This window comes from Aeromonas sp. 601027 (assembly GCF_049174455.1).
GTDB classification, from domain to species: Bacteria; Pseudomonadota; Gammaproteobacteria; order Enterobacterales; family Aeromonadaceae; genus Aeromonas; species Aeromonas veronii_A.
The window spans coordinates 1-115343 of the sequence record NZ_JAAKTN010000013.1 but is presented as its reverse complement, the minus strand read 5'-3'; the positions used below and the strand labels follow the sequence as shown (position 1 = coordinate 115343).

The 115343-nt window shown below is 58.3% G+C and carries 97 protein-coding genes, 3 tRNA genes and 4 pseudogenes (1 of these 104 running past the window's edge); 59 read left to right on the top strand and 45 right to left on the bottom strand.

Annotated elements, in window-relative coordinates; translation table 11 throughout:
- The 5 genes from rsxD to G5193_RS16485 form a co-directional block, all read right to left on the bottom strand.
- Nucleotides 1-874, bottom strand: the 5' portion of a protein-coding gene (gene rsxD / locus G5193_RS16505; RefSeq protein WP_204479647.1) for an electron transport complex subunit RsxD. The gene continues 179 nt to the left of window position 1, outside the view; the window shows 874 of its 1053 coding nt (coding positions 1-874); its start codon is at nucleotides 872-874; its stop codon lies beyond the left edge, outside the window.
- Nucleotides 875-885: 11 nt separating this feature from the next.
- Nucleotides 886-3618 carry an electron transport complex subunit RsxC gene (gene rsxC / locus G5193_RS16500; protein WP_421206475.1) on the bottom strand — a complete coding sequence of 911 codons (2733 nt, stop codon included), beginning with the start codon at nucleotides 3616-3618 and terminating at the stop codon, nucleotides 886-888.
- Between the two features lie 14 nt (nucleotides 3619-3632).
- Entirely contained in the window at nucleotides 3633-4211 is a 579-nt protein-coding gene (gene rsxB / locus G5193_RS16495; protein WP_005350799.1) for an electron transport complex subunit RsxB, read from the bottom strand.
- 2 nt (nucleotides 4212-4213) lie between these two features.
- Nucleotides 4214-4795: an electron transport complex subunit RsxA gene (gene rsxA / locus G5193_RS16490; RefSeq protein WP_266135085.1), complete on the bottom strand. Its 582-nt coding sequence runs from the start codon at nucleotides 4793-4795 to the stop codon at nucleotides 4214-4216.
- A 181-nt stretch (nucleotides 4796-4976) separates the two neighbouring features.
- The gene (locus G5193_RS16485) at nucleotides 4977-8120 is read right to left on the bottom strand and encodes a DUF3427 domain-containing protein (protein WP_421206474.1); all 3144 of its coding nucleotides are present in this window, start codon (nucleotides 8118-8120) and stop codon (nucleotides 4977-4979) included.
- Nucleotides 8121-8274: 154 nt separating this feature from the next.
- On the opposite strand from G5193_RS16485, the gene G5193_RS16480 reads away from it, so the two are divergent.
- Nucleotides 8275-8742 (top strand): hypothetical protein, encoded by a 468-nt coding sequence (locus G5193_RS16480; RefSeq protein ID WP_107682341.1) that lies wholly within the window; start codon nucleotides 8275-8277, stop codon nucleotides 8740-8742.
- Between the two features lie 163 nt (nucleotides 8743-8905).
- Nucleotides 8906-9274 carry a VOC family protein gene (locus tag G5193_RS16475; RefSeq protein WP_076493698.1) on the top strand — a complete coding sequence of 123 codons (369 nt, stop codon included), beginning with the start codon at nucleotides 8906-8908 and terminating at the stop codon, nucleotides 9272-9274.
- Between the two features lie 122 nt (nucleotides 9275-9396).
- Here the strand turns inward: G5193_RS16475 and G5193_RS16470 are convergent, their stop codons facing one another.
- Nucleotides 9397-10977: an alpha/beta hydrolase gene (locus G5193_RS16470; RefSeq protein ID WP_421206472.1), complete on the bottom strand. Its 1581-nt coding sequence runs from the start codon at nucleotides 10975-10977 to the stop codon at nucleotides 9397-9399.
- 344 nt (nucleotides 10978-11321) lie between these two features.
- Between G5193_RS16470 and G5193_RS16465 the strand changes: the two genes are divergently transcribed.
- Nucleotides 11322-11444, top strand: a complete 123-nt coding sequence (locus G5193_RS16465; RefSeq protein WP_005337590.1) for a hypothetical protein — start codon at nucleotides 11322-11324, stop codon at nucleotides 11442-11444.
- Complete coding sequence (gene rluF / locus G5193_RS16460; protein WP_421206469.1) at nucleotides 11434-12450, top strand: 23S rRNA pseudouridine(2604) synthase RluF; 1017 nt, start codon at nucleotides 11434-11436, stop codon at nucleotides 12448-12450. Before G5193_RS16465 ends, rluF begins: the two co-directional genes overlap by 11 nt.
- Before the next feature lie 67 nt (nucleotides 12451-12517).
- On the opposite strand, the gene G5193_RS16455 is transcribed toward rluF, so the two are convergent.
- Complete coding sequence (locus G5193_RS16455) at nucleotides 12518-13792, bottom strand: MFS transporter (RefSeq protein WP_421206468.1); 1275 nt, start codon at nucleotides 13790-13792, stop codon at nucleotides 12518-12520.
- On the bottom strand, nucleotides 13785-14315 hold the full coding sequence (locus tag G5193_RS16450; protein ID WP_279491854.1) for a nucleoside deaminase: 531 nt from the start codon (nucleotides 14313-14315) through the stop codon (nucleotides 13785-13787). Before G5193_RS16450 ends, G5193_RS16455 begins: the two co-directional genes overlap by 8 nt.
- A 109-nt stretch (nucleotides 14316-14424) precedes the next feature.
- Here G5193_RS16450 and G5193_RS16445 point away from each other — a divergent pair, with 109 nt between their 5' ends.
- A complete protein-coding gene (locus G5193_RS16445; RefSeq protein ID WP_421206465.1) occupies nucleotides 14425-15267 on the top strand; it encodes a LysR family transcriptional regulator in 843 nt (280 codons plus the stop codon).
- A 77-nt stretch (nucleotides 15268-15344) separates the two neighbouring features.
- Here G5193_RS16445 and rsmS read toward each other — a convergent pair whose 3' ends face one another.
- The 3 genes from rsmS to G5193_RS16430 all read right to left on the bottom strand — a co-directional run bounded on the left by rsmS (nucleotide 15345) and on the right by G5193_RS16430 (nucleotide 16389).
- Nucleotides 15345-15500 (bottom strand): pleiotropic regulatory protein RsmS, encoded by a 156-nt coding sequence (rsmS, locus tag G5193_RS16440; protein ID WP_074042636.1) that lies wholly within the window; start codon nucleotides 15498-15500, stop codon nucleotides 15345-15347.
- Between the two features lie 95 nt (nucleotides 15501-15595).
- Nucleotides 15596-16066, bottom strand: a complete 471-nt coding sequence (locus G5193_RS16435) for an acyl-CoA thioesterase (RefSeq protein ID WP_421206463.1) — start codon at nucleotides 16064-16066, stop codon at nucleotides 15596-15598.
- Nucleotides 16067-16086: 20 nt separating this feature from the next.
- Nucleotides 16087-16389, bottom strand: coding sequence for a hypothetical protein (locus G5193_RS16430; RefSeq protein ID WP_088869296.1), 303 nt, complete (start codon nucleotides 16387-16389; stop codon nucleotides 16087-16089).
- A gap of 141 nt (nucleotides 16390-16530) precedes the next feature.
- Between G5193_RS16430 and G5193_RS16425 the strand changes: the two genes are divergently transcribed.
- Nucleotides 16531-17169, top strand: a complete 639-nt coding sequence (locus tag G5193_RS16425; protein ID WP_042656069.1) for a tellurite resistance TerB family protein — start codon at nucleotides 16531-16533, stop codon at nucleotides 17167-17169.
- 154 nt (nucleotides 17170-17323) lie between these two features.
- A complete protein-coding gene (locus G5193_RS16420) occupies nucleotides 17324-17782 on the top strand; it encodes a GNAT family N-acetyltransferase (protein WP_421206461.1) in 459 nt (152 codons plus the stop codon).
- 93 nt (nucleotides 17783-17875) lie between these two features.
- Here the strand turns inward: G5193_RS16420 and G5193_RS16415 are convergent, their stop codons facing one another.
- On the bottom strand, nucleotides 17876-19291 hold the full coding sequence (locus G5193_RS16415) for a PLP-dependent aminotransferase family protein (protein WP_421206460.1): 1416 nt from the start codon (nucleotides 19289-19291) through the stop codon (nucleotides 17876-17878).
- Between the two features lie 122 nt (nucleotides 19292-19413).
- Here G5193_RS16415 and G5193_RS16410 point away from each other — a divergent pair, with 122 nt between their 5' ends.
- The 8 genes from G5193_RS16410 (at nucleotide 19414) to G5193_RS16375 (ending at nucleotide 25910) form a co-directional block, all read left to right on the top strand.
- Entirely contained in the window at nucleotides 19414-20985 is a 1572-nt protein-coding gene (locus G5193_RS16410) for a cytochrome ubiquinol oxidase subunit I (RefSeq protein WP_033135850.1), read from the top strand.
- Nucleotides 20985-22124, top strand: a complete 1140-nt coding sequence (cydB, locus tag G5193_RS16405) for a cytochrome d ubiquinol oxidase subunit II (RefSeq protein WP_106843987.1) — start codon at nucleotides 20985-20987, stop codon at nucleotides 22122-22124. Before G5193_RS16410 ends, cydB begins: the two co-directional genes overlap by 1 nt.
- Before the next feature lie 16 nt (nucleotides 22125-22140).
- Complete coding sequence (cydX, locus tag G5193_RS16400; RefSeq protein ID WP_005337572.1) at nucleotides 22141-22251, top strand: cytochrome bd-I oxidase subunit CydX; 111 nt, start codon at nucleotides 22141-22143, stop codon at nucleotides 22249-22251.
- A 140-nt stretch (nucleotides 22252-22391) separates the two neighbouring features.
- Nucleotides 22392-23351 carry an MBL fold metallo-hydrolase gene (locus G5193_RS16395; RefSeq protein ID WP_042081514.1) on the top strand — a complete coding sequence of 320 codons (960 nt, stop codon included), beginning with the start codon at nucleotides 22392-22394 and terminating at the stop codon, nucleotides 23349-23351.
- Entirely contained in the window at nucleotides 23344-23673 is a 330-nt protein-coding gene (locus G5193_RS16390; RefSeq protein WP_421206457.1) for a hypothetical protein, read from the top strand. Before G5193_RS16395 ends, G5193_RS16390 begins: the two co-directional genes overlap by 8 nt.
- Complete coding sequence (locus G5193_RS16385; protein ID WP_201995465.1) at nucleotides 23661-24518, top strand: DUF692 domain-containing protein; 858 nt, start codon at nucleotides 23661-23663, stop codon at nucleotides 24516-24518. The genes G5193_RS16390 and G5193_RS16385 overlap by 13 nt, the downstream gene beginning before the upstream one ends.
- Nucleotides 24511-25305, top strand: a complete 795-nt coding sequence (locus tag G5193_RS16380) for a putative DNA-binding domain-containing protein (protein ID WP_266135076.1) — start codon at nucleotides 24511-24513, stop codon at nucleotides 25303-25305. Before G5193_RS16385 ends, G5193_RS16380 begins: the two co-directional genes overlap by 8 nt.
- Complete coding sequence (locus G5193_RS16375; RefSeq protein WP_064338242.1) at nucleotides 25302-25910, top strand: DoxX family protein; 609 nt, start codon at nucleotides 25302-25304, stop codon at nucleotides 25908-25910. The genes G5193_RS16380 and G5193_RS16375 overlap by 4 nt, the downstream gene beginning before the upstream one ends.
- A gap of 113 nt (nucleotides 25911-26023) precedes the next feature.
- On the opposite strand, the gene G5193_RS16370 is transcribed toward G5193_RS16375, so the two are convergent.
- The 7 genes and pseudogenes from G5193_RS16370 to G5193_RS16340 all read right to left on the bottom strand — a co-directional run bounded on the left by G5193_RS16370 (nucleotide 26024) and on the right by G5193_RS16340 (nucleotide 31507).
- Nucleotides 26024-26695 (bottom strand): NAD(P)H-dependent oxidoreductase, encoded by a 672-nt coding sequence (locus G5193_RS16370; protein ID WP_421206455.1) that lies wholly within the window; start codon nucleotides 26693-26695, stop codon nucleotides 26024-26026.
- A gap of 167 nt (nucleotides 26696-26862) precedes the next feature.
- Nucleotides 26863-28041: an MFS transporter gene (locus G5193_RS16365; protein WP_201995468.1), complete on the bottom strand. Its 1179-nt coding sequence runs from the start codon at nucleotides 28039-28041 to the stop codon at nucleotides 26863-26865.
- Between the two features lie 487 nt (nucleotides 28042-28528).
- Nucleotides 28529-29332 carry a 2,5-didehydrogluconate reductase DkgB gene (dkgB, locus tag G5193_RS16360; RefSeq protein ID WP_421206452.1) on the bottom strand — a complete coding sequence of 268 codons (804 nt, stop codon included), beginning with the start codon at nucleotides 29330-29332 and terminating at the stop codon, nucleotides 28529-28531.
- A 65-nt stretch (nucleotides 29333-29397) separates the two neighbouring features.
- Complete coding sequence (locus tag G5193_RS16355; protein WP_064336428.1) at nucleotides 29398-29694, bottom strand: putative quinol monooxygenase; 297 nt, start codon at nucleotides 29692-29694, stop codon at nucleotides 29398-29400.
- Nucleotides 29695-29904: 210 nt separating this feature from the next.
- Nucleotides 29905-30494 (bottom strand): annotated as a pseudogene (locus tag G5193_RS16350) (HEPN domain-containing protein).
- A gap of 265 nt (nucleotides 30495-30759) precedes the next feature.
- On the bottom strand, nucleotides 30760-31122 hold the full coding sequence (locus G5193_RS16345) for a VOC family protein (protein WP_227342406.1): 363 nt from the start codon (nucleotides 31120-31122) through the stop codon (nucleotides 30760-30762).
- Nucleotides 31109-31507 carry a DUF6404 family protein gene (locus G5193_RS16340; protein WP_227342407.1) on the bottom strand — a complete coding sequence of 133 codons (399 nt, stop codon included), beginning with the start codon at nucleotides 31505-31507 and terminating at the stop codon, nucleotides 31109-31111. The genes G5193_RS16345 and G5193_RS16340 overlap by 14 nt, the downstream gene beginning before the upstream one ends.
- Before the next feature lie 194 nt (nucleotides 31508-31701).
- Between G5193_RS16340 and G5193_RS16335 the strand changes: the two genes are divergently transcribed.
- A complete protein-coding gene (locus G5193_RS16335; RefSeq protein WP_042081961.1) occupies nucleotides 31702-32604 on the top strand; it encodes a LysR substrate-binding domain-containing protein in 903 nt (300 codons plus the stop codon).
- Nucleotides 32605-32775: 171 nt separating this feature from the next.
- Here G5193_RS16335 and G5193_RS16330 read toward each other — a convergent pair whose 3' ends face one another.
- From G5193_RS16330 to G5193_RS16315, 4 genes are all read right to left on the bottom strand, one after another.
- Complete coding sequence (locus tag G5193_RS16330; RefSeq protein WP_421206449.1) at nucleotides 32776-33009, bottom strand: hypothetical protein; 234 nt, start codon at nucleotides 33007-33009, stop codon at nucleotides 32776-32778.
- 193 nt (nucleotides 33010-33202) lie between these two features.
- Nucleotides 33203-35179: a methyl-accepting chemotaxis protein gene (locus tag G5193_RS16325; RefSeq protein WP_421206447.1), complete on the bottom strand. Its 1977-nt coding sequence runs from the start codon at nucleotides 35177-35179 to the stop codon at nucleotides 33203-33205.
- 217 nt (nucleotides 35180-35396) lie between these two features.
- Complete coding sequence (gene glpK / locus G5193_RS16320; protein ID WP_204477386.1) at nucleotides 35397-36899, bottom strand: glycerol kinase GlpK; 1503 nt, start codon at nucleotides 36897-36899, stop codon at nucleotides 35397-35399.
- A 54-nt stretch (nucleotides 36900-36953) separates the two neighbouring features.
- Nucleotides 36954-37802 (bottom strand): MIP/aquaporin family protein, encoded by an 849-nt coding sequence (locus tag G5193_RS16315; RefSeq protein ID WP_005350866.1) that lies wholly within the window; start codon nucleotides 37800-37802, stop codon nucleotides 36954-36956.
- Nucleotides 37803-38291: 489 nt separating this feature from the next.
- Between G5193_RS16315 and glpT the strand changes: the two genes are divergently transcribed.
- The 9 genes from glpT to G5193_RS16270 all read left to right on the top strand — a co-directional run bounded on the left by glpT (nucleotide 38292) and on the right by G5193_RS16270 (nucleotide 48193).
- Nucleotides 38292-39650, top strand: coding sequence for a glycerol-3-phosphate transporter (glpT, locus tag G5193_RS16310; protein WP_005337540.1), 1359 nt, complete (start codon nucleotides 38292-38294; stop codon nucleotides 39648-39650).
- Nucleotides 39651-39752: 102 nt separating this feature from the next.
- Nucleotides 39753-40511 (top strand): DeoR/GlpR family transcriptional regulator, encoded by a 759-nt coding sequence (locus G5193_RS16305; RefSeq protein WP_005347045.1) that lies wholly within the window; start codon nucleotides 39753-39755, stop codon nucleotides 40509-40511.
- A gap of 317 nt (nucleotides 40512-40828) precedes the next feature.
- Nucleotides 40829-42316, top strand: coding sequence for a glycerol-3-phosphate dehydrogenase (gene glpD, locus G5193_RS16300; protein WP_005350869.1), 1488 nt, complete (start codon nucleotides 40829-40831; stop codon nucleotides 42314-42316).
- Nucleotides 42317-42412: 96 nt separating this feature from the next.
- On the top strand, nucleotides 42413-43501 hold the full coding sequence (glpQ, locus tag G5193_RS16295; RefSeq protein WP_005337531.1) for a glycerophosphodiester phosphodiesterase: 1089 nt from the start codon (nucleotides 42413-42415) through the stop codon (nucleotides 43499-43501).
- Between the two features lie 218 nt (nucleotides 43502-43719).
- Nucleotides 43720-44202: a serine protease inhibitor ecotin gene (eco, locus tag G5193_RS16290; protein ID WP_005337529.1), complete on the top strand. Its 483-nt coding sequence runs from the start codon at nucleotides 43720-43722 to the stop codon at nucleotides 44200-44202.
- Nucleotides 44203-44500: 298 nt separating this feature from the next.
- Nucleotides 44501-44872: a DUF413 domain-containing protein gene (maoP, locus tag G5193_RS16285; protein ID WP_421206445.1), complete on the top strand. Its 372-nt coding sequence runs from the start codon at nucleotides 44501-44503 to the stop codon at nucleotides 44870-44872.
- Nucleotides 44872-45744: an HTH-type transcriptional regulator HdfR gene (gene hdfR, locus G5193_RS16280; protein ID WP_421206443.1), complete on the top strand. Its 873-nt coding sequence runs from the start codon at nucleotides 44872-44874 to the stop codon at nucleotides 45742-45744. The genes maoP and hdfR overlap by 1 nt, the downstream gene beginning before the upstream one ends.
- 171 nt (nucleotides 45745-45915) lie before the next feature.
- The gene (locus G5193_RS16275; protein WP_421206441.1) at nucleotides 45916-46857 is read left to right on the top strand and encodes a hypothetical protein; all 942 of its coding nucleotides are present in this window, start codon (nucleotides 45916-45918) and stop codon (nucleotides 46855-46857) included.
- A gap of 145 nt (nucleotides 46858-47002) precedes the next feature.
- Nucleotides 47003-48193, top strand: a complete 1191-nt coding sequence (locus G5193_RS16270; protein WP_421206439.1) for an amino acid aminotransferase — start codon at nucleotides 47003-47005, stop codon at nucleotides 48191-48193.
- Between the two features lie 106 nt (nucleotides 48194-48299).
- Here G5193_RS16270 and G5193_RS16265 read toward each other — a convergent pair whose 3' ends face one another.
- Both G5193_RS16265 and G5193_RS16260 read right to left on the bottom strand, forming a co-directional pair.
- A complete protein-coding gene (locus G5193_RS16265) occupies nucleotides 48300-48803 on the bottom strand; it encodes a DUF2062 domain-containing protein (RefSeq protein ID WP_421206504.1) in 504 nt (167 codons plus the stop codon).
- The gene (locus G5193_RS16260; RefSeq protein ID WP_005350890.1) at nucleotides 48797-49315 is read right to left on the bottom strand and encodes a DUF2062 domain-containing protein; all 519 of its coding nucleotides are present in this window, start codon (nucleotides 49313-49315) and stop codon (nucleotides 48797-48799) included. Before G5193_RS16260 ends, G5193_RS16265 begins: the two co-directional genes overlap by 7 nt.
- A 27-nt stretch (nucleotides 49316-49342) precedes the next feature.
- Here G5193_RS16260 and G5193_RS16255 point away from each other — a divergent pair, with 27 nt between their 5' ends.
- The 14 genes and pseudogenes from G5193_RS16255 (at nucleotide 49343) to G5193_RS16190 (ending at nucleotide 63019) form a co-directional block, all read left to right on the top strand.
- The gene (locus G5193_RS16255) at nucleotides 49343-51544 is read left to right on the top strand and encodes a DNA internalization-related competence protein ComEC/Rec2 (protein ID WP_421206437.1); all 2202 of its coding nucleotides are present in this window, start codon (nucleotides 49343-49345) and stop codon (nucleotides 51542-51544) included.
- A 104-nt stretch (nucleotides 51545-51648) separates the two neighbouring features.
- Nucleotides 51649-53412 carry a lipid A ABC transporter ATP-binding protein/permease MsbA gene (msbA, locus tag G5193_RS16250; protein ID WP_216978473.1) on the top strand — a complete coding sequence of 588 codons (1764 nt, stop codon included), beginning with the start codon at nucleotides 51649-51651 and terminating at the stop codon, nucleotides 53410-53412.
- A complete protein-coding gene (gene lpxK, locus G5193_RS16245) occupies nucleotides 53412-54407 on the top strand; it encodes a tetraacyldisaccharide 4'-kinase (protein ID WP_421206435.1) in 996 nt (331 codons plus the stop codon). Before msbA ends, lpxK begins: the two co-directional genes overlap by 1 nt.
- Before the next feature lie 121 nt (nucleotides 54408-54528).
- Nucleotides 54529-54717 carry a Trm112 family protein gene (locus G5193_RS16240; protein WP_005347033.1) on the top strand — a complete coding sequence of 63 codons (189 nt, stop codon included), beginning with the start codon at nucleotides 54529-54531 and terminating at the stop codon, nucleotides 54715-54717.
- Entirely contained in the window at nucleotides 54714-55463 is a 750-nt protein-coding gene (gene kdsB, locus G5193_RS16235) for a 3-deoxy-manno-octulosonate cytidylyltransferase (protein WP_058058109.1), read from the top strand. The genes G5193_RS16240 and kdsB overlap by 4 nt, the downstream gene beginning before the upstream one ends.
- Nucleotides 55464-55675: 212 nt before the next feature.
- Complete coding sequence (gene uvrY, locus G5193_RS16230) at nucleotides 55676-56320, top strand: UvrY/SirA/GacA family response regulator transcription factor (protein ID WP_005337448.1); 645 nt, start codon at nucleotides 55676-55678, stop codon at nucleotides 56318-56320.
- A gap of 127 nt (nucleotides 56321-56447) precedes the next feature.
- A complete protein-coding gene (uvrC, locus tag G5193_RS16225) occupies nucleotides 56448-58301 on the top strand; it encodes an excinuclease ABC subunit UvrC (RefSeq protein WP_421206434.1) in 1854 nt (617 codons plus the stop codon).
- Nucleotides 58302-58500: 199 nt separating this feature from the next.
- On the top strand, nucleotides 58501-59055 hold the full coding sequence (gene pgsA, locus G5193_RS16220) for a CDP-diacylglycerol--glycerol-3-phosphate 3-phosphatidyltransferase (RefSeq protein WP_031227442.1): 555 nt from the start codon (nucleotides 58501-58503) through the stop codon (nucleotides 59053-59055).
- Between the two features lie 181 nt (nucleotides 59056-59236).
- A tRNA-Gly gene (locus G5193_RS16215) sits at nucleotides 59237-59312 on the top strand.
- A gap of 35 nt (nucleotides 59313-59347) precedes the next feature.
- A tRNA-Cys gene (locus tag G5193_RS16210) sits at nucleotides 59348-59421 on the top strand.
- 41 nt (nucleotides 59422-59462) lie between these two features.
- A tRNA-Leu gene (locus G5193_RS16205) sits at nucleotides 59463-59549 on the top strand.
- Between the two features lie 390 nt (nucleotides 59550-59939).
- Nucleotides 59940-60675, top strand: a pseudogene (locus G5193_RS16200) (IS3 family transposase); the annotation flags it as partial.
- Between the two features lie 93 nt (nucleotides 60676-60768).
- Nucleotides 60769-61620 (top strand): annotated as a pseudogene (locus G5193_RS16195) (IS5 family transposase); the annotation flags it as partial.
- Nucleotides 61621-61840: 220 nt separating this feature from the next.
- Nucleotides 61841-63019: an acyltransferase family protein gene (locus G5193_RS16190; RefSeq protein WP_216953306.1), complete on the top strand. Its 1179-nt coding sequence runs from the start codon at nucleotides 61841-61843 to the stop codon at nucleotides 63017-63019.
- Nucleotides 63020-63082: 63 nt separating this feature from the next.
- On the opposite strand, the pseudogene G5193_RS16185 reads toward G5193_RS16190, so the two are convergent.
- Together G5193_RS16185 and G5193_RS16180 are read right to left on the bottom strand one after the other, a co-directional pair.
- Nucleotides 63083-63717 (bottom strand): annotated as a pseudogene (locus G5193_RS16185) (integrase core domain-containing protein); the annotation flags it as partial.
- Between the two features lie 175 nt (nucleotides 63718-63892).
- Nucleotides 63893-65248 (bottom strand): 8-oxoguanine deaminase, encoded by a 1356-nt coding sequence (locus G5193_RS16180; RefSeq protein WP_421206432.1) that lies wholly within the window; start codon nucleotides 65246-65248, stop codon nucleotides 63893-63895.
- Nucleotides 65249-66435: 1187 nt separating this feature from the next.
- On the opposite strand from G5193_RS16180, the gene G5193_RS16175 reads away from it, so the two are divergent.
- From G5193_RS16175 to G5193_RS16165, 3 genes are all read left to right on the top strand, one after another.
- Nucleotides 66436-68118 carry an RNA-directed DNA polymerase gene (locus G5193_RS16175; RefSeq protein ID WP_421206430.1) on the top strand — a complete coding sequence of 561 codons (1683 nt, stop codon included), beginning with the start codon at nucleotides 66436-66438 and terminating at the stop codon, nucleotides 68116-68118.
- Entirely contained in the window at nucleotides 68115-68855 is a 741-nt protein-coding gene (locus tag G5193_RS16170; RefSeq protein ID WP_421206428.1) for a hypothetical protein, read from the top strand. The genes G5193_RS16175 and G5193_RS16170 overlap by 4 nt, the downstream gene beginning before the upstream one ends.
- Nucleotides 68856-69077: 222 nt before the next feature.
- Nucleotides 69078-69434 (top strand): lysozyme inhibitor LprI family protein, encoded by a 357-nt coding sequence (locus G5193_RS16165; RefSeq protein ID WP_421206426.1) that lies wholly within the window; start codon nucleotides 69078-69080, stop codon nucleotides 69432-69434.
- A 232-nt stretch (nucleotides 69435-69666) separates the two neighbouring features.
- On the opposite strand, the gene G5193_RS16160 is transcribed toward G5193_RS16165, so the two are convergent.
- Nucleotides 69667-70308 (bottom strand): hypothetical protein, encoded by a 642-nt coding sequence (locus tag G5193_RS16160; protein WP_421206425.1) that lies wholly within the window; start codon nucleotides 70306-70308, stop codon nucleotides 69667-69669.
- Nucleotides 70309-70426: 118 nt separating this feature from the next.
- Nucleotides 70427-71803 carry a cysteine--tRNA ligase gene (gene cysS / locus G5193_RS16155; RefSeq protein WP_421206423.1) on the bottom strand — a complete coding sequence of 459 codons (1377 nt, stop codon included), beginning with the start codon at nucleotides 71801-71803 and terminating at the stop codon, nucleotides 70427-70429.
- A 212-nt stretch (nucleotides 71804-72015) separates the two neighbouring features.
- Here cysS and G5193_RS16150 point away from each other — a divergent pair, with 212 nt between their 5' ends.
- From G5193_RS16150 to G5193_RS16135, 4 genes are all read left to right on the top strand, one after another.
- Nucleotides 72016-72513 (top strand): peptidylprolyl isomerase, encoded by a 498-nt coding sequence (locus G5193_RS16150; RefSeq protein WP_005337417.1) that lies wholly within the window; start codon nucleotides 72016-72018, stop codon nucleotides 72511-72513.
- Nucleotides 72503-73300, top strand: a complete 798-nt coding sequence (locus G5193_RS16145) for a DUF4269 domain-containing protein (protein ID WP_421206421.1) — start codon at nucleotides 72503-72505, stop codon at nucleotides 73298-73300. Before G5193_RS16150 ends, G5193_RS16145 begins: the two co-directional genes overlap by 11 nt.
- Complete coding sequence (gene lpxH / locus G5193_RS16140; RefSeq protein WP_421206419.1) at nucleotides 73297-74052, top strand: UDP-2,3-diacylglucosamine diphosphatase; 756 nt, start codon at nucleotides 73297-73299, stop codon at nucleotides 74050-74052. The genes G5193_RS16145 and lpxH overlap by 4 nt, the downstream gene beginning before the upstream one ends.
- Before the next feature lie 279 nt (nucleotides 74053-74331).
- On the top strand, nucleotides 74332-77766 hold the full coding sequence (locus tag G5193_RS16135) for an ImpA family metalloprotease (RefSeq protein ID WP_421206417.1): 3435 nt from the start codon (nucleotides 74332-74334) through the stop codon (nucleotides 77764-77766).
- Between the two features lie 177 nt (nucleotides 77767-77943).
- Here G5193_RS16135 and nrfD read toward each other — a convergent pair whose 3' ends face one another.
- The 4 genes from nrfD to pdsA all read right to left on the bottom strand — a co-directional run bounded on the left by nrfD (nucleotide 77944) and on the right by pdsA (nucleotide 81017).
- Complete coding sequence (gene nrfD / locus G5193_RS16130) at nucleotides 77944-78897, bottom strand: cytochrome c nitrite reductase subunit NrfD (protein ID WP_421206415.1); 954 nt, start codon at nucleotides 78895-78897, stop codon at nucleotides 77944-77946.
- A 69-nt stretch (nucleotides 78898-78966) separates the two neighbouring features.
- Nucleotides 78967-79635 carry an Nrf-like electron transfer protein NetC gene (netC, locus tag G5193_RS16125; protein WP_421206413.1) on the bottom strand — a complete coding sequence of 223 codons (669 nt, stop codon included), beginning with the start codon at nucleotides 79633-79635 and terminating at the stop codon, nucleotides 78967-78969.
- Nucleotides 79632-80252: a cytochrome c nitrite reductase pentaheme subunit gene (nrfB, locus tag G5193_RS16120; RefSeq protein ID WP_005346804.1), complete on the bottom strand. Its 621-nt coding sequence runs from the start codon at nucleotides 80250-80252 to the stop codon at nucleotides 79632-79634. The genes netC and nrfB overlap by 4 nt, the downstream gene beginning before the upstream one ends.
- Before the next feature lie 153 nt (nucleotides 80253-80405).
- Nucleotides 80406-81017, bottom strand: coding sequence for a periplasmic diheme shuttle PdsA (pdsA, locus tag G5193_RS16115; protein ID WP_421206411.1), 612 nt, complete (start codon nucleotides 81015-81017; stop codon nucleotides 80406-80408).
- Between the two features lie 246 nt (nucleotides 81018-81263).
- On the opposite strand from pdsA, the gene G5193_RS16110 reads away from it, so the two are divergent.
- Genes G5193_RS16110 through G5193_RS16100 form a run of 3 tightly spaced genes read left to right on the top strand, consistent with a single transcriptional unit; the run spans nucleotide 81264 to nucleotide 86375 of the window.
- On the top strand, nucleotides 81264-83348 hold the full coding sequence (locus G5193_RS16110; RefSeq protein WP_421206409.1) for an OmcA/MtrC family decaheme c-type cytochrome: 2085 nt from the start codon (nucleotides 81264-81266) through the stop codon (nucleotides 83346-83348).
- Nucleotides 83349-83403: 55 nt separating this feature from the next.
- Nucleotides 83404-84378 carry a DmsE family decaheme c-type cytochrome gene (locus tag G5193_RS16105; protein WP_421206407.1) on the top strand — a complete coding sequence of 325 codons (975 nt, stop codon included), beginning with the start codon at nucleotides 83404-83406 and terminating at the stop codon, nucleotides 84376-84378.
- A gap of 11 nt (nucleotides 84379-84389) precedes the next feature.
- Nucleotides 84390-86375 carry an MtrB/PioB family decaheme-associated outer membrane protein gene (locus tag G5193_RS16100; protein WP_421206405.1) on the top strand — a complete coding sequence of 662 codons (1986 nt, stop codon included), beginning with the start codon at nucleotides 84390-84392 and terminating at the stop codon, nucleotides 86373-86375.
- Nucleotides 86376-86766: 391 nt separating this feature from the next.
- Here the strand turns inward: G5193_RS16100 and G5193_RS16095 are convergent, their stop codons facing one another.
- The 8 genes from G5193_RS16095 to G5193_RS16060 all read right to left on the bottom strand — a co-directional run bounded on the left by G5193_RS16095 (nucleotide 86767) and on the right by G5193_RS16060 (nucleotide 93115).
- Complete coding sequence (locus G5193_RS16095) at nucleotides 86767-87522, bottom strand: substrate-binding periplasmic protein (RefSeq protein WP_421206403.1); 756 nt, start codon at nucleotides 87520-87522, stop codon at nucleotides 86767-86769.
- A 139-nt stretch (nucleotides 87523-87661) separates the two neighbouring features.
- Nucleotides 87662-88408, bottom strand: coding sequence for a substrate-binding periplasmic protein (locus G5193_RS16090; RefSeq protein ID WP_421206401.1), 747 nt, complete (start codon nucleotides 88406-88408; stop codon nucleotides 87662-87664).
- A 130-nt stretch (nucleotides 88409-88538) separates the two neighbouring features.
- Nucleotides 88539-89285 carry a substrate-binding periplasmic protein gene (locus G5193_RS16085; protein WP_421206399.1) on the bottom strand — a complete coding sequence of 249 codons (747 nt, stop codon included), beginning with the start codon at nucleotides 89283-89285 and terminating at the stop codon, nucleotides 88539-88541.
- 71 nt (nucleotides 89286-89356) lie between these two features.
- Nucleotides 89357-89875, bottom strand: coding sequence for a GDYXXLXY domain-containing protein (locus G5193_RS16080; RefSeq protein ID WP_421206397.1), 519 nt, complete (start codon nucleotides 89873-89875; stop codon nucleotides 89357-89359).
- Complete coding sequence (locus G5193_RS16075; RefSeq protein WP_421206395.1) at nucleotides 89872-90876, bottom strand: DUF4401 domain-containing protein; 1005 nt, start codon at nucleotides 90874-90876, stop codon at nucleotides 89872-89874. Before G5193_RS16075 ends, G5193_RS16080 begins: the two co-directional genes overlap by 4 nt.
- Nucleotides 90869-91807 (bottom strand): DUF2157 domain-containing protein, encoded by a 939-nt coding sequence (locus tag G5193_RS16070; RefSeq protein WP_266135579.1) that lies wholly within the window; start codon nucleotides 91805-91807, stop codon nucleotides 90869-90871. Before G5193_RS16070 ends, G5193_RS16075 begins: the two co-directional genes overlap by 8 nt.
- A 161-nt stretch (nucleotides 91808-91968) precedes the next feature.
- Nucleotides 91969-92526, bottom strand: coding sequence for a TMEM165/GDT1 family protein (locus tag G5193_RS16065; RefSeq protein ID WP_005346773.1), 558 nt, complete (start codon nucleotides 92524-92526; stop codon nucleotides 91969-91971).
- A gap of 259 nt (nucleotides 92527-92785) precedes the next feature.
- A complete protein-coding gene (locus G5193_RS16060; protein WP_005337385.1) occupies nucleotides 92786-93115 on the bottom strand; it encodes a translation initiation factor in 330 nt (109 codons plus the stop codon).
- Between the two features lie 119 nt (nucleotides 93116-93234).
- Between G5193_RS16060 and G5193_RS16055 the strand changes: the two genes are divergently transcribed.
- From G5193_RS16055 to G5193_RS16045, 3 genes are all read left to right on the top strand, one after another.
- The gene (locus G5193_RS16055) at nucleotides 93235-93462 is read left to right on the top strand and encodes a FeoA family protein (RefSeq protein ID WP_005337384.1); all 228 of its coding nucleotides are present in this window, start codon (nucleotides 93235-93237) and stop codon (nucleotides 93460-93462) included.
- A 128-nt stretch (nucleotides 93463-93590) separates the two neighbouring features.
- Nucleotides 93591-95864, top strand: coding sequence for a Fe(2+) transporter permease subunit FeoB (feoB, locus tag G5193_RS16050; protein ID WP_266135580.1), 2274 nt, complete (start codon nucleotides 93591-93593; stop codon nucleotides 95862-95864).
- Complete coding sequence (locus tag G5193_RS16045; protein WP_227342438.1) at nucleotides 95861-96100, top strand: FeoC-like transcriptional regulator; 240 nt, start codon at nucleotides 95861-95863, stop codon at nucleotides 96098-96100. The genes feoB and G5193_RS16045 overlap by 4 nt, the downstream gene beginning before the upstream one ends.
- Nucleotides 96101-96199: 99 nt before the next feature.
- Here G5193_RS16045 and G5193_RS16040 read toward each other — a convergent pair whose 3' ends face one another.
- From G5193_RS16040 to gltB, 4 genes are all read right to left on the bottom strand, one after another.
- Nucleotides 96200-96850 carry a DUF2913 family protein gene (locus G5193_RS16040; protein WP_202005516.1) on the bottom strand — a complete coding sequence of 217 codons (651 nt, stop codon included), beginning with the start codon at nucleotides 96848-96850 and terminating at the stop codon, nucleotides 96200-96202.
- A 98-nt stretch (nucleotides 96851-96948) separates the two neighbouring features.
- Nucleotides 96949-98244: a DEAD/DEAH box helicase gene (locus tag G5193_RS16035; RefSeq protein ID WP_005337380.1), complete on the bottom strand. Its 1296-nt coding sequence runs from the start codon at nucleotides 98242-98244 to the stop codon at nucleotides 96949-96951.
- A gap of 342 nt (nucleotides 98245-98586) precedes the next feature.
- Nucleotides 98587-100002: an FAD-dependent oxidoreductase gene (locus tag G5193_RS16030; protein WP_005337375.1), complete on the bottom strand. Its 1416-nt coding sequence runs from the start codon at nucleotides 100000-100002 to the stop codon at nucleotides 98587-98589.
- Nucleotides 100003-100014: 12 nt separating this feature from the next.
- Nucleotides 100015-104472 carry a glutamate synthase large subunit gene (gene gltB / locus G5193_RS16025; protein ID WP_139476596.1) on the bottom strand — a complete coding sequence of 1486 codons (4458 nt, stop codon included), beginning with the start codon at nucleotides 104470-104472 and terminating at the stop codon, nucleotides 100015-100017.
- A gap of 611 nt (nucleotides 104473-105083) precedes the next feature.
- On the opposite strand from gltB, the gene G5193_RS16020 reads away from it, so the two are divergent.
- The 7 genes from G5193_RS16020 to G5193_RS15990 all read left to right on the top strand — a co-directional run.
- Nucleotides 105084-106013, top strand: coding sequence for a TIGR01212 family radical SAM protein (locus G5193_RS16020; protein WP_421206392.1), 930 nt, complete (start codon nucleotides 105084-105086; stop codon nucleotides 106011-106013).
- A gap of 351 nt (nucleotides 106014-106364) precedes the next feature.
- Entirely contained in the window at nucleotides 106365-108509 is a 2145-nt protein-coding gene (locus G5193_RS16015) for a type I secretion system permease/ATPase (protein ID WP_421206390.1), read from the top strand.
- Nucleotides 108502-109935: an HlyD family type I secretion periplasmic adaptor subunit gene (locus G5193_RS16010; protein ID WP_216953334.1), complete on the top strand. Its 1434-nt coding sequence runs from the start codon at nucleotides 108502-108504 to the stop codon at nucleotides 109933-109935. The genes G5193_RS16015 and G5193_RS16010 overlap by 8 nt, the downstream gene beginning before the upstream one ends.
- Nucleotides 109936-109972: 37 nt before the next feature.
- Entirely contained in the window at nucleotides 109973-111298 is a 1326-nt protein-coding gene (locus G5193_RS16005) for a TolC family outer membrane protein (RefSeq protein WP_216953335.1), read from the top strand.
- A 138-nt stretch (nucleotides 111299-111436) separates the two neighbouring features.
- Nucleotides 111437-112189, top strand: coding sequence for a transglutaminase-like cysteine peptidase (locus G5193_RS16000; RefSeq protein WP_254204305.1), 753 nt, complete (start codon nucleotides 111437-111439; stop codon nucleotides 112187-112189).
- Nucleotides 112190-112192: 3 nt separating this feature from the next.
- Nucleotides 112193-114118: an EAL domain-containing protein gene (locus G5193_RS15995; protein ID WP_216953336.1), complete on the top strand. Its 1926-nt coding sequence runs from the start codon at nucleotides 112193-112195 to the stop codon at nucleotides 114116-114118.
- A gap of 269 nt (nucleotides 114119-114387) precedes the next feature.
- Nucleotides 114388-115343, top strand: a 956-nt coding sequence (locus G5193_RS15990) for a retention module-containing protein (RefSeq protein ID WP_421206388.1), incomplete at its 3' end; no start/stop codon positions are given.

Here is a 115343-nt window from a genome sequence, read left to right as displayed (position 1 = left end):
AGGCACTGACCGGATCGGTGGCGATAAAGAAGGCCCCCAGCATAGTCGCGCCGCTAAAGAGGTGGAACATCGGCGTGGCGGTGGCATCCGGGCTCATCAGGTAGCCGAGGGTCGCTGCCGCCAGCAGGGCACCGAGAATGGCGGTGGGAATGCGCCAGTTGATCACCTTCTGTTGCAGCAGGAAGAGGCCGCCCAGCAGATAGCCGAGGTTGACCCAGCTCCAGCCGATGCCGCCCCAACCCTCGAACAGCGGGCCGCTCAGGATCTCGCCGGTGGTGAGCCCCTGAGTCAGGCCTGTTTTCAGGGTATCGAGGGGGGTCGCCATGGTGAGACCATCCACCCCCTGCTTGAGCTGGGTCATGCTGTAGCCGTCGAGACTAAAGCCGGTGAAGATCACCGACGCCGCATCACCAAAGCCGAGGCTGTAGGCGCGCACGCTCTCCGGTGGCAGCCAGCTGGTCATCTGCACCGGGAAGGAGACCAGCAGCAGCACATAGGCGACCATGGCCGGGTTGAACAGGTTCTGACCCAGTCCGCCGTAAAGGTGCTTGGCGACAATGATGGCAAAGGCCGTGCCCACCACCAGCATCCACCACGGCAGCAGCGGCGGCAGGGAGAGACCGATCAGCACGGCGGTGAGCGCCGCACTGCCATCCATCAGGGCAGGCTTGATGGCGCGGCCACGGAGCTTGAGCACCAGCGCCTCGCACAGCAGCGCGGTCACCAACGCCAGCAGGATCTGGATAAAGGAGCCCCAGCCGAAGAACCAAGTCTGGGCCAGCAAGCCCGGCACGCAGGCCAGGATCACCAGCAGCATCAGGGTTCGGGTCTGTTTGCGGTTATGGGCAAACGGCGCAGTCGCAATATTGAACATGAGTCTGTCGATTACCTTGTGGTTGTTCGGTCGGCTGACGGGGCATCTTCAGCGGCGGTCTCTGCGGCTCTGGCTGCCTCGGCCGCCAGCTTCTTCGCCTTGGCGCGGGCCACTGCGGCTGCAATGGCCGCTTTTTTCGGATCAACCGGGGCGTCAGCCACAGGGGCGCTCGCTTCAGGAGCCTCTGTGACGGCAATTGGTTGCTCACTGCTGGCAGCATCGCTTTGCATCGGCTCAGCCGGTGCGCGCTCACCCTCAGTTCCGGCACTCTCTACCTGAGTACCGGCACTTTCTACCCCAGCACCGGCATTTTCTACCTCAGCACTGGTACTTGCGCTCTGCTGGGCCAGCTTTTTGGCCTTGGCCCGGGCGATGGCTGCGGCGATAGCGGCCTTCTTGGGATCGACCGCTTCACTTGCAGCCGTATCGCTTTGGCTGGTGGTTACTTCGCTCTTGGCTACCGTCATGTCGCGGGTCTGTGCGCTGGCAGCTGGCTCACTCTTCGCATCCTCAGCACCGGCACTTTCACCCTGCTGGGCCAGCTTTTTGGCCTTGGCGCGGGCAATGGCAGCGGCGATAGCGGCTTTCTTGGGAGCAACCGCTTCGCTGGCCGCAGATGGCGCATCACTTTGGGTTGCAGCGGATTCGCTGGCGCCAGCATTTGCAGTCAGATCGCCCTCAGCGCTGTCACCCTGCTGGGCGGCCTTCTTGGCCTTGGCCCGGGCGATGGCGGCAGCAATTGCCGCTTTTTTGGGATCGACAGGGGCATCATTTTGCGTGTTGACCTCGGCTGCCGTGCCCTTGGCAGCGCTTACCGGTTCACCATTCGCCTCGGCCTTTTTGGCCTTGGCGCGGGCAATGGCGGCAGCAATCGCCGCCTTTTTCGGATCAACCTCTGCTTTTTGCTGATCAGCATCTACCGCTGGGGCAGCAACGGCTTCGGCAGTCACAGGCTCGGCGCTCTCGCCAGCCTGAGCGGCTTTCTTGGCCTTGGCGCGGGCCAGTGCGGCGGCGATGGCCGCTTTCTTGGGATCGCTGGCGAGGTCAACCGCCTCGGCGGGTTGCGCCGCAGCGGCAGTGTCGCTGTTTGCGTTCTCTGCCAGCTTGGCGGCGCGGCGCGCCTCCGCTTCCCGTTTGCGGGCTTCGCGGGCGGCAATCACCGCGCTGTTGTCAGGCAAGCCCTCGGCGGTGGTGGCAATGGCTGTGATGGGCGCATCCTGCTTGGCCTTGATGCGGGCCAGTGCCGCTGCCACCGGATCTTCCCCGCCTGCGGCCGTCATGGTCTGACGGCGCTGGGCGGCGGCTTCGGCGTGGCGCGCTTCGCGGGCTGCTTTCTCCCGCTCGAAACGGGCCTGCTTGGCCTCGAAACGCTGCTTGGCGCGTTCGGCTTTTTCGGCCTCGGCACGGGCTTCGCGAATGTCGTCTTTGGCGATCTTGTAGTACTGCACCAGCGGGATCTCGCTCGGGCAGACCCAGGCGCAGGCGCCGCACTCGATGCAGTCCATCAGGTTGAGCTTCTCGGCCTTGTCATACTCCTTGGCCCGGCTGTACCAGTAGAGCTCTTGCGGCAGCAGGGTGGCTGGGCAGGCATCGGCACAGGCGCTGCAACGGATGCAGGGCTGCTCCGGGCCGGGGGCGGGCAGTTCGGCCTGCGTCGGCGCCAGCAGGCAGTTGGTGGCCTTGACCACAGGCACCATGGCGTGGGGCAGGGTAAAGCCCATCATGGGGCCACCCATGATCACCCGTTGCTCCGCTTCCGGTTGCAGTTCAAAACGCTGCAACAGCCAGCGTACCGGCGTACCCAGGCGCACCCAGGCGTTGCCGGGCTTCTTGAAGCTGTCGCCGGTGAGAGTGACGATCCGCTCGATCAGCGGCTCGCCGTCGATGATGGCGCGCTTGATGGCAAACACGGTGGCGACGTTGAGCACCATGATGCCGATATCGACCGCGCGGCCCCCCTTGGGCACCTGACGGCCGGTCAGCAGCTCGATGGTCTGCTTGGCACCGCCCGAGGGGTACTTGGTCGGCACCGTCTTGACCAGCACATCTTCATCGGTGGCGTGGCGGGTCAGCTGCTCGATCGCCTCGGGCTTGTTGTCTTCCACCCCGATCAGGGTGAGTTTCGGTTTGAGCAGGTGCTTGAGCACCCGGATGCCATCCATGATCTCGTCGGAGTACTGCTGCATCAACCGATCGTCGGTGGTGATATAGGGTTCGCACTCCAGCCCGTTGACGATCAGGATCTCGGTGAGCTGGCCGCGGCCATCGAGCTTGCTGTGGGTCGGGAACACGGCGCCGCCAAGGCCCGCTACTCCCGCCTGCTGGATGCGTTCGAGCAGCTCGCCCCGCTCCAGATTCCAGTAATCGGGTTTGCCATTGCGCTCGCCCCACTCATCTTCCCCATCCGGGGTGAGAATGACGCAGAGATCGCCGAGCCCGGAGGGGTGGGCAACCGTGTGGTTGCCAATCTCGGTGATGGTGCCGGAGGTGGAGGCATGGACAGGGACGACCCGCCCCTTGGCATAACGGGTCAGCGGCTGCCCTTTTTTGACCTTGTCGCCCACCTGCACCAGCAGATCGCCGGCGGGGCCTGCGTGCTGGCGCAGCGGAATGATGAGACGTGGCGGCAGACCGGCGTCTACCAACGGGCTCTGGCTTGATTGCAGCTTGTTGTCGGCGGGGTGAATGCCACCGTGAAAGTCCCAGAGCGTGCCGGCTTTGATACGTTCGAGTAAGGAATGCATGGTTGCTCCGCTGTTTATTCCACTATCTTGACCGGAATCTTGCCCGGAACATGCACGTTATTGAGATCCCACTTCCAGTTATCGACCGTGGTGGGCACCGGGATCATCTCGATGCAGTCGGTCGGGCAGGGATCGACACAGAGATCGCAACCGGTGCACTCGTTGGCAATCACGGTATGCATCGCCTTGGTGGCGCCGACAATGGCATCCACCGGGCAGGCCTGAATGCACTTGGTGCAGCCGATGCACTGATCTTCGTGGATAAAGGCGACCTTTTTGACTGGCACTGCGGCCTCGTCACTGCCCCCCAGCGGCTGGGGCTCGACCCCCATCAGATCGGCAATCTTGCGCATGGTGGCCTCGCCACCGGGCACGCACTTGTTGATCTGATCGCCGTTGGCGAGCGCCTCGGCGTAGGGTTTGCAGCCGGGATAGCCGCACTGGCCACACTGGGTCTGGGGCAGCAGGGCATCGAGCTGATCGACGATGGGGTCTGCTTCCACATGAAACTTGACGGCGGCAAAGCCCAGGATAATCCCGAACGCCAGCGCCAGCAGGGTGAGCACCAGAATGGCAAAGAGAATATGGATCATGGTTATATCTTGATTAGGCCGGTAAAGCCCATAAAGGCCAGCGACATCAGACCGGCGGTGATCATGGCAATCGACACCCCGCGAAACGGTGCGGGCACATCGGCGGCGACCAGACGCTCGCGCATGGCGGCAAACAGGATCAACACCAGCGAGAAGCCGGTGGCGGCGCCAAAGCCGTAGATCACGCTCTGGATAAAGTCGTGTCGCTCATTGATGCTGAGCAGCGCCACCCCGAGCACCGCGCAGTTGGTGGTGATGAGCGGCAGGAAGATCCCCAGCAGGCGATAGAGGGTCGGGCTGCTTTTGCGCACCACCATCTCGGTAAACTGCACCACCACGGCGATCACCAGAATAAAGGCGAGGGTGCGCAGATAGGCGATATCCAGCGGCAGCAGGATATAGTGCTCCACCAGATAGGAGCTGGCACTGGCGAGGGTCATCACGAAGGTGGTCGCCAGCCCCATGCCGATGGCGGTTTCCTGCTTGCCGGAGACCCCCATAAAGGGGCAGAGGCCGAGGAATTTCACCAGCACGAAGTTGTTAACCAGCACGGTGCCGATCAATAAAAGCAGGTACTCAGTCATCAATTACCGTCACTGAAAGTCGGGTTATCGGGGTTTGAAGGCGGGCGGTATTATCTGACGTTAGGGCCAGTTAAACAACCGCAAGGCCGCATGGTTATTATGCAACTGGATAATTTAGCCGGGGTTTTGGGCAAGAATCCGGTGGGTTTTGCGTCATCTTCCCACCGGGTGAGAAGCCTTACTAACCAACAGCCAGTTTGGCGGCCTCTTTCCACATAAATGGCGGCATCGGAGTAGTGAGACGCCATTTAATGTTCATCGGTTGGCTGCCAGTGTGGGATACGTACTCCACCTCACCAAAGTTCACAAAGCCAAGGGTGCGGCCAAATTCATCTTTGCTCTGCTCACGAACGAACAGAAACAAGCGCTTACCTTCTGCTCTGTGGTTTATGTAACTCAGCCCCTTACCCCGTTCTGGGCGAGCGCTGTTTTGGCTCTGCCAATGAAACAGCGACTCGTTGATGGCGTAGTCGTGATAACGGGTAGTGGGGGAGAAGTGCTGTTCCGTTTTGTTCAAGGTCACGAACAGCAACTCGATATTTTGCTCTGCGATGACATAGACCCCTTCGCGAGCCGTGGGTTGCTGCGCGAAGGTGGTCGCACCAAAGCCAACCAGCACCTGCTCTCTGGCATAGCGAGCATGCAGTTGCAGCGGATTACCGGGAAGGTTTGGCATGGCGCTTTGTTCGTGTTGCACCCGGTTGAGCAGCATGGGCAACAGATCTGCCAGCTCGGCCCTTAACTCTGGTTGATTGAGTTGTTTCAGGCTGTGCGCCAAGGAGCTAAAGCCTGCATTGGGGCCGCTCTGTTGCCAGAAGTCGTAATGGCACATCAAGGCCATACGTTCATCGTGTTCGGCCGTTAAGGTAAAGGCGTCTGCCACCAAGGTTTGTAAGAATTTCAAGTAATGGAGCGCATCGCAGCCCAATAGCCGGGTTTTGATGGCCCGGGTGTAGAGGGTCGACAGCTTCTCATCGCTCATTTCAGAAATGGTATGGTTGCTAGCCTGTTTGACCAAGGCGCTCCAGTTACCGCGCTTGTAGATCTCCTCAAGGCTGATGTGAGGGTAGAACTTCAAAAAGTTCGCCAGCGTCAGTGGTAAATCACAGTCCTGTGAGAAACGGCGGATCAGGCCCATGAGGCGTGAGGTATTGAGGGTCGCCTTCTTGATATTGCTCAGAATTAACTCTTGGGTCTGTTTTGAGAGTTCGATGCGGCAGCCCAAGGGGGCGTGAGGGAAGCCCTGTTTGATCTCGTGGCTGATCGCCTTATTAGTTTTACCCACCAGTGCCCGGAATTTCTGGGCAAAGTCATACTCAGCACGGGCATTGCCAACAAAGTCCAACACGGTGCAGCACTCTTTATCGCTCGCCAGCCGCAGGCCGCGCCCTAATTGCTGCAAGAAGATAGTGAGGCTTTCCGTTGGTCGTAAAAATAGCAAGGTATCGACTTCCGGGATATCAACCCCTTCGTTGAAGATATCCACCACGCAGAGAATATTGATAACGCCGGTACGCAAATCTTGTTGTTTGCTATACCGTTCTTCTCGGTTATCGCTGGTGAGAATATCAGCCTTGATGCCCTTCAATAAAAAGGCCTTGCGCATAAAATCGGCATGTTCACGGCTCACACAAAATGCCAGCGCTTTTATCTTGGTAATATCGGTGACGATCTCATTGAGGCTCTGGACTATTTTCTGTACCCGCTGCTGGTTATGGGTATAGATATTGGTGAGTTCAGTGATGTCATAACGGCCATTTTTCCAAGCCACTTGGCGCAAGTCAGTATCATCATCGATACCAAAATATTGGAACGGACAGAGATGGCGACGATTGATGGCCTCGGGCAAGCGGATCTCTGCTGCGATGACACCACAAAAGTCGGCAAGAATATCACCGCCATCATGGCGCTCTGGCGTTGCGGTTAATCCCAACAGAATGTGAGGTTCAAAGGCGGCGAGCAGACCGCGATAACTGGCCGCCGCAATATGGTGAACCTCATCAATGACGATGTAATCGAAATAATCTGGGCTAAGAGGTAAATTAGCCAGCTGGTTATTCAAGGATTGCACCGAGGCAAATAGTTGACGGTAGTGGGTTGGCACGGCGCCGCCGACTAAGAGTTCGCCAAAATTGGATTGCTTGAGCACACCGCGGTACGAGGCTAATGCTTGGCGCAAGATCTCCTCTTTGTGGGCGACAAACAGGAACTTGGCATCGGGTTTGGTTTTCAGAAAACGCGCAAAATCAAAAGCGGAGATCAGGGTTTTCCCTGTACCGGTGGCCGCAACCACCAAGTTACGGAAGCGCTGGTGTAAAGCGCGCTCCATCGCCAATTGTTCAAGGATCTCCAGTTGATGGGGAAACGGCGTGATATCAAAGAAATAGGCAGGGCTATTTTTGTCCCCATCCCCACGGGCCTCTTGCAGTGCATGCTGCAATTTTGTACGGCTTTCGAGCTTGCCATCAAACAGCTCAAAATCATCGGATTCCCAATAGGTTTCAAAGGTACTCAGGGATTTCTCGATAATATGAGGGATCTCTTGCGAGGTGATTTTTAGGTTCCACTCCAAGCCGCTGGTGAGGGCAGAGTGAGAGAGATTGGAGGAACCTATATAGCCGGTATGAAAGCCGGTATTTCGGCAAAAGAGATAGCTCTTGGCATGCAACCGCTCGCGCTGGGTGTTATAGCTGAGTTTGACTTCGGTATTTGGGAGGCTGGCTAAAAATTCAACTGCCTTGGCATCGGTCGCCCCCATATAAGAGGTAGTAATTACTTTTAATTGGCGGCCGCTGTGAGTGAACTCTTCCAGCTCATGACGGAAAATCCGGATACCTGCCCATTTGATAAATGAGACCAGCCAGCAGATGCTATCTGCCGATAAAATTTCCCGTTTAATCTCCGACTCCATCGACAAACCCGCATTGCTGCCACAAAACAGTTCGCTCTGAGTGAGACCTGTCAGAGGGAAAATATCCTCGGCATATTGCTTTAAATTGGCGGAGATGGGGTTATCCAACTGGTAGAGTGCTGTCAGAATTTTTCCCTGACTATCGATGAGGTTCTCGCCAATAAAGTCTGGGTCTTGGGTGCGATCCTTTAGCCAAAGCAATAACTGGTTAGCCAGCTCAATCTGCCGTTGCAGCTGATCCTCTCCAGTTACCGAGCCCACCGCATATTCCAAAACCCGGCTCAGAAATCTGGATAACCAAACTGCCGCTTCGGCAGGCTCAAGTTGGCGTTCCCCCACGTAAAAGCGCTCGCGGTCGAGTCGAGATGTCAGCAGTTGAGTAATGAGCTGTTCATAAATACCGCATTGTTGCATCGCACTTTAGCCTTGAACGTTGTACATGAGGGTGGCGAGAAGAGTATCATTTTTTCCAACCAAATCAGTAAGCTGTTGTCGCCTGTTACTCGTTTGAAAATCGCCCCGGTTTTCGGTAATAAAGCCCGGCAGTGACAACCACAGGGAGGTGGTGATGGATCCGGTTTCCTATCTTTTTTCGGCTTATCTCAATCTGGTACAGCAGCAGGTTGCGGATATCTATGGCACTGAGGCCAAGACGCTGGTGGTGCAGTATGAGGGGGAGTCGGTCCCGTTCTCTTTTCAGCTGTGGCAGATCCAGCAGCCGAGCGTTTGTCGTCCCTACCAGCAGGATGTTCGGCGTTTTAGCCAGTGCACGGTCAAGGCGTCCGCCCTGTTTCACAAGCTGTGCGATGACTTGACCCGGCAGGATGACAGCAGTTGGCAACTGCCCAAATTTCGCACCATGTACTGCTCGGCGGCCATCAGTTATCGGCCGATGATTGCAGAGATTGGGGATGCCAAGCAGAGTCCTGCCAAGCTGGCGGAGCGCGCCTGCAATCAGGCGATTCTGGCGGCAATGGACAGTGACGATGAAGCCCTGCTGGCCCAGCGGGAGAAAGCGTGCGCAGCGGTGCAGTAAAGCGAATTTATCTGACCAGATCATTTGCGCTCGCTTTGCGCGTCACGACACACATGGGCTTCCCCTTGCCGGGTATGATGGGGTTGCCCGCCGTGGCGGCAACAGCCGGATGTTTGCGGGTATATGCCGGTCACATCAGCCAGATCACCACCAGGAGGTAACCATGATCAGCCATATCGACCATCTGGTATTGACGGTCAGTGATATCGAACGGGCCGTGGAATTTTACAGCTCGGTGCTCAATATGGAGGCCATTACCTTCGGTGCGGGGCGCCGGGCGGTAGGGTTTGGCAACCAGAAGATCAATCTGCAACTGCTGGGGCAGGAGCCGCGCAATCGGGCGCAGGTGGGGTCGGGAGATGTCTGCCTTATCACCCGCTGGCCGCTGGAGCAGGTGATGGCCCAGCTTGCCTGCCACGGGGTGGAGATTGTCGAGGGGCCGGTGACCAAAAGCGGTGCCTGCGGGCCGATAGAATCTGTCTACTTCCTCGACCCTGACCAGAACCTGATAGAAGTCAGCATCTATCCCTGAGCCCACCAAGTCATCACTCCCATCGCCATCATCAATAGAAAGGGGCCGTCAATTGACGGCCCCTTTCTTGTATCGCCATCGACCCAGCGCCAGTGGCTCTTTGCCGATACTCCAGAAATGCCCTAGAAAGGCGCGCTGCTCTCGTCGCTCTCCTGTAAAAACTGCTCCACTTCTGCCTGATAGGCCGCATCAGGTTGACCGCTGCTGGCAGGGGTTACGGCGGCAGACGGGGCGACGGGAGGGGCGATGAGAGTCTCCATCACCCGCTGCTGCAGATAGGGGTAGAAGGGGTTGGAGGAGGTGCGGGTGAGGGCGCCGGGGTTGACGATCAGCACGCCGCGCTCGCCACGCAGGGCCAGACCACCGAGGTTGATGCCGTATTGCTCCCGCTGCTGCGGGCGCGCTGCCATGCCATAGAGGGGGTCGTCCATCGGGAAGGGGAGCGCCACATGGGAGAGGGAGTAGATCTCCTTGGGATAGTCGATGCCCAGCGGGCGGACCTGCTCAGGCTGGTCTGCGCTGGCCAGCGTTCTGGCCTGCGTCGCGGGGGAGGTTGGCTCGACATTACCCACCACGGTGAGGCGATAGTGCCCGGGGGCGTTTGGCAGCAAGCGGTGCAGCGCCAGCTCTGAGGCCGAGCTCATCAGCGGGCCAAACAGGGTGCTGCGGTTGATATCAAACAGCACCAGTTCGCTGCCGTTGGCCGGCAGGTAGTGATAGAGATCGGCAATGATGGAGCGGGTGCTGACGGTGTAGTCCATCACCGACTGGAAGGTGAGGGCGGGGGGAAATGCCTCCAGCTCGCCACTGGCGGCCAGCTGGCGCACCTGCTGCTGGATTGCGTGGGTCAGGCGGTAGGACTGGCGCGCGCCGTTGACCGGGAACGAGTTGTACTTGAACGGGTTGAACTCCGGCATGGTGTCGAGCCAGGCGGCGTTGGCAAAGGCGGGCAGCAGGGCAGGCACGGCCTTGATCCCGGCGAAGCGGGCAAAGCGGGTCACCCCGATCATCGGGGAGATCAGCACCAGCCGATCCGGTTTTGCCAGCGTGCCGCTCGGGTCGGCCAACGCATCGAGCGCATATTTCACCGCCAGCGCGCCGCCGTTGGAAAAGCCCACCAGATGCAGCGGCCGCTTGCCCGGTGCCAGCAATCTGGCCTCCCGCACCGCCAGTCGGGTGGCGGCCAGCCAGGTTTCCCAATCCACATCTACGAGGCCAGCGGGCACTGTGCCGTGGCCGGGGATCCTCAGCCCCAGCGCGATAAAGCCCTGCTGCTGATAGCGTCTAGCCAGATGGCGCAGGCTGTAGGGGGAGTCGGTCAGGCCGTGCAGCAGCACCGCTACCCCTTTGGCTTCCCCCTCGGGGCGCAGCAGGTAGGAGCGGTTCCAGTTCTGCTGAAAGCGGGCGGGATTGATGGGGGCGTCCTGATAGTAGCGATTGCTGGCCAGTTGCTGCTCCGGCGGCGTCTTGGCGACTACCTCGGTGGCCACCAGCTCGAACAGCTCTGCTTCGCGGGCCAGATAGGCTTGCCAGTCGCTGCTGTCGAGCTCATCGGCACTGAGTTCGGGGGGCACCACTGTGTGCCACAGCTGCAGCGGCGCTGCCTGCCAGGCGAAGTAGGCGATCACCGCCCATGCGGTCAGCAACAGCAGCAACAGGGTCAGCAGAGCACGGCGAACAAGGCGGCGAGTGTGAGCCAGCATGGTGCAATCCTTGGCGATAGAGGTGAAGCCGCATTTGGGCGGGCGAGTTCGGCGCAGCACATTGGGCGCGGCCAACCGGCTTAAAGCCTAATGGAAACAAGGTGATATGTATAGTTGATGGCGTTCGGCCGCGCTGGCTGTGGGAGCCGGATCCCGCCGTTGGCATCAGGCTGGTTGTTCAAAGGCGGCATCGCGGGCCATCCGGCGGCGTGAACTTGTCCGCAGATGCCCGCTTGGGCGCGCGACCTTGCAACTATCTGCCCCTGAAAGAGGGCAATTATGCTACTGTAGCGGCGTTTTTTGATGGATAAGCTGGCATTGGCCTTTTTTGAAGATGGAATGGTATGCAGAACTTTGACGTAGTGAATTGGCTGATGCAGCAGACAGCCTCCCCGGCGCAGCCGGAACAGGCGATGGCACAACCGGGCGCGGCCCAGAACCTGTGGCAGGTGACCCATGCTGGCTAACGAATCCATGCGCCTGAACAAATACATCAGCGAGAGCGGTATCTGCTCGCGCCGCGAGGCCGACCGCTTTATCGAGCAGGGCCACGTCTTTATCAACGGCAAGCGGGCCGGGATCGGTGATCAGGTGCAGGTTGGCGATCTGGTCAAGGTGAACGGTCAGGTGATCGAGCCGCGCGAGGCGGACAGTCTGGTGCTGATCGCCCTCAACAAGCCGGTGGGTATCGTCAGTACCACAGAGGCGGGCGAGAAGGACAACATCGTCGATTTCGTCAACCACAGCACCCGGGTCTTCCCCATCGGGCGGCTCGACAAGGATTCGCAGGGGCTGATTTTTCTCACCAACCACGGCGATCTGGTCAACAAGATCCTGCGGGCGGGCAACGATCACGAGAAAGAGTATCTGGTGACCGTCGACAAGCCGGTGACCGACGAGTTTGTGCGCGGAATGGCGGCCGGGGTGCCGATCCTCGGTACTGTGACCAAGAAGTGCAAGGTGAAGAAAGAGGCGCCGTTCGTCTTTCGCATCACCCTGGTGCAGGGGCTTAACCGCCAGATCCGCCGCATGTGCGAGTACTTCGGTTTCGAAGTGACCAAGCTGGAGCGCATTCGCATCATGAACGTCAGCCTCAAGGGGCTGCCGGTGGGCGAGTGGCGCGATCTCACCGACGACGAGCTGATCGATCTGTTCAAGCTGATTGAGGACTCCTCCTCCGAGGTGAAACCGGCCAAAGGCGACAAACCCAAGGCGGCCAAGGCTCCTGCGGCGCAAAGCGCCAAACCGGGGCAGGGCAAGAAGCCGCGCCGCGATGATGATCACGAGATTGGCGGTCGCCCCAATGTGCCGGGCCCGGAAGCCTTCGAGAAGAAGCTGCCGGTGGGCAAGGGTGGTGCGGGCAAAGGTGCAGCCAACAAGGGCGGTGCTGGCAAAGGGGCTCCCAAGGGAGGCAAACCGGCCGCAGGCAAGCCGCGCACCGCTAACAGCGGACGGCAGAAGAAGGGGCGCTAAGTTGCCCTCCTGAGCGGCGTCAGCCTACCTTGTCATCCCCAACACGGTTATCCCCAACACACCGGCCTCAGGCCGGTGTGTTGCTTTGGGTCGCAGAGTCGGTTGGGCGGGGAGCCGAAAGGGACGGCTCGCTGGCGGTCGGTAACCCCATAACGCGGGGGTAGTGGCGCGGGTCGAGGCGCAGCACCAGCAGGCTCATCAGCAGTAAGCCCCCCAGTTGCCACTGCCAGGCAGCTGCGAAGTCGCTCACATAGTGATAGAGCCGTGCCGCCACCCAGGGGCCGGTGGCCGCCAGCATAAAGCCGAAGCCCTGCATCAGGGCGCTCAGTGTGCCCGCGCGGCGCGGGTCGGGCAGGTGATCGAGCGCAATCACCATGATGAGCGAAAAACTGCCGCCAAGACCGGCGCCGCACAGCATGCACCAGAGAATGGGGGAACTGGCTGGCGCCAGCCATAGGCCGCCGAATCCCGCCAGCTGCATGGCGATGGCAAGGCCCATCCACGGCCGTCGATCCAGACTGCGCGCCGCCAGCAGCGGCAGGCCGAGGCCGCTGGCGGTCTGCGCCAGCGCCAGCCAGGCGACCAGCTCGCCCGCCTGCGCGGGGCTCCATCCTTGCGCCATATAGGCGGGGGCCAGCCAAGCCACTACGATGCCGTAACCGCTGTTGATGATGCCAAAGCAGACGATCAGCAACCAACTGCGGGGCAAGGTGATCAGCCGCTGTTCGCCGTGGGGAATGGCGATTGCCGCGGCCCGAGGCAGACGCACTTTCCACCCTAGCCAGACGAGGGCCAGCAGCACCGGTAGGCTCCAGAGCGCCAGCGCCCGCGACCAGTCGAGGCTCACTGCCAGCCGTGGCGTGAGGCTGGCCCCCAGCGCCCCGCCCCCCATCATGCAGGCGGAGAAGATCCCCATCACCAGCGGTACCTTGTGGGTGAACGCCTGCTTGATCAGCGCTGGCAGCACCCCTTGCACCAGTGCCGACCCAAGGCCGCAGAGCGCGGCACAGGCGATCAGCAAATTGCCGCTCTGGGCATCGAAGCGCATAGCGCTGCCAATGCCGAGCAGCAGCAGGGCCGCCCCCAATAGTTGGCACGCACTGGCGCGCCGACGCAGGCTGGGGGTGAGCAGCACGCCAATCCCGATGAGCCAGAGCGGCAACAGGGTGAACCAGGCTAGGGTGTCCATCCCCAGCGACAGGGCGCGGCCAATCTCGCCGCTCAGCGGGCCGATGGCGGTAAGAAAGGGGCGCAGGTTCAGGCCAATCAGGATCACCAGCACCAGCAGGGCAAACTGCTGGCGGCGCGCCTCTGCCTGGCGTTCGAAAGTCCCTTTACTCATGATCAGGCGCTGCTTGTGTGGCTTGTTGTAACTGGGAGCCGTAGAGATCTGCCGCCGTCATGGTGACGGCCAGTTTGACCAGTGGCAGAGGTGGCGGTGCCAGCGGCAGCCCCAGCTTTTGATAAGCGGCGGTGCTGTCAAAGTCGAACGGCGCCGCATCGGCGTTATCAAAGGCGTAATAGACGGCGGCGATGCCGTTCATCACCAGCGCGCCGAGGCACATGGGGCAGGGGTGACCGCTGGCATAGACGATGCTGCCCGCGAGCGGCGCGCTCTGGCTTGCCTTGCGCAGCGCCTCCAGCTCGGCGTGACGGGTGGGATCGCCATCCAGATGAATGCCGTTGACCGCGCTCGCCACCAGCTGGTCATCGCGCACCAGCAGGGCGGCGAAGGGGCGACCGCCCTGCCGGTGATTTGCTCTGGCCAGTTGCACCGCCTGCTCCAGCCATTGTCGGTGAGTCTGGAGTGAGGTTGATGGGGTGAGCGAGCGAAGAGGGGTAGACGCTACAAGAGGCTGTGACATGATGAAAAACCCTGATTTGACAGAACAAATGCCAGCCTAGCGGCGAAAAAAGTCATTTGGAAATTAAATGATAGAATGAGTTTCAGTGGTTTTGTAAATGGAGCGCCCCATGCTGGATCCCCTGTTACTGCGCAGTTTTGTCGCCATTATCGACACCGGCAGCTTTACCCGCGCCGGTGAACGGGTCCATCTGACCCAATCCACCATCAGCCAGCAGATCCGCCGCCTTGAGCAGCAGCTTGGCTGCCCACTGCTGGATCGCGCTGGCCGTCAGGTGGTGGCGACGGCGGAGGGGGAAAAATTGCTGGGGCTGGCCCGCCGCATTCTGGCGCTGCTGGCACAGGCCGAGGAGCAGGTGAGCGAGGGGAGCGTGTCCCTCAGCCTCGGGGTGCCGGAGGATTTCGCCGCAGGGGCCATTACCCCGGTGCTGGCCGCCTTTGCCCGCGACTACCCCGAGGTGCGGTTGGAGGTGGAGAGCGGTCTGAGCCACCACATCTGGCAGCGCTTCGCTGCGGGGGAGCTGGATCTGGCGCTGGCCAAGCAGGTGCGCGGACAGGGCTCGCCGCTCGCCAGCTGGAGTGAGCCGCTGGTGTGGGTAGATAGCCGCGACTGGCCAGCGAAGGGGCGTGATCCGCTGCCGCTGGTCGCCTTCCCGAGCGAAGGGCTCTATCGCCAGCAGATGACCGAGGCGCTCGATGGTCTGGGTCGGCGCTGGCGCGTCGCCTATGTCAGCGCCAGTCTCGCCAGTTTGCAGGGGGCGGTGAGCGCGGGGATCGGGGTGAGCTTGCTACCCAAAAGGTTGATGCCCGCCGATCAGCTGGCCCTGACCCAGTGGCCCAAGGTGGCGCCGGTGGAGCTGGCCCTCCATGCCGGGGTAAGCGGGAGTGAGCCGCTCACCCGCTTGAGTTCGGCCCTGATCGCCCTCTGTGACGAGGTGATGGGGCCGCAGTGAGTGGCTATGTGGGGGAAAAACTTCTGTGGGGAAAAACTGGCGTCGGAAAGATAAGGCAGAAAAAGTGCGGGGAGGGATCAGTGATCCTTCCCCTCCGCCAGCTTGCGCTCGTAATCCTGTTTCACAATGGCCAGTGCCGCCAGCACCAGCTCGGGAGCCAGCTGGTTGGTCTCCAGCAGTTCAATCAGATCCACCGCGAGTTTTACCTCGGGCGGGGCAGTTTCCAGTGACATGGGCAGGGTTCCGGTTGCGGGAAGAGGGGGGATTATACAGGGGCGCCGCCGCAGGCCGAAAGTGCCCGCTGTATCGGGAAGGGGAATCACCAGGGTCAGAGGTGCTGGCGCATCTCCTTGTCGATCTCCTCGCGCAGGGCGATGAGCTTTTTGGCGTACTGCTGCAACTGCAGATCGCTCTCGCTCACCGGTTGCCACTGAGGTACCGGGGTCGGCTTGCCCTGCTCATCCATCGCCACAAAGATGATGATGCAGTGGGTGGTCTTGTGGCGCTCGGTCTTGGTGGGGTGGCGGCTGTAGACATCTACCGCCAGATGCATGCTGGTGGTACCGGTGTGGATCACCTGGGCGTGCACCTCTACCAGCTGGCCAATCTGGATGGGGCGCAAAAAGCGGATCCCCCCCACATAGACGGTCACCGCATAGCCGCCACACCAGCCAGCGGCGCAGGCATAGCCCGCCTGATCGATCCACTTCATCACCATGCCGCCATGCACCTTGCCGCCGAAGTTGACGTCAGAGGGTTCGGCCAGAAATTGCAGGGTCAGTTCGCGGGGGGGGATCATGCTCTCTCCTTGGTTCGGGGTCATTGACGGTAGCTCTTGCGGTAGGCGTCAGCCTGTTGGCAGGGGGGCAGGTTGTTGAGGTCGGGCCGCTTGTTGCCCTCGCGCTGGCCGAAGCTGGCGAACTCCTGCTGGCACTTGTCGGCCTTGCCGCCCTCCTTGATGCAGGCGTCGATCCGCTGTTGCTTGCCCTGCTCGACCAGTTGCTGCTGAGCTTGCTGGCAGGCGGCATCCAGCTTGGCCTGCTGGGCTGAGCGATCCAGCTCGCTGGCGGCACTGGCAGTGCCGCACAACAGCAGAACCACGAAAGGGGTTATGATGCGCATCCTGATGCTCCTTGTTGACCTGTTTCAGGTATACCGCGAATGGCGGCAGGATGCACAGGGGACGGCGCAATAATGGGGCCCATTCACTCTTGGTTCATGACGCCAGCGCCAGCATGGGGCGAACAATAGCGAGGTGTCACGATGAAACAGATGCTGGAACAGTTGCTGGGGGCTGGCAAAGGCTGGCTCAACGAAGGCGGAGACAAGCGCAAGGGGCAGATGCAGGGGGCGCTGGCCGGTGGCGCGCTCGGTCTGCTGCTGGGCAATAAAAAAGTGCGCAAATATGGCGGCAAGGCCGCTGCCGTGGGCGGCGCGGCGGCCCTTGGCGGGCTGGCCTACAAGCTCTATCAGGATTGGCAGGCCCAGCAGGCGGCACCGGCCCAGCCCACCCATCCCATCAGTGGGCTGGAAGGCAATGCGCTGGATGCCCGCGCGGCGCTTTTGGTGCGCGCCATGGTGGCAGCAGCCCGGGCCGATGGCCATATCGATGGTGCCGAGCGCCAGAAAATTCAGGAGTATCTGACCGAACAAGGTCAGAGCGATGTCGCCCGCTGGATTGACGCCGAGCTGGCCCGCCCCCTCGATCCCCACGCGCTGGCGCGGGAAGTGACCGACATGGAGCTGGCCACCGAGGTCTATCTCGCCTCCCTGCTCGCCATCGAGGTGGATCACTTTATGGAGCGAGGCTATCTCGACGAACTGGCGCGCGCCCTCAAGCTCGATGACAACCTCAAAGGCAGCATCGAGCGGCAGGTGGCCCAACTTAACGCCCCCGCCTGATACCCCTCATCGCCATGGATTGCCGATAACGCCCCGCTCAAGGGGCGTTGTTGTTTCTGCTGCCCGCCAAAAGATACGGATGAGCCTATTTGGATTGCGGGACACAGCCCCTAAGATGGCGCAGGACCATCACCATTTTTGCAAGGAGCAACCGTTGGAGATACGCAAGGCAAGCGAACTGGATATCGACGCCATTGTCGAGCTGAACCGGCAGATAGGAGAGATCCACCATCAACACTATCCCGAGGTGTTCTGCCCCCCTTCGACAGAGGCGCGGGCATTTTTGCTGAGCGCCATTGCCGCAGAAGGGCGTCTGTTCTGCGTTGCCGAGCAGGATGGCTGGGTGGTGGGCTTTTTGACGGCGCGGATAGACATCAATGAGAGCGTGCCTTTTCTCACCCGTGCGCCGATTTGCCGTATCGGCTCCGTGGTGGTGGATGAGCAGCACCGCTCCCGCGGGATTGGCAAGGCGCTGATCGCCCATTGCGATGAGTGGGCCAAGGCCCGTGATGCTCAGCAAATCCGGCTGGAGGTGATGGCCTTCAACGAGCGTGCCCAAGCGCTCTACGAGGCGCTGGGCTTCAAGGTGCAGTCGCAGATCATGGCCAGATAACCAGTTTCTGATGGCGAGCCAAGGCGCGTCACTCCCCAACTACACAAGCCCGTTACGGGCCTTTGTTCGTTTCGTCAGCGGCTCTTTACCTCGTTACTTTTCACCGAGCTGCGCGGCAATCAGCTCCGCCAGTCGGGTGAGGGCCTGCTCCAGCTGTTCGCTCCAGGGATGGGAGCTGTTGAGGCGCAGGCAGTGGTTGTGTTGTCCCTGACTGGAGAAGAGCGCGCCGGGGGCCACTGAAAAACCGCTGCCCAGAGCCTTGGCGTGCAGGGCGCGGCTGTCGAAATGGGCAGGCAGCGCCAGCCAGAGGAAGTAGCCGCCATCGGGGGAGGAGATCCGCACCTCGTCCGGAAGCAAGCGCTGCAGGGCCGCCCGCATCTGCTGCTGGCGCTGGGCCAGGGTGTGGCGCAGGCGGCGAAAGTGGGCATCGACCCCGCCCTGGCGCAGCATCTCGGCCAGAGCAAGCTGGCTCGGTACATTGGTGGAGAGGGTGGACATCAGTTGCAGCCGTTGCACCCGCTCGGCATGGGGCCCCGCCACCACCCAGCCGACCCGAAAGCCCGGCGCCAGACACTTGGAAAAGGAGCTGCAGAGCAGGCTGTCGCCACGCTGATCCCAGTGGCGGATCGGCTTGGGGCGCTCGCGGCCGAAGTAGACCTCCGCATAGACGTCATCCTCCACCAGCGGCACCCCATGGCTGTTGAGCAGTGCCATCAGCCCCTGTTTGTGTGCATCGGGCATGGTGTGGCCGAGCGGGTGCTGCACATTGCCCATCAGCCAGCACGCCTTGACCGGCATTTGGCTGAGGGCGTCTTCCAATAGCGCCAGATCGATACCCACCCCCGGGATGACCGGGATCTCCACCGCCTTGAGTTTCAGCCGCTCGATGGCCTGCAGGGCGCCATAGAAGGTGGGGGACTCCACCACCACCCAGTCACCGGGCTCGGTCAGCACCTGCAGGCTGAGGGAGAGCGCCTCCATGGCGCCGGTGGTGATGATGATCTCCTGCGGATTGACCGCCACCCCGTCACTGGCGTAGCGCTGGGCGATGGCGCGGCGCAGCGCTTCGTTGCCGGGGGGCAGGTCGGCCACCGTGCTGAAGGGATCGAGCTTGCGCATGCAGCTGGCCAGGGCCCGCCCGAGCTGGGGATGGGGGAACAGGGTCGGGTCTGCTACCGACATGCCAAGGGGCACCAGATCCCGCGATTTGCTCGCCTGCAACACCTCGAACACCAGATCGTTGATATCCACCGAGCCGCTGTAGTGGGTCTGGCTCGGGGTGTGCTGCACGACCTGTGGTGAGGCGGCTTTGACGTAGTAGCCGGACTGGGGGCGGGCGAGGATCCGCCCCTGACTCTCCAGCAGCTGATAGGCCTGCAGCACAGTCATCGGGCTCAGGTTGTGGGTCTTGCAGCTCTGGCGGATGGAGGGGATCCGCTCCCCCGGTTGCCAGATGCCGTCATCGATCTCGCGGTTCAGGCGTTCGGCCAGTTGTTGGTAAAGAGGCATGATCTGGATCAACTGTTATAGGTGCTATTCACTATAACTGCATCTGTTATAGGTGTCATGCTCCGTGATGTACTTGTCACGCACGAAACGTGCAAGGCAAATACAACAAAAGAGAGTGACGCATGATCAATCCGGATGACGTGGTCAGCCTGTCTCGCCTGCAATTTGGCGCCACGGCCCTGTTCCACTTCCTGTTTGTGCCCCTCACGCTGGGGCTGTCCTGGATCCTGGTGATCGCCGAGTCGGCTTATGTGATGACCGGCAAGGTGATCTATCAGGACATCACCCGCTTCTGGGGCAAACTGTTTGGCATCAACTTCGTCATGGGGGTCACCACGGGGATCACCATGGAGTTTCAGTTCGGCACCAACTGGGCTTACTACTCCCACTATGTGGGGGACATCTTCGGTACCCCGCTGGCCATCGAGGGGCTGATGGCCTTCTTCCTCGAATCGACCCTGGTGGGGCTCTTCTTCTTCGGTTGGGACAAGCTCTCCCGCGGCAAGCACCTGCTGGTGACCATGCTGGTGGCGCTCGGCTCCAACCTCTCGGCGCTCTGGATCCTGATCGGCAACGGCTGGATGCAAAACCCGGTGGGGGCCGAGTTCAACCTGCTGACCCAGCGCATGGAGCTGGTGGATATCGCCGCCGTGCTGTTCAACCCGGTGGCGCAGGTGAAGTTCGTTCACACCGTCGCGGCGGGCTATGTGGCGGCCTCCATGTTCGTGATGGGGGTGAGCAGCTGGTATCTGCTGCGCAAGACGGAAGTGCAGTTTGCCCTGCGCTCCTTCGCCATCGCCTCCGGTTTCGGGCTGGCGGCCATCCTCTCGGTCATTGTGCTCGGGGATGAGTCGGGCTATCGCACCGGCGAGGTGCAGAAGGTTAAGCTCGCCGCCATCGAGGCGGAGTGGGAGACCGAGCCAGCCCCTGCGTCATTCACCCTGTTCGGCTTCCCGGATCAGCAGGGTGAGACCACTCACGCCGCCATCAAGATCCCGTATCTGATGGGGATCATCGCTACCCGCTCCATCGACGAGGCGGTGACCGGCCTCAAGGATATCAAGGTGCAGAACGAGGCGCGCATTCGCAGCGGCATGGTGGCGGCCGAGGCCCTCGACCAGATCCGGCAGGGCGATGACAGCCCGGCCAACCGCGCCCGCTTCGAGCAGCACGGCAAGGATCTCGGCTACGGCATGCTGCTCACCCCCTATGCCAGCAATATCGCCAAGGCCGGTGAGGCGGAGATTGCCAAAGCGGTCGATGACTCCATCCCGCCTGTGGCACCGCTCTTCTGGGGCTTTCGGGTGATGGTGGGGCTTGGCGTCACCATGTTGGGGCTGATGGTGGTGAGCTTTGTCCAGCTCTGCCGCAACCGGCTGCAAGACTCGCCACGGCTGCTCAAGACCCTGCTCTGGAGCATTCCGCTGCCCTGGATTGCCATCGAGGCGGGCTGGCTGGTGGCCGAACTCGGCCGTCAACCCTGGACCATCAGTGACGTGCTGCCGGTCTCGGCCTCGGTCTCTTTGCTTCAGCCGGGCCAACTCTGGTTCAGCCTCATCGCCATCTGTTCCATCTACACCCTGTTGCTGGTGGTGGAGCTGTTCCTGTTGCGCCATGTGATCCGCAAGGGGCCCGCCATTCTCCATACCGGCCGCTACAGCGGTGAACAACCCGAACTTGCGAGGATCGCCTGATGGATTACGCAACCCTGAAACTCATCTGGTGGGCGCTGGTGCTCTTCATGATGGTCGGTTTTATCGTGATGGATGGCTTCGATCTCGGCATCGCCATGCTGCTGCCGGTGGTGTCGAAAGATGACGACGACCGCCGTCTGGTGATCAACAGCGTGGGACCGGTGTGGGAGGGCAATCAGGTGTGGCTGATTGCCGGTGCCGGCGCCCTGTTCGCCGCCTGGCCGCTGGTTTATGCCGCCGCTTTCTCGGGGCTCTACATCCCCATGGTGGTGCTGCTGCTCGGGCTCTTTCTGCGTCCGGTCGGTTTTGACTATCGCAGCAAGCTGGCCGATCCGGTGTGGCGCCGCTGGTGGGATCGGGCACTGGTGGCGGGTGGCCTGATACCGGCGCTCATCCTCGGTGCGGCTATCGGTCTGGTGATGGAGGGGCTGCCGTTTCGCTTCGACACGGCGCTGCGTCTGCACTATGGCGCCTTCGACTTCCACTGGGGCTGGTTGCTCTCGGTGCTGGCCACTGCCATCAGCCTGTTGCTGCTGCACGGCGCCGGTTTTCTGCAAGCCAAGGTGACTGGCACCCCTGCGCTGCGCGCACGGGGGATCGCCATCCTGCTGGCCCCGCTGGTGAGCCTCTGCTACCTGCTGGCCGGCTGGCATCTGGTGGACCTGCAAGGGTTTCAGCTGACCGGTGTGGGCACACAACCCTTTGACCCGAATGCTGCCATCAGCCCGCTGATGAAGGGGGTGATCCCCCACGCCGGAGGCTGGCTGCGCAACTACTTTGACTATCCGCTGCTGTGGCTGGTGCCGATCATCGGGACGCTGGCGCCGCTGGTGAGCGGGATTGCCTCCTGGCTGGAGCGGGGCCGAATTGCGCTGCTGGCCAGCGCCATCGCCTGCGCCGCCATGCTCTGCTCGGTGGCCATCGCCCTGTTCCCCTTCGTGCTGCCCTCATCCCTCGATGCGGTCAGCAGCCTGACCCTGTGGGACAGCACCTCCAGCTACAAGACCCTGGCCATCATGTTCGGCCTCGTGCTGGTGCTGATGCCGGTCAACCTGGGCTACACCGGCTGGGTCTATCGGGTGGTACGCGGCAAGCTCGACCGAGCCCGCATCAAGCGCGATAGCCATCAACTCTACTGACCTCAAGGGATCTGCTATGTGGTACTTCACCTGGATTTTGGGCCTCGGATTCGCCCTGCTGCTGGGCCTGTGCAACCTGCTCTGGCTGGAAGCGCGCTGGCAGGCGGACGAACGGGACGGTAACTGACGGCGGGTGGCTCGCGCCCCGCCATGGCCGGTGGCTGGCGTTCACTCGTCGCCATCGGCCCCTCTATCCCCCCTCTTTAAACGACACAAACGACACAAACGACACACTTTCAACCGACAACCAACCGACAGGTAATTGTGATGAAACAGAGATTGAAAGCGGTGGCGCTGGCCATCGGGTGCGCGCTCACCGTCGCCCCGGCCTGTGCCGAACCGGTACAACTGACGCCACTGGATAAAACCTTCACCCTGCAGGTGCTCGGCAGTGGCGGCCCCATCTCCGACGACCTGCGTGCCTCCTCCAGCGAGGTGATCTGGTGGAAGGGGAAATCCCGCATCCTGATCGATGCCGGTGGCGGCGTCTACCTGCGCTTCGGCCAGGCGGGGGCCAAGCTCGAAGAGGTCGATTTTATCGGCATCACCCACTTTCACACCGATCATGTGACCGACCTGCCCGCCCTGCTCAAGGGGGCCTACTTCTTCGAGCGCAGCGATCCGCTGGATCTGGCGGGGCCAGAGGCCGGCTCGGCCTTCCCCAGCATGAGCGGCTACTTTGATGCCCTCTTCAACAAGGACAAGGGCGCTTATGCCTACCTGAGCGGCTTCAAGGATGGCACCGATGGCCTCTTCCCCATCACCTTGCACGATGTGCCCTACCAGAGCCCGCAGCCCCACACCGTCTATCAGCAGGATGGGCTGACCATCACCGCCCTCGGCATCCCTCACGGTGACGTGCCCTGTCTGGCCTATCGCATCGAGAGCGCCGAGGGAACCATCGTTATCTCTGCAGATCAGAACGGCAGCAACCCGGCCTTTGTGCCGTTTGCCAAGGGGGCCGACATTCTGGTGATGCCGCTCGCCATCCACGAAGGGGCCGACCCTGTCTCCGCCTCGCTTCACGCCAAGCCGTCGGTGGTGGCCAAGATTGCCGCCGAGGTGAACCCCAAGCTGCTGGTGCTCAACCACTGGATGGGGGTCGGCCTCAATCACAAGAAAGAGGCGATGGCCATCGTCAAACAGCAGTTCCACGGCCAGATCGTGGCCGCCCGCGATCTCTCCAGCTACCCCGTTTCATCCGTCAAGGAGTCCGCCCATGAGTAACTCAAGCAGCAACAAAACCACCGGCAAACTGACCCTCTCCATCGCCATGACCAGCCTGATTGCCCTCACTCCGGGGCTGGCGCTGGCGGTCACCCCGAGCGATGCGCCGGTCAAGGCCGCCCCCAGCGAACAGCACGGCGGCAAGTGTGCGGCGGGCAAGTGCGGCACCGAGAAGCGCTTCGAGAAGCAGGCCCTCGACAGTGATCCGCAGGGGCGGCTGGTGCGCGCTCGCGATGGCAAGTGTGGCGTGGTGGGAGAGGGGATTGATGGCAATACATCCAGCCAGGGCAGCAAGATGACGGAGGGGGTATGCGGCCAATAAGCTCCCGCAGTCGGGGGATCGGGCTGCGTCAGGAGCATCTGGATGCGCTCTGCTCCGGCCCCGTCCGCCCCGGCATCGACTTTCTCGAGCTGGCGCCGGAGAACTGGATGGCCATCGGCGGCGCCAGGCGCGAGCAGTTGCACCGGATCGCCGAGCGGTACCCGCTGGTGGCCCACGGCCTCAGCCTCTCCCTCGGCGATTGCCAGCCCCTCAATCGCACCCTGCTCAGCCAGATCCGCACCTTTCTGGACGAGTTCGGCATCGAGATCTACAGCGAGCACCTGAGCTTTTCCCGCGACCAGCAGGGTTATCTCTACGAACTGCTACCGGTGCCGCGCCAGTGGGAGAACATCCCCTATCTGGCCGAGCGGATCGCGCAGGTGCAGGAGGCGCTGGCCCGCCCGCTGGTGCTGGAAAATATCTCCTACTACCACGGCTATGACCACGAGATGCCGGAGGAGGATTTTCTCGCCGAGCTGGTGGCGCGCAGCGGCTGCGAGCTGTTGCTCGATATCAACAACGTCTTTGTGAACAGCCGCAACCACGGTTACTGCCCCAAGCGGATGATTGCCGGGCTGCCGAGCAGTGCGATCAGCTATTTTCATATCGCCGGTCATCTGGAAGAGGCGGATGGCACCTTGCTGGATACCCATGGCAAACCGGTGTGCGAGGCGGTGGTAGCGCTGGCCCGTTATACGGTGCAGACCCACGGCCTGCGCCCCCTGCTGCTGGAGCGGGATCACCATCTGCCACCGCTGGCAGAGCTGGAGGCCGAGCTGGCGCGGGTGCACGGCGCCTGTTGCGAGGCGATCGACAGTCAGGTGCGGGAGGTGCGTTATGGGTAGACGGTTATCTCTGATCACTGCGCCCAAAACGGCGCCGCAGCGGATGCAGCTGCAGACCGCCTGGCTGGCGAGCCGGGTGCGGCTGCCGCAGGATGGCATCGCCAGCCACTATGCCCGCAGCGTGCGTGCCAATGTGGAGTCGGTGCTGGAGAGTGCCTTTGTGCTCACCCACGCTCATTGGGCGCCGGTGGACAGGTGGCTGCTGGTGGAGGGCTTTGTTATCCAGCACGGCGCCGAGACCCCCGAGTTTCACCATATCGCCACCGAGTTTGTCCGCTATGTGCAGCATCGCCACAGTGAGGGCTCTCTCAACTGGCCCAAGCAGCGGCTGGCGCTGCTGGAGTACGAGTGGGCCTGCCTCTGTGTCGAGATTGATGAAGGGGTGGTGCCGCAAGTTATATCGGGGGTTGAGGTGACGGCGGAGAGTCCGCTTGTGCTCAATCCCACCCTGCAACTGCTTGAGCTCCCCTTTGCCATTCGTCGCAGCGGCGTGGTGCCGACCCGGCAGGGCAACCACTTCTATGGCCTGTTTCGCAGCCCGGAGCATCAGGTGGTGACCCAGCGGTTGCGCGAATGGGACGTGGCGCTGATCCAGTTGCTGCAACAGCAACCGGGGATCACCCAAGCCGCGTTCCTGCAACAGGTACAACAGGTTCGCAGCGACTTTGATCTGAGCGAGTGGGCACGCCATTTTCACCGGCTGGGTCTGCTGACCTTGCCCGTCGGTGAGCGCCAGACTGGCACTCCCTTGCCCTCATTTAGCAAACACCAAGGAGAATTCCCATGAACAACACCCTGATCCAGTGGTACGAGCGGGCGGTAGCCCAGTGCAAGCGGCTCGATTTTCTGGCCCTGCTGGCCATTCGCCTCTATCTCATTCCGGTCATCTATGTGGGGGCCCACTCCAAGGTGATGGGGTTTGCCGGCACGGTCGCCTGGTTTGGTGCCCCGGTCTCGGAAGGAGGGCTCAACCTGCCGTTCCCGACCCTGCTCGCCTTTCTGGCGGCGGGCACCGAGGTGCTGGGTTGCATCTGCATCGCCCTTGGCCTCTTTACCCGCATCATGGCCATTCCCACCATCTTTCTGATGAGCGTGGCGAGTGCCATGGTGCACTGGAAGCACGGCTGGGATGCCATCGCCACCGGCAGCATGGAGGCCACCTTGCGCCTCAACGGCTTTATCGAGTGGCTGGCGGCGAACTTCCCCGGTCGTTACAACTACATCACGGAGCTCGGGGATCCCGTGATGCTCAACAACGGGATGGAGTTTGCCGCCACCTACTTCGTGATGCTGCTGGTGCTGCTGGTTTACGGCGGGGGCCGCTACGTCAGCCTCGACTACTGGCTCAAACGTGCCGTGACCGGCAAAGCAGGCGTGCAACAGGCGGCATAAGGCTTGCCCACGGATAACAAAAACCATAACGACAGAGCGTGAAAAACAGCGAGCGGCCGAGGGCCGCTCGCTGTTTTTGTGCTGTGTGGGGAGAGTGTCAGCTGCGTCAGCCGCTACTGGTAGCGGCCGACTGCGATGGGGGACTCCTGCTCAATCTGGCCAAGGCGCTCGGCCCACTGAGCGAGCCAGGCTTCCCGCTCTTCTTGCGAGACCCGCACCGGTGCATAACAGATATGGGGGCGCAGCACATCGAAGCCGACAAATTGCAGGATCCCGCGCTGGATGGGGCGCAGCACCCCGTCGATATCGCCGTTGAAGCCGTCGGGCAGATAGGTCTCGGTAGGGCCGCCGGTGGTGAGGCTCAGCAACGCCCGCTTGCCGCGAAACTTGCCGCTCTCGTAGATATGACCCTGACCGTAGACCCGCCCCATGGCAAAGACTCTATCCACCCACCCCTTGAGGATGGCGGGCAGACCAAACCACCAGAGCGGGAACTGGAAGATCAGCAGATCGGCCGCCTCCAGCTTTTGCATCTCCTGCTCCAGCAGCGGGGCGAAGCTGCCCTGCTCGGTGGCAGCCAGCTCTTCAAGCTGCAGCTTGAGAAAATCGGGATCGCTGGCGGCGGTGAAGTTGCGCCGATCCGAGACGGGATCAAAGCCCATGGCATAGAGATCGCTGGTCATCACCGTGTGGCCCGCCTGCTCCAGCGCCCTGATGGCGTGGCAGAAGAGGGCACCGTTGAAACTTTTGGGTTCGGGATGGGCATAGACGATAAGCACCTTCATAACAGACTCCGTGGCAAATGATGCGAGGGTGACAGGCTTGGTTACTGAAAAAGTGACTGAAACAGTTGCTGAAATAGTTGCCGGGTTGACGCTGTGTCACAGCATAGAAGCCTGCCGCACCGATTGCAGCAGGCGCCACGCCCTTGCGTGACGCCTGCTGGCGCAGCTTATGCCTGACAGGCGGCGAGCCGGACGGCTTCGCGGCGCTCGCTGACATGGGTCAGTCCGTAGGCCAGCAGTACGATAAGGGCGCCGATCCAGGGGGTGTGCATCAGGCCGAGGTGCTCCACCACCAGGCCACCGACGACGGAGCCCAGCGCGATGCCAACGTTGAAGGCGGCGATATTGAGGCCGGAGGCCACATCCACCGCCTTGGGGGTGTGCAGCTCGGCCTGTTTGACCACCAGCACCTGCAGACCCGGCACGTTGCCGAAGGCAAAGGCGCCCCACACCAGCACGGTCAGCACGGCCAGCACCGGATGGGGGGCGGTGAAGGTGAGGGCCAGCAGCACCAGCGCCAGACCGGCAAACAGCAGCTTGAGCGCCGGCAGGGGACCCATCTTGTCGGCCAGCTTGCCACCCCAGATATTGCCGATGGCGACCGATACCCCGTACACCAGCAGGATCAGGCTCACCGCACCGGCGCTAAAGCCGCTCACCTGCTGCAGGATGGGGGCGAGGAAGGTGAAAGCGGTGAAGGCGCCGCCATAACCGAGGGCGGTCTTGGCGTAGACCAGCAGCAGCGGCTTCTTGGTCAGTACCGAGAGTTGCTCGCGGATGGTCGAGGCTGCTCCCTTGGGCAGGTTGCCCGGGATCAGCAGCAGGCTACCCACCATGGCGATGAGGCCCAGCAGGCTTACCACCAGAAAGGTTTCACGCCAGCCAAAGACCTGACCAATCCAGGTGCCGAGCGGTACGCCTGTCACCAGCGCCACGGTAAGGCCGCTGAACATGATGGCGATGGCGCTCGCTGCCTTCTCTTTGGCCACAAGACCCGTGGCGATGGTGCTGCCTACCGAAAAGAAGACCCCGTGCGCCAATCCGGTCAGGATGCGGGCCACAATCAGGCTCTCGTAACCGGGGGCCTGCCAGGCCAGCAGGTTGCCGGCGGTAAAGAGCGCCATCAGCCCTACCAGCAGCCACTTGCGCGGCACCTTGCCGGTCAGCGCTGTGAGCACGGGGGCGCCGATGGCTACGCCAAGGGCATAGAGGCTGACCAGAAGGCCCGCCGAGGGAAGCGAGACATTGAGCTGCTCGGCAATGGTGGGGATAAGCCCCACGATCACAAATTCGGTGGTGCCTATCGCAAAGGCACTCAGGGTAAGGGCAAATAACGCCAGTGGCATAACAACTCCTTGGTTAGGGACTCCCGACGGGAGAATGGCGCCAGTATGCCGATGGGTTTTGTTGGCAAAAATGACGGTGACATCAAATTACTTTTGCCAAATCAGCAGCAATGGCGATGAGTAGGAGGGGAATGGGAGAGACAAGAGTGGCCGCAAAGAGGGGGGAAGAGAGATGAGATCGAAGTGACTGGAAAGCAGAGACAAAGCGTGTTGAGCGAGTAGGGTATAAAGAGGAAACGGGGGCGGGGGTAATGGAAGGAGACAGGGTTGGCTGAACCTGCTGTGCGTGGGGGAATGAGCAACGAGTGAGATGAAAGGGCAAAAAAAGCGGGAGGCATGATACCTCCCGATTTTGCTGAAAAATGTCGTTGAGCGTTATTTGCACCCTTCTCCCGTCGGGAGAGGGGATAGTTCGCAGTTGCAATAGGCTCGTGAGAGTTGCCGGTATCCGCCGTCGAAGCAAGAGAGCCCATGTCTCCCTTCCCGTTTAATCCCAATCTGGTGCAAAGTCCGGGTTGGCGCAGCGCTCACCCCGATCCAGCGTGGCGATGGCGGCCATCTCCTCGCTGCTCAAGGCGATATCGAGAGCGGCCAGATTGGCAGCCTGATTCTCCCGCTTGGTGGAGCTCGGGATCACTGTCATGTCCTGCGCCAGCAGCCAGGCCAGCGACACCTGTGCAGCCGATACCCCGTGGCGTTTGCCAATCTCCATCAGCAGCGGCTCGCTCAGCACCTTGCCATAGGCGAGCGGCATATAGGCGGTGACGGCGATACCGTGGGCCTTGCAGAACTCGACCACCTTGCGGTTTTGCAGCAGGGGATGAACCTCGATCTGCTGGTGGGCGATGGCCCCAGGCCCCAAAATCTCGATAGCCTGTTTGAGCTGGGCCACGGTGAAGTTGGAGACCCCGATCTCCCGGGTCAGGCCCCGGGCCTTGGCCTCGGTCAACTGCTCCAGATAGACTGCCATCGGCACTTCATCTTTGGGGGAGGGCCAGTGGATCAGCGCCAGATCCAGATAGTCAGTGCCCAGTTTTTCCAGGCTTACCTCCAGGCTCGGGAGCACCTTGCCCGGGCCAAACTCGCTGGTCCACACCTTGGTGGTCAGGTAGATCTCGTGGCGGGCAACAGTGCTGCGGGTCAGCACGGCGCCGACTTCGGCTTCGTTGTCATAGATCTGGGCGGTATCGATATGGCGATAGCCCAGCTCCAGACCGTTGGTCAGGGTGGCAAGCAGCGGCTCGCCCTTCAGGCGGAAGGTGCCCAGACCCATGGGTGGCATATTGATCATCTTATTCCTCAATGGGGTGGTGGTTGGCCCTTGATGGGCTGAACAGAAACAGGCTCTAGGGCCAGTCAGGCGCCCAGTGGCTGATAGCGGCGAATGGTGCTGCTGGCAAACCAGGGCTCGGCCTTGGCGACAAATTCGGTAAAGTGGGGTTGGCCCTGATGGGCGGTGAGGGCCGCTTCGCTCTCCCACACTTCGTAGAGCATCCAGCTGTGGGGATTGTCCAAGTCTTGGTGCAACTGATAGCGCTGGCAGCCCGCCTCTTGCAGCGTGGCCGCAATCAGCGGCTCAAGGGCGGCGCGAAACTGGGCGGCGAATTCGGGTTTGGCTTCAAGCTGGGCAATCACAATCACGGGTGATGACATCTGAACCTCCTTGGCAAAAACGAAGGGTCAGTATGCCTGCCGTGACTTGCTGGAAACAGGGCGCTGGTTGCAAAACAGTATTGAGGGGAGAGCAGCAATGGGATCCGATAAATGACACCGACAAAGTCGGTGTCAAGTGATAGTTAGAGCTGTATAGACTTGCGTAGTTATTATGGAATAGCCAAGATACAGCACTTTTTTTTCAGTTGTTTAGCTTGATATCTGATGCTGTCTCTCAAAAACAGAAGCATGGTGCTGATCTATCTTTTCATTGACATAGTTGTCGGTGGCCTTCACCAAGTCTTTTATAAATCTGATTACTTTTTCAAGTTCGTCACGTTTAATCAAATGAGCTGATGGAATTCCTGAGTTTATAGGTTTTGATCGATGGGCTGCATCCCCACGCTTCTTAATCCATTGATTCAATGTTGATCTGGCTTTATCTGGCTCGTAATTTGACCACCGCCACCCTTCAGTGACATCAAACCCTAAATAGTCTTGAAAAATTCGTTTTGTTTTATCGGAGCTAGGGTTGTGGAATGTTTTCAAATCTGTATGAAGTTTTTTAATATAAAATCACCAAGATAGCTACCTTGAACAATCGCAAGCTTTTTATGCATTTCTTCGACAACACGATCTTCTACATAGGTTTCCCATGCAGTGAGTGCCATTACAAGTCCTGCTCGTTTTAGTACTTCGCTGTTTGGTGGAGGTGGGTTTGCATTTACAGTATCAAAATGGGCTAATAACTCTTCAGCATCCTTTATTGCGTATTCAAATCCTTGAATTGCTTTTGACATAATCCCTTCCAGATAAAACGGTATTTAAATATTGTATGGTTGGTATTCAATGTATGGATATGAAAAACATATATACAAGAGCAGCATCATGCTAATAACAAACATTAGCATTGAATGTCGATGATACTTCATTGTTTCCAAAGAATTGCATCGGCAAGATCACAAAACAAGTTATTAATTAGTATTTTTAGATATTTGTAAGAGATCACGGCTGATTATGGATATTGTTGGGGCGCATCGTGTGGATGCTTCTCCCACTAACCCATCACGCACAAGCCGGTTCAGCCCAGACGGCAAACTCATTGCCGCTGGGCTCAACGAAGTGGAAACGACGGCCACCGGGAAAATCGAAAAGAGGGCGGTTGATGATGCCTCCGTGTTGGCTCACCTTGGCTTGGGTCGCTTCAATATCTGCGCTGTAGAAGACCAGCAGGGCGCCGCCCTGATCTGTCAGGTTGCACTGATCCGCCCGATAGAAGCCGCCATCCAGCCCCTCATCGGCAAAGGCGCAGTAGTCGGGGCCGTAATCGACAAATTGCCAGCCAAATACGGCCTGAAAGAATGCCTTGGTAGCGGCAAGATCTCGCGCAGCAAACTCCACATAGTTCAGTTTTTCATGGGCTTTCATTCAGTTCGTCTCCCTCATCATCAGCATCGCTGGGCTCAGCAAGTTGTTCCCACGGGGTCAGTGTAAGCTGCTTGTGCCGTAGCCAGAGGATACTCGCCATAATGAGGCCGATTAATCCCGCAAAAATGGCGGTTTGACGTAGAGCAAATAGCAGATCCATCCCCATGGGTTGCCAGCTGAAAAACCACAACAGTATGCTCCAGATCAGGCCAAGGCCGATGCCAAATACCAGAAAGTTGGTAAGCCAGCCCTCGTAATGTGGCGGTTTGACAGACCAACCCAGTCGGCGCAACAACCAGAACAAGGGGGGATTGTAGTTGGACTGCCATACCCCTTTGTTAGCCAGTTCCTGATGGGCGGCGGTCAGCCGCTCTTCAAATGTCATGGTATTCATCCTTGTGAAATAAGTGGTGCCATACGGTGCTTTTCAGGCTGCATTGTACTGACAAATCGCGGGCATGATGTGGGCTCGCGGTCACGTTCTTTTTCTGTAGAAAAAAGAACTGGCCTCACCGCACGCTTGCCAATCCACAGCGGCTGCGCCTATAAAGGCCCATTACTCTTGTCCGGATAACAGCAATGAAGACCCATTCTGATGAACTGACCCTGTTTGTGGCGGTGGTGGAGGCGGGCAGTTTTCGCCAGGCGGCGGAGAACCTCGGCATGGACAACTCGGTGGTGAGCCGTGGCATCAAGCGGCTGGAGGAGAAGCTCTCAACCGTTTTGCTCAATCGCACCACCCGCCGGGTCAGTCTGACCGAGGAGGGGAGCTGGTTCTATCAGCGGGCGGTGAAGATCCTGACCGAGATGAGCGAGGCGGAGGGGCATCTGCTGATGCGCCGGGAGCAGCCGGAGGGGATCTTGCGGGTCGATGCGGCCACTCCCTTTATCCTGCACCGGCTGGTGCCGATCATCGGCGAGTTTCGTCGTCGTTATCCTGCCATCGAGTTGCAGCTGCACAGCTCGGAGGGCTTTATCAATCTGATGGAGCGGCGGGTGGACATGGCCATCCGCATCGGCGAGCTGACCGACTCCTCCCTGCGTGCGCTGCCGCTGGGCCGTTCGCGGTTGCGGCTGCTGGCCTCTCCCGCCTATTTGAGCGAGCGCGGCACCCCGCGCCAACCGGCGGATCTGCTGAGCGGTCACGAGTTGCTTGGCTTTTTGCATCCCGATCACCTCAACCACTGGCCGCTGCTCAGTGCCGAGCAGGGTGATCGCTTTGCCATCACCCCCAGTCTGCGTGCCAGCAGCGGCGAAACTTTGCGTCAGCTAGCGCTGGCGGGGCAGGGGATTGTTTGTCTGTCGGATTTCATGACTGGGCCGGATCGGGAGAGCGGCGCGCTGGTGGAGGTGCTGGCCCGCAGCAACAGTGGCGCCTCGCGACCCATCAACGCGGTCTTCTACTCTGATGCCCAGCGGGATATCCGATTGCGGGTCTGGCTCGATTTTCTTAAAGAGCAGCTTGGCAGCCATACCCTGTAGTTCAGGTTGGTTTGTGCGGTTTGTTTGAACGGTTCGTCGCTGCGGTTTGCTTGGCGAAGAACAAGCCGCACCCTCGTTGCGGCCCATCAGCATTAGCCTGGCGGCAGATAAACAGACGGCCGACTTGAGGGTCGGCCGCCGGTTCGGGAAGGTGTGTGAGGTGAAGCGCAGTTAGCGGGGTGGTTTGCCCCATACCCAGCTGAGCAAGGCGCCGCCGATCACCGGCGGAATGGCCAGCAGCAGGGTCCACTGCCAGGAGAGGCCGCCGACGGTGGCGGCCAGTACGATGCAGGTGAGCACCACCAGTTGGGCCACCATCATCAGGAAGGTGCCTTCGCGGGGGGTCAGGGTCTCTTTTTGAGTGGCGACGTGGGCTACGGGCGCTTGATTGGTGGTGGGTTTCATGGCGATATCCCTCTGTTGAGTCTGATATCACTAAGCAATGGCCGTTCCACATTTTTTCATGTTAATTATCAATGACTTGCAAGGCTTGTCGTCATTCCCGTTTCGAGAGCGCAGGCAAAATGATTTGCAAAATGAAAACGCCACCCTGCGGTGGCGTCTTGGTTATTGAGAGGGAGAGGGGGAAGCGCCGGGTCTAGCCAATCCGGTATTGGCGGATCTGCTCGTCGATGGCTTTGGCCAGTTCGAACAGTTCGCGGCTGGCGGCATTGCTCTCCTCTGCGTGTTCACGCTGATGCTCGGCCACCATGGCCAGCTCGTCAAGCGCAGCTCTGGCTTGCCCCATCTGTTGATCCTGAGCTTGTGCCAGCGCGCTGATTTCGTTGAGTTCCCTTGCTGTCTGGTTAATTTGGCTGGTGGCATCGACCAGCACCTCTCTGGCTTGATGCATCCGGCTATAGCCCTCTTCGCTCAGGGTGTGGGAGCCTGCCATCGAGCTGCTGGCCTGCCGGGTACCCTCCTGCAGACGCAAGATAAGATCCTGCACATCCTTGGTGGCGGTCTGGGTGCGCACCGCCAGTTGGCGCACCTCGTCGGCCACCACCGCAAAGCCCCGCCCCATATCCCCTGCCCGGGCAGCCTCGATAGCGGCATTGAGGGCCAGCAGGTTGGTCTGGTTCGAGACATCGCGGATGAGGTTCATGATCTGGGTGATGTTGTTGCTGTCCTTGACCACCTCTTCAAGCAGCGCGGACGAGGTGCCGATGCTGCTGCGCAAAGTATCGAGACGATCGGCACTCTGGATCACATCCTGTTCGACACTGAGCATGTGGTCAGCGATGCGTTGGGTTACGTCGCTGACCCCCTCGGAACGGCTGGCGATCTGCTCGGCATTGCTGCCGATGGCAGCGACTACATTGGTCAGTTCTTGGATGCTCCTTGCCTGCTGGCACGCTTCTCCCGCCAGTGCCTGCGCCTGATGAAGGGTTTGCGAGGATTGGGCGGAGAGGGCACTCCCCGATTGTTGGAAGCGGGAGAAGCTCTGGTTAAGACTCTGGATCAGCCGGTTGAAGCTCTGGGCCATCTGGCCCAGCTCCGACTCGTCGGAGAAGTCGAGGCGGGTCGCCAGATCCCGATCGGCGGTGATGTGGTGCATGCCATCGGCAGCCTGACGAATCGGGCGACTGATGGAGTGAGCCAACCAGGCGGAGGCCAGCATCGCCAGAGTGCCGATGGCGAGCGACACCATGATGATGAGCTGGCGTGACTCATGTAATCCCTCTTCCAACTCGGCGCTGCTGATCTCGCCAATCAGCAGCCGGTTGAGGGTGGGGATGTAGCGTACAGCAAGAAGGTAGGTTTCTCCCTCCAGCGTCAGTGCCTCAACTGCCACCTGTTCCCCAGCCTTGGGGATAAGCCGTTTGACGGTATCGAGAAAGGATTGTTGATGGTGAGCGGCATCTTTTTGCTCCAGTGCGGGGTGGATCTCGATATTGCCTTCCATGTCCGCCAGATAGACCTGACCGCTCTTGCCGATCCGATAGCTGCTGATGAGCTTGCTCAGGGTGCTCATGTCGATGGAGGTACCGGCCACCGCCAGGGTATTGCCCTCGTGGGTGACGGCGGTGTTGATATAGAGGGAGGCTCGCTGGTTGAAATCGGAGATGTCGAGATTCAGTTCGTAAGGTTGATTGCGCTGGAGAAAACCGTAAAACCACTCATCTTTCGGGTCTGACTCGCTCAGCGCTTTCTGGGCGGTGGGGCCGTCACTGAAGTTGAGCAAGGTGTTGGTCTGGCGAGGGGCAATAAAGACGTTACCGCCGAGACGTCGTTGCAGAGCCTGAAAGTAGCGCTCCATCTCGGGCCACTCAGCTTCTGGCATGCCAGCGGTCAGCCAGTCGATGACGAAGCTGTTGCTGGCGAGCGCTTGCGCCTCGGTCAGGTGCTGGGTCAGCTGGGCGGTCAGCTGGTTGGCAATGCGGTCCACACTGCTTGGCAGCTCATAGCGTTCGACCCGCTGCTGTGCCTGCGTGTGGGATATCTGCTCGAGGATCAGGGTGATGCAACTGATGGCGATAACCATCAGTATCGCTACGCCGGAGAGGATCCGGGTGCGGATCCCGAGCCCTGACCAGAGTGAGTGCAGTGTAAAACGGTGTATCGCCCTCTCCATATTTCTCTCCTCCATAAAGAAAGGCCGCATATGCGACCCAGATGATGATTATAGATAGAGAACTCAATTGTGTTGTGACGGTTGGTGACAACAAGATTCACCAGATAAAAACAGGGGGAGCAACGGGAGGGGAGGGCCGGCAAGGGGTAGACAAAAAGAGGCCGACGTGATGGTCGGCCTCCTTGGTGTTTATCTCAACGGAATGTCGGGAGCCCGATCAATCCTCTTCAGCCCAACGGCGTGAACGCTCAACCGCTTTTTTCCAGCCGTTGTAGCGCTTGGCGCGATCGTCTCTGTCCATCTGCGGGATGAACTCGCGGTCCACGCTGAACTTGTCTTCCAGCTCGTCGGAGCTCTTCCAGAAGCCGACTGCCAGACCAGCCAGGAAGGCGGCGCCCATGGCGGTAGTCTCGATGCGGGTCGGACGTACCACCGGGGTGTGCATCATGTCAGCCTGGAACTGCATCAGGAAGTCGTTGGCCACGGCGCCGCCGTCTACCTTGAGGGCAGCCAGCTTGATGCCGGAGTCTTGCTGCATGGCATCCAGCACATCGCGGCTCTGATAGGCGATGGATTCCAGCGCGGCACGGATGATGTGGTTGCGGTTGGCGCCACGGGTCAGGCCGACCATGGTGCCGCGAGCATAGGGATCCCAGTAGGGCGCGCCTAGGCCGACGAAGGCCGGTACCAGATAGACGCCGTTGGTGTCACCCACCTTGGAGGCGAAGTAGTCGGTATCGCGGGCATCGTGAATGATCTTCAGCTCGTCACGCAGCCACTGGATGGTGGCGCCGCCCATAAACACCGCACCTTCCAGCGCGTAGTTCACTTCCCCTTTCGGGCCGATGGCAACGGTAGTCAGCAGGCCGTTGCTGGAGCGAACCGGCTCGGTGCCGGTGTTCATCAGCATGAAGCAGCCGGTGCCGTAGGTGTTCTTGGCCATCCCTTTTTCAAAGCAGAGCTGGCCGAACAGGGCAGACTGCTGGTCACCGGCGATACCGGCGATGGGGATGCGGGAGCCGCCACCACGGGTGGTGTAGCCGTACACTTCGGAAGAGGGTTTCACTTCCGGCAGCATGGACATGGGGATGCCCAGCTCGTCCAGCATTTTCTCGTCCCATTTCAGCTCGCGGATGTTGTAGAGCATGGTACGGGAGGCGTTGGTCGGGTCGGTGACGTGCACTTCGCCATTGGTCATCTTCCAGACCAGCCAGGTGTCGATGGTGCCGAACAGCAGCTCGCCGTTCATCGCCTTCTCGCGGGCACCTTCCACGTTGTCGAGGATCCACTTCACCTTGGTACCGGAGAAGTAGGCATCCAGCACCAGGCCGGTGTTCTCGCGAACATACTCTTCCAGACCGCGAGCTTTGAGCTCTTCGCAGATGGCGGCGGTGCGGCGGCACTGCCAGACGATGGCGTTGTAGATGGGCTTGCCGGTGGCCTTTTCCCATACCACTGTGGTTTCACGCTGGTTGGTGATACCGATGGCGGCGATCTCTTCGCTGCGCAGGCCAGTCTTGGCCAGCACTTCGGTAAAGACGGAGGATTGGGTCGCCCAGATCTCCATCGGGTCGTGCTCTACCCAGCCCGCTTTCGGGTAGTGCTGGGTGAATTCGCGCTGGGAGGTACCGACAATATTGGCATCCTGATCAAACACGATGGCGCGGGAAGAGGTGGTTCCCTGGTCCAGAGCGACGACATATTTCTTTTCAGCAGACATGATGTTCTCCACGTTTCTATTTTCCACGTTTTTATACGTTGGAGGGGGCCGCTCTTATGCGGCAGCCTCTTCTTTGGCGGTTTGGGTAGCTTGCTCGGTGGTGACGACACGGTTGCCCGGGACGCAGGGAGCCAGCACTTTGACATACAGAGCGGTACCAATCTGGGCGCCAACGATGGGGCCAAGGATCGGAACCCAGAAGTAGGGGTTGTCACGACCACCGGTCAGGGCAACATCACCCCAGCCAGCAAAGAACGCGAACAGTTTCGGACCAAAGTCACGGGCCGGGTTCATGGCAAAACCGGTTAACGGGCCAAGGGAGGCACCGATCACCGCGATCAGGATACCGATCAGCAGGGCGGCAGCGAAACCCTTGGGGGCGCCGTTGTTGTTGTCACCCAGCGCCATGATGCCCAGCATCAGGACAGCGGTGATCACCAGCTCGACGGCAAAAGCTTGCATGTTGGTCAGCAGGGCATTGGGGTAGGTGGAGAAGATCCCGGCGGTGCCGAGGCTCTCGACACTGCCGCGCACCACGTTATGGGTCACTTCCCACTGGGTGAAAAGGTTACCATAAAGGAAGTAGACAAGGGCGGCGAAGCAGAAGGCACCGGCCATCTGGGCGATGATGTAGGGCACCACCTTGCGCTTGTCGAACCCGCAGAAGGTCATCAGCGCCAGGGTTACAGCCGGGTTCAAGTGGGCACCTGAAATGCCGCCGGTCACATAGATGGCGATGGCCACACCCAGACCCCAGGTAATGGAGATTTCCCACTGCCCGAAGTTGGCGCCTGCCAGCACCAGTGCCGCCACACATCCGACGCCGAAAAATATCAGCAGGCCGGTTCCGATAAACTCGGCGATGCACTCGCCAAGCAGGGTATTGGGTCTTTGTATGCTCATACTTTTGTTCCTTATATCCACCCGTAGAGGTTTGATGTTCCGTTCTATCTTTTTGTGTCTATCCGTTGCTGCCGAAAACGTTTCCTTGTTGTTTTTGCGTCTTGCGCAAACTTTATGCTCGTTTGCGCTCGTTATCGGTCGTGACAGAAAATAACCCTTCCCGCTAATTTCACCATCCCCCCTCCATAGGAAATGTGGACAAGATCCCACTCATTGCTAAGAAAATGTGACGTAAAGCATCTTGATAACAGCCACTTACCACTTAGGGGGTAGCTTGCAACCCTTGCCACACAAGGGCTGGCGCTTGCTGAGCAATTTCTCATTTGGAGCTTTTATTTGTAATAAAACTGCAATATTTGAGCATGCATCACAGATTAAATGAGCGCATATGAGCACAATTGGCTCGCTTGCGAATCGGTGGACTCACATGATTCGTTGGAATGGTCAGGGCATCCTCAACCGCCCATAACAACAATAAGGAAGCAGAACATGCTTAGTCTCTTCAGGCCTGCGGCGCACATCGACAGGCTCCCGGCTGACAAGGTCGACCCCTTCTACAAACGCATGCGTTGGCAGGTGTTTTTCGGGATCTTCTTCGGTTACGCCGGCTACTATCTGGTACGGAAAAACTTCAGTCTGGCGATGCCCTATCTGATCGAGCAGGGCTTTTCCCGTGGTGATCTCGGTTTCGCGCTCTCCGGGGTCTCCATTGCCTATGGTCTCTCCAAATTTCTGATGGGGAACGTCTCTGACCGTTCCAACGCCCGTTACTTCCTCTCCGCCGGTCTGCTGCTCTCGGCTGCCATCATGTTCATGATGGGTACCATGCACTGGGCCACCTCCAGCATTGCCATCATGTTTGTGCTGTTGTTCCTGAACGGTTGGGCACAGGGCATGGGCTGGCCGCCCTGCGGTCGCACCATGGTGCATTGGTGGTCACAGAAAGAGCGCGGCGAAGTGGTTGCGGTCTGGAACGTGGCGCACAACGTGGGTGGCGGCATGATTGGCCCGCTGTTTATCCTCGGGATGGGTTGGTTCAACGACTGGCGCAGTGCCTTCTATGTGCCTGCGGCAGCGGCGGCCGCCATCGCAGTGATCGCCTTCTTCGTGATGCGTGATACCCCGCAATCGGTCGGTCTGCCTCCTATCGAGGAGTACAAGAACGACTATCCGAAGGATTACAACGAGAGCCACGAGCAGGAGTTCTCCGCCAAGGAGATCTTCGTCAAGTACGTGCTGCACAACAAACTGCTGTGGTATATCGCGATCGCCAACGCCTTCGTTTACCTCATTCGTTACGGTGTGCTGGACTGGGCGCCAACCTACCTGAAAGAGGCCAAGCACTTCACCGTCGACAACTCCTCCTGGGCTTACTTCCTCTACGAGTGGGCCGGTATTCCGGGCACCCTGCTGTGTGGCTGGATCTCTGACAAGATGTTCCAGGGCCGCCGAGCCCCGGCCGGTATCCTGTTCATGGTGCTGGTGACCCTGGCTGTGCTGGTTTACTGGTTCAACCCGGCCGGCAACCCGACCATCGACATGATGGCGCTGGTGGCTATCGGCTTCCTGATCTACGGCCCTGTCATGCTGATCGGCCTCTATGCTCTTGAGCTGGCACCGAAGAAAGCAGCCGGTACTGCGGCAGGTTTCACCGGTCTGTTCGGTTATCTGGGCGGCGCCGTGGCAGCCAACGCCATGCTGGGTTATACCGTTGACCATTTCGGTTGGGATGGCGGCTTCATGGTGCTGACTGTCTCCTGCGTGCTCTCCATCATCCTGCTGGCGATGACCCTCAAGCATGAGAACATTGCCGTTGCGGCCAAGAAAGCGGCTGCCCATAAGGCATAAAACGTGATCCTCAGCTTATTGATCCCAAAGGGGATCAGGTAAACTGCCAAAAGGCCCCGCATCTGCCGGGGCCTTTTTTTGTCTCATCATCGGAGTGCAAGCGTGAAGCAAACCCAACGACATCTGGAGATCCTGGACGTCCTGACGCGGCAGGGATTTGTCTCGACCGACGATCTGGTGACCCACTTTGACGTCAGCCCCCAGACCATTCGCCGGGATCTGAACGATCTCGCCGAACAGAACAAGATCCGGCGCCATCATGGCGGTGCCTCCCTGCATTCGAGTACCGTCAATACCGCCTACAGCGCCCGTAAAGTGATGCAACTCAAGGAGAAAGAGCGCATCGCCCGCGAGGTCGCGGCCAATATTCCCGACGGCTCATCGCTCTTTATCGACATAGGCACCACCACCGAAGCCATTGCCCGCGCTCTGCTCGATCACCGCGAGCTGCGCATCGTCACCAACAACCTCAACGTGGCCAGCATTCTGACGGCCAAGGATGACTTCACCGTCATCATCGCCGGTGGCGAGATCCGCAACCGCGATGGCGGCATCGTGGGGGAGGCGACCCGCGACTTTATCGGTCAGTTTCGCATGGACTATGGTGTCATCGGGATTTCGGGGATCGACAACGACGGCTCCCTGCTCGATTTCGACTATCACGAGGTGAAGATTGCCCAGGCCATCATCGCTCACTCCCGTCAGGTGTTCCTGGCCGCCGACCACACCAAGTTCGGTCGCAATGCCATGGTCAATCTGGGCAATCTCAGCCAGATCCACGCCCTCTTTACCGATCAGGAGCCACCGGAAAAGCTGACGCGATTGATGGCGCAACACCAGATCGCCTGCCACATCTGCTGACGGCGAAACACGCCAAGGCTGTGCCGGTCGCCCGTCAGGGCGGCCTCCTTTCTTTTTTTGTCTCCCATTCCTGCACTCATCTCACCCCTTTATGGGTATTGCCAAAACCACTATTCAATCTGGTTTTTTTGGCTAGTAACCCGCTGATTTCGGCCCGACGCCATTTGCTCAGCTGACCTGTCCTCTTTGCCACCTCTGGCGGGCTGTGGCGATCACACTTTCACCATAAAATGTTCGTTTGTTGTATTTTCATGTTCTAAAATGAGCGAAATCAAACATTGCTGTTATAGCAATCATAAAAATGAAAGTAGGTGAACATGAGCGAACATTATGATCTGGTCGTCGTCGGTGGCGGCATCAACGGGGTCGGCATCGCAGCCGATGCGGCAGGACGGGGTCTGAAGGTTGCCCTGTTTGAGGCGCAAGATCTCGCCTCTGCCACCTCGTCCAACTCCAGCAAGCTGATCCACGGCGGTTTGCGCTATCTCGAACATTACGAATTCCGGCTGGTGAAAGAGGCGTTGGCGGAGCGTGAGGTGCTGCTCGGTATGGCGCCTCACATTGCTCGTCCCATGCGTTTTCGCCTGCCGCACCGCCCGCACCTGCGTCCGGCCTGGATGATCCGCGCCGGTCTGTTCCTCTATGACAATCTGGCCAAGCGCGACAAGCTCAAGGGGAGCTGCGGTGTGCGCTTTCTGCCGCAAGATGGCTTGACCGCGGGGATCAACAAGGGGTTTGAATACTCGGACGCCTGGGTCGATGACGCCCGGCTGGTGGTACTCAATGCCATGATGGCCCGTGACAAGGGGGCCGACGTGCAGACCCGCACCCGTTGCATCAAGGCGGTGCGCGGTTCCAAACACTGGACGCTCACTTTGGAGCGGGAAGGGGGCGAGCAGTTCACCGTCACCTGCCGTGGTCTGGTCAATGCGGCGGGCCCCTGGGTCAAGACCTTCTACGACGAGAGCCTGCACGAGAAATCCCCCCGCGGCATTCGCCTTATTAAAGGCAGTCACATGATAGTGCCGCGCATCCACGAGCGCGAAGAGGCCTATATCCTGCAAAACGAAGACAACCGCATCGTCTTCGTCATCCCTTATCAGCAGGACTACTCACTCATCGGCACCACCGATGTGGAGCACCACGGCAGCCCGCGGGAAGCGAAGATCAGCGAGGCCGAAATTACCTACCTGTGCAAGGTGGTCAACGCCCACTTCACTCGCCAGATTGCGCCGAAAGATGTGATCTGGACTTACGCCGGGGTGCGCCCGCTCTGTGATGACGAGTCAGACTCGCCGCAGGCGGTGACCCGCGACTACACCCTCGAGCTCTCTGGCGAATCGGATGGTGCGCCGCTCTTGTCGGTGTTTGGCGGCAAACTCACCACCTATCGCAAGCTGGCGCAGGCCGCCTGCAACAAGCTCAAGCCCTGGTTCAGCCAGATGGGGGATGACTGGACGGCGACCAGCCGTCTGCCCGGCGGCGAGTTTGACTGCTCGGTACGCGAGCTGGCCCGCGCCTTTGCGCTGGAGTTTGACTGGCTCGATGATCGCAGCGCCCTGCGCATTGCCGAGGCCTATGGTGCCCATGCCCGTCTCTGGCTGAAAGAGGATCGCGGCATTCACTTCGGTGGCGGCCTGTACGAGTCGGAAGTGCGTTATCTCATCGAGCGGGAGTGGGCCTGTTCACTGGACGATATCCTCTGGCGCCGCAGCAAGCTGGGGCTGCGCCTGAACGAGTCAGAGCAGCAAATGCTGCAGATCTGGCTCGACCAATACCATCAGGCTCTGCGCAAGGCGAGCTGATGAGTGACTGTGGGCAGTGCGCTGCTGCCCACCGTAAATATGAAACAAACCTCTGATAGAACAATTACCTACACACAATAATAAAGAGCATCACATATGAAAAAACTCGCCGTTTCCCTCATCGCCTTGAGCCTTGGGGCCTCCCTCTCATTACCCGTGTTGGCTGCCGATGAAGGCAAGGTGGTTATCGCCCACCGTGGCGCTTCCGGCTACCTGCCCGAGCATACCCTGGAGTCCAAGGCGCTGGCATATGGCATGGGGGCCGATTATCTGGAGCAGGATCTGGTGATGACCAAGGATGACCAGCTGGTGGTGATGCACGATCACTTCCTCGATGGCATCACCGATGTGGCGGCGCGCTTCCCCGGTCGTGCCCGTCCGGACGGTCGTTACTATGTGGTGGATTTCACTCTGGATGAGGTGCGTTCCCTGCGTATGACCGAGCCATTCCAGCTGGTGGATGGCAAGCAGGTGCCGGTCTATCCGGCCCGCTTCCCGCTCTGGAAGTCAGACTTCAAGATCCACACCTTCCAGGAGGAGATCGAGATGATCCAGGGGCTCAACAAGAGCACCGGCAAGAACATCGGCATCTACCCGGAGATCAAGGCGCCCTGGTTGTTCCGCCACGAAGGCAAGGATATCTCCAAAGCAGTGCTGAAGGTGCTCAAGGAGTACGGCTATACCGGGAAGGATGACAAGGTCTATCTGCAGTGCTTCGATGCCGATGAACTCAAGCGCATCAACAGCGAGCTGATGCCCGCCATGGGTATGGATCTGAAACTGGTGCAGCTGATGGCCGAGACCGACTGGAACGAGACCATGGTCTACGACGCCAAGGGTAAGGCGACCCCCTACAACTATGACTGGATGTTCAAGCCGGGAGCGATGAAAACCATCGCCAGCTATGCCGAAGGGATTGGCCCGTGGAAACCGATGATCGTCACCGAGCCGGGCACTTTGGGCAAACCGGTCTTCACCGGTATGGTAAAAGAAGCCCATGCGGCGGGCCTGAAAGTTCACCCCTATACCTTCCGTCAGGATGAGGGGCAGATCCCGGCCTATGCCAAGGACTTTACCGATCTGCTCAACATCTTCCTCTATCAAGCCGATGTGGACGGGGTGTTCAGCGACTTCCCTGACAAGGCGGTGGCCGTCATCAAGGCCCATCAAGAGGCGGCCAAATAGCACTCTGGCGCCATTTGGATGCAAAGCGAGGCCAATTGGCCTCGCTTTTTGTTTCAGGTTCCTGTAACGGGAGTGTGCGCCCTGTCAGAAAATAGCCAGATCACGTCATGGTGTGCCGGATCTGCATCATTTTACGCAGTTTTTACGTAGCAGATCGCTGGCATGAAATCGGCAGAGCGGTTAGTCTAGCGGCGTTGAACCAACCCCATGAGGTACAGATGAAAACCGTATTGCGTTTTAGCCTGCTGGGCGCCTTGTTGCTGGGTGGCCATGCCTTCGCCGCCGAGCCGAAAAAATTTGATATCAGCATGTTCCCAGCCGCTGACGTGAATCAGGAACGTGTGGTGATCCGCCTGCCTGAAGTCGAGAAAGAAGCCGACATGATGGTCGAGCTGCAGGTCGGCAAAAAGATGATGGTTGATTGCAACGTACCGCGTTTTGCAGGCAACCTGGAACAGCACAGCGTCAAAGGTTGGGGCTACAACTACCTGAAGCTGGGCAAAGTCTCCGACCCCATCAGCACCCTGATGATGTGCCCGGATAACCAGCAGAAAGAGACCTTCGTCCAGATCTACGGTCAGGGCTTCTTCGTGAACTACAACTCAAAACTGCCGTTCGTGATTTACGTGCCGCAGGAGTATGAAGTGCGCTACCGTCTGTGGCGTGCCGACAACCTGGCCCAACCGGCCATGATTGAGTAAGCATGTTTGAACCAAAGGTTCAGCTGGTTCATCTGATGTGATAAATAAAGCGCCGTATGGCGCTTTATTTTTGCCTGCACAGTCCAAAAAGTGACGTGCAAATTGGCTGCACGTTTACATAAGTTTATTATTTATCAACGTTTTTTGTGTGTTATGCCACAAAATCGGCGTCAGCGATGGGGCAAAGTGACTTCGATAAAAGATATTTATTAACATAGTGAGAAAATTGATTTTGCACTCGGCGATGGCCTGATGATACTTGCCCGCAAAGGTCAAACTAACCAGAAAAAAGAGCACTATGAGCTTCGAATCAGACAAGCGTTTCAACGACTTCAAACATTTTCCCCGTGGCCTGCGTCGCAGTGGTGAATTCACTGTGGCCGAAGCGGACAGTCTGGAAAAGTATGGTACCGCCATGCTGGCACTCTACCAGGGCAACCTTGCACCCCGTGACGATGTCGAGTCCGCCTTCGTCGAGCAGGTCAAATCCGGCACAGCCGGTGCCAACCCCCATGCCAAGGTGTGGTTCAAGTACCTCAAGGTGATCGGTCCCAAGCGTGTTCATCGCCTCTGCACCGTTGTTGGTGGTGCCAGCGAAGAGAGCAGCGGTGGCGGCAGCTTTGATGTCGGTGGTGGCAGCGGCGGTGGCAGTGACGAGTCCATCGATTAATGGATACCGAGCTGCTTCGGACCTTTATCGAGGTGAGCAAGACCCGGCATTTTGGCCGGGCTGCTGAAAATCTCTACCTGACCCAGTCGGCGGTGAGTTTCCGGATCCGCCAGCTAGAGCAGCAACTGGGTGTCAGTCTGTTTGCCCGTCATCGCAACAACATCCGCCTGACCGCCTCCGGTGAGCGTCTGCTGCCCTACGCAGACGCCATCTTGCACACCCTTGGCCGTGCCAAGCAGGATGTGGCGCTCTCGCCGGGATTCAGCCAGCAGTTGGCCATCGGCGCGCCCGCGGTGTTTTGGGAGCTCGATTTCAACGAGTGGCTCAACCACATCTATGCGCTGGCGCCCGGTTTGGCGGTACGGCTGGAAACGGCTTCCCGCGAGCACCTCTGCCGTCAGTTGCTTGAGCGCTCCCTCGATCTGGCCCTGCTCTCCGAGCCCACCAAGATCGACGAGATCGCCCTGCATCCCATCGGTGAGCTGGTATTCGAGCTGGTGAGCCGGGATCCGGCCGCCAATGCCGACAACCTGATGCAGATGCCGCATATCCATCTCGACTGGGGCACCAGCTTCGAGCCGCAACCCAGCCGTTTGCAGAGCCTGCAAAAGACCCCGGTGCTGCACTCCAGCTCCGCCAGCATGGCGTTGCAGTTCGTGCTGGCCAACGGTGGGGCTGCCTACCTGCCACGGCGAATGGTCAGCCCCTTCCTCGAGAAGGGGGCGCTCCATCTGGTGGAGGGGGGCCAGCCGCTGAGCCGTCCGCTCTATCTCGCCTATCTGGAGAAATCCGATCGCCGGGAGCTGATCGATCAGCTGCTGACCCTGCCACTGGGTTGGCACGATGCCGAACTGCGCCTCAACGTCGATTAAGCGTCGAGTGTTATCCAAGGAAGAGCCCACCCCACGGTGGGCTCTTCTGTTTGGGGAAAATTGCAGGGAGCGAGGTCACGTAATTGGCGCGGGAGGCTTGGCGTCATCGGCCTGTAACGGTACCTTTTCAGGCTGTTTATCCGATTGAGCACTGACAGGGATGGATTGTAATTGATCGACTTTAGTCACCCCGAATGGCGGGCGCTGGCGCAGCAGTTGCTGAGCCACTCACCTGTGGTGATCCGTGGCCGCCAGTGGCAACCGCTGGTGGGCCTGCTCAAGGATAACCAGCTGCTGCTCGCCCATGGCAGCCACAGCTATGAGCTCACCCCGGCCGGGCGGCGCTATCTCACCCGCGAGCTGATGCTGGCCGAGATCGCCACCGCGCCCCCCGAGCCCGAGGAGTGGTTGCATGCTCAGGGCTGGCAATTGGGGGAGCTGGTCAACGAACGGGTGCTGGCGGCGCTCTATCGCAAGAGCGAAGTGAACTTCACCCCCAACGAGCAGATTGATTTCGAGGACAAGGGGATCCGGCTCTGCGCCGATCAGCTGTTGCGCTTGCGCGCCGCCCAGCCGTTCAGCCTCTTTTTCAGCGGCGGCACCCTGATCGACGCAGCCCCCTGGTTGCAGGCGCTGGGGGAGGTGGCGCTGCCCGAGCGCACCCTGGCGGGTCTTGGCAAGATCCTGTGGGGGGAGGGGAGTATCGAGCGGGTGATCACCACCGACAGCGTTGGCGCCTTTGCCGAGTTGCCCCTTGATCCCGGCACCTTGCTGGTGTGGGCCCCTCCATCGGCTCCCCTTGCCTTGCAGCAGGTGGTGGCCGCCTTGCCCCCCAATGTGCTGTGGAGTCATCTCACCGCTCTCGACCCCGCCGGGGTGGATCGGCTGCAGGCGCTGGCCCAGCGGCTGGGGCGTCCGGCCAGCTGGTGGTTGCCCCGTGATCTGGCCCCCATCCTTAGCGCGTATGCCCAACCTTTGACTGAAGCCCGGCCCTGGGAACCGAGCCGGATCCCCAAGCCATTGTTAGCAGTTTGTAGCGGTTTGGTTGAGTCCAATGGTGGCTTGTCGGCCGAGGTGTGTGCGCTGGCGCCAGCGTGGCATGCCGTTGGTTGAAATTGGCCTGAAAGCGAGCCAAAAAGCGGTTTTCCCCCATTGAACGCGGTGATATAAAGAGTTGACGAAGCGCTCGCCAGATGAGCGCTTTTGTTTATCAAGCCGCTTTGCCACCCAACGAACTCAACGGAATACAGGGAATACCATGTTTGAAAAGGTTGTTGCCGCCCCAGCGGATCCGATCCTGGGCCTGACCGAAGCCTTCCGCGCTGACTCTCGCAGCCACAAGATCAATCTGGGCGTAGGGATCTACAAGGACGAGTCCGGTGCCACCCCCATTCTTCACTGCGTCAAGAAAGCCGAGCAGAAGCTGCTGACCGACGAGAAGACCAAGAACTACCTCGGTATTGAAGGCAATATCGAATATGGCCGCATCGTGCAGCAACTGCTGTTCGGGCAGCACTCCGCGCTGGCCGCCAGCGGCCGCGCCAAGACGGCGCAAGCGCCGGGCGGTACCGGTGCCCTGCGCATCGCGGCAGAATTTGTAGTGCGCAACGGTCTGGCCAAGACCATCTGGATCTCCGATCCCACCTGGGCCAACCACGTCAGCGTATTCCAGGCCGCGGGCCTGACCGTCAAGTGGTACAAATACTACGACGCCGCCACCAAGGGGCTCGACTTCGCCGCCATGCAGGCCTCGCTCGCCGAAGTGCAACCGGGTGAGCTGGTGCTGCTGCACGGCTGCTGCCACAACCCGACCGGTATCGACCCCACAGCTGATCAGTGGCGCGCGCTGGCCAAGCAGAGTGCTGCCGCCGGCTGGTTGCCGCTGTTTGACTTCGCCTATCAGGGTTTTGCCCGTGGTATTGAAGAGGATGCCGAAGGCCTGCGCATCTTCGCCGAGTGCCATGACGAGCTGCTGGTGGCGAGCTCTTTCTCCAAGAACTTCGGCCTCTATAACGAGCGGGTCGGCGCCTTCACGCTGGTCAGCGCGACCAAGGAGATCGCCGACGTGGCCTTCACTCAGGTCAAGACCGTCATTCGTGCCAACTACTCCAACCCGCCGTCACACGGCGCCGCTGTGGTCACCGCCGTGGTGAGCGATCCGGCTCTCTATGCCGAGTGGGTCGAAGAAGTGGCGGCCATGCGGGTGCGTATTCGCGAGATGCGCGAGCTGCTGGTCGAGAAGCTGGCTGCCCTCGGCGTGAGCCAGGATTTCAGCTTTATCCGCGAGCAGAACGGCATGTTCTCCTTCTCCGGTCTCACCAAGGATCAGGTGGAGCGCCTCAAGAGCGAATTTGCCATCTACATCGTCGGCTCAGGCCGGATCAGCGTAGCCGGTATTACCCGCGCCAATATAGATCCCCTGTGCGAGGCGATCGCCAAGGTGCTGTAATCGCATTGCCTTGTGCTCTGGCACTATGCCATGAAAAAGCCCGTCACCTTGGTGACGGGCTTTTTTGATCGCCAACGGCTGATCGCCAAATAAGGGTAAGGGCGGCTCAGTGGTGGCGGGCACCTTGCCACAGTTTGCGCAGTTGCAGCAGCAGCGCGGTCAGGCCGCCGCCGCTCAGGGCGGTGAGTACCGCCAGCAGCAGGCTGCCGAGCAGGAAAGGAGGCACCAGGGTGGCTGCCTCCTGCTCCAGCCAGTGCAGGGTCCAAGTGAGGTGGAAAGGCTCCGGCGTCTTGTGCAGCACCAGACAGCCGGTGCGATAGGCATACAGGTACATGAAGGGGAGGGTGAGCGGGTTGTTGAACCAGACCGCCAGCAGCGCCAGCGGCAGGTTGAGGCTGAACGCCAGCGCCAGCCCGACTGCGATGAGCGAATGCATCGGGATGGGGAACCAGCAGGCGAAGATCCCGGCTGCTACCGCGCCGCTCAGCGCGCGGGTTCCCCCTTGCCAGAGGGCTGGGGCAAGCAGTCGCTCACCAAACAGGGCAAACCACTTCTGCTGGCGCAGGGTATCGGGATCGAGCTTGAAGCGGGCAAACCAGCGACTCAGCATGGGCGGGCCATCTTGCGTTTTTGCCACTGGCGCACCGTGCTGATCCGCCAGAAGGTGCGGATCAGGGTGTAGCCGATAAGGGAACTGAGCAGGGCCAGGATCAGCGAGCCCAGCAACAGCGGTGGTGCCACTGTGCCCAGTACCGAGACCAGCCACTCCCAGGTGAACTCAATCTCTATCTGCTGCGCCGAATGTCCCAGCAACTGGCAACCCACCAGATAGGCGCCATAGAGCAGGGGCGGCATGGTAAAGGGGTTGGAGAGCCAGACCAGCGCCACCGAGAGCGGCAGATTGACCCGGCACAGGATGGCGCCACCGGCGGCCAGCAGCATCTGGCAGGGGAGCGGCACCCAGGCCATGAAGAGGCCCACCGCAAAGGCCCCGGCGGCCGAGCGGCGGTTGAGGTGCCAGAGGTTGGCATCGAGCAGCAGTTTGCCAAACAGCCGCAGGTGCTTGTGTTCTTTAAGGGTTTGCTGATCGGGCATCCAGCGTTTAATGAGTCGTTTGGGCATATTGAAACCTTGCTAAATACTTGCTCCATGGATCTGCGTCTGTTGTCGTTTGCCCTGGGGGCAAGCTCCTCACTGCTCTGGCCATGGTTACCTTCACTCGCATGGGGGGGCCTGTTGCTGTCCCTGCTGATCCCCCTTGCATATTGCCGAGCCTGGCGGTGGCTGTTTCTCATGCTCGGCATCCTCTGGATGCAGGCCAATCTTGCCTATCGGCTGGCCTGGCTGGAGCGGTTGGGCGATCAGACGAGCCACATGATAACCGCAGAGCTGCAAAGTGCAGAGCCCGAGGGGGATAAATTTGTCCGGCTGCTGCTGCGGGTGAGCACCCTCGACGAGCAACCGGTGACACCTGAGCCCCTGAGCCGGGTCAATGCCTATCAGGCATTACCCGCCATGACAGTGGGCAGCCGGATCACCCTGGTGACCTCGTTGAAACCGGCTCACGGTCTGGCCAACGAGGCGGGGCTGGATGGGCGGCGTCTGCTGCTGGGCAAGGGGATCACCGCTACCGGCAATTTGCGCCGGGTGATCGACATTCAACAGGCACCTGCGGGGTGGCGTGAACGCTGGTTGGGGGCCGCGACCGAGAGTTGGCGCCCGCTTGACCATGCCACCTTGCTGGTGGCGCTCACTTTTGGCGAGCAGAGCGGCATCACGGATGCCCAGTGGGAGCTGTTTCGCGGCAGTGGTCTGACCCATATCATCGCTATTTCAGGGCAACACATCGCGCTGGTGGCGGTGCTTGGGTGGTGGTTGGGCAGGCTGTTTGGTCTGCGCGGCGCCATCATCACCTCCCTGCTGTTTGCCGCCGTCTACAGCGCGTTGGCCGGATTTGCGGTGGCGACCGAACGGGCTCTGATCATGGTGCTGGTTTGGAGTGTATTGCGCTGGAGCCGGCGAGAGTGGCCGGCCTGGCGCATCTGGCTGTGGGCCTTTGTGGTATTGACCCTCTGGGATCCCTTAGCCCTCTATTCGGCCGGCTTCTGGCTCTCGTTTCTGGCGGTGGCCATCTTGCTGCTGGTGGGATATGTCCACGACAAGCCGGGGCTCTGGCAGATCCAGCTCTGGCTGCTGCTCGGTCTGCTGCCGCTGCAACTGGCGTTGTTCGAGGGGATAGCGCCCCTTGCCATGGTGATCAACCTGCTGGCGGTGCCGCTCTTTTGTATCGCTATCATCCCGCTGGCGCTGATCGGTGTGCTGCTGGCGCCGCTATCCACCTCGCTCGCCTACGGCCTGTTCTGGCTGGCGGATCTGGGGCTCGGGTGGGTGCTGACGATCCTGAGCTGGCTTTCCGATCAACTGCAACTGTGGTGGCCACTGCCCGGCTGGTGGCTGCCGCTCTGCACCCTGCTGTTGCTGCTCTGGTTCGCCGCACAGTGGCGCCCGGCACGCTGGCTCTGGCTACCGGGTCTGTGTGCGCTGTTGCTGGCGCTCTGGCCAACGCCTGCCCGCTGGCAACTGCGGGTGCTGGATGTGGGGCAGGGGCTGGCGGTGCTGATCAGCAAGGGGGAGCGTGCCATTCTCTATGACACAGGTGATCGCTATCCCGGAGGCTATAACATGGCGGACGCGGTGATCCTGCCCCAGCTGAGCCATCTGGGGATCCGGGTCATCGATCGCCTCATCATCAGCCACAAGGATCGGGATCATGCCGGCAATCGCAAGCGACTGCTCAGCGCCATGCCGGTGCGCTACGAGCTCTCCTCTTACCCCTTCAGTGAGGGAACAACGCTCTGCCAGCGTGGGCAACAGTGGCGCTGGCAGGGGCTCTCGTTTGCAGTGCTCTGGCCCGAGCGCCCCGGTGGCGGGCGCAATAACGATGGTTGCGTGGTGCGTATCAGCGATGGGCAGCGCAGCATATTGCTGAGTGCCGATATCGAACGGCAGGCAGAGCTGAGACTGGTGGCGCTGGAGGGGGAGGGGTTGGCCAGCACCTTGCTGGTGAGCCCCCATCATGGCAGTCGCACCTCCTCCACGCCCCCGTTTGTCGCGGCGGTGGCGGCAAAGGAGGTGATCCACAGCGCCGGTTTTATGAATCAGTGGGGCTTTCCCCGTCCCGATGTAGTGGCCCGCTATCGGGATGCCCGCCAGTGGATCACCGGTCAGCAAGGGGCGATGCTGGTCGAACCCACCGCAGCGGGCTTGAGCGTCACCGCCGAGCGAGATCTGGGGCCCTGGTACCGGCGCAGTGGTGAGTGGTGGCGACCGCGAGTGTGGTTTGAGCAATAATCCGCCATTTCTGCCGTGGAGGAATGCGATATAGGTGGCGGCGCTTGGTGTAAGCCTGCGCTTTGGCTAGAATAGCCCGTCATTTCCATTACTAACGGCTATTCATGCAACAAGAAACCTCACAAGAGAGCTGGCCAGTATTCAAACGCCTGCTCGGTTATGTCCGTGATCGCAAGCTGGGCCTGGTCGGTGGCATCATAGGGATGCTGGGCTACGCCGCCGTGGATACCACCTTTGTCTACTCCATCAAGCCGCTGATCGATCAGGGCATTAATGGCAACGACAGCACCGTTTTGAAATGGATGCCTTTCTTCGTCCTCGGCATCGTGGCCCTGCGCGGTGTCGCCAACTTTCTCTCCAACTACTGCATGGCCTGGGTCGGCAACCACGTCGTGATGCGTCTGCAACAGCAGGTGTTCAATCACATGGTGGCGATGCCGATGAGCTTCTTTGACCGTCAGAACACCGGTCATCTGCTCTCCAAGGTGACCTATGACGCCAGTCAGGTATCCTCGGCGGCGAGCACCACGCTGGTGACCCTGGTGCGGGAAGGGGCGACCGTGGTCGGCCTGCTCGGCCTGATGTTCTGGCACTCCTGGCAGCTGTCAGTGATCTTTTTGGTGGTTGGCCCGCTGGTGGGCATCATCATCGGCCTTATCAGCCGCCGTTTCCGCCAGATCAGCCGTCACATCCAGCAGGCGGTAGGGGATATCACCACCTCCACCGAGCAGATGCTCAAAGGGCACAAAGAGGTGCTGATGTTTGGTGGCCAGAAGGTGGAAGAGAAACGCTTCTTCCAGGTCAGCAACAACATGCGCCAGCAAACCATGAAGATGGTCGCTGCCGATGCCATCGGCAGCCCGGTGGTGCAGATGGTTGCCTCCATCGCGCTGGCTGCCTTCCTCTATGTAGCTACCATCGACAGTGTGCGCAGCGAGCTGACTGCCGGTACGTTTACCGTCATGATCACCTCCATGATGATGCTGCTCAAGCCGCTGAAAAGCCTGACCGACGTCAACAACCAGTTCCAGCGGGCCATCACTGCCTGCCACAGCCTGTTTGGCCTGCTCGACAGCGAGCCGGAGCAGGATACCGGCACCCGCACTCTGGAGCGCGCCCGTGGCGAGATCGAGTTTCGCAACGTCACCTTCACCTACCCGACCAAGGACACCCCGGCGCTGCACAACGTCAGCTTCAAGGTGGAGGCGGGTAAGTCGGTGGCGCTGGTGGGCCGTTCCGGCTCTGGCAAGAGTACCATTGCCAGCCTGCTGACCCGCTTCTACGACATCGATCAGGGCGAGATCCTGCTGGACGGCATCAACATCCGCGAATACAAGTTGAGCGAGCTGCGCAAGCAGTACGCGTTGGTCTCCCAGCATGTCCACCTGTTCAACGACTCGGTGGCCAACAACATCGCCTACGCGGCAGAAGACAAATACAGCCGCGACCAGATCGTGCAGGCCGCCCGTATCGCTCATGCCGACGAGTTCGTCAGCAAGATGAGCAACGGGTATGACACTGTGGTTGGCGAGAACGGTGCATCCCTCTCCGGTGGTCAGCGCCAGCGTGTGGCCATCGCCCGCGCCCTGCTGCGCGATGCGCCGGTTCTGCTGCTGGATGAGGCCACCTCGGCCCTCGATACCGAGTCCGAGCGCCACATTCAGGCGGCTATCGACGAGCTTTGCAAGGCGCGTACCTCGCTGGTGATCGCCCACCGTCTCTCCACCATCGAGAAGGCGGACGAGATCCTGGTGATCGACGAAGGCCATATCGTCGAGCGCGGGAACCACGCAGCACTGATGGAGCAGCGCGGCACCTATGCCCAACTGCGCGCCATTCAGTTTGGCAACGCGGGAAGCAAGGCCTGATGCTGGAACGGCTCTGGTATCGCAAAAGTGGCTGGCGCTGGTTGCTGGCCCCCTTTGCCCTGCTGTTCGCCGTTATCAGCGGCAGCCGCCGCTACGCCTATCGTCATGGCTGGCGCAGGGGGTATCGCGCCTCCTTGCCGGTCATTGTGGTGGGCAATATTTCGGTGGGCGGCAACGGCAAGACGCCAGTGGTGGTCTGGCTGGTGGAGCAGTTGCAAGCCCGCGGCTATCGCCCCGGGGTGGTGAGCCGTGGTTATGGTGGCAAGGCGCCCCATTACCCCTATCGGTTGGATGAAACCAGCACCACGGCGCAAGCAGGTGATGAGCCTGTGCTGATTGCCCGGCGCTGCGGCTGTCCGGTGGTGGTTGCCCCGAAACGGGCCGACGCGGTACGACTGCTGGAGCAGAGCGGTGAGGTGGATATCATCATCACCGACGATGGTCTGCAGCACTATGCGTTGGCCCGCGACATCGAGCTGGTGGTGGTGGACGGAGCGCGCCGTTTCGGCAATGCCTGCCTGCTGCCCATGGGGCCGCTGCGCGAGCCGGTCACTCGTCTCAAACGGGTGGACGCCATCATCTGCAACGGCGGCGAGCCGGGCAAGGGGGAGTACCCCATGCAACTGGTCGCCGACACCCCGCGCCGGGTGCGCGACGATGCACCGCTTGCTGCCCCCTTGTCGGGGCCGGTCGATGCGTTGGCGGGGATCGGTCATCCGCCCCGCTTCTTTGCCACCCTCGAAGGGCTCGGCTATCAGCTGGATCAGCAGGCCGCCTACGGCGATCATCACCCCTTCGATCGGGATGAGCTGGTGGGCCGCTTTGCCAGCAAGCCGCTGCTGATGACCGAGAAGGATGCGGTCAAGTGTCGTCCGTTTGCCCCCGATAACTGGTGGTATCTGCCGGTCAGGGCCGAGTTGCCCGCCTCCCTGCTCGATGCCCTGCTGCACAAGCTGGGGACGAAGGGGAAGGGCGCGGCCAGGGCGCAAGATTAATCGCTCTCGCCTCGGCGGGGGAGCAGGGGCTTGATATGCCCCGTATGGAATATCTGGTTGCTCGACATCCATCGCTGGCGTGATGAAGCCGCCAGCGCGACATCGTTGAAGGAGTATCGTTTTGGCTTTGGACATCAAGTTGCTCGACATCATCGCCTGCCCGGTCTGCAAGGGTAAGCTGCACTACAACAAAGCAGTCCATGAGCTGGTCTGCCGCTTTGACAAGCTGGCCTATCCGCTGGAAGAGGGGATCCCGGTACTACTGGAGAACCGTGCCCGTCCGCTCAATAGCGATGAGTTGCCGTCATGAGTTTCGTCGTCGTCATTCCGGCCCGCTATGCGTCAACCCGCCTGCCGGGCAAGCCGCTGGCGGATATTCATGGCAAACCCATGGTGCAACACGTGGTGGAAAAAGCCCTGCAATCGGGGGCCGATCGGGTGATCGTTGCCACCGATGACGAGCGGGTACAGCAGGCGCTGCAGAGCACCGGCGTCGAGGTGTGCATGACCTCACCGGATCACCAGTCCGGCACCGAGCGTCTGGCCGAGGTGTGCCGTCACTACGGCTTTGCCGCCGATACCATCATCGTCAACGTGCAGGGGGATGAGCCGCTCATTCCGCCCGCCATCATTCGTCAGGTGGCGGACAATCTGGCCGCCGCCACGGCGCCTATGGCGACCCTGTCTGTGCCGATCAAGGATGCCGAAGAGGCGTTCAACCCGAACGCAGTGAAAGTGGTGACTGACAAGGATGGCTACGCCCTCTACTTCAGTCGCGCCAGCATTCCCTGGGATCGGGATCGCTTTGCCAAGAGCCATGAGCAGATTGGTGACCACTACCAGCGTCATATCGGCATCTATGCCTATCGCGCCGGCTTTATCCAGCGTTACGTAGACTGGGCACCGAGCGTGCTGGAGCAGGTCGAGGCGCTGGAGCAGTTGCGGGTGCTCTGGTACGGGGAGAAGATCCACGTCGCCCAGGCCCTTGAAGCGCCACCGGTCGGGGTGGATACCCAGGCCGATCTTGAGAAGGTGCGCGCCTTTTTGGCCAAGTGATGGCCACAGCACTAACGTCATGAAAAACGGTGTCGCAAGGCACCGTTTTTTGTTTTGAAAATTTATATAATTATTTGATTTTAAACGCTAAACATGGGTTTTCTCAAACTTTTGGCGTGCATGGTTTGCCAAAGCGACGAGTTTGGTTATGATGCAAGACGCCCTGTTAACCCTAACCGGGCGGCTAAAACGAGATAAAACGGGGTGTTTGGGTGATAAATGTATTCCTGGTCGATGATCATGAGCTGGTGCGTACAGGGATAAGACGCATTCTTGAAGATGTGCGCGGGATCAAGGTGGTGGGTGAGGCACAGAGCGGCGAGACCGCAGTTACGTTCTGTCGCCAACACCATCCGGACGTGATCCTGATGGACATGAACATGCCGGGTATTGGTGGTCTGGAAGCGACCCGCAAAATTCTGCGGATCCGCCCCGATGTGCGCATCATAGTGCTGACCATTCATTCAGAAAATCCGTTCCCCACCAAGGTGATGCAGGCAGGCGCCGCCGGTTACCTGACCAAGGGGGCTGCTCCCGACGAGATGATCCAGGCGATCCGGTTGGTGCACTCCGGTCAGCGCTACATCTCCCCGGAGATTGCCCAGCAGATGGCCCTCAGCCAATTTGCCTCCGCTGACGAGAATCCCTTCAAGTCCCTCTCCGAGCGCGAGCTGCAGATCATGATGATGATCACCAAGGGGCAGAAGGTGACCGATATCTCCGAGCAGCTCAACCTGAGCCCGAAAACGGTCAACAGCTACCGTTATCGCCTGTTCAGCAAGCTGGGTATCAACGGTGACGTGGAACTGACCCATCTGGCCATTCGCTATGGCATGCTGGATGCCGATACCCTCTAATCGGGTGGCGTGTGGTCACAAAGGCGGCGAGTGCCGCCTTTTTGCTTTTTTGCCCCTTTGCTTTTCGGTCTGCGAGGGCAGTATGCTCTGCCCGTCAATTTTTGCCTTTGTGTGAGCCGAGTAGCTGATGACCTTCTCTCCCGAACCTCTCTTCGACAGCAAGGCGTTTCTGAGCGCCGTCACCCATCAGAGTGGCGTCTACCGCATGTATGACAGCGGTGGCACCGTGATCTATGTGGGCAAGGCCAAGGATCTGAAAAAGCGGCTCGCCTCCTACTTTCGCACCAACGTCGACAGCATCAAGACCAGCACCCTGGTGCGCCAGATCGCCGATATTCAGGTCACCGTCACCCACACCGAGACCGAGGCGCTGATCCTCGAGCACAACCTTATCAAGCAGTACCAGCCCCGTTACAACGTGCTGCTGCGGGACGACAAATCCTACCCCTGGATCATCATCACCGCGCACCAGCATCCGCGCATCGGCGTCCATCGCGGCGCCCGCAAGGTGAAGGGGGAGTACTTCGGCCCATACCCCTCTGGCGGTGCGGTGCGCGAGAGTTTGCATCTGATGCAGAAGATTTTTCCGGTGCGCCAGTGCGAGGATGCGGTCTATGCCAACCGCACCCGTCCCTGTCTGCTCTATCAGCTCAAGCGTTGCGCTGGCCCTTGCGTACCCGGGTTGGTGAGCGAGGCCGAATATGCCCAGCAGGTGGAGCTTGCCAAACTGTTTCTGGCGGGCAAGAACCAGCAGGTGATTGGCGAGCTGGTGGGCAAGATGGAGTCTGCCAGCGGCGATCTGCGCTTTGAAGAGGCGGCCCGCTACCGGGATCAGATCCTGGCGCTGCGCCGGGTCACCGAACAGCAGTCGGTGAGCGGCAACGTACTGGACGAGCTGGATGTGGTGGGGGTCGCCTTCCAGCAAGGTGCTGCTTGCATCCACGTGCTCTTTATCCGTCAGGGCAAGGTGCTCGGCTCACGCAGCTACTTCCCGAAAGTGCCGGCTGACACCCCGCTCGACGAGGTGGTGCAATCCTTCCTGCTGCAGTTCTATCTGTCGGGGCAGGGGGGGCGGCAGATCCCGAGCGAGGTGCTGCTCGATGTGGCCCTTGAGGACGAGAGCGTCATCGCCGAGACTCTGAGCCAGACCGCAGGCTACAAGGTGCGGGTGGTGAGCCGTACCCGCGCCGAACGGGCCCGCTTTATCAAGCTCGCCTCCATCAACGCCGAGACGGCGCTGCGCTCGCGGCTGGCTCACAAGAGCACCATCACCGCCCGCTACGACCAGCTGGAAGAGCTGCTGGAGCTGGAGCGTCCCATCGCCCGCATGGAGTGTTTCGATATCTCCCACACCATGGGGGAGCGCACCGTGGCCTCTTGCGTGGTGTTCAACCGGGAGGGGCCGCTCTCATCGGAATATCGTCGTTTCAACATCGACGGCATCACCGGTGGTGATGACTACGCGGCCATGGAGCAGGCGCTGGAGCGCCGCTTTGGCAAGCAGCAGGAGCCGGACAAGGTGCCTGATGTGCTGTTTATTGACGGTGGCCTCGGTCAGTTGCGTCGCGCCGAAGAGATCCTGGCCCGTCAGCTGGAGTTTCTCGGCGGTAAATATCCGCTGCTGGTGGGGATTGCCAAGGGGGTCACCCGCAAGGCGGGGTTGGAAACTCTCATCATGGGGGAGAGCCACGAAGAGCTGCATTTGCCGGCAGATATGCCCGCTTTGCACCTTATTCAGCATATTCGCGATGAATCCCACCGTTTTGCCATTACCGGCCACCGTGCCAGACGGGCCAAGGCCCGCACCAGCAGCACGCTGGAGGATATTCCGGGGGTGGGGCCAAAGCGGCGGCAGGCGCTGCTCAAATATCTGGGCGGCCTGCAGGAGGTTAAAAAGGCGAGCGTGGATGAACTGGCCAAGGTACCCGGCATCAGTCAGGAGCTGGCCCAGACCATCCACGATGGCTTGCACAGCGCCTGAGCAGGGTTAGCAGCATGGCAAAATCGCTAACTCCTTGATGCACAAGAGCCGTGACGCGGGGGGGCCGTAAATGCCATAATGGCCCTCGGATTTTGAGAAGATTGATGGATTAAAAAGACCAAGACGGGCGCCAGTGCGGTTGCATCGCAAATCGGCTTTGGCGCACTATGTAGCGACGTACAAGAAGTGGCTGAAAATAATGACAAATATACCTAACCTGTTGACGTTTTTCCGGATTTTGCTCATTCCCGTCTTCGTCATCCTGTTCTATCTGCCTTATCAATGGTCCTATCTGGCTGCCGCCATCATCTTTATTCTGGCCGCTGCCACCGACTGGTTTGATGGCTATCTGGCTCGCAAGCTCAATCAGTCCACCGCCTTTGGCGCCTTCCTTGACCCGGTTGCCGACAAGATCATGGTCGCCGCCGCACTGGTGGTTATCGTCGAACACTACAACACCATCTGGGTGACCATCCCCGCCATGACCATGATTGGCCGCGAGATCATCATCTCCGCCCTGCGTGAGTGGATGGCCGAGCTCGGCAAACGCTCCTCGGTGGCGGTCAGCTGGATTGGCAAGTGGAAGACCATGATCCAGATGGTGTCGCTCACCGGTCTGATTTGGCAATATAACGTCTGGATGGTATGGCTCGCCTATGTGATGCTCTATGTCGCTACAGTGCTCACCTTCTGGTCGATGTTCCAGTACATGAAGGCAGCCTGGGGCGATCTGACCCACCACGCCAACCTGTGAGTCACCTGCGCCGCAAGGTGAGGTTTCCGCTGATTTGAGGCAGGAAACGGCCAAAGGCGCTAAAACTGTTCAAAAAGGGCAAAAAACGCCCGAACGATCAGGTAATTAAATATTTCTGGTTGACTGGGCGAGGAACATCGCTAGAATGCGTCATCGTAGTCAGGCAGTCAGCCAGACCAATGCGGGAATAGCTCAGTTGGTAGAGCACGACCTTGCCAAGGTCGGGGTCGCGAGTTCGAGTCTCGTTTCCCGCTCCAAATTCAGACAATAGAGAACCAACTCTCTTTTGCATGGCGCGTTAGCAAAGCGGTTATGCAGCGGATTGCAAATCCGTTTAGTCCGGTTCGACTCCGGAACGTGCCTCCATATTGACAAGCCCGCCACGCGAGCTTGATACCGATTGCGGTGCCCGAGTGGTGAAATCGGTAGACACAAGGGATTTAAAATCCCTCGACGTTCGCGTCGTGCCGGTTCGATTCCGGCCTCGGGCACCATTAAAATCAAAGAGTTACGAAAGGCCGCTAGCAATAGCGGCCTTTTTGTTTTGCCTAAATGGCGACAAAGTGGCGACAGCGATTGTGCTGAGTCCACAGCTTCATAACAACAAAGCCTGCTGAAGGCAGGCTTTTATCGGGTCTGTATATAGCCGAGGAATTTACCGCGTGGGTTAGGGTATGGCCGCTTACTTCCACCACTCCTTGCTTGGTAAGTTATTCCATTCTCCAACCGGGTATTCATGGCCATGAAAGCGCAGTGTTGTGCTCAATGTTCTCTGACTGGTGGTCTGAGAGGCTCCGTCCTGCTCTACGGTCCCTGTTTTCGCTTTGGTTACTACTCTCAGATCATTTAGCCCGTTAGATATCCCTGACAGGACTTGGAGGAAAGCCCTCATCACTTTGGTCTGCTGCGCTTGCGATGCTCCCTCGTTCTGTTTTTATGATTATCTGGTTCGTAGGAGAGTAATTAACCGTGAGTGCATGCAACAGTGCCGTTAGTTGCGCCGTTTGTTCAAAGAGAGCCGGGATTCCGCAGGCAGTCGCGCCTTGATGTCGATGATGCGAACGCTGGGGTATCAGATTGGCCGATTCAAAGTCCGTAACCTGATGAAGGAATCCGGGTTGGCATCCAAACAGCCGGGCGCACACCGTTATAAGGTGCCCGGTCTGCACGACCGGATATTCCCGATCTGCTGGCCCGCAAATTTGATGTCCAGCAACTCAATCAGGTGTGGCTATATCACCTAGGTTTGGGCAGGGGCTAGTTGGCATTATCTGGCTGTGATGCTCGACCTGCATACCCAGCGAGTTGTGGGCTGGACGATCTCTGGTAAGCCTGATGTAGATCTGGCCATCAAAGCTCTGGAGATGCCCTATCAGCAGCGGGCTTGTCAATCAGGGTGTGCTGTTTCACTCCGACCAGGGCAGCCAATAGGGCAGTCGGGCATTTCGGCAACGACAGTGGCGCTATCGCATGGCCTGGAGCATGAGTCATGGTGGTAACTGCTGGGATAACGTCCCGATGGAGTTGCTGTTCAGAAGCTTGAAGTCACAGTGGCTCCCAGCAACGGGATACCTGAACCTGCGGGAAGCGAAGCTGGATATCAGCTATTACCTGATGGATTGCTAGGCGTTGTTGCCCAAATCGATGCAGCTTGAATGGAACTAGCTGAGGACTCGGTGATCTGCTCATCACCATCCTCTTCAAGTTTGCATCATGGGCATTTCGCTGCACCCCATCACCAACTGGCCTAAATACAACAAGTCTTTGATTCACCGTTGTTCACCCACCTTCTGGGTTGATGCCGAGGCCATGAGCAACTGGTTTCACCACGACTATCACGGACGGCAAGGCCGCAGCCAGTTCTACACCAACCAGACCATCTGTACCTTCCTGATGCTCAAGGGAATTTTCAACTTCACCCCGCGGGCCACTCGGGGACTACTCGACTCCCTGCTCGAGTTGAGGAATCTGGCGTTGTGCGCACCGGACTATAGCTGTGTCTGCAAGCGAGCCCGTATGGTGAAAGTGGCTTATCGCTCCCCCCAAGGGGACGCGTTACCGACTTGGTTATCGACTCAACCGGGCTGAAGGTGTTTGGTGAAGGTGAGTGAAAGGTCAGCAAACACTGCGCCGAAAAACGGCGAGTGTGGCGCAAGTTGCATCTGGCGGTAGATCCGGTGAGCCACGATATCGTGGCGGCGGAAGTCTCGCTGGGACATGTTTATGCGGATGGCGCCGACGACAGTAAAGCCAGCCATCAGCTTATCTAGCGCACAGGGGGCGACAGCCTGTATCCTGACTAGCGAAAGCACGGCGTTATGGAAAAGGGACACCCGAGAAATGATGCTGTGTTGTGATGCGCAAGGAAGGGCTAGCGGACTGGAAGAAGATATCGGGGTATCACCGTCGCTCGCTGGCCGAGACGGTGATGTATCGGTTCAAGCAGTTGTTGGCGGGGAAAATCAGTCTGCGTAACTAAACGGCCAAGTGGGAGAAGTCATGGCGTATGTAAGCGCCATAAACAAACTCAATACCCTGGGTCTACCTGTCAGAAAACCCCGAGTGTTGCGGTCACCAGGGGCTGGGGAAGTCATGACTTGCTGGGGGATTTGGGCAACAACGCCGATTACTACAACTGGCGGCATCCACATCAACACAATTACGGGGTCACGCCAGCAAAAGCCGAGGATCCGCCTAATCAAGAGTCCGGATTTAGTTGACCACTACAGACTGTGCTTGAGTTCATGTTACAATTTGTCAATCTTTCACTATCTACGTCAACCATATGCAAAACCAGAAAAGCAATAGGATTGATTTCGCAAACACTCTAAGAGGCTTTGCTGCATTAGCTGTAGTTATTTCACATTACTATGGCGTTTTTTGGTCAAGCCGTGCAGCTGTAGAGGTGTTAACAAATGCGCCAATGCTTCCCTTTGAAACGCATGCAATTCCTATTTATGTTTCATTATTAAACGCCTTTTCATTATTTAATTGGGGGGCATATGGTGTAGCATTATTTTTTATCATTAGTGGCTTCGTAATTCCATTTTCTTTGCAAAAAACAAGTTGGTTTGGTTTTACTATCAATCGAATGCTGCGAATTGTGCCAACATATATTGTAGGTTTTAGTATTACGTTGGTTGCCATTTTAATTAGCTCGCATTATTTTTCAAGGGAGTGGCCATTCACTACTCAAGAGGTATTGATTCATTACATACCTGGTATTAGAGATGTCTTATGGTCAAGAGGTATTGATGGAATAGTGTGGACGCTAGAGATAGAAATGAAGTTTTATTTTGTCTGTGCGTTATTGATTGTGCTATTTCGAAAGCAATCAACCATGGTTTTTTTAGCCCCGATATTTATCTTCATAGCATCGATTGTTATTAATAAGTATATTCCCGGTTGGGGTAATACGGATGCAAGGTTGTGGCAATTGGCAATGACCTTTATGACAGTGTCGCAATATATTATATATATGTTCATTGGGGTGGTGTTTCACTATGTCCAACGTGGTCGTATTGAAAGAGACAAAGCATATCTTTTAATTGGAGTGATTTTTTGCCTTTTCTGTTTGCAATGGTATATTGGCCCCGCAGCTGCCGGAATAACGGTAGCATGGAGCTATGCATTTGCATTGCTGACCTTCATTTTTGCATTTACGTATCAGGATTTTTTCAGGTCAAACAAGTTCTTCGATTTCCTGGCAGATATAAGCTACCCACTTTATGTGATACATGGTGTCGCTGGCTATGTAGCGCTTAGAATCTTACTCGATCTTGGCATGAAAGCTTGGGTTTCACTGTTGATTGTGACTGGTGGGTGCATATTTTTATCTTGGGTTTTACATAAGCTAGTGGAAAAGCCATCCCAACGAGTTGGTAAAAAATTGGCTGGCTACTTTATTATCAAAAAAAATGACTGTAGAGTTAATAATGAAGTGGCCGTTAGTCATTTAAATTAAGTCTATTAAGCTGCTGTACAGATCTAGTTATCACCTGACACCGGCCTCAAGCCGGTGTCTTGTTTACGCTACTTTAGAGCGCACTTCCTTCGGTATCAATTTCAGACCCTTCTTGAACATGCTGTAGGGCGTCAGTCCCTCCATCATCCTGCCCTGATGCGGCCGCTGGGTGTTGTAGTGCGCCAGGTAGCTACCCAGGTCTGTCTGCATCTGCTCTACCGACTCATACCAGGTCGTCCTCCCCTTGATACGGAAGTGTTCATCCAGCAGTGTGCGATGCAGCCGTTCGATAAAGCCGTTGCTCTGCGGCCTGCGTACCTTGGTTGTCCGGTGCTCAATCCCCTCCAGTTGCAGGAACAGCTCGTAGGGATGATGGTCTGGGCGCCCACAGAACTCGCGCCCGTTATCCGACAGGATGGTATAGACCCGTGCCTCGTGGGCCTCGAAAAACGACTGTACCGTTTCATTGAGCACATAGACCGAGGTCACCGGCAGCTTGCTGGTGTAGAGCCGTCCCCAGGCGTGGCGGCTGTAGCAGTCCAGCACGGTTTGCAGATACACCTGCCAACCCCTTGGATCGCGCCGACGAAGAAGGTGCCGACAGCCACCAGTTCTCCGGTGTAGTGGACCTCAATCTGACGTTCTCGAAACTCTGGGCTGAGACGCTCGAACAGGCGAAGTTACTCGTCATTGAGCTCTTTGGCGAGCTCTGGCAGGCTGAGTTTTTCTCGTTGCAGGTCTACGGTGACTCCAGATAACACAGTAGGGGGCTCTGTTTTGTTATCCGGTTTGAAGCCATATGACCACTCCCTTTTGTGGACAACTGTCAGGTAATACCAACTCCATACAGCCAGGGAGTGGCACCAGAGTCGGCTAGCCATGCACCAGCGCGGCGGCGGCCACCTTGTGACGGGCAATAAGCTGCTCGATATCCAGCCCCTCGATGGCACCATCCACCACCCGCCACTTGCCGCCCACCATCACCCGATCGGCGCGCTCGGCGCCGCACAAGATCAGGGCCGCGACGGGGTCGTGACTGCCGCTAAAGCGCAGATCATCGAGCTTGAACAGCGCCAGATCCGCCTGCTTGCCGGGCAGCAGCTCACCGAGATCGCCGCGCCCGAGCAGCCTTGCCGAGCCTACGGTCGCCCACTCCAGCACCTTGCGCGGAGTGATGCGCTCGGCGCCGTAGCGCAGCCGCTGCAGATAGAGCGCCTGACGGGCCTCCTGCATCAGGTTCGAGGCATCGTTGGAGGCCGAGCCATCCACCCCTAGCCCCACCGGCGCACCGGCCGCCTCCAGATCCAGGGTCGGGCAGATGCCGGAGGCGAGCCGCATATTGGAGACCGGACAGTGGCACACCCCGGTGCCCGCCGCCCCCAGCCGCGCAATCTCGTCCGGATTGAAGTGGATGCCGTGGGCCAGCCAGGTGCGATCGCCAAGCCAGCCCACCTTTTCGAGATAATCGACGGTGCGCAGGCCAAAGCGTGCAAGGCAGAACGCCTCCTCATCCAGCGTCTCCGCCAGATGGGTGTGCAGCCGCACATCGAGCTCGGCCGCGAGTCTGGCGCTCTCCACCATGATCTCCTCGGTCACCGAGAAGGGGGAGCAAGGGGCCAGCGCAATCTGGATCTGCGCCCCGGCGCCGCGCTCGTGATACTGGCGCACCACCCGCAGACTGTCATCGAGGATCTGCTGCTGCCCCTGCACCGTGTGGCGCGGCGGCAAGCCCCCCTCATCTTCGCCAAGGCTCATGGAGCCACGGGTCAGCATGGCGCGCATCCCCAGCTCACGCACCGCCGCCACCTGAATATCGATGGACTCCTCCATCCCGCGCGGGAAGAGGTAGTGGTGATCGGCCGCCGTGGTGCAACCCGAGAGCAGCAGCTCCGCCATCGCCACCTTGCTCGCCAGCGCCAGAGCGTCGGGCGTCAATCTGGCCCAGACCGGATAGAGAGTCTTGAGCCAAGGGAAGAGCGGCTGATTGACCACCGGCCCCCAGGCGCGGGTCAGGGTCTGGTAGAAGTGGTGGTGGGTATTGATAAGGCCAGGCAGCACCACATGGTCGCGAGCATCGAACAGCTGTTCGCACGGTCGGGCAGGCTGTTGGCCTGCCGCCAGCACCTCGCTTATCAGACCGTTTTCAATCACCAGCCCGCCGCGGCCATCGACCGTTTCGGGGGTAAAGGTGGCAAGGGGGTTTTTAATCCAGATACGGGTAGCGGACATGGCCGACTCCTCCATCAGTGACACATAGGGGTGAGCCAGCTCAGTTATACCCTGTCTGCTGATCCAGAGGCGGCGGTCAGCGACCGCGGCCAACCCAGTCTAGGCATACGGCGCAAAAAGTCTGTGATCGCCGTTTTGAATCAAGGTGATAGCAACGGATTGCCCAAGGCGACCAACCGCACAAGGCTTACCCTGCAATTAATCAATCAGTAATTAACAAAAGCTTGTGCCAGCGCAAAAAAACCTCTGGTTTCTGATAGTTGCGTGATGGCCACCATAGTTAAGCGCTCAATGAATCCGTAAGATATTTGGCGGCGCCTGTTGGCCCCTTTTCCCAAACCAAGGTCAACGGCGCAATGTGGCAGCGACAGTCAGGGGCGGTAGCGTCTTTCACGGAGACCAGCCGGTCTCCCGCCCCTGCGCTAGGGTAACCGTCCCCTCTCCCCCTGCGGGAGAGGGCCAGGGTGAGGGGTCACTAGCCTGATGGGCATGGCTTCGCCAGCAGGGTCGGTAGGGTCGATTAGCGAAGCGTAATCGTCCGCGGTAACTCTCTCCTTGCGGGAGAGGGCCAGGGTGAGGGGTCACTAACCCCGTTGGCATGACTTCGCCAGCAGGGTCGGTAGGGTCGATTAGCGCAGCGCAGCGTACCGCACCCCTTGCAGGTGAAGCCCATGGCGCAATCCGCCAAGCCTGTTGCCGCAAGCAAACACGCGTCGAATTGAGGTGCAATTCACTTCGTTCATTGCACCCTACGGTATGGGAAAAACAGGCTCACCCCGGCGAACAACAGGGGGCAACAGCCAACCCGCAACGCCGAGGCCGATTAACAGGCGTAGGGTGCAACAAGCGCAGCGCATTGCACCGCGGTAACACTCCCCAGCCTATTCGGGGCAAAGATCGGGCGGGTTGTTATCTCACAGCCAACCCCTTGCCCACCCCATGGCGAGATCAGATTGTCGCACCTATGCAACAAGCGCCATCGGCATGGTTGCATAGGTGAAAAAATAATGATGAATACAATGACAAGCAGCAGATATCCCTATCGGGAAACGGTTTTATATTGAAGGCCCGATAGTGAGTACTTCACCGTAATAACACCTTATTTCTCGAACGTCCGATTACGCTTCGCTAATCTAACCGACGCCCCTAACGTTTTTTGAAACAAAATTATCACCGAGTATTAAACTATGACAAAGAAAGCAACTCAAACTACAGAAAAAAAAGATACTCCTCCAACCATTGATAATTACAAATATAAAGGTGATCTTGAGTCATCATTTGCTCTTGCGATAAAAAATTTCGTGAAATATGGCGACACAGATATTTTCCCATTTCCATATGAAACAAGAATGTTTTCTGATGCTTTCGTAGATGTATTGAATTCTGTTACTGAAACACATTCGTCATTCGTTGAACGATTAACTGAATGCCCTCCCATAAATATAAGCACATGCTCAACTGTAGGTTACAATGGATATAGATGGGCAACACAAATCGATCCATACTGGAATATTTACTTCCTAGGTTTAGTCTTATCTATAGGGAAAAGAATTGAATCATCACGCGTCAGCAGTGATATTGTATATTCATATAGATTCAAGCCGAACTTTGAAACAGGTTCACTATTTGACCATGATATAAACTGGCGAAAATTTCAAAGTGACAGTTTATCTCTTGCACAACAAGACGAGTGCATTAATTACATTGTCACTTGTGATATCGCTGATTTTTACACTCGAATATATCACCACCGCTTAGAGAACGCATTAGATAGACTAGACCCAAACAAGCAGACATCATCAAAAATTAAAAAATTAATCCAGAACTTTTCTGGTACAAATTCTTATGGTTTGCCTGTTGGTGGTCCTGCATCAAGAATTTTAGCTGAATTATCCTTAGACTCTCTTGATCATATCCTCCAGATACATAACATAAAGTTTAAGAGATATGTTGATGATTTTGTGATATTTTGTGGGACCAAAGAACAGGCACATTCAGTCTTAACTTTTATTAGCAGAAAACTCATGGAGAATGAAGGTCTGACGTTGCAAAAACACAAAACAAATATCCTTACAAAAGATGAGTTTGTATCACTAACACAATCAAAATTACATGGTCTAGATGAAGATGAGGGCTCACCTATAAAAGCAAAATTTATGAGTCTACCAATTAGGTTTGACCCATATTCTCCAAATGCTATTGAACAATATGAAGAAATAAAAGAGTCTTTGCAGGATTTTGACTTACTTGGCATGCTTAGTGATGAGCTGCAAAAATCAAAAATAAACCAACCCTTTAGCAGGCAACTGATCAAAGCTTTCTCTGCCACTGATGACATCGTACTAGCCAGCGCTTTTAAAATAATATTCAATAGTATTTCTGATTTATACCCAATATTTAACTCAATCATCCAAGTTGCAATTAGCAATTGGCATAGATTCGATTCTGACACCCAAAGCTTCATTCGAAATAGAACTATAGACCTCATAAAAAGTGACTCATTCATTCTTAAAGTAGAATTAAATCTGGCATATGTAGTAAAACTATTATCGAAAGAAAATAATGTTGAAAGTCTTACAATTCTCACCGAGATTTATCAAAAAAACACTTCAAGCATTCTAATCTCTTTAATCATCACCCAAGCCATGGCAAAGTGGAACACACATTATTGGATTTCAGATCTAAGAAGATTATTCCCTACGATGAATCCATGGCAAAGAAGACTATTTATCGTTTCATCATATTTACTCGGAGATGAAGGTGATCACTGGCAAGGGCATAATAAAGATAAGTTTACTTTCATTGACAAACTTTATAAACAATGGGGCGCTAAACGTAAGATGCTACAGAATCTTGAGGATGCCCTATGATTTCTGAAACTACATTTGCCAAAAAATTCACATCATTTTGGAATGAGATTCTTCCAAATGCAAAAAACTATGTCCGATTAGTTAATGGCGGAAGAATAGTCGTGCTATATGAGCCGTTCGAACAAGCAGAAAGAAAAAGTAACATCGCATTAATTAACACCATCTACTTTAATATGTTTAGATTATGCTGTGAGAATGAACTCCAGTATAATGATTTAAACAAGTCTCTTTTCTACAAAAGTGAATTCTTCAATGAAATATTAACCGACTCTTTAAACTACATATCTAAATTCAGCTATGGCAACAAGTGTGAACTGCCATTGACAAATGGCGAGCTAACTCAGATTCGTCAGTTATTTAAGCTTATATGTCACCATATCCCATTCCAAGGTAATAAAGTTTTAATCGATCCATTATTTGATGGATGTGGTTTTATGAACAGAGCAGCAGGTGATATCCTGTTCAATAACACTCTGATTGAACTAAAATCGGGAGAAAGAAAATTCAATCTAGTTGACTTTCGACAAGTTGTAATATACCTGTGTCTCAATCACTATTCTAAATCACCAAAAAAAATCAATAACATTGAACTATTCAACCCAAGAATGGGAATTTCATATACCGAGAGTGTAGATGGGTTTTGCAAAAACATCAGTTCACTTAATAGCAGAGAGCTATTTACAGAAATACAGAAGTTCCTTACTGATAATAACTTCACTGAAGAGTTTGGGATTTGAATGAAAACAAATATTTATAACAACCATCTAAAATGGCTGTTTTAATAAATTAAAAATACAGTTCTTCACCGTTCTACGCGTGGTCGATAATGTGTAGCACGCAAGCAGTCGCCACAGCAAAGTGAAGGAACTGTTCGCATATTCTTATACTCTAAAATCGATGTGCAATAAGCCTTTATCTCACTATCAAGATAAATAACCCCTTATTTCAAGGAGTCATTTTTGAAACACCTTTATGCCCTTCTGCTGCTGGCAGTCAGTACTGTACAAGCCAGCGACGATTGCAAAGAACCGATGACGCAAGCGGCAATGAATATATGTGCCATGCAGGATTACACCAAGGCTGATGCTGAGCTCAATGCCGCCTACAAGAGGCTGGTTGCCACGCTTGATAAGGACCAACTCGTCAGGCTGAAAACAGCACAGCGCGCTTGGATCACATTTCGTGATGCACAATGTCGTTATGAGGCCGGTGTTTATGAAGGTGGATCGATCGCTCCCCTCGTGCATAGCAGTTGCCTCACCAAGCTAACCGAGCAGCGCACCAAAGATCTGATCGCACAACTGGATCAGCCATAAGTAAAAGGCTCCAACCGGTTTAGGTACGAACTTAGGGGGCTAGAAACAGACGGCTTACCGGTATTCCACCGGACAATGACGTTAGCTCCCCCTCACCCTAACCCTCTCCCGCAAGGGGAGAGGGGATCTGAGCGAAGGATGCCGAAGCTTCGGCAAACCACAAAAAAACCGCAGCCTTGAGCTGCGGTTTTTATTTCTATTCCCCAAATACGCTTCTATTCCAACCAAAACTCTATTTCCCCAACCCCTTGCACTGCTCTCCCCCTGCGGCGGGATAGGCGGTGAGCGTCTCATAGAGGGCGGCGCGCAGGCTGCCGGATTGGCAGAAATCACAGCTGCCGCCAGCGTCGATATCGGTGATGCGGGCGCCTTGCGGCCCGTCCAGTACCAGATAGGTGCTGACAAAACGGTAGGTGCCGCTGGGGGCGTCAAGCGGGGTGCCCGGTTCGCCAAAGGTGAAACGCACCTTGACCTCGCTGCGATCCCGGCTGCCGGCGATGGCGCGCGACGAGAGGATCTCCGAGCCCAGCAGGTTATCCCAGGCGTTGGGCAGGAAGGGGTTGCCCTCGACAAAGGGGGGCTTCTCGTCAGGGGCCTCGCGGGTGGCTATTTCCCGCGCCTTTGAGGCGGCATTGAGCAGGCAGAGCAGCTCGGGGGAGACGATAGTGGGCAGCGCGCCGCCAAGCTCGCTCTGATAGAGGCCACTCGGTTTGACTGCGCGCTCCCAGTCGAGAAACTGGGCCACCTTGGCCTTGGCGCGGGCACTGGCGGCTGGATCGAGTTTGCCGCTGGTGGTGGTGCCCGCATGGGCCGGGGCGATCAGGGCCGCCGCAGAGAGGGCCAGTGCCAGCAAGGGCCAGCTGGATATCTTCATGATGCCATCTTCCTTATGTTCGCTTGCATGGGCCGAGCCTTGAACAAAGCGCAGGGCCCTGAAAAAAAGAGCGCAGCCCAAGGGCTGCGCTCTGCGTCAGGTCGTCAACCGGCGGCCCTTAGGCACGGCGCCAGCTGGTCTTGCCGGCGCTGTCTTCCAGCACTATGCCCATCTCGGTGAGACGGTTGCGGGCGGCATCCGCCGCAGCCCAGTTCTTGTCGGCACGGGCCTGATTGCGCTCGGCGATCAGGCGCTCGATCTCGGCAACCTCTTCGTCCGCTTCATCACCCTTCAAGAAAGCCTCGGGGTCTTGCTGCAGGATGCCGAGCACGGCGCCCAGCTCGCGCAGACGGGCGCCCAGCGCGGCGGCAACGGCCATATCTTCCGCTTTCTGGCGGTTGATCTCGCGCACCAGATCGAACAGGGCGGAGTAGGCTTCCGGGGTGTTGAAGTCGTCGTCCATCGCGTCCTTGAAGCGCGCTACCTGCTCGTCGCCACCGGCAGCAGCGGCCGCCGGCAGATCGCGCAGGGCGGTGTACATCCGCTCCAGCGCGGCGCGGGCTTGCTTGAGGTTATCTTCCGAGTAGTTGAGCTGGCTGCGGTAGTGGCCAGACATCAGGAAGTAACGGACGGTTTCGGCGTCGTAGTGGGCCAGCACGTCGCGGATGGTGAAGAAGTTGCCAAGGGATTTGGACATCTTCTCTTTATCCACCATCACCATGCCGCTGTGCATCCAGGTGTTGACGTAGTCGCCACCGTGGGCGCAGCAGGACTGGGCAATTTCGTTCTCGTGGTGCGGGAACTGCAGATCGGAGCCGCCGCCGTGGATGTCGAAGTGGTTGCCAAGGTGCTTGGAGTTCATGGCGGAGCACTCGATGTGCCAGCCAGGACGGCCCGGGCCCCAGGGGCTTTCCCAGGTCGGCTCGCCCGGCTTCGACATCTTCCACAGCACGAAGTCCAAGGGGTTGCGCTTGGCATCAACCACGTCGACGCGGGCACCGGCTTGCAGCTGTTCCAGATCCTGGCCGGAGAGCTTGCCGTAGTCGGCGTAGGATTCGACGATAAACATCACATCGCCGTTGTCCGCCACGTAGGCGTGCTCTTTTTCCAGCAGGGATTGCACCAGCTCGATGATCTCTTCGATGTGCTGGGTGGCGCGCGGTTCGATATCCGGGCGCACCATGCCGAGGGCGTCGAAGTCGGCGTGCATGTCGCCAATCAGACGCTCGGTCAGCTCGTCGCAGGTGACGCGGGTTTCAGCGGCACGCTTGATGATCTTGTCATCCACGTCGGTGATGTTGCGCACGTAGGTGAGGTCATAACCGGCGTAACGCAGGTAGCGAGCGACCACATCAAAGGCGACGAAGGTGCGGCCGTGGCCGATATGACAGTGATCGTAGATGGTGACACCACACACATACATGCCCACCTTGCCCGGGTGGATAGGTTTGAATTCTTCTTTTTGACGAGTGAGTGTGTTGTATATCTTCAGCATCTTCTAACCACTGCCTGTGAGTAAAATGGTTGGTCATAATACCCCGTTCAGGGGCAGAAAACGAGGCAGAAAACGTGGCCAATCCCGCCTGCCAGCACGGTTACGGCGCCAGAGAGACTATGCCGCCAGCCCCTGATGGGCTAGAATTGCCACCACTTTATGCCATACACCTGCGGGCACTTCGTCGTCCGCATCAAATGAAAGGACATATCATGGTCACTCTGCACACCAATCACGGCGACATCACCCTCACCCTGAACGCTGAAAAAGCCCCGGAAACCGTGGCCAACTTCCTGCAATACTGCCGTGACGGTCACTACGACAACACCATTTTCCACCGCGTCATCGACGGCTTCATGATCCAGGGCGGCGGCTATGCCCCGGGCTTTGAAGAGAAAGACACCCGCGCCCCCATCAAGAACGAAGCGGCCAATGGTCTCTCCAACAAGATCGGCACCATCGCCATGGCCCGCACCATGGAGCCGCACTCTGCCAGCGCCCAGTTCTTCATCAACGTGAACAACAACGACTTCCTCGACTTCAAATCCGCCACCACTCAGGGCTTTGGCTACTGCGTATTCGGTGAAGTGACCGCCGGCATGGACGTGGTCAACAAGATCAAGGGCGTCAAGACCGGTAACTACGGCCGCATCCACCAGGACGTGCCGGTAGAAGACGTGGTGATCACCAAGGTGACCCTTGCTGACTGATCTCTGCCGACTCGGCACTGACAAAACTGCGGCCCCGGCCGCAGTTTTTCCATCTACCTCCCCCACTGCCAGCCCGAACTGGCGCCGCCTCGACTATCTGGCCCACGGCAACCCGCGCCAGCGCTCGGCCCATGCCCTGCTCACCGCCGGTGTGTGGGATGAGCTGGCCGCGCAGTGCGCCGATATGGCACTGGTGAGCACGCTCGCCATCGGCCTGGATCGGCCGGGCAGCGATCTCGATATTCTCTGCCAGCATCCAGATCCCGCCGAGTTTGCCGCTACTTTTGCAGAGCAAGGCTGGCAGGCGAGCGACAAAGGCGACAATGTCTGGCTGCTGGAGCGCACCTTTTCCTGCCTCGAGCAGAAGAGTATCGATAGCGATTGCTACAAGAGCGATGCCTGCTGGCTACTGGAGCTCTATGTCACCCCAGCTCCCATCGAGATGCAGAACGGCTGGCGCCACCTCACCTTGATGGCGGCCCTGCTAGAGCGTTTTGGTGATGCCTTCTACCGTGACGTGCTACGTCTGCGCCTTGAAGAGGGACTAAAAGGGGAGGCGGCCATGTGCCGGTTGCTGGGGCTGGAGGGCGATCCTTATGAAGCGCTGCTGACGCTGGAGGGATGCAATCTGGCCGAGCTGTCATGGCAGCCGCCATCCCGTGACGATATCCATACCTCAACTAGCGCGATGGCGCCCGCAGCACACGATCCGTCCCCTGTTGTGTCTACTATCTCTGCCACCCCTGTTTGCCCTGTTTCGACCGAGAGCCCGATCCCCACATCATGAGCACCCTCTTTATCAGTGACATTCACCTCTCTGCCCAGCGGCCCGATATGACCGCGGCACTGGTGCGCTTTCTCGAGCACGACGCCCCCGGCGCCGATGCCCTTTATGTGCTGGGGGATCTCTTCGAATTCTGGATTGGCGATGATGACCCCAATCCGCTCCATCAACAGATGGCCGATGCCTTTTTGGCCCTGAGCCAGCAGAACGTGCCCATCTACTTTATCCACGGCAACCGCGACTTTCTGCTGGGCCAGCAGTTTGCCAAGTGCGCGGGGATGACCCTGCTGGGTGACCCTTGCGTGATCGACCTCTATGGGGAGCGGGTAGTGCTGAGCCACGGCGATCTGCTCTGCACCCTGGATGAGGGGTATCAGAAGTTTCGTCGCATCACCCAGCTCAAGTGGCTGCGCTGGCTCTTTTTGCGGCTGCCGCTCGCCCGCCGTCAGGCCATCGCCTGCAAGATGCGCGGCCAAAGCCAGATGGAGAACGCCCACAAGAGCCAGATCATCATGGATGTGACGCCCGCGGCGGTGGACGATACCCTGCGCGCCCACGACTGCCGGATGATGATCCACGGCCACACCCACAGACCCGCCATCCACGACTTCACCCTTGATGGCCAGCCCGCCCGCCGCATCGTGCTGGGAGACTGGTTCGAGCAAGGCTCGGTGCTGATCTGCCGCCCCGGCGAGCAGCGGCTGGAGATGCGGGCGCTGGCAACGATCGACCCCGCCGCTTATCCATCCGTCTGACATCCCCCCTGTGCGGGTTGCAGGTAAAACCTGCGGCCCGGCGCCCCCCCTGTAAACCCGGTGAAGCGACGTAGAACGGCGAGTTCGGGTATGCCTATGGGCTGTTCGGCCCATCTGTACCGGTTCTGCTGCGCCAGCAAGGGCAGCAATCGACCAAAAAGCATGCAAGGTGCTGAAAATAAAGATAATTAACCATTCAATCAGCGTTGAAATAAACGAAACCGCTCATTAGACTACCGACTCCTCCCACCCGTCGTAACACAAGGAACGTATCAAACAATGAAAAAGACGGTTCTCACCCCCTTACTGGCGCTGTTGATCACAGGCTGTGGCGGCGGTGATGGCGAACAGGAAGAGACCCCTATCCGCCCCCCTGTCACCCCCAATTATTTCGAGGCATCCAGCCAGAGCAGCGCGGGCGGACAGTTGAACCCCACCAGCCTGCGGTTGGCGGCGGGTGAACAGGGGCGCTTCTCGGTACAGGCTGACAGCGGTTACCTCCTGACCGAGATAAGCGGCTGTGATGGCACCCTGGACGGCCTCACCTATACCACTGGACCCATGCGCAGCGATTGCCAGATCTCGGCCAGCTTCACGCAGGAGAGTGCCGCCGTCTATTTCAACGCCACCACCCAAGCATCTCAGGGGGGCGCACTCAGCCCCGACGCCCTGCGTCTGAACGCCGGTGAACAGGGCCGTTTCACCGTGCAGCCCGAGAGTGGCTTCGTACTGGCGCAGGTCACTGGGTGTGAGGGCACCCTGACGGGTAATACCTACACCACAGCACCCATGCGCGCTGATTGTCAGATCTCGGCCCGCTTTATCAGCGATGCCGCCAATGCGATTGCCCGGGAAGATCATACCCTTGCCAGCGAGCAATCCCTGATCGCCCATGCCCGTGCGGCGATTGCCGACAGTGAGGCGCACCGCACCGAGCTGGTTCGCAGCCTCTATCAGGGAATGGCACAGATCAGCTGGAACCCGAGCCACGACTCCATCACCTTTTCCAGCTTCCAGCCGGAGAGCACGGTGACCCTGCTCCCCTCCAACATCAATGGCAAGGGGGAGAGCGAAATCCGGGGTCTGGTGATGGTCTCCGAGCAAGCCGATTACCGTCAGGCCGCCATGGGGGCGAACCTGTTTTCCGTTGACCGCACAGCGCAGAGCGAGGCGCTGCTCAAGGGGCTGATTGGCTGGCTGACCCGGGGCAAGGATAGCGATGGCCTGCGCATCCTCACCGCCCAGATGCCAAGCCGCGCCGATAGCGTCTATTTTCCCCATAACGAAGGCGTGCGTGACTGGCTCAAGGCGATCTATCCCGACAAGCACAGCATCAACCCGGCCAATACCTGCGATTATCAGGCGCTGAGCGACTGTATCGATACCATGGCGCCGGAGCTTATCGTGATCAGCGATATCGACCGCCAGGGGCTGGGGTATCAGGGGATCGCACAGGGGATCGCCAAGGCCAAAGCGGCCGGGATCCCGCTGCTGCTCTCCAACTATCGGCGCGATGCCAGCCCGCTGCTAAGCCCCCTCTATCTCGATATGGGGCTGGTCACCTGGGGCAACTACTGGTCAAAACTCAGAGCCAGCGATCTGGCAGTGAACACCATCATGGCACCCGACGCCCAGCTGATGGCGGTCGATACCCTGCTTGGCAACCTTCTGGATCGCAACTTCACTACCCAGTGGCTCGATAGCTGCGGCGGCAACTTTATCAATTGCGGTGGCTCGGAGAGCTTCAACCAGCAGTTCAAGCTGGGTGCCGACTGGCTGAGAAATGCGGCCATCACCCTCGACAAGGCCGGGATCAGTCCCTTTGCCCGTGACGGCGTGACACTGTTGCCCGCCACCCTGCTGCTGGCCGACAAATACCGTGCCGCCATCGACTACCCGATTGCCTGGGATGAACATCAATCCTGGCAGCAGGCGATGTTTGCCGACTGGCTGGTGAGCTATGCCCGCACCCGAACCCCGGCCCAGCCCGATCTGGGGGAGTACGTCACCGATCGCAACAAGGTGGTGAAGGGACAAGCAGCTCACTACGCCTATCCCGCAACGCTCACCGACAGTCGGCGCATTGCGGTTCCCTACAGCGGGCAGTGGACCACCACCGGCTGGTATGCCCTGCCGGGACAAACCATCACCCTGAGACGCACCGATAACGCCGATGTGTCTGCTACCGTCCGACTCAACTACCACAGGCCCAACACCAATCGCGCCTATGAGCAGAAGATCTATCGAGCCCCGCTGGAGCTGACCACCGGACGACTGATCTTGGCCAAGGGGGGCAGCGTCACCTTCACCTCTCCTTATGGCGGCCCTATCTACCTCTATCTGGAAGGGGGGGCAGCATCGCTGGCCGTCCAGGTAAGCGCCACGGGCGTCACCCGTCATCCGGCCATCATGGATTTCAGTGATGAGCAGCAGATACGCGAGTTCAACGAGCGGCTGGAACAAACCGAGCTGCCCCATATCGATCTGCGGGCCGATGGCGCCGAACAGCATCTACGCCGGGATCGCTTCACCAAGGCGGTGGGTGGCGTCATCCCCGACACCAATGCCCTGCTCGACAGCATCGCCCGGGATCACATCAATGGCGTCTACACCCTGGCGGGCCTGAAAATTCAGGGCAAGGGGCTCGATGAGTCGCTGCCTGCGGATGTTAAAAACGCCTGCGTGGCACTGCTGGGGGAGGGTTGTCTCGATGAGTCGATTCATACCCGCACCATCATCCAGCATGCCAACTATGACCAGAATGCCCATTGCGGCAGTGGTTGCAGTGGCAACCCGTGGGACTCTTCCGGCAGCATCAGTCCGACCGGCTGGCTCGACAATCACGAACTTGGCCACAACCTGCAGACCAACCGGTTGAACGTGCAGTACGCTGCGGCAGGCGATGCCGACAACTGGAGTGGCTATGGCAGCCGGGCGGGGGAAAACTCCAACAACATCTTCCCTTATGTGGTGAAGTGGCGCGCCCATTATCTGAGAGATGGCAACACGGCGCCCATCAAGGATGGGCACATGAATCACAAGGATCTCTTCTATGTGTTCATGTCTGATGCGGCGCAGGTACGGGACAGGAGTGGCAACCGCGTCGTGCTCGGGGCCAACTGCCAGGTGCTCGATACCGGCGAGAGTCGCTACGAAGCCCCCTGGAAGAGCAATGCCTACGCCGTCCACAACGGCTATCGCATGGCGTTTTATATCCAGATGGCATTACGCGCCCACCGTATGCTCCTGACTGATGGCACCCGTCTGAACGATGGCTTCACTATCTTCACCCTGCTCTATCAGCATTCACGGATCTTCGGCGCGGCAGCCGACAGTGAAGCGCTGTGGAATGCCAGCAAGGATAGGCTCGGCTTTAGCTTGTTCCCCTACTCGGGGCATGCGGTCTATGGCGGCAAACGGGTGCGCGACATACCGGGCAATGACTTTATGCTGGTTGCACTCAGTCGGCTCACCGGCTGGGACTGGCGCAATCACTTCGATCTGCTCGGCCTGCGTTACTCCAGCCTCGCGGTCGCTCAGGTGCAGGCCAACCAGCGTTATGGCAGCCTGCCGATGGGGATGTATGTGCTGGAGGATAACCTGCCCCCAGCCAACATGAGCGAAGGGGTCACATTCCTGCCGCTCTCCGAAAGCGACGGATCCACCCTCTGGCCCCGCAACAGTGGCTCGCCAAGCGCCTGCCCAACACCCTGAATCCGGTCATCACGATAACTACGACAAGCGCCCGGCTGGGCGCTTGTTGTTTATCCGGCCTTTGGCCCCATGGTGGATGCCGAGAAGGTTGGGGAGTCTGCGTGGAGAAGAACGAGCCGAAAATGTGTAAGCCTGTGTAAGGACTAAACACATCTCTGGCCCATCCACGCAGCAATGTTACAGCACCGTCATCTGACCGGCATAGAGGATGAAGTAGCGCAGCAGCAAGATCCCCACCAGGCTCAGGCTGCAGACCAGCACCAGGTGGGAGCGCTGGTGCTGGCGAGCTGGCGAGCTGAACAGCCCCAACAGTTGGGGAAGCAGGATGCCGATGCCAATCACGCCAAACCAGAAGACCTGCGACCAGAAGCCGCCGCCTATGGCCGCCCACATCGCTGCCTCCCGCTGGCCGCCACCGAAGTAGAGGCCGGTGAAGAAGCAGACCAGCAAGAAGATCTCGATAGCCACCATGGGACGCTCGAAGCGGTGCACAAAGCTCACCCCCTTGCTATGGCTGCTCTCCTTGAACAGAGTCACCGCCAGCAAGATGGTGGAGGCGACCCCTGAGCTGATACCGGATACCAGAAACAGCGCCGGCAGGATCGGGTTATTGAGCATGGGGTAGGTCTTGAGCGCCGAGAGCAGGAAGCCGGTATAGGCCCCCAGCAGTACGGCCAGCAACAACAACAGGGGAGTAAGCAGTCGCTCGATCTGTGCCATCTTGCCTATCAGGGTATCGATGAAGGCGAACCTGTCCGCCAGCAGGTGCCGCCGCAACCCCTCGATCTCGGCTCTGAAGACCACCGCCAGCCAGGCAAACAACACCGTCATATAGACCTGAAACAGCATGACCCCCATCGACATCACGGAATCGAACTGATAGTGGAACATCAGCTTCCAGAAGGTCCAGGGACGAGCCAGGTGGAAGATGAGGATCAGCAGCCCCAGTATCACGCTGAGCGGGGCCAGAATGGCGGTCGCCCTGATGATGCCGCTCTCGCTGCCGGCCCCGCGCTGGCGCAACAGCACCGAGAGGGTGACTGAACCGGCGGAGATCCCCAGCAGAAAGAGGTAGATGGCGATGGGACCATCCCAGACCAGTGAGTCGAAGTGAAATGCGTTATGCCACATGGTACATACCTCCCGTTTCGCTACTCACCATCTGCAGAGGGATACCGTCATGATGCGGGTTATGAGGACTCATGATTTTACCTCCCCTTTCGGTACCCGATACATCTTGGGCGAGGTGCCGAGGAACTGTTTGTAGCGATAGGTGGTTTCATGCACCAGCCGTCTGGCGATCGGGCTGTGAGGATCATCCAGATTGCCGAACACCAGCGCCTTGGTAGGGCAGGCTTCGACACAGGCGGGTTGCTTGCCGTTGGCCAGATTGGTTTTGCGGCAAAAGTCGCACTTGTCGGCAATGCGGGTGACCGGGTTGATAAAGCGTACCTGATAAGGGCAGGCCGCCAGACAGTAGCGGCAGCCGACACAGAGATCGGGGTTAATGTCGACGATGCCATCCTCGGCCCGGATATGGGATGCACCCGTCGGGCAGACATGCACACAGGGGGCGTTATCACAGTGCTGGCAGGACTTGCGGAAAAACCGGTACTCCTGATCCGGATATTCACCCACAGGGCCGGAGCGCAGGATCTGCAGGCGGGCTACCCCTTGTGGCACCTGATTGACTTCCCGGCAGGCATCCATGCAGGCGGTACAACCGATGCAGGCTGTCTCATCGTGGATCATGCCGTAGCGCCCCCCCCCGATGGTCATGCTGTTGGCCAGGGCGCGGGGCGACCCCGTCATCAGGATCAAGGCGCTGGCACTCATCCCCACCATAAACTCGCGACGGGTCGTGCTCATGCGCCCTCCTTGGCCGCGGCTTGCTGCCTGGCCTCATGCTGCTTGCTGTGGCAGTCGACGCACAGCTTGATGCGGGCCTTCTCGGGGATGCCGACCATGGGCTCTTTGGCCGGGTGCAACTGATGGCAGCTGGTGCAGGTCACGCGAGTCGCATGCACGTCGTGAGCCCACAGCGCCTTGCGCAGATCATCGGGCTCATGGCAGCTCATGCAGACGCCGTTTTGCTGGCTGAGCGGGAAGGCATCGTCGCCAAAGCGCATCACGTCGACAATGCCGCCACGCTGTTTGCGGTGCTGGGCTGACGGGTTGCCGTGACAGTTGGTACAGGTCACCGCTTCATTGGTATTGGGGTTGGTGACGCTGGCATGCTTGCCATGCATCCCCTCGTTTCCGTCGTGGCACTTGTCACACTTGGCGAAACGGGCGGCCGCTTTTTTCTCGGCTGCGGCTTTCTTCGCGGCTTTGGCCTGGCGTGCGGCCAGTGCATCGGCGGCACTGCTATCGGCCACAGTGCTGACGGCAGCAGACGCTGGTTCGACGGCGGTCGCTGCGAGGGCAAACTCGCTTGCACCCAGACAGATCGTGGCAAGCAAGGCCCACTGCATTATTTTTTTCATACTGGACTCCGGATCAAAGAGGTTCAGCGGCGTTATCCACCCCCTGACAAGAAAAAGAGCGACAAATACCTCCCAAAATGCCAGAAACGGGCAAGAGTCCCCCACCCACGACAGAGTGGGGGCTTGATCAATGGATAAACCTGACCGCTTTGGTTATTGCTGGCTGGCGTAGTACTCGGCCAACGCCTGGAGATCGGCATCACTCATGGCAATGATGGCGTTATTCATCTTCTCGTCATTGCTGCGCTTGCCGGCCTTGAACTCTTGCAGGGCCATCAGTATGTAACCTTTTGGCTGACCGGAGAGGATGGAGGCTTCATCGTCGGCAACGGAGCCACCTTCGGAGTGACACTTCTTGCAACCAGACTCTTCATGCAGTTTTTGCCCGGCTTTGGCCAGTGCGGCATCGAACGGCTGCTTCATCGGCTGGTAGGGCAGTTCGGCATAGTAAGCTGCCAATTCGTCGATCTGATCGTCGCTAAGACCCTTAACAATGTCGGTCATGTTTCCCTGTTTGCTGGTGTCACCGGTGACATGATTAACGGTCTTAGCAGGGCGGCCATCCAGGTAACTTCGCATCTGCTCCGCAAGATTAGATTCTGCTATTCCGGCGATTGTCGGAATATTTGTATGTGAGCTGATCCCCTGATTACCGTGACATGCGTTACATGTTTTGGCCATCTCGTCGACCCCGGCAAAGGCTGGCCCAATTGAACCAATCAACAGAGATAACCCCACCACTTTCCATTTCATGCTTCGCTTCATTTTGCACTCCTTTTGACATAAAAATCGCAAAAGACAGCTTATACCGTTTTTTTATTCGAAAAAGTGGGCTTAGTCCCGCTTTTGAGACTTCTGTCAACGTCGAGAGCCACATAAACCTTATAATTCGGATGGAAATGGTTTTTGACCAAAGTGGGGCTCAAAAGGCTTCAATGTTGCATGTTTTTGGGACTTTTCTGACACAGCTCATACATGAAATAAAAAATCCGATAAAAAAGGATAAACAAGATGAAATACTGGAAAGCGCTGGTGGCAGCTGCAATGGTGCTCACCCTCTCGGCCTGTGGTGGCGGGGGGGATGGCAGTGACAAGAGTGAGCCACCCACCCCTCCTCCAGGAACCCCTGGATCTCTGATTATCTCGGCGTCGACACCGGTTCTCACCCCGGATGGTCAGCTCTCGGTACAGTTCAACGTGACGGACAAACAGGGCTCGGGTTACGACCTGGGCGCTACGATCCCCTCATTCACCCTCAACAAGGTGATCCCCGGCCGCGATGCCACACGTGAAGACCCGGCCATCTGGAAGAGTTTTATCTACCGTTCCGGCAAAGCCACCAGTGAAAACAGCGGCAAGCTGGAGTCACTGGGCAATGGGCAATATCGCTACACCTTTGCTATTAACCCCACCACCGTGTCGGATCCCTATCCTGCTGATTCACAGAGCAACAATGGCGTGATTAGTTGGGATGAAACGGCGACTCATCGTGTGGGTATCTTTTTTGGTGGCAGTAACAATGTCCCCGTCACCAACTATGTGCTGGACTGGGTGCCGGCTGGGACGCGCGCCGCTTTGACCCGGGATATCGTGGATCAGAGCAGTTGTAACAGTTGTCACATGAAGCAAGCGATCAAACACGTGGATCGCGCTGACCCCAAACTCTGTGTCACCTGTCACAACGAGAGCAATCCGGCCATTGCTACCCGCCGCTCTCTGACGACCATAGTGCACAAGTACCATGGCAATCTGGATAGTACGGATACCAAGACGGTCAGCCACTTCCCGCAAGACTCGCGCAACTGCGATACCTGTCACAAGGACGCCACGCCAGCCACCCTCAATGCCGGTAACTGGCAACAGGCCCAGGAAAAAGCGTGTGGTGCCTGTCATGCCGATTCAACCAGCTCCACAGGTTTTGATGCTCACATCACTGGCAAGATAAACAGTGGCGCAGTCTGCACCCAGTGCCATGGCGCTGATCCGGCCAGCAGCAAGTCCCCCTACATGGTCCACCTGGGTTACATGGCCAACGAGGCGATTGGACGCGACAAGCTGCAGTTCACGTTCGATGACGTTCGCTATGCCGCTCCCAATATCGAGATCGAACTGACCGTCACCGTCGACGGTACGCCGGCCGAGAGCGTTAATGACGTGCTTAAATATGTCAAAGATGGCAATCCGGCCATTCTGGTCAATTGGGATCAGGGCCAGGGATTCGAGCTGGCCACCACCAACCCGCAGACTTTCGCCACTGGCAACAAGATCGAGTTCAGCAAGTGTGTCAGCCAGGGCACAGGTCGCTTCCTGTGCAGCAAAGAGACAGGCAACGAGGTCAACGGCACCCTGGCCGCGACCATCGCCGATCTGAGAGTCTGTGTGGCGCGTAAAGCCGATCGCAACGGGGCGTTTGCCGCAGGGGATCTGCTGCCTTGCAGCGGCACTGCCAGCGCACTCTCCCTGATCGCCATCAATCCGGTCAACGCCTACTTCCGTGCCGAAGGGGGCATCGACAGCAGCTATCTGCTCAAGGCCGGAGCCGATCTCGCTTCCTGCAACAGTTGTCACAAGGATCTGGCAGTCCACATGAGCAATCATGCGGCCAAGGATATGAGCCAGTGCACCAGTTGCCACAACGCGACCCGTACCTCGTTCTATGCGGGGGTTCCGGGGGACCTGAAATATCACGTCCACTCCTTCCACGCGCTGGGCGCCAAACATGGGGGAAGTGCTACCTTCCCGGGCGATATCGGCAACTGCGAGTCCTGTCATACCCAGGGGCAATACAACCTGCCCAACCAGCAGAACGCGCGCCCCTCTCTGGTCGCCACCACGGCTGACAACAAACAGCCCAAATACTTCAGCCCGGTGCTGGTGGTCTGCTCCAGCTGTCACCTCAAATCACCGCTGGGGTTGGTCAAGCCGGATAGCCCGGTGGCAGGGGATGAGTGGGCTACCCACATGAAGAATAACGGCGCCGTCTTTGGTGCAGAGACGATCGAAGCCGCAACCGGTGTTGAACAGTGTGCCTCTTGCCATGCCGTCGGGCAGGAGCAGGGGGTCGACAAGGTTCACAAGGTCTACGACTTCCGTTGATGAAATCCTGCGGTCAGGGGGTAACCCCTGGCCCTTCGCCGTTGAAGGAAACAAGATGAAAAAGACCATCTCGCAGTGGTTATTGGCTGGCATACTGGCCCTGAGCTGCCTGTCAGCCTGGGCCGGGAGCGATGCCGCGCAACCCGCTGGCGATGCAGATCCGCGCCTCCGGGTGGAATTGGCTCTGGACAAGAAATTTGATCAGGGGAAATACTCCCCGAAGGGAGCAGATACCTGCCTCAAGTGCCACGATTCAGATTCACGCAAACCCGCGACCGGCATATTCCACAGTGTGCACGGCAATCTGGGCAACCAGAATGGCCCCATGGCCGACCGGCAGTGTGAAGCTTGTCATGGTCCGGCAGGTAACCACACGCGCAATCCTCGCAAAGGAGAGAAACGGGAGCCGATGATCACCTTTGGTCCCGATTCACCTGTGCCGGTCGAGAAGCAGAACAGCGTCTGTCTCTCCTGTCACACCGATACCAACCGGATGGGCTGGCATGCCAGTGTTCATGCGGTGGAGGATCTCTCCTGTACCAGCTGCCACACATTGCACCAGGCCAAGGATCCGGTGATGGACAGCAAGAAACAGGTCGAGACCTGTGCCAGCTGCCATGCCGCAGAGAAATCGGATCTGCACAAGCGCACCAGTCATCCCATCCTGAATGGCGAAATGCCCTGCTCCAGTTGCCACAACCCGCACCAGTCACAAAATGAGGCCAGTCTGAAACAGCCGACCGTCAACGAGAGCTGCTACGAGTGCCATGCCGAGAAGCGGGGCCCCTTCCTGTGGGAGCACGAGCCGGTGACCGAGGATTGCTCCCTGTGTCACAGCCCCCACGGCTCCATCAATCAGGCGCTGCTCAACAAGCGCGTTCCCCAGCTGTGTCAGGAGTGTCACAGCGCCCCCCATGCCAACGTGTCCATCCCAGAGGGGGATCTCAAGGTACGTGGCGGCAGTTGCCTGAATTGTCATAACCAGATCCACGGGACCAACCATCCGAATGGGCAGTCCCTGCGACGTTGAGGAGAGAAGTCATGAAACAATCAACACTTTGGCTCTCCTTGCTGACCATCTTCTCGGCCCATGCCACCGAGGAGCCGCTGGCTGTCGAGGATTACTCCCTGCAATCGGCCAGGGAGGCCAAAACCGCGCGCTGGCGCTGCGCATCCTGTGAAAGCGAGAGTGGCTGGTTTGGTGAGGTGGGGCTGGGGACAGGCTACATCAACGATGATGGCGCGACCCGTTTTCGCAACTGGGTGCCCGCCGCCAACGATACCGGCATGCTGGGGATCTTTAACGCTGACCTGCAGTATCGGGGAGAGGGATCCCGTTATGGCGCACTCGAGGCCAGGGATCTTGGAATGCGCCGTTTCAGCATGTCACTGGAGCAAGGGTTCTATGATGGCGCGCGCGCCAAAATTGGCTACTCCGAAACCCCCTTTTACTGGAACAGCCATGGCAAGAGTGTCTATCGCTCTGACGATGCGCCTATGGCGGCTGGTGCGCTGGCCGAATTTGACAAGGAGGTGGTCCGCAAGAAGCTGACTATGGGGCTTGCCTATACCCCCAAGAGCCCATGGCGCCCTTATGCCGATTTCTCTTATGAGAAAAAAGAGGCAACGCTGGCCACTTATCAGTCCAGTATCCCGGGGATAGGCAGCATGCCGGGCTTTGTACCCAAGCTGGTCGATGGCAGCAGTACCACCCTGGTCAAGAGTGGCATCAGCTACCTGGGTGAAGGCTGGCTGGTTGATCTGGCCTACAACGGCTCACTCTATCGCAACGAGGAGACCGCATTCTATTTCGGTTCGGCCAGCGACCCCTATGCCAATGAGCGGGCTTACGAACCCGACAACAGCTTCCATCAGGTCAGTTTATCCGGCCAGTACAACTGGAACCGGCAGAGTCTGAGCGGTCGCATTCTCAGCAGTCGAGCAACGTCGGATGGCAATCTAGCCGCCTTCCGGCAGGTGCCGATCACCCAGAGCGATTTCCATGGCGAGATCGATACCATCCAGACCAATGCCAAATGGGTGGGGCGTTTTGGCCGGGATTTGACTCTGCGTGCCGGGGGCGAATACCGGGATCGGCAGGACAACTCGGACAAGCAGGTTGTTATTGGCAAACAACGGCAGCCGGGGGATCGTTCTCACAGTAAAGCCAATCTGGAAGCGGATTACCGCCTTAGTCGATCGGTCAAGGTAACCGGGGGTTACCAGTATCGTGCCGATGAACGGGAGTACGCGGATCGTCGCAAGACGGATGAGCAGACATTGTTCCTCAAGAGTCGCTATCGCCCGGTGGGTGATCTGCAACTGGGGGGGAAACTCTCCTGGAGCACCCGGGATGGCTCTGAGTGGAAGAATAACAATACCAATGTCAGCCCGACCTTGCGTCAGTTCTATCTGGCCAATCGTGACAGGTTCGAGCTGCGTGGCGATCTGCAGTATGCCTTCAGCGAGCAGTTAAGCTCCTCGCTGGAAGGGTGGTGGGCACGGGCAAACTATCCGGAGCCTGACATCGGACTCAGTGAAGGGGAGGACTATGGTATCGATCTGACCCTTAACCAGCAGTTTGATGAGAATCTCAGTGGCCATCTCTTCAGCAATGTACAGTGGATCACCTCAAGCCAGAACCATGCTTACACCGGTGCCCCGGACTGGGATCCCTATTCGACCCGGGTTCGTGACCAAATCACTACTCTGGGAGTGGGTCTAAGCCAGAAGAAGGCGTTTGATTTGGCGCTGGAACTGGGGGTGGATTACAGCTTCTCCTATGGCCGTGGCCAGACAGATGCCAGCAAGGGTTATGACTACCCCGACCTGACCAGCAAGCAACACCGTCTGGAAGGCTATGCCCTCTATCAGCTCGACGAGAAGCAGTCACTGCGCTGGGATATGCGCTACGAGCTCTACCACGATGTGGACTACCTCTACACCGGTGAGGAGTACAGCATGGGTCATGTTAACCAGAACTATAACGGTTACTTCACCGCTATCTCCTGGCTCTACAAGTTCTAACGCCGCAAGTGCCACAAGGGGAGCCTGGCTCCCCTTTTTCATGCCCGGCACAGACACCCGAATGCGGATAGCAATTGATGCCTGGATGCCGCGAGGCATGTTGCTATCTAATTGATTTTCTATATTTCAGATCTTCCCAGCAGCTGGGTTGCATGGCGGCACTGCGACGTTAGGCCGCTGATCTTGTGTGGCGCCGAACGGGCCGATCGGGTGATGGTGGGCGACAAGTGGCGGGAGTGAATGGCGCCGTCGTGGGGCTCGATATCGAACAGCTTATCGCCCTTCACAAGGTGGCTGCTGCTGTGCTGGTACGTGGCCAGGTGAGAGCAAACGGTAAAAAGCGAAGGGGCCCGCAGCGGGCCCCTTGTTGTTGGCGCTTTTCGCTGCGCCGCTATTTGGCGGCGGGGGCAGGGAAGTATTTGCTGTGCAGCAGCGGGTATTCACTGCTCGCCAGCACCTGGGTCAAGCCGGTCTGGAACTCTTTGACCAGTTCGTCGCTTACCGGATGGCTGAAGGCGAAGCAGAACTGCTCCGAGCTAAGTACCCACTGCTCCTTGAAGCGGGCGGGGTCGAGTTTTTGCTCGACGATCAGCTGTTCCATGGTGGTTTTGTTGGTGGAGACCAGATCGATCCGACCTGAGGTGAGCATCTTCAGCGCTTGTGCCAGCCGATTGGCTGCCATCAGCTTGGTCTCGTCAAAGCCGTTGTTGAGTAGCAACTGTTCTCCCACATCAGCCCGTACCGCCCCGATATTGAATGCTTTGGCATCATCGAGCTTGGTGATGGTGATATTGCGCTCGGCCAACCCTACCAGCACGATTTCGGCGTAACCGATGGGACAGGCCCATTTGAACAGAGGATCCCGCGCCTGGGTGCGGGCGGTGGAGAAGAGTACCGCATTGGGCTTTTGGGTCAGCAGGTAGTAACCGCGCGCCCAAGGCATGATGGTGATGGGCTGCGCCGGCGTGTTGGTCTTTTTCCATACCAGTTGCAGCAGCTCGACCGCGAGGCCGGTGGGGGCGCCGCTGGCATCGGCGTAGTTGTAGGGTTTGTACTCTTCGGTGATGTAGTGCAGTTTGCCGAGCTCAGGACTCGCCTGTGCGAGGGTGGTCAGCAGCGCCCCGGCCAATCCAATCCATGGTTTCATTTTTGCCATCCTGATCAAGGGAATATCTGCTCAAGTGTGACCAAGCTGGCCGATTTCGCCAAGGCGACGGAGCATGTTTGACAAAAAAGCGCGAGGGGCGGCCGCCATCTTTCGCCCTATGTCGGCGGCGATCAGGGCGTTAGCGCAGCGGCAGGTATTTGGCCTGCAGGGCCGAGAAATCTGCCGAGGCGACGACCTGGGTCAGCGCCTGCTGAAAGAGGGCGACCTCGCTGTCGGGCACCTGACGGCTGAAGGCATAGCACAGCGGTCTGGCATCCAGCACGAAGGCGACATGAAAGTCATCCGGCTTGAAGCCCAGTTGTTGCAGGGTTTGATAGCCCGCCAGCTTGTTGGTCGCAAAGAGATCGGCGCGACCTGAGGTGAGCATCTTGGCCGCCTGGGTGAGGCGGTTGGCAAGCATCAGCTGGCGTTCATCGATACCGCGTTCGAGCAGCAGCTGTTTGGAGACGGTGGAGCGCACCACGCCGACCTTGTAGCGGCTGATCTCGGCCACGGAGCTGAGGGTGATGTTGTCCGCCTTGCGCCCCAGCAGCACAAACTCCGAGTGATCGATGGGGCAGGCCCACTTGAAAAGCGCCTCCCGCTGCGGGGTGCGGGCGGTGGCAAACAGCACCACATTGGGTTTTTGTTGCAGCAGGTTGTAGCCCCGGGCCCAGGGCAGAATGCGGATGGGCTGGGGCGACACGCCCCGCGCTTTCCAGATAAGCTGCATCAGCTCCACCGACAATCCGGTTGGCATCCCTTGCTGGTCGCTGAAATTAAACGGGGGAGAGATTTCGCTCAGATACTCGAGTTTGCCCGGATCGGCCTGCGCGAAGGTGGCCCACAAGAGCAGTAGCAGATGAGGTAGGTGCCATGTCCGCACGGGAAAGATCCTTCGCAATCAACTATGTAGCCCAGTTTGACTGCTTGTGGCGGGAATAGCTAGCCACCTCTATTGCATCTTTCATCAATAAAATGGGCAGCGAACCGCTGCCCAGCGGGTGAGTGAGTGCTCAGCGCACCGGCAGGTATTTGGCCTGCAATTTGCGAAACTCTGCCGAGGCGAGGGCGCGGGTCAGGCCCTGCTGAAAGAGGGTGATCTCGCTGTCGGGCACCTGACGGCTGAAGGCGTAGCAGAGCTGCTCGGCGCTCAGCACCATGGCCACGTTGAAGTCGTCGCTGCTCAGCTTCAGTTCGCGGATGGCGTCATATCCCGCCAGCTTGCTGGTGGCGAGCAGGTCGGCGCGGCCGGAGAGCAACATCTTCAACCCCTGCGACAGGCGGTTGGCCGGGATGATGTTGTTGTCATCCATGCCGTTGTTGAGCAGCAGCTGTTCGGCGGCATCCGAGCGCACCGCGCTGATCTTGTACTGGCTCATCTGATCGAAGGCGGTCAGGGTGATGTTTTGCGCTTTGCGGCCCAGCAGTATGTACTCCGAGTAGCCGATGGGGCAGACCCACTTGAAGAGATCCTCCCGCGCCTGGGTGCGGGCGGTGGAGAAGAGCACCACGTTGGGCTTCTGGGTTAGCAAGTAATAACCTCGCGCCCAGGGCAGGATGCGCACCGGCTGGGGCATCACGCCGCTGTGTTGCCAGATCATCTGCAGCAGATCGACCGCAAGGCCGGTGGGCTGGCCTTGCGGATCGCTGTAGTTGTAGGGGGGGTACTCTTCGGTGAGGTACTCGAGCTTGCCCAGATCAGCCCGGGCCGTCGAGGCCCAGCAGAGCAGCAACAGATGACAGATCAGCCATATCCTCATTGGGAACATCCTTAGCGATCAACCTTCCCTTGAGTGTGACCATGAACAGAGTAAATAGCCACTCACGGCCGTTACCAGCGGGCGCGAGTCTGCCCGATGGGCTGGTAGGCCTCATCCCGCAGACCCACCAGCAGGGTCTTGCCATCGGCTTGCAGCCGGAACTCCCCGTAGCGGGCCGCTTCGTATTGCTCCCCCGTGCCCTCTTCAAAGAAGTAGGCATCGGGGCCGATCTGCCACTGCCGCTCGCTCTGGTGCACCTGCAATAGCCGCTCATCGCTGGCGAGCCGATCCGGTTTGCCATCGGCCACCAGAGTGGCCACCTGATGGGCATCGAGGCGGATCACCAGGGTGTCGCTGCCCTTGTCTTGATTAGCTCTGGCGTCGCGGCTGGTCAGCTCGCGGGCAATTTCATAGTTGAGCCGCATGTAATCCCCCTGCATCAGGGAGCGGGGATCGACCGGAGCGAGCCGCAGCAGCACCACTTCGCCGCTGCTCATGGCGTACTCATAGCGCCAGACGGTGGCATTGATGCCCGCCAGGATGGCGAGGCCGCTCAGCAACAGGGCGAGCTGTCGGGTCACAGGTTTCATGAATCGCTCCTTGCCGCGAAGGTGGTGAGCAGCTGGCGGGCACCCAGTAGCAGGATGCCGGAGCCCAGCAGCAGCCAGGATTTGGTCATCAGGGTGAGCCCCAGGTCGTAGTAATAGAGCGAGCCATAGCCGAGCAGCAGCAGGGCCGAGAGGGTCATCAGCCCCAGACTGCCGGCATAGAAGCCGAGGATCAGCACCAGTGCGCCCGCACCCATGCCGGGGATGATGGCGCTGATCAGCACCAGTGGCAGGCCAAACAGCAGAGGGAGCCTGAGTTTCACCATCACCGCCAGCAGCAGGGCAGCGCAGATCAGGGGATTGAGCCAGAGCGGCAGGCGGGACAGCCCCAGTTCGTCCAGCACGCTGCTGCCGCCATCCCAGAGCGGGTGGTGCAGACGGCCCAGCACCAGCAGGGAGAGGGCCAGCCCCAACGTGATGGAGTGGTAGAGCTGGTGGCGCTCTGGATCCCTATCTGCCCGCAGCCAGCAGAAGGTGATGGCCGCCATCACCAGCGGCAGGGCCAGCAGTTGCAGCCCGAGGCAGGCTAGACCAAGGGTGAGCAGCAGGGCCGCCGCCACGCTGTGAAACAGCCGCACCAGCCAGTGATCGAACAGCACGGCGATGGCAAGGGAGAGCAGGCACAACCCAAACCAGAGCAGGGCGTGATGGAGATCCAGCTGATCGAGCAGGCCATAGAGCAGCCAGGCATCGGCCGCCAGCGCGAGGGCCAGTACGAACTGATCCCAGAGATCGCCGCTTTGGCTGCGATTGAGGGCGTAGGCCCCCGCCAGCAGCACGGCCCCCAGCAGCAGGGCGCTGTTGGCCTCGTGGGTCAGCTGCTCGAAGGTGAGAAACAGGAAAAAGAGCAGGAACAGGGCGGCAATCCAGCCCACCAGCCCGAGCAGAAAGCGGCTCGACCAGTGGGGTTGGGTATCACGGGGCTGATCCCCTTCCACCAGATTGGCCTGTTGCAGTGCTTGCCAAAGGGTCAGATCACTCATAAGACCTCCGTTGTTGTTGCAGCCAGCGGGCGGCTGTGACCGAAAGGCCGATGGCAATCAGGCTCAGCAGCAAGAAGCCGTTGATGTCGGGCTCCATCCACTTGCCCAGCGCCGCGAGGATGACGGCAATCAGGCTGAGGCACCCCATGGCGAGTCCGGCGATAAATCTGTGATGCCAGAGAGCATAGGCCGCAGCGAGCCAGCCAAGCCAGAGCGGCCACACCAGCGGGGAGGCGGCATCAAACAGCGCCAGCAGGGTGAGCAGGGTAGCCCCCAGACCTGCGGCCAGACCCGCCAGCCAGCTTGGCATCAGGCGCCAGCTGGCAGGTGCCAGCAGAAGCAGACCCCAGAGGGCGGCGTTGAGCAGGGTCAGGCACCAGCCCAATCCCTCTTCATCGAAGGTAAAGAAGAACGTGAACAGGCCGAGCCGCCAGTAGAGCACCAGCGCCAGCTGGCCGAGCAGCCAGCTCAAGGTCCAGAGCAGCGGGCTTTGGCCAAATGCCGCCAGTGGCACCAGCATCAGCGCCCAGGTGGCGAACAGCTGCCAGGGATCGGCACCGGTCTGGTAGGTCTGACCCACCAGCGCCAGCAGGGCGCCGATATTGAGGGCGATGGCGAGCAGCAGCGCCTGACGGGGGGGATCCCCCAGCGGTTTGCGCCACAGCAGAAGCAGCATGGCGAGCAGCGGCACCTCCAGCAGGGCGAGGCGGGAGACCCGGCCCAGCTCTTGCCAGTTGAAGGCGACGAAGAAAATAAGGCCAGCCCCGATGCAGAGGGCACCGAGCCAGAGCAACAGCCGGTCAAACAGCCACTGCCAGCGCGCCGGATGGGGGGGAAGATCGGCGAGGGTCAGGGCGTCCACCAGCTTCTCTGGCGCCAGCCGTCCCTGTTTGACCCATTCGAGAAGCGTCTCTCTTGATACGTTGTGCATGGGGGACTCCGCGAGGTTTGCCCCATTATGGCATGAGGCACCCGCAACCGTGCACTGCCCCTTGGCTCTGCGGATGGTGGTTGCGACAGCGGGTTACGCAATAGACACAGCAGTAAACAAAAAGCCCTCCACAGGGGAGGGCTTGAGCAGCGGAAAGGCGATCAGGCAAAGATCAGTGTGCTCACCCCAAGGCCGACGAAGAGGATGGCGCAGGCGATGCGGATCCCCTTGAGCGGCAACTTGTCCGCCCCCAGCTTGCCGATCAGCACCACAGGCACGTTGGCCAGCATCATGCCGAGGGTGGTTCCGGTAATAACCTGCACCAGCGAGTCATACTTGGCGGCCAGCAGCACGGTGGCGATCTGGGTCTTGTCACCGATCTCGGCAATAAAGAAGAGCACGAAGGTGGCCATAAAGGGGCCGTATTTATCCAGCGGGCTCTCCTCGTCATCCATCTTGTCCGGCACCAAAATCCAGATAGCCATGGCGATAAAGGCGATGGCGACCAGCCAGGTCATTATCTTGGGATCGAGCCAGCGGCTGATGAACTCACCAATCCAGGCGGCGCCCGCATGGTTGAGCAGGGTAGCCGCCAGCATGCCGGCGATGATGGGCCAGGGCTTGCGAAAACGGCAGATGAGCAGCAACGCCAACAGCTGGGTTTTATCGCCGATTTCGGCAATGGCGACGCTGAGGGTTGAGGTTAACAAGGCTTCCATAAAAATGACCGGGGGACGGAATTGTTATAAACCAAAGACAAGCCTGCGCCATCCGTCCCCGGTATTGGCACTGGCCCGTCAAAGGTCTTGTCAAATCCATGGCTGGCATGGATCACCCTGACCATGGTGATTTGGCACCAAGTATGTTGATCAGGGTCGCAAACCGGTATTCATGCAATGGATGGCACCGGCGTGCGAGACTACTCCCCCTCGATGGGAGCGGGCATTCTAGGGAAAAACCGCATGAGTGACAAGGGGATCAGCCACCCACCAGCTTGACGCTGAAACCGGCTTTCTCCAGCTCGGTTTTGATCAGGTCCCGTTTATCCCCCTGGATCTCGATCACTCCCTCCTTGATACCGCCTCCGGTGCCGCACTTTTTCTTGAGCAGGGTGGCCAGGGATTTTTGCTGATCGGCGGGTACGCCATGAATGGTGATCACCCCGGCGCCCTTGCGCCCTTTGGTCTCGCGGCGAATGCGTACGGTGCCGTCAGTGGGGAAGGGGGAGGCGGATTGGGGAGCGCTCTGCTCCTTGATCATGCCGCCATCTGTGCTGTAAACGAGGCGGCTGTTGTTGTCGTGACTCATGGCATTACTTTATGGGTTAGCTAAGCGGAGTTTGATTTTACTCAAATAAAAGTTGAAGACACAGCTTATAATGCCCCAAGTAAAAGAGAATTATTATTGTTTAACTTCAGGAGTCAGTCATGGTACTCACGCAGTTGTCACCGGGACAGAGTGCTCGCATCAAGAATATGAATCAGCTCGCCCGGCCGCTGCGCCGCAAACTGATGGTGATGGGCCTGTTGCCCCAGACTGAAGTCATTTATCTGCGCTCCGCCCCCCTGGGAGACCCGCTCCAGATCCAGTGCCAGGGGATCTGTCTCTCCATGCAAAAGAGTCTGGCCCAGCAAATAGAAGTCGAGCCGGTATAACCCCCTGTTCGGCTACCGCTTCGGTCAAGAAAGTCACCGGGAGCGGTTCAGAGACAAGAAGTCGAACCTGCAAAGCAGCTTGCCACTCGCACGCGGTGGGTTCAGAAGAAAATAGAGGTAGAGCTGGTATGAATTATTCCCTGGTAACGGTAGGTAACCCCAATAGCGGTAAGACCTCCCTGTTCAACGCCCTGACCGGCGCCCGCCAGCAGGTAGGCAACTGGAGTGGCGTCACCGTAGACAAGAAGATGGGTGAGTTCAGCGCGGGTGAGCATCACTTCAAGCTGATGGATCTGCCCGGCATCTATAGCCTGGCGGGTCAGGATGGCAGTCTGGACGAGCAGATCGCCAGCCGCTTTGCCCAGGGCCAACAACCCGACCTGCTGCTCAACGTCATCGACGCCGCCAATCTGGAGCGCTCCCTCTACCTCACGCTGCAACTGCGCGAACTGGGCCTGCCCATGGTGGTGGTGCTCAACAAGCTGGATATCCTGCAAAAGCGCCGCATCGTCATCGACGATAGCAAGCTCGGCAAATCCCTCGGTTGCCCTGTAGTGGCCCTCTCTGCCCACAACAGCAAGCAGGTTGCCGCCTTCAAGCAGCAGATCCGGCAGTTTATCGGTCAGCCGCAAGCAGCCTTGCAACTCGATTACGGCCAAGAGCTTGAAACCGATCTGGCGGAGCTGGAGACCCTGCTCGCCCCGCATCACCTCACTACCCGTGGCCGCGCCCTGCGCCTGCTGGAAGAGGATGCGGTGATGCAGGAGACCCTGCTGCCCGGTCAGCAGGCGGCCGCCGCCAATGTGGTAGCTCGCGCTCATCAAGGGCAGGATATCGACCTGCAACTGGCAGATATCCGCTACGGCCATATCCACCAGTGGGTACAACAGGCTCGCCAGCAGAAGGGCAAGCTCACCGAGGCCCAGAGTGAGTGGCTGGATCGGGTGCTGCTCAATCGCTGGATTGGCATCCCCTTCTTCCTGTTTGTCATGTACCTGATGTTCATGTTCGCCATCAAGGTGGGCAGTGCCTTTATCGACTTCTTCGACATCATGGGCGGCGCCCTGTTTGTCGATGGGGTGCACCACCTGCTGGGGCTGATCAATGCCCCCGAATGGTTGGGCGCCATTCTGGCTGACGGCTTCGGGGTTGGTTTGCAGACCGTGGCCACCTTTATTCCGGTGATTGGTTGCCTCTATCTGTTCCTCGCGGTACTGGAGAGCTCCGGCTATCTGGCCCGCGCCGCCTTCGTGGTGGATGCCCTGATGCGCCGCCTCGGCCTGCCGGGCAAGGCGTTCGTGCCGATGCTGATGGGCTTTGGCTGTACCGTCCCCTCGGTGATGGCGACCCGTACCCTCAACTCCGAGCGGGAGCGGCTGATGACCTCCGCCATGGCCCCCTTCATGTCGTGCGGTGCCCGTCTGCCGGTTTACGCCCTGTTTGCGGTGGCCTTCTTCCCTGAATCAGGCCAGAACCTGGTGTTCGGTCTCTACCTCATCGGTATTCTGGTGGCGGTGCTCACTGGCCTGCTGCTGCGCAATACCCTGCTGCCGGGCAAGAGCGACTCCATGGTGATGGAGATGCCGGATTACGAGTGGCCGCGTCCTGTCAACGTTGCCATCAAGACCTGGCAGAAGCTCAAATCCTTCGTCTTTGGCGCCGGTAAAACCATCGTGCTGGTGGTTGCCGTGCTGAGCGTGCTTAACTCCCTGGGTACCGATGGCAGCTTTGGCCATCAGGAGCAGGAGAGCTCGGTCCTGAGCAAGATCAGCCAGGCGGTGACCCCGGTGCTGCACCCCATCGGTGTGCGCGATGACAACTGGCAGGCTACGGTCGGTATCGTCACCGGTATCTTCGCCAAAGAGGCGGTGGTCGGTACCCTCAACAGCCTCTACGCCGGTGGTGGCGCAGATGAAGAGGAGGCGAGCGAGTTCTCGCTGGTGGCCAGCTTCCATGAGGCGATCGATGCCGTGGCAGCCAATCTGGCGGAGATCAACCCGAGCGACCCTATGGGGCTTGATGTTGGCAACCTCGACGACCAGAAAGCTGCCGCCGAGGCGCAGGAAGTGGATGTCTCCACCTACGGCAACATGCAGACCCACTTCGATGGGGCGGCTGGTGCCTTTGCCTACCTCTTGTTCGTGCTGCTCTACATGCCTTGCGCCGCCGCCATGGGTGCCCTGGTGCGGGAAACCGGTCGCCAGTGGGCCCTCTTTACCGCGGCCTGGTGCAACTATATGGCCTTTATGTGCGCGACCCTCTTCTATCAGGTGGCCACCTTCGCCGCTCATCCGGAGCAGAGCCTGTTCTGGATCGTCAGCTATGGCCTCTCTCTGGTACTGCTCTGGTGGGCCGGTCGCCGTCACGGTGACATCGTCGCCCGCAAGGTGGTGACCTTATGATCCTGCGCGAGCTGGGGGATTACCTCGCCGCGCAGCAGAAGGTGAGCCGGCGTGATCTGGCTCGCCACTTCCACACCTCGGAAGATGCGGTGGAGGCCATGCTCGGCGTCTGGATGCGCAAGGGGCGGGTCATCAAGCGCGAGAGTCGGGTCTGTGGTGGCAGTTGCTGCGGCAAGAGCGAGGAGGTGATTTTCGAGTGGTGTGACGCGGGCCAGATTGGCATCAAGATCCGCTAAACGACTACCAGACCTCATCACCAAACATCGAACAATAAAAAACGGCAGGCCCTGCTTTAAATGAGGGTCTGCCGTTTTTATTGCTGAAAACAGGCGAGATCAGGCGCTCTGGCGAGCCTCGCTCAGCAGTGCCAGCGCCGGTTGGGCGTTGTCCGGCATCAGCCGGTAGGCCTTGTGGTGTTTGACCAGGGTGGCTTTCTTGTTGCCCTGGCTCAGCAGCAGGCCGTGCTTGAAGGCCGCCTCGGCCAGCACCTTCTCGTCACCGCGCACATAGAGGGTGAGGGGTTTGACAAGCTCACCGTCCTCGATATGGCCTTCATATTCGCTATGGCTTACCACCAGACTCGCCTGACCGCCCGATTGTAGGCGCAGCTTGGCGTCCACCTCGCTCTCGGTCAGCACCAGCCAGCCTGCCGCTGAGAGCTCCTCCAGCAGGGCAGCCAGCTTGGCCCCCAGTTGTTGCGGGTTGGTCATGGCGCACTGGTATTGGAAGGCGATGCGCGCAAGCAATCCCTTGAGATCGGCACCCGCGCCCAGGGTGCGGCCAAGCTGCACCCAAGCTTTCAAATCTTCCATCACCAGACGGGAGAAGCGCTTCTCCTTGAGGGAGTCGGCCATCCAGGTGCAGAGAAAGTGGCTCTCTTGGGCTGGAGTGCGCTTGCCCGCCTTTTGTTCGGCGGTGCGGGCCAGTTCGGCCAGGCTCTGGGTGGCCATCTCGAGCAGGGCCTGATTGTAGGTCGGAGAGGTCATAAGCAATCCTTCAGTTGACCACCAGGGGTCAACACCGATGACAGAGATGGCAAAGGCGCCAGTGGCGCCTTTGCGGTTCAATAGAGCAACTGCCCGCCTTATTTCGGCTGACGGGGCTTCTTGGCGGCGGCCAGACGCTTGAGGCGCTGACCCTGCAGCTTGGCTTCGGCCATCACCTGGGCCACGGCGTTATCTTCACGCTGCGGGCGCTTGCCGAAGCGGCGACGCTCTTGCAGCTGTTTGATCAGCTCGTCACGGCTGCTCACCTCATAGCCCGGCACCATGATGCGACGGATCTTCTGGCCGATCAGGGCCTCGATCTCCAGCAGGGTGCGCTCCTCTTCACGGCTGACGAAGGAGATGGCCATGCCGCGCTTGCCAGCACGACCGGTACGGCCGATACGGTGCACGTAATCTTCCGCCAGGAACGGCAGATCATAGTTGACCACATATTCCAGATCCGGAATGTCCAGACCACGGGCGGCCACTTCGGTGGCCACCAGTACCCGTACCTTGCCTTCCATGAATTCGCGCAGGGCGCGGCGACGGTTGCCCTGGGCCTTCTCGCCATGGACCACGGCGGACTTGATGCCGTCGAGGTTCAGCTCCTCGACCAGCACATCACAGCTTTCGCGGGTACTGGCGAACACCAGCACCTGCTGCCAGTTCTGTTTGCCAATCAGCTCTGAGAGCAGCTCGCGCTTGCGCTTCTGCTCGACCGGATAGACGGTGTGGCTGACGGTGTCGGCGGTGGAGTTCTGCTTGTTGACGCTGACGATCTGCGGTCTGTCCAGCATCAGGTTGGCCAGCTTCTTCACCGCGTCGGAGAAGGTGGCGGAGAAGAGCAGGTTCTGACGGGTCTTGTTGACCGCTTGCAGGATCTTTTGCACATCGGCACTGAAGCCCATGTCGAGGATGCGATCCGCTTCATCCATCACCAGACACTCGACGCCGGAGAGGCTGAGGTTGCAGGCGGTGAGGTGCTCCAGCAGACGGCCCGGGGTGGCCACAATGATGTGTGCGCCCGCTTTGAGCTTCTTGGCCTGCACGTCCTGCTTGCCACCGCCGACGATGGTGATGGTGGTGATATCGAGATACTTGGCGAAGTCATTGATGTTGCTCGCCACCTGAGCCGCCAGCTCGCGGGTCGGGGTCAGGATCAGCACACGGGCGTTGGAAGGCTGGACCGGAGCCGGATTGTCTACCAGACGTTGCAAGATGGGCAGGGCGAAGGCGGCGGTCTTGCCGGTACCGGTCTGGGCGCTGGCCAGCACATCGCGGCCACGGCGAATGGCCGGGATCGCCTGTTGCTGCACAGGGGTCATCTCCTGATAACCGCAATCTGAGACAGCACGCAAAATCTCGGGGGCAAAATCGAACGATTCAAATCTCATAATGGGTTCCTGTGTTCCAGCTGGGCTGTGTTTGGCTTGGTTAGCTCGGCATGAGCGAGACGGAGGTTGTAACCACCGACGGCTGCGCCTGACATCAAGTCAGAGAGTGAGCCGGAAAATGGCGGGCGCGAAGTGTAACAGATAGACGTCACAAATTCTGCCTCAAATGGTTGGAGTTTTTCCCGTGGCAGTTGCCCAGTGTAGGAGCCATCGCAAGGCACTGCATCTAGTTATCTTCACGGCTGCCAGGAGCGTATGAGCGGTTGGTGAGCGCGCATAGAAAATCAGCCCCGCATTGGCGGGGCTGACTGTTAGGGAACATCACGGCTGTGGCCGGTCAGATCAGACCGCCAGATAGTCCATGATCCCTTCGGCCGCTTTGCGCCCTTCGTAGATGGCGGTCACCACCAGATCGGAGCCGCGTACCGCGTCGCCACCGGCAAACACCTTGGGGTTGCTGGTCTGGAAGGCATATTCCGCCTGCTCGCGCGCCTTGATGCGATCCCGGTTATCGAGCTCGATGCCGAACTCCGCCATCCAGGGTTGGGGGTTGGGCTGGAAGCCAAACGCCATCACCACCGCATCGGCGGCCAGCACCTGCTCGGAGCCTTCGATGACCACCGGATTGCGGCGGCCATTGGCATCGGGTTCACCCAGCTCGGTGCTCACCACCTTGATGCCGCAGGTGCGGCCATGGGCGTCCAGCTCCACGCCGATGGGCTGGAGGTTGAACATAAATTCCACCCCCTCCTCGCGGGCGTTTTTCACCTCCCGCTTGGAGCCCGGCATGTTCTCCTCGTCGCGGCGATAGGCGCAGATAACCTTGTCAGCCCCCTGACGGATGGCGGTACGTACACAGTCCATGGCGGTATCGCCACCGCCCAGCACCACCACCTGCTTGCCAGCGAAGTCGATGTAGTCGGCTTGTGCCTTCTCGAAGCCCAGCAACCGGTTGGCGTTGGCGATGAGGTAGGGCAGGGCGTCATAGACTCCCGGCGCCTCTTCGTTGGCAAAGCCGCCCTTCATGTACTTGTAGGTGCCGACCCCGAGGAAGACCGCATCGAACTCGCCGAGCAGGTCGGCGAAGGTGATGTCCTTGCCCACTTCGGTCTCGAGACGAAACTCCACGCCCATCCCCTGGAAGATCTCGCGGCGACGCTGCATCACCTCTTTTTCCAGCTTGAAGGAGGGGATACCGAAAGTGAGCAGGCCGCCGATCTCCGGATACTTGTCAAACACTACCGGGGTGACGCCATTGCGTGCCAGCACATCGGCACAGGCAAGACCCGCAGGGCCCGCGCCAATAACGGCAACCCGCTTGCCGGTCTTGACCACGTTCGAGAGATCGGGCTTCCAGCCCATCTCGAACGCCTTGTCGGTGATGTATTTTTCGATGTTGCCGATGGTGACGGCACCGAAGCGATCGTTGAGAGTGCAGGAGCCCTCGCAAAGGCGATCCTGCGGGCAGACCCGACCGCACACTTCCGGCAGGCTGTTGGTCTGGTGGGAGAGCTCCACCGCCTCCAGAATGCGTCCCTCTTTGGCCAGTTTCAGCCAGTTGGGGATGTAGTTGTGAACCGGACACTTCCACTCGCAATAGGGGTTGCCGCACTCGAGGCAGCGATCCGCCTGCATCTGTACCTGCGGCTGATTGAAGGACTCGTAGATCTCCACAAACTGTATTTTGCGGATCTTGAGTGGCTTCTTGGGCGGGTCGACCCGCTGGACATCGATAAACTGAAATACGTTCTGGCTCATAGGGTTCCCTCCTTATTGCGCCTGGATTCTGAGTTCTGCACTGGAACGGCTGGTGTGACCCAGCAGCGATTTCACGTCGCTGGACTTGGGTTTGATCAGCCTGAACTTGGGCACATAGGAGTCGAAGTTGGCCAGGATCTCCTCGGCGCGCGAGCTGCCGGTCTCATTGAGGTGCGCCGTGATGATGCCGCGCAGGTGCTCCTGATGGATGGCGAGATCCGCCACGTCCAGCAGTTCCACCAGCTCGGGGTTGGTGCGCTTGGCGAAGTTGCCGCATTCGTCGAGCACGTAGGCAAAGCCGCCGGTCATGCCCGCCGCGAAGTTGACGCCGGTCTGACCCAGTACGGTGACGATACCGCCGGTCATGTATTCACAACCGTTGTCGCCAATCCCCTCGACTACCGCCAGGGCACCTGAGTTGCGCACCGCGAAACGCTCGCCAGCAGTGCCTGCGGCGTAGAGTTTGCCGCCAGTGGCGCCGTAGAGGCAGGTGTTGCCGATGATGGCTGCTTCATGGGATTTGAACGCCACGCCGACATGGGGCTTGATCACCAGCTTGCCGCCGGTCATCCCCTTACCCACGTAGTCGTTGGCATCGCCAGTGAGGATCATCTCAAGGCCACCTGCGTTCCAGACGCCGAAGCTCTGGCCTGCGGTGCCGTTGAAGTGCACCTTGACCGGATCGGCCGCCATCCCCTGGTTGCCGTGCCGTTTGACGATTTCGCCGGACAGACGCGCACCCACCGAGCGGTCGGTGTTGCGAATGTCGTAGCGGAACTCGCCGCCGCTTGAGGTTTCCACCGCCTCCAGCAGATCCTCCACCATTTTCAGGTTGAGCGGCCCCTTGTCGAAGGTAGGGTTGTGCTGCTGGCTGAACAGGCTGGAGCCTGCCGGTGCTACCGGACGGGCCAGAATGCCGGAGAGATCCAGCTTGGCCTGACGGGCAGTGAGGCCGGGCAGGGCCTCCAGCAGATCGGTACGGCCAATCAGGTCGGTCAGCTGGGTGACGCCGAGCTGAGCCATCAGCTCGCGGGTCTCTTCGGCGATGAACTTGAAGTAGTTCATCACCATCTCTGGCAGGCCGGTGAAGTGCTCGCGACGCAGCTTCTCATCCTGAGTGGCAACGCCGGTGGCGCAGTTGTTCAGGTGGCAGATGCGCAGGTATTTGCAACCGAGCGCCACCATGGGGCCGGTGCCAAAACCGAAGCTCTCGGCGCCGAGGATGGCCGCCTTGATGATGTCGAGACCGGTCTTGAGGCCGCCATCCACCTGCAGCCGCACCTTGTGGCGCAGGCCGTTGGCGACCAGCGCCTGCTGGGTTTCAGCCAGACCCAGCTCCCACGGGGAGCCGGCATATTTGACCGAGGTGAGGGGGCTCGCGCCAGTGCCGCCGTCATAACCGGAGATGGTGATGAAGTCGGCATAGGCCTTGGCCACGCCGCAGGCGATGGTGCCCACGCCGGGCTCGGAGACCAGTTTCACCGACACCAGACAGCTCGGGTTGATCTGCTTGATGTCGAAGATGAGCTGGGCCAGATCCTCGATGGAGTAGATATCGTGGTGCGGCGGCGGTGAAATCAGGGTCACGCCGGGCACGGAATAACGCAGCTGGGCGATCTGGGCCGTCACCTTGTCACCGGGCAGCTGGCCCCCTTCGCCGGGCTTGGCGCCCTGCGCCACCTTGATCTGCACCACATCGGCGTTCATCAGGTAGTGGGGGGTGACGCCAAACCGGCCGGAAGCGACCTGCTTGATGCGGGAGTTCTTCTCGGTACCGAAACGCTTGGGATCTTCGCCACCTTCGCCGGAGTTGCTCTGACCGCCGAGGCGGTTCATGGCGACAGCCAGCGCCTCGTGAGCCTCTGGGCCGAGGGCACCGATGGACATGGCGGCGGAGTCGAAGCGGGGGAACAGCTTGTCGGCCGGCTCAACCTGATCCAGCGCGACCGGATTGTCGACCTTCTTCAGGGCAAGCAGATCGCGCAGAGTGGCAACCGGGCGCTCGTTCACCAGACGGGCGTACTCCTTGTAATCGGCATAGTTGCCGGAGCGCACCGCGGTTTGCAGGGTCTGCACCACATCCGGGTTGTAGGTGTGGTACTCGCCGCCGTGGACGAACTTGAGCAGGCCGCCGTGGGGGAGGGGCTTGCGCACCAGCCAGGCCTGACGGGCTAGATTGTGCTGATCCTGCTGGATGTCGGCAAAATCGGCACCCTGAATACGGCTCGATACGCCACGGAAGCAGGTATCGACCACGGCTCTGGCCAAGCCCACAGCTTCAAACAGCTGGGAGCAGCGGTAGCTGGCGACCGTGCTGATGCCCATCTTGGACATCACCTTGTAGAGCCCCTTGTTGATGCCGTTGCGGTAGTTGACCATCGCCTGGCGCAGGGACATGGTGAGCACGCCCTCTTCAACCTGTTTGGCTAGGGTTTCGTAAGCGAGATAGGGGTAGATGGCGGTCGCGCCAAAGCCCAGCAGCACCGAGAAGTGGTGCGGGTCACGGCAGCTTGCAGTTTCCACCAGAATGTTGGCGTCACAGCGCAGGTTGTTGTCCACCAGGGTGCGCTGTACCGCGCCCACCGCCATGGCGGCCGGGATCGGCAGGGTATCGGCGCTGATATCGCGATCCGACAGCACCAGCAGTACGGTGCCACTCCTGGCGGCGGTTTTGGCCTCATCGCAGATGCGCACGATGGCCGCTTCCAGCCCCTCTTCTGGCTTGAAGTTGAGGCTGATCACCTGATGACGGTAGTACTCACCTTCCAGTGCCAGCAGCTGGTGGAAGTCGGAGTAGAGCAGGATCGGCGACTGGAACAGCACCCGGTGGGCGTGGCCGAAGGTCTCGTTGAAGACGTTCTGCTCGCGACCGATACAGGTGGCCAGCGACATCACGTGGTTTTCCCGCAGCGGGTCGATGGGCGGGTTGGTCACCTGGGCAAACATCTGGCGGAAGTAGTCATAGAGGGTGCGCGGGCCGGAGGAGAGCACCGCCATCGGGGTATCATCCCCCATGGAGCCCACCGCCTCCTGACCATTTTCACCGAGCACCCGGATGATCTGATCCAGCTCCTCGAAGGAGTAGCCAAACAACTTCTGATAGGTTTTCAGCTGGTCATCAGAGAACTCGCGGCTACCGGTCTGGCTGTCGTCCATCTGCTCGAAGGGGACCAGTCGGCGGCAATGTTTATCCATCCACTGCTTGTAGGTGTGACGGTTCTTGAGGTCGTCATCGATCTCGAAGCTGGTCCACACCTTGCCGTTGCTGGTATCCACCACGAACAGCTCGCCCGGGCCGACCCGGCCCTTCTCCAGCACTTCGTCCGGGGTGTAGTCCCAGGTACCGACTTCTGAGGCGAGGGTGATGAACTTGTCCTTGGTGATGACGTAGCGGGCCGGACGCAGACCGTTGCGATCAAGTGCGCAGGTGGCGTAGCGACCATCGGTCATGACGATACCGGCGGGGCCATCCCATGGCTCCATGTGCATGGAGTTGAAGTCGTAGAAGGCGCGCAGGTCATCATCCATGTTCGGGTGTTTTTGCCATGCAGGCGGGATCAACAGGCGCATGGCGCGGAACAGGTCCATGCCACCGGCGAGGAAGAGATCCAGCATGTTGTCGAGGCTGGAGGAGTCAGAGCCGGTGGTGTTGACGAAGGGGGCCGCTTCCTGCAAATCGGGAATGAGCGGCGTGGCAAACTTGTAGCTGCGTGCCTTGGCCCACTGGCGGTTGCCGGCGATGGTGTTGATCTCGCCGTTGTGGGCCAGATAGCGAAACGGCTGCGCCAGCGGCCAGCGCGGGCTGGTGTTGGTGGAGAAACGCTGGTGGAAGACGCAGATGGCCGCCTGCATACGTATGTCGGCGAGATCCAGATAGAAGCGCGGCAAGTCCACCGGCATGCACAGCCCTTTATAGACGGTGACCAGGTTGGAGAGGCTGACCACATAGAAGTAGTCGTCGTTGACGCGCTTTTCGATGCGGCGACGCACGATATAGAGACGGCGCTCGAGATCCTTGTCGACCCAGCCGGGCGGGGCGTTGACAAAGACCTGTTCAATGCTGGGCAGGGAGGCTTTGGCGATGGTACCCAGTACGTTGGTATCGACGGGCACCTTGCGCCAGCCGACCAGACTCAGGGTCTCTTTTTCCAGCTCTTCGTCTATGATGTCGCGGGTCTGCTGGGCCAATACGGGGTCAGGGTTGAGAAACAGCATGCCGACCGCATAGTTGCGGCCAAGGTGCCATCCCTTCTCCTCGGCGACAGCTCTGAAGAAGCTGTCCGGTTTTTGCAGCAGCAGACCGCAACCATCGCCGGTCTTGCCATCGGCGGAGATCCCGCCGCGGTGCTGCATGCGAGCCAATGCTGACATCGCGAGACGGACAAGCTTGTGGCTGGCTTCCCCTTCCATGTGGGCCAACAGGCCGAAGCCACAGTTATCCCTCTCCAGCTTTGGATCATATAGTGACATTGCATTTCTCCCTTGCTCGGCCTTGTATCGCACAGTCATCACCTGACTGCATAAATTGCGATTGGCTCTTGTGGTTCCGTCTGCCTGACGTGGCGAATCTCCAAACTAATGGGATTTTCTGGCGAGGTCAATCGCAGGTCAGGTTTGTCTTCATGATTACATTCGCATAACAAAATGTCGGGTTAGGGGGATTCGCTCGCAGTTATGGAGTGTTTATTCTGTGTATTTTTATTTTGTTGGTTAAATATATCGTCATTGGCGGGCTCAATGGTGCGCTCGGCGACGGTGGGCGAATGTAGTAATTTTACCAACCCGATGTGGCCGACAGCGGAAGGGATCACATTTTCAATATCCCATGCTTGCAATTGTGTGCTGTCGGGTCTCTTTGAATTTTTCATTGTTCAACAGTGGGTTATCAGGTCTCATTTTCATATGGATGTTTACTGTTTGAATCGTCAAAGAACTGTAAAAATCCTTTTTTTGCGCTTTTTCTCTATATTTATTCAAAATTGGTCGGGTATTTATATGTTTTACCCTCTCCGCTAGCTTGATCCAGCTCAGTCCCTGTTTTGCGCAAGCTCGTACAATGGCGCTCCTTTAGCGGAGGTGTCATGCAGTTACACGAACTCGTCAATACATTCGGTCAGGATCTCAAGCAGCGTCATGGTCAGAAGATCCACAAACTCTCCATCCATGGGGCCTTCACCTGCCCGAACCGTGACGGCACCCTGGGCCGCGGTGGCTGCACCTTCTGCAACGTATCCTCTTTTGCCAACGAGTCGGCTCAGCAACTCTCCGTGGTGCAACAACTGCTGGCTCGCCGGGACGAAGTCACCCGTGCCAAGCGCTATCTTGCCTACTTTCAGGCCTATACCAGTACCTATGCCGAGGTCGAATATCTGCAGCGGATGTATGAAGAGGCGCTGTCGGTGAGCGATATGGTGGGGCTCTGTGTGGGCACTCGCCCCGATTGCGTGCCGGATGCGGTGCTCGATCTGTTGGCGGGCTATCAGGCCCGGGGTTACGAGGTGTGGCTGGAGCTCGGGCTGCAAAGCGCCAATGACAAGACCCTGCAACGGATCAACCGCGGCCACGGTTATGCCGCCTATGAGGATGCGGTAAGACGTGCCCATCAGCGCGGCATCAAGGTATGTGCTCATCTGATCGTCGGCCTGCCGGGCGAAGTGCCAATGGACAGCCTCGATACCCTGCATCGTATCGTTGAGACCGGTGTTGAGGGGATCAAGCTGCATCCGCTTCATGTGGTAGAGGGCAGTACTCTTGGCAAAGCGTGGCAGGCGGGGCGCCTTGAGGTATTGACGCTGGAGCAGTATGTGGAAGCCGCTGTCGCCATGATCCAGCACACACCACCCGAGGTGGTGTATCACCGGATTTCGGCATCGGCGCGCCGCCCAACCCTGCTTGCTCCCGCCTGGTGCGAGAATCGCTGGACTGCGATGGCGGACATTGCACGAGCACTCTCCTTGAGTGGCCCTCAGGGTCATGCACTGGGAAGACCCTTCATACTTCCTGACCTATAATTGAGTTCGTAATTATTATTTTCACGTAAAACATAGGGTTATATAAAAAGTTCATACCATAAACTATAGTTTTGGTACCTGCAGGTTGATATAGTGATGCGCCACAATAAATGCCATTATCAATTAACACCTCCATTTACCTGAGGGAGGCGTCGGCATGATGCTCACAGGCTGGTTTTACCAATCATCATGCAAGGAAAATTGGTGGTGAGTGTCACGATGTATCCGGATAGGTTTATTCCCTGATCAGGCTCATCTGTGGGAGGGGGCTCGTTTTTAGAGTCGCTATAGCAGGAAAATATGAGTGATACCCCTCTCGTATCGACCTTATTAATGCAGTGACGGGATGCTATGCAAGCAGAAACAAGTCGTATCGATGAGTTATTGGAGTGTCTGGTCTTCTTGACCCGCTTTTATGGTGTGCCCAACAGCCAGGATGCCCTGACGACCGGGTTGCCACTGGTCTCCGGACGACTGACTACAGCACTCTTTTGTCGTGCTGCCGAGCGGGGCGGGCTATCTGCCCGTGAAGTGATCCAGCCGCTTGATCAGATCTCTCCCTTGCTGCTGCCCTGCGTATTGCAGATGCGTAACGGTGGCGCCTGTATTTTGCTGGAGTGGAACGAAGAGCGCAGCCAGGGGAAAGTGATTTTCCCGCAGGCAGGTGATGCCGCCCAATGGCTGACTGCTGCCCAGCTGGGTGATGAGTATTTGGGGCGTCTCTTTTACGTTAAGAAGCAGTTCAAATTTGACGAGCGCTCTCCCAAGGTGCTGGAGACCCGTGATGGCCACTGGTTCTGGAGCACTTTGTTTGAATCTCGCGGAATCTATCGCGATGTGCTGATCGCCTCCATTCTGATCAACCTGTTTGCCATCGCCAGCCCCCTCTTTACCATGAACGTCTATGACAAGATTGTGCCCAATCTGGCATTTGATTCGCTCTGGGTGCTGGCGGTCGGGGCCATGGTGGTCTTTACCTTCGATTTTGTGATGCGGCAGTTGCGCAGTTACTTTATCGATATCGCTGGCAAAAAGTCTGATGTGCTGCTGTCCGCCAAGATTTTCGCCAAGGTGATGGGCATGCGGATGGAGTCTCGTCCCGCTTCCACCGGCGCTTTCGCCAAACATCTGCAGGAATTTGAATCGGTGCGGGAGTTTTTCACTTCCGCGACGGTTTCTACTCTTATCGATCTGCCTTTTGCCGTCTTCTTCCTTTTTATTATCTGGATGTTTGCCGGTGTGATGGTGGTGGTCCCCATCGTCGCCATGCTGATCCTGATCGCCTACAGCTTCTATATTCAAGAGCCGCTCAAAAAGTCCATCGAAGAGGGTTCCCGGCTGGCCTCTCAGAAAAATGCCAACCTGATCGAAAGTATTTCCGGGCTGGAAACGGTCAAAATTTTTGGCGCCGAGAGTCTGTTCCAGCACCGTTGGGAGCAGGCTGTTTCCCATATTTCCACCTGGGGTGTACAAACACGGCGAATTACCAACTCCATGTCGTCACTGGCCAGTTATATCCAGCAGGTGGTGACGGTCGGTCTGGTGATTGTCGGTGTTTACCAGATCTCCGAAGGCTTAGTCACCATGGGGGGGATGATTGCTGCCGTGATGCTCTCCAGCCGTGCCATTGCGCCCATGGTGCAACTCTCAGTGTTGTCGACCCGTTATAACCAGGCCAAGTCTGCACTGGATATTCTGGAAAAAATCATGCAAACCCCGGGTGAGCAGGAGGAAGGCAAGCAATATATCCATCATCCGGTGATTGCCGGTCGAATTGAATTCGAAAATGTTTCGTTCAAATATCCAGGAATGGAAACCAGCACCCTGCACCATATCAATTTGCGTATTCAGCCGGGTGAAAAGGTGGCAATTATCGGCCGGATTGGGGCGGGTAAAACGACCCTCGAGAAGTTGTTGATGGGGCTGTATCGGCCGACTGACGGTTCGGTCCGGATCGATGGTTTCGAAATAGACCAGTTGCCTCCCTCGGTGATTCGTCGCAATATCGGTTGTGTTCCCCAAGATGTCATTCTCTTTTTTGGTTCGGTGCGAGACAACATCATGCTGGGTAATCCGCTGGTGGATGACGTGAGAGTCTTGCGTGCTGCCAAGCGGGCGGGCGTCACCAATTTTACCAACCGTGATCCCAACGGATTGGATCGGCAGATAGGTGAGGGTGGCCGTCAGCTTTCCGGTGGCCAGCGTCAGTCGATCCTGCTGGCACGCGCCCTGCTCAATGATCCCCCCATTCTGGTGATGGATGAGCCTACCTCCAACATGGACAACCAGTCCGAGATGCAGGTCAAACAGGAGCTCGCCAGACTGGGCCCGGAAACCACCTTGATCCTCATCACCCACAAGACCTCAATGCTGGATGTGGCCTCGCGGGTTATTGTCATCGAGCAGGGACAGATTGTGGCAGATGGCCCCAAAGAGGTGGTGTTGCAGCAGTTGAAGGAAGGCAAGGTGCGCGTGCAGGAGGTGTCCCATGGTTAAGGGGCTCATGGACTGGTTAAAACGCAGCAAAAAGGCGCCTTCCGGTGATGTATTGCCGGCCCCCGAGCATCTGGAGTTTGTCGATGACGGCGCGGCCGCTGTGTTGCTTACTACCCCAACCGGTGCCCGCATCCTGTTGTGGTGCTGTTTCCTCTTTTTCATGAGTGCCATCGTCTGGGCTGCCTGGGCCGAGCTGGATGAAGTCACCGTGGGTCAGGGCAAGGTGATCCCATCCCGCCAACTGCAGGTGATCCAGAATCTGGAAGGGGGGATAGTAAAAGAGATCTTCGTCAAAGAGGGAGATATCGTCGAGAAGGGACAGCCGCTGCTGCGTATCGATGACACCCGTTTCCGCTCCGATTTTCGAGAGCGTGAGCAGGAGCTGGTCACTCTGAAAGGAGATATTGCCCGGTTACGGGCCGAAATGGCCAGTGTTGAGGTTAAAAATGACCCTGCACTGGGGTGGCGTGAACAGGTAGTGGTGGGAGAAGCGCCAATTCAGTTTCCGGATGGCTATGAAACCGTCTTTCCCGAATATGCCAACCGTGAACGCTCGGTACAACGGGATCGCCTTAATAACCTGAAGAACCAGCTCTATATTCTTGGTCAACAGATCGAGCAGAAAGAGCAGGAACTGATTGAACTGAATGCCAAAATTCGCACCGTGAATCGCAGTGTGGATCTGGCCAGACAAGAGCTCAATATTAGCCGTCCACTGGCAAAAGAGGGTATAGTGCCTCAAGTGGAGCTAATCAAGCTGGAGCGGCAGGTCAACGAGATGCAGGGGGAGCTGGAGAGCAACCGTCTGCTGATCCCAAAACTCAATTCGGTGTTGCGTGAGACTATTTCCAAGCGCAATGACATAGCGCTGAAATTCCGTGCTGACTCCCAGACGGAACTGAATGAGAAGCAGGGGCGACTTGGCCAGTTGTCAGAAGGGCAGGTTGGCTTGCGAGATAGGGTTGATCGGACCAGCGTGATTGCTCCGCTCAAGGGCACCATCAAGAAACTCAAGATCAACACTCTGGGCGGCGTGGTGCAGCCCGGCATGGATTTGATGGAGATAGTGCCGCTGGAGGACACCTTGTTGGTTGAAGCCAAGGTGTCGCCGAAAGATATCGCCTTCCTGCGACCGGGGCTGGATGCCATCGTCAAGATCACTGCCTACGACTTTACAATCTATGGAGGATTGCATGGCAAGGTTGAACAGATAAGTGCGGACTCGATCCAGGATGAGGAGGGGAACTCCTTTTATCTGGTTCGGGTGCGTACCGAGAAGAGTTACTTGGGCGATGAGCTTAACGCACTTCCCATCATCCCCGGTATGTTAGCCAGTGCTGATATCATTACTGGTAAAAAAAGTGTCCTAGACTATTTACTTAAGCCGATTTTACGGGCTAAGCAGTCGGCACTGAGAGAACGATAAGCCAACAATCTAAAAACAAAACATGACTGGAGATAACATGAAAAAAACGATTGTTGCCATGCTGGTCAGTGGCATCACCCTGATCCCTAGTTTGGGTCAGGCCCAGACTCTGGAAGAGTCGGTGGCACAGACACTCGCTACGCATCCCAAGATCAAGGAAGCGTTTGATCTCTACCAGGCACGCCTCTATCAGCATGATGGCGCCAAGGGTGGCTATTATCCAACGATCGATCTGCGTGGCGGCGTAGGCTATGAAAAGACTGACAGCCCTTCTACCCGGGCTGCTGGTTCAAACAGCAATATTGATGACTCCATGACTCGCAAAGAGGCTGGGCTCAGTTTGCGGCAGATGTTGTTTGATGGCTTTGATGTCAGCAACAACGTCTCCCGAACTGAAGCTGAAGCCAACGCCCAGCGTCTGGCGATGATCTCCGAAGCAGAGAATACCGCGCTGCGAGTGGCTGAGGTCTACCTCAATATGCTGCGCCAGCAGGAGATCCTGGAACTCTCCAAACAGAACCTGGAAACCCACGAACAGATCCGTAGCGACATTCAGAAACGGACTGATTCAGGGCTTGGTTCTACTGCTGATCAGACCCAGATTGATGGTCGTGTTGCCAGGGCCTACGCCAACCAAGCCGCCGCTGAAAACAACTACCGTGATGCGGAAAGCGAGTTTATTCGGGTGGTTAACGAGGTACCAAAAGATCTCGTTCAACCGGTACCTAATGCCGAGTTGGTCCCGGCTAGTCTCGATACTGCCCTGAAAACGGCGACAGAAGTTCACCCGACCCTGCTCTCATCCCTGCAAGATATTGAAGCGGCCAAGTATCAGCATGAAGGTGCCAAATCCGGTTTCTACCCTAACGTCACTTTTGAAGTGGACCAAAACTGGAATGAGGATATTGATGCCGTTAAAGGTCGCAATGACGATCTGACAGCTATGGTGCGGATGCGTTACAACCTGTTCCGAGGTGGTTCTGACGTAGCCGAGAGCAATGCAACTTCGGCACTGTACTCTCAGGCGAAAGACATTCATCTGAATGCATTTCGTCAGGTAGAAGAGGGAACCCGTTTGGCATGGAATGCGAAAGAGTCGCTGGCCAAACAGAAAACCTTCCTTAAAGAGCATGTGGATGCAAGCTACGATACCGTTCAGGCATACAAGAAGCAGTTTGGCTTGGGTCAGCGAACCTTGCTGGACGTATTGAACACCGAAAACGAATTGTTCGAAGCGCGTCGCAGTTATATCACTGCTGAGTATGATGCATTGCTGGCGGACTATCGCATCCTCAATGCGACTGGAAGTCTGCTCAACGCATTTAGCGTCAAGCAACCCGCTGAATGGCAGCCCAGGCAATAACCGTTTGCCAATGATCCCGCCGGGATGATGATGAACGCCAACATGGTGACTGCAGCTGGCAGTCACCATGTTTGGCTAAAGCAGGTGGTTGCGCGGTTTTTGAGGAGTGCAGAAGCAATCATGCAGCAGGCATATGACGTGACACTCCAGCGTGGTACCGGAGGCAGATGGTATGATCTCCTCAATAAATGGAGATACCGATCTCTACGTACTCTGCGCCACTCCTTATGGATCCTGCTGTTACCCTTCTCACTTTTGCTCTGTGCCAGCCAGCCTCTGCCACAGGAAGACCTCAACTTGATCAAGCGGGCGGAGCAGACCTATGGCGCCAGAGCTGGCAAGCGTGTAACCAGTTGGCGCATGCTGGTGATGGAAACGAAGGGAAAGGCACTGAGCGAGACGAAAAAGCTCGAAAGAGTGAACAACTTTTTTAATCAAATGCGCTTTGTTGATGACATCAAGTTGTGGCGCAAGAAAGATTACTGGGCAACCCCGCTCGAGTTTCTGGGAGCTGCCGGAGGAGATTGCGAAGATTTCAGTATTGCCAAATATTCCACACTACTGGAATTGGGGATCCCGGATGAAAAAATGCGGATGGTTTATGTCAAGGCCCTTGATTACAACCAGTTCCACATGGTGGTGGCATATTATGAGACCCCCTCTTCTGTTCCGGTTATTTTGGATAATTTGATAGGCTCTATTCGACCTGCTACCCAACGGCGAGATTTGGTACCTATCTATAGTTTTAACGGTAGTCACTTGTGGTTGATGAAGGCGCGAGGCCAAGGGGAGCTGGCTGGCCAATCATCTCGCTTGGGATTATGGAATGATTTACGCAATCGCATGACATCGGGGCGATTGGCTAGGCCTGTGGTGAATTTGGATGATTAACCTATGACGCTTTATAGACAGTTATTGGCCACCATGTTGCTGTTGTTTGGACTGTTGTTTGCAGCTACGTATTGGGTGCAATTCAATTCGACACGAACTTATCTGGCACAACAGCAGGAGACAACGGTAATCAACACCGCTACGTCACTGGGACTGGCATTAACTCCTTATCTTGAAAATGGCGACAAGGTGGGAGCTGAGTCGGTGATTAAGGCCATATTTGATGGTGGTTATTACCGTATGGTTCGTCTTGACCTGCTTGCGTCGAAAGATGTGATTGAAGAAGAAAACAGCAGCCGTATTCAAGGTGTACCTGACTGGTTTATTGAACTTGGCTTGTTTCCGGAAGTATCCAATGAGTCAATTCTGACGTCTGGCTGGCTGCAACTTGGCAAGCTCAAGGTGGTGGGCCACCCAGGACAAGCCTATCACGAACTGTGGGCAGGGATGAGCGAACTGGCGACCTGGTTTGTGATTGGATTTTTGGTAACCACGATCTTGCTTATGCGTGCACTTAATTTCCTGTTAAAACCGCTCAAGCAGATTTGTGAGCAGGCCGTCGAGATTGAATTGCATCATTTTGGGCATACCATTCCAGAGCCCAAGACCTATGAATTGAAGCAGGTTGTACAAGCGATCAACATCTTATCCGGAAAGTTGGCGGTGCAGTTCAAAGAGCAGGCCGACGAGGCGGAGAAACTGCGTGAACGAGTTTATGTGGATGCCGTTTCTGGCTTGGGTAATCGAGCCTATTTTGTTGGTCAGGTTAATGCCTGGATTGCAGAATCTGGCCAAGGGGGCATCATGTTGGTTGCGGTAGATATGCTCGATGATATCTACCGTGATGAAGGTTTTGCTGCCCGTGATAATATGGTCAAATCTATAGCACAAATCTTACGCGAACAGCTTAAGGGATGGGATGGTGCAGCTGTGGCGCGGATATCAGCGACCGAATATGCTCTGCTCTGCCCGACAGATGATTTGGGTCAGCTTAAGGAGTTGGCAGAAATTATCAATTCTCGTATTGCTGATCTGGTCGTGAACCCAATGGCGGAGGGTAATCCTCTCTCCGTCATTGGTATTGCAGGCCGTGATGGTAATGATGATCTCTCAGTCCTGTTGACTAAAGCGGATAATGCACTCGGCAAGGCGCGTAATGAACGCCGTGGTGCTGTTGTCATGGAAGGGGGAGCCGAGCAGGGGTTGATGGGGCGCTTGGCATGGCGTGATTTGGTTCAGGATGCTATTTCGCATCACCTCTGGCGATTCAAGGCTCAGCCAGCTTGCCGATTTGATAACGGGGCCAGGTTGCATGCCGAGTTGTTTGCATCTATCTCTCGCGATGGCACGGACTATTTTGCCGGTCAGTTTTTGCCTGCCATCGAACAGTTCAAATTGGGGGGCGATTTTGATCAGGCAATACTTGATGCATGTGTTCCCTTACTGCACAAACAAGCGGATCTAGTGCTGGCAATTAATATAACGGCAGGTTCGCTTTGTTCGGATGAGTTTTTGACCTGGCTGACGCACTATCTGGTCGAACATGGCGAATTGAAAGAACGGCTGTTATTCGAGATACCCGAGGCAGCCATTATGAAGCACAAAGATCATGTGGCCGCTTTGGTAGGCGCATTGCAGGTCCATGGTTTCCAGTGGGGGGTTGACCACTACGGCCGTCACTTCCAGTCACTGGGCTATCTGGAGGAGTTAGCGCCTGCCTATGTCAAGGTGGATCACGGTTATACCAGTCAGGTCATGGAGCCGGGTGCTGACACCTCATTCTTGGCTGCAGTGTGCCGAGCTGCACACAATGCCGGTGTGACCACCATTGCAACCCGCGTCGAAGATCAACATCAAGTGGAACTGCTTTCCAAGTTGCATATCGATGGTTATCAGGGATTTGTGCATCCTGCTTTCCCCTTGTCTTGATTGATATGTGCAGTGTAGAAATGGCCCCGAATGGGGTCATTTTTTATATCAATACAATATATTTTTTGATTTTTTTATTATCAAATTAATATGGGTGTTATTTGGTTCCATTTATATCGTTATGATTTTAATGAAGAAAAAATAACCTTTCGATTTTATTCTCTATATCGGTTTGAGGGCAGTCAAACCTATAGATTATTGCAACGGAAAAGCACGTTATCTCCCTCTACGGTGTAGACATCAAGATCTGTCACGTTGGAGCAATGGATATGCGTACCCAAATCATCGACAAGTCCGTGGTTGTCTCAGCTATCGAAGGGAATGTGGAGATTGTGCTGGCTGATGGCAGCAGTCGCCCCCTGCAAAAGGGGGAAATACTCCAGCCCGGTGCCAAATTGACCATAGCGGATGATGCCAAGCTTGTTCTTTCCCCCTATGACGATACACCAGCGCAGAATGTACCCACCGGTTCCGAATTAGCAGAACCGGGACAACCGCAAGGTGGTGCCAGCACGGAGGGCACTCCTTCTGACATTGCTGCATTGCAAGAGTCAATTTTGCAAGGCGTTGACCCGACGCAAAACTTTGAGGCTTCAGCAGCAGGTGGTGCACCTGCTGCCGGTGGTGGCGGTGGTATTGGCGGGGTAGCAGGAGCAAGCGGCAATGGTGGCTTTGTCACCATTGATAGAACCGGTGATGCGACCATTGCCGAGGCCGGTTTTGATACCAATTATCAGGCTGAACCCATTATCAACACTGAGCAAGCGGCTGAACCACTGTTAGAACCGGAGCCACTAACTAATCTCTTGTTGGATGAGAGTGAAGTATTTTCGATGGATGAAGATAACCCTGTCAGTGGTGATCTTTTGGCCAATAGCTCCAACCCGGATGGTCCCTTGGCTCAATCCATCATCAGCTATAGCTGGGGTAGTAATATTGATGTTCCCGCAGGTGTTACATCGACCCTTACTGGCATTGGTACGCTGATCATCAACAGTGATGGCTCTTTCACCTTTACCCCCGCTCCTGACTATTCTGGTGCAGTTCCTACAGTAAGTTATCTGGTCACCGATAGTTCTGATGTTGTTACTTCGACCTTGACGCTGATAGTGACGCCACAAGGTGACATCGACTTCAACGTCGAGGCGCTGAATGCGGGTGCGACCGAAACGGATGGCACGGTACAGGTGCTGCTGACCAACACGGTGAGTATCAGCGATGGCGA

Excerpts from the sequence above, each read along its gene's own strand:
- rsxC (WP_421206475.1), bottom strand. The coding sequence starts at position 3,618 with ATGCATTCCTTACTCGAACGTATCAAAGCCGGCACGCTCTGGGACTTT.
- rsxB (WP_005350799.1), bottom strand. The coding sequence starts at position 4,211 with ATGATCCATATTCTCTTTGCCATTCTGGTGCTCACCCTGCTGGCGCTG.
- rsxA (WP_266135085.1), bottom strand. The coding sequence starts at position 4,795 with ATGACTGAGTACCTGCTTTTATTGATCGGCACCGTGCTGGTTAACAAC.
- G5193_RS16485 (WP_421206474.1), bottom strand. The coding sequence starts at position 8,120 with ATGCAACAATGCGGTATTTATGAACAGCTCATTACTCAACTGCTGACA.
- G5193_RS16480 (WP_107682341.1), top strand. The coding sequence starts at position 8,275 with ATGGATCCGGTTTCCTATCTTTTTTCGGCTTATCTCAATCTGGTACAG.
- G5193_RS16475 (WP_076493698.1), top strand. The coding sequence starts at position 8,906 with ATGATCAGCCATATCGACCATCTGGTATTGACGGTCAGTGATATCGAA.
- G5193_RS16470 (WP_421206472.1), bottom strand. The coding sequence starts at position 10,977 with ATGCTGGCTCACACTCGCCGCCTTGTTCGCCGTGCTCTGCTGACCCTG.
- G5193_RS16465 (WP_005337590.1), top strand. The coding sequence starts at position 11,322 with ATGCAGAACTTTGACGTAGTGAATTGGCTGATGCAGCAGACAGCCTCC.
- rluF (WP_421206469.1), top strand. The coding sequence starts at position 11,434 with ATGCTGGCTAACGAATCCATGCGCCTGAACAAATACATCAGCGAGAGC.
- G5193_RS16455 (WP_421206468.1), bottom strand. The coding sequence starts at position 13,792 with ATGAGTAAAGGGACTTTCGAACGCCAGGCAGAGGCGCGCCGCCAGCAG.
- G5193_RS16450 (WP_279491854.1), bottom strand. The coding sequence starts at position 14,315 with ATGTCACAGCCTCTTGTAGCGTCTACCCCTCTTCGCTCGCTCACCCCA.
- G5193_RS16445 (WP_421206465.1), top strand. The coding sequence starts at position 14,425 with ATGCTGGATCCCCTGTTACTGCGCAGTTTTGTCGCCATTATCGACACC.
- rsmS (WP_074042636.1), bottom strand. The coding sequence starts at position 15,500 with ATGTCACTGGAAACTGCCCCGCCCGAGGTAAAACTCGCGGTGGATCTG.
- G5193_RS16435 (WP_421206463.1), bottom strand. The coding sequence starts at position 16,066 with ATGATCCCCCCCCGCGAACTGACCCTGCAATTTCTGGCCGAACCCTCT.
- G5193_RS16430 (WP_088869296.1), bottom strand. The coding sequence starts at position 16,389 with ATGCGCATCATAACCCCTTTCGTGGTTCTGCTGTTGTGCGGCACTGCC.
- G5193_RS16425 (WP_042656069.1), top strand. The coding sequence starts at position 16,531 with ATGAAACAGATGCTGGAACAGTTGCTGGGGGCTGGCAAAGGCTGGCTC.
- G5193_RS16415 (WP_421206460.1), bottom strand. The coding sequence starts at position 19,291 with ATGCCTCTTTACCAACAACTGGCCGAACGCCTGAACCGCGAGATCGAT.
- G5193_RS16410 (WP_033135850.1), top strand. The coding sequence starts at position 19,414 with ATGATCAATCCGGATGACGTGGTCAGCCTGTCTCGCCTGCAATTTGGC.
- cydB (WP_106843987.1), top strand. The coding sequence starts at position 20,985 with ATGGATTACGCAACCCTGAAACTCATCTGGTGGGCGCTGGTGCTCTTC.
- cydX (WP_005337572.1), top strand. The coding sequence starts at position 22,141 with ATGTGGTACTTCACCTGGATTTTGGGCCTCGGATTCGCCCTGCTGCTG.
- G5193_RS16395 (WP_042081514.1), top strand. The coding sequence starts at position 22,392 with ATGAAACAGAGATTGAAAGCGGTGGCGCTGGCCATCGGGTGCGCGCTC.
- G5193_RS16390 (WP_421206457.1), top strand. The coding sequence starts at position 23,344 with ATGAGTAACTCAAGCAGCAACAAAACCACCGGCAAACTGACCCTCTCC.
- G5193_RS16385 (WP_201995465.1), top strand. The coding sequence starts at position 23,661 with ATGCGGCCAATAAGCTCCCGCAGTCGGGGGATCGGGCTGCGTCAGGAG.
- G5193_RS16380 (WP_266135076.1), top strand. The coding sequence starts at position 24,511 with ATGGGTAGACGGTTATCTCTGATCACTGCGCCCAAAACGGCGCCGCAG.
- G5193_RS16375 (WP_064338242.1), top strand. The coding sequence starts at position 25,302 with ATGAACAACACCCTGATCCAGTGGTACGAGCGGGCGGTAGCCCAGTGC.
- G5193_RS16370 (WP_421206455.1), bottom strand. The coding sequence starts at position 26,695 with ATGAAGGTGCTTATCGTCTATGCCCATCCCGAACCCAAAAGTTTCAAC.
- G5193_RS16365 (WP_201995468.1), bottom strand. The coding sequence starts at position 28,041 with ATGCCACTGGCGTTATTTGCCCTTACCCTGAGTGCCTTTGCGATAGGC.
- dkgB (WP_421206452.1), bottom strand. The coding sequence starts at position 29,332 with ATGATCAATATGCCACCCATGGGTCTGGGCACCTTCCGCCTGAAGGGC.
- G5193_RS16355 (WP_064336428.1), bottom strand. The coding sequence starts at position 29,694 with ATGTCATCACCCGTGATTGTGATTGCCCAGCTTGAAGCCAAACCCGAA.
- G5193_RS16345 (WP_227342406.1), bottom strand. The coding sequence starts at position 31,122 with ATGAAAGCCCATGAAAAACTGAACTATGTGGAGTTTGCTGCGCGAGAT.
- G5193_RS16340 (WP_227342407.1), bottom strand. The coding sequence starts at position 31,507 with ATGACATTTGAAGAGCGGCTGACCGCCGCCCATCAGGAACTGGCTAAC.
- G5193_RS16335 (WP_042081961.1), top strand. The coding sequence starts at position 31,702 with ATGAAGACCCATTCTGATGAACTGACCCTGTTTGTGGCGGTGGTGGAG.
- G5193_RS16330 (WP_421206449.1), bottom strand. The coding sequence starts at position 33,009 with ATGAAACCCACCACCAATCAAGCGCCCGTAGCCCACGTCGCCACTCAA.
- G5193_RS16325 (WP_421206447.1), bottom strand. The coding sequence starts at position 35,179 with ATGGAGAGGGCGATACACCGTTTTACACTGCACTCACTCTGGTCAGGG.
- glpK (WP_204477386.1), bottom strand. The coding sequence starts at position 36,899 with ATGTCTGCTGAAAAGAAATATGTCGTCGCTCTGGACCAGGGAACCACC.
- G5193_RS16315 (WP_005350866.1), bottom strand. The coding sequence starts at position 37,802 with ATGAGCATACAAAGACCCAATACCCTGCTTGGCGAGTGCATCGCCGAG.
- glpT (WP_005337540.1), top strand. The coding sequence starts at position 38,292 with ATGCTTAGTCTCTTCAGGCCTGCGGCGCACATCGACAGGCTCCCGGCT.
- glpD (WP_005350869.1), top strand. The coding sequence starts at position 40,829 with ATGAGCGAACATTATGATCTGGTCGTCGTCGGTGGCGGCATCAACGGG.
- glpQ (WP_005337531.1), top strand. The coding sequence starts at position 42,413 with ATGAAAAAACTCGCCGTTTCCCTCATCGCCTTGAGCCTTGGGGCCTCC.
- eco (WP_005337529.1), top strand. The coding sequence starts at position 43,720 with ATGAAAACCGTATTGCGTTTTAGCCTGCTGGGCGCCTTGTTGCTGGGT.
- maoP (WP_421206445.1), top strand. The coding sequence starts at position 44,501 with ATGAGCTTCGAATCAGACAAGCGTTTCAACGACTTCAAACATTTTCCC.
- hdfR (WP_421206443.1), top strand. The coding sequence starts at position 44,872 with ATGGATACCGAGCTGCTTCGGACCTTTATCGAGGTGAGCAAGACCCGG.
- G5193_RS16270 (WP_421206439.1), top strand. The coding sequence starts at position 47,003 with ATGTTTGAAAAGGTTGTTGCCGCCCCAGCGGATCCGATCCTGGGCCTG.
- G5193_RS16265 (WP_421206504.1), bottom strand. The coding sequence starts at position 48,803 with ATGCTGAGTCGCTGGTTTGCCCGCTTCAAGCTCGATCCCGATACCCTG.
- G5193_RS16260 (WP_005350890.1), bottom strand. The coding sequence starts at position 49,315 with ATGCCCAAACGACTCATTAAACGCTGGATGCCCGATCAGCAAACCCTT.
- G5193_RS16255 (WP_421206437.1), top strand. The coding sequence starts at position 49,343 with ATGGATCTGCGTCTGTTGTCGTTTGCCCTGGGGGCAAGCTCCTCACTG.
- msbA (WP_216978473.1), top strand. The coding sequence starts at position 51,649 with ATGCAACAAGAAACCTCACAAGAGAGCTGGCCAGTATTCAAACGCCTG.
- lpxK (WP_421206435.1), top strand. The coding sequence starts at position 53,412 with ATGCTGGAACGGCTCTGGTATCGCAAAAGTGGCTGGCGCTGGTTGCTG.
- kdsB (WP_058058109.1), top strand. The coding sequence starts at position 54,714 with ATGAGTTTCGTCGTCGTCATTCCGGCCCGCTATGCGTCAACCCGCCTG.
- uvrC (WP_421206434.1), top strand. The coding sequence starts at position 56,448 with ATGACCTTCTCTCCCGAACCTCTCTTCGACAGCAAGGCGTTTCTGAGC.
- pgsA (WP_031227442.1), top strand. The coding sequence starts at position 58,501 with ATGACAAATATACCTAACCTGTTGACGTTTTTCCGGATTTTGCTCATT.
- G5193_RS16190 (WP_216953306.1), top strand. The coding sequence starts at position 61,841 with ATGCAAAACCAGAAAAGCAATAGGATTGATTTCGCAAACACTCTAAGA.
- G5193_RS16180 (WP_421206432.1), bottom strand. The coding sequence starts at position 65,248 with ATGTCCGCTACCCGTATCTGGATTAAAAACCCCCTTGCCACCTTTACC.
- G5193_RS16175 (WP_421206430.1), top strand. The coding sequence starts at position 66,436 with ATGACAAAGAAAGCAACTCAAACTACAGAAAAAAAAGATACTCCTCCA.
- G5193_RS16170 (WP_421206428.1), top strand. The coding sequence starts at position 68,115 with ATGATTTCTGAAACTACATTTGCCAAAAAATTCACATCATTTTGGAAT.
- G5193_RS16160 (WP_421206425.1), bottom strand. The coding sequence starts at position 70,308 with ATGAAGATATCCAGCTGGCCCTTGCTGGCACTGGCCCTCTCTGCGGCG.
- cysS (WP_421206423.1), bottom strand. The coding sequence starts at position 71,803 with ATGCTGAAGATATACAACACACTCACTCGTCAAAAAGAAGAATTCAAA.
- G5193_RS16150 (WP_005337417.1), top strand. The coding sequence starts at position 72,016 with ATGGTCACTCTGCACACCAATCACGGCGACATCACCCTCACCCTGAAC.
- lpxH (WP_421206419.1), top strand. The coding sequence starts at position 73,297 with ATGAGCACCCTCTTTATCAGTGACATTCACCTCTCTGCCCAGCGGCCC.
- G5193_RS16135 (WP_421206417.1), top strand. The coding sequence starts at position 74,332 with ATGAAAAAGACGGTTCTCACCCCCTTACTGGCGCTGTTGATCACAGGC.
- nrfD (WP_421206415.1), bottom strand. The coding sequence starts at position 78,897 with ATGTGGCATAACGCATTTCACTTCGACTCACTGGTCTGGGATGGTCCC.
- netC (WP_421206413.1), bottom strand. The coding sequence starts at position 79,635 with ATGAGCACGACCCGTCGCGAGTTTATGGTGGGGATGAGTGCCAGCGCC.
- nrfB (WP_005346804.1), bottom strand. The coding sequence starts at position 80,252 with ATGAAAAAAATAATGCAGTGGGCCTTGCTTGCCACGATCTGTCTGGGT.
- pdsA (WP_421206411.1), bottom strand. The coding sequence starts at position 81,017 with ATGAAGCGAAGCATGAAATGGAAAGTGGTGGGGTTATCTCTGTTGATT.
- G5193_RS16110 (WP_421206409.1), top strand. The coding sequence starts at position 81,264 with ATGAAATACTGGAAAGCGCTGGTGGCAGCTGCAATGGTGCTCACCCTC.
- G5193_RS16105 (WP_421206407.1), top strand. The coding sequence starts at position 83,404 with ATGAAAAAGACCATCTCGCAGTGGTTATTGGCTGGCATACTGGCCCTG.
- G5193_RS16100 (WP_421206405.1), top strand. The coding sequence starts at position 84,390 with ATGAAACAATCAACACTTTGGCTCTCCTTGCTGACCATCTTCTCGGCC.
- G5193_RS16095 (WP_421206403.1), bottom strand. The coding sequence starts at position 87,522 with ATGAAACCATGGATTGGATTGGCCGGGGCGCTGCTGACCACCCTCGCA.
- G5193_RS16085 (WP_421206399.1), bottom strand. The coding sequence starts at position 89,285 with ATGAGGATATGGCTGATCTGTCATCTGTTGCTGCTCTGCTGGGCCTCG.
- G5193_RS16080 (WP_421206397.1), bottom strand. The coding sequence starts at position 89,875 with ATGAAACCTGTGACCCGACAGCTCGCCCTGTTGCTGAGCGGCCTCGCC.
- G5193_RS16075 (WP_421206395.1), bottom strand. The coding sequence starts at position 90,876 with ATGAGTGATCTGACCCTTTGGCAAGCACTGCAACAGGCCAATCTGGTG.
- G5193_RS16070 (WP_266135579.1), bottom strand. The coding sequence starts at position 91,807 with ATGCACAACGTATCAAGAGAGACGCTTCTCGAATGGGTCAAACAGGGA.
- G5193_RS16065 (WP_005346773.1), bottom strand. The coding sequence starts at position 92,526 with ATGGAAGCCTTGTTAACCTCAACCCTCAGCGTCGCCATTGCCGAAATC.
- G5193_RS16060 (WP_005337385.1), bottom strand. The coding sequence starts at position 93,115 with ATGAGTCACGACAACAACAGCCGCCTCGTTTACAGCACAGATGGCGGC.
- G5193_RS16055 (WP_005337384.1), top strand. The coding sequence starts at position 93,235 with ATGGTACTCACGCAGTTGTCACCGGGACAGAGTGCTCGCATCAAGAAT.
- feoB (WP_266135580.1), top strand. The coding sequence starts at position 93,591 with ATGAATTATTCCCTGGTAACGGTAGGTAACCCCAATAGCGGTAAGACC.
- G5193_RS16045 (WP_227342438.1), top strand. The coding sequence starts at position 95,861 with ATGATCCTGCGCGAGCTGGGGGATTACCTCGCCGCGCAGCAGAAGGTG.
- G5193_RS16040 (WP_202005516.1), bottom strand. The coding sequence starts at position 96,850 with ATGACCTCTCCGACCTACAATCAGGCCCTGCTCGAGATGGCCACCCAG.
- G5193_RS16035 (WP_005337380.1), bottom strand. The coding sequence starts at position 98,244 with ATGAGATTTGAATCGTTCGATTTTGCCCCCGAGATTTTGCGTGCTGTC.
- G5193_RS16030 (WP_005337375.1), bottom strand. The coding sequence starts at position 100,002 with ATGAGCCAGAACGTATTTCAGTTTATCGATGTCCAGCGGGTCGACCCG.
- gltB (WP_139476596.1), bottom strand. The coding sequence starts at position 104,472 with ATGTCACTATATGATCCAAAGCTGGAGAGGGATAACTGTGGCTTCGGC.
- G5193_RS16020 (WP_421206392.1), top strand. The coding sequence starts at position 105,084 with ATGCAGTTACACGAACTCGTCAATACATTCGGTCAGGATCTCAAGCAG.
- G5193_RS16015 (WP_421206390.1), top strand. The coding sequence starts at position 106,365 with ATGCAAGCAGAAACAAGTCGTATCGATGAGTTATTGGAGTGTCTGGTC.
- G5193_RS16010 (WP_216953334.1), top strand. The coding sequence starts at position 108,502 with ATGGTTAAGGGGCTCATGGACTGGTTAAAACGCAGCAAAAAGGCGCCT.
- G5193_RS16005 (WP_216953335.1), top strand. The coding sequence starts at position 109,973 with ATGAAAAAAACGATTGTTGCCATGCTGGTCAGTGGCATCACCCTGATC.
- G5193_RS15995 (WP_216953336.1), top strand. The coding sequence starts at position 112,193 with ATGACGCTTTATAGACAGTTATTGGCCACCATGTTGCTGTTGTTTGGA.